Genomic DNA, 106,348 nt, shown 5'->3' with positions numbered 1-106,348 from the left:
TGTCAACGGCGGAGTAAAACCCGACCAAAGGGCGGCGCAAAAGTAGGCCACTTTGGGGTTGGGCGTGAAGGGTGCATAGAGTGCTGGCGGCCAGTCGACCGCGCTCCCCAAATAGCTGTCGGTTGACTAGCCGCCTTGGCCCGTGAGGGCCAAGGCATGGATTGTCGATCAGGAGGTTTTGGTGGCTTTTCGCGCTTGGCTTTGGGCCAAGCGATAGCTTTCGCCGTTCATCTCGAGGATGTTGACGTGGTGGGTCAGCCGGTCGAGGAGCGCCCCGGTCAGGCGCTCGGTTCCGAAGGTTTCCGTCCATTCATCGAAGGGCAAGTTGCTCGTGATCAGCGTAGCCCCGCGCTCGTAGCGCTGCGAGATCAATTCAAAGAGCAGCTCGGCCCCGGTTTTGGAGAGAGGGACGAAGCCCAATTCGTCGATGATCAGCAGCTTGGCGTTGGCCATCTGTTTTTGGACCCGCAGCAAGCGACGCTCGTCGCGCGCCTCCATCAGTTCGTTGACCAAGGCCGCGGCGGTGGTGAAGCTGACCATCATCCCTTTCTGGCAAGCAGCGAGCCCCAGGCCGAGTGCGACGTGGGTTTTGCCGGTGCCGCTTGGGCCGAGGGCAATCACGTTCTCGCGCCGTTCGATCCAGTCGCAGCGCGCCAGCTCAAGCACCTGCATTTTGTTGAGCTTGGGGATTGCCTTGAAGTCGAAGCTGTCGAGGCTTTTGGTGGCCGGGAACTTGGCCGCCTTGATGCGGCGCTCGACCATCCGTCGCTCGCGATCGATCAGCTCCAGTTCGACCAAGCGCGTCAGGAACTGGACATGGTCCAAGCCCTCGGCGGCGCATTGGCGCGCCACCTTCTGATACTCACGCAGGAATGTCGGAAGCTTCAGCCTCTTGAGGTGATGCTCCAGCAGGATTTCGGGGGCATGGGTCATTTCGCAGCCTCCGACATCAGGGACATGTAGCTGGCCGCTGAGGTCGTCTCGACCCGCGCCCGTGGCAGGTAGGGGTACACGTCGAGGTCGAGCCGTGGTGGCCGCTTCTCGACCTGACACAGCACCAGATGCTTCACAGCATCAAAGCCGACCGCGCCCATCTTCAGGGCCTGCTTTACGGCGGCGTGTAGCTCATCCATGCCGAAGGTCTCCAGGAGGCGCAGCACCTGAACATACTCGCGGCGCCCTATCTTCAGCATGCGCGCTTCCATCAGGCGGCGCAGCGTGTCGAACTCTTTTGGCAAGTCCCACCCCGCAAGGGGCGCGGCCTGATCCAAAGCATTGATCTTGCGTTCGATCAGCGGGAGGTAGTGGATCGGGTCGAACACCATGTCCTCGCGCGCGTAGCACCGCGGATGGCGTGCGATCACGTCCCCACGGCAGCCAATCACCACCTGATCAACATAGGCCCGCACCCAGACATCCTGATGGCCATAGGCCACGGGGACCGAGTAATCGTTGGTGCCGTAGCGGACCAACGATTGGGAGCTCACCCGGCCGCTGGCCTGTGCGCAGGCCTCAAAGGGAGCGGCTGGCAAGGGGCGCATCTCGGCCAGATCCCGCTGCACGCGCGCGCCGATCGTCTCCGTGTGCCCACGGAGTGTATCAGTCTGACGGGCGCGACACTGCTCTTCAAGATAGGTGTTGAAGCTCTCCCAATCCGGGAAGTGGGGGATCGGCACCATGTGGTTGCGGCGGACATAGCCCACCATCCCCTCGACATTGCCCTTGTCATTCCCTTTGCCCGGCCGTCCGTAGCGGTCTCGGAACAAGTAATGCGACAGCAGCCCGCTGAACAGCGTCGCGCGGACCCGTGTACCATCCGGCTGGATCTTCGAGACCAGACAACGGTCGTTGTCGTAGAGAACCGACAGAGGCACCCCGCCAAAGAAGGCAAAGGCATGCACATGCCCGTCCATCCAGGCCTCCGCCGTCGCCGCCGGGTAGGCTCGCACGAAGTAGGCATCGCTGTGGGGCAAATCCAGGACGAAGAAGTGGGCCTTTTGTTCGACACCCCCGATCACAACCAACGCTTCGCCAAAATCAGCTTGCGCATGGCCCGGCGGATGCGCCAGCGGCACGAACATCTCACGGGTGCGTCGTTCACGCTGCCGAACGTAGTCCTTAATGATCGTATAGCCGCCGGTGAACTCGTGTTCCGTCCTGAGCCGCTCGTGGATCCGCTTCGCCGTGTGGCGCTGCTTGCGAGGCAACTTCCTGTCCTCTTCAAGCCAGCCATCGATGATCTCGGTAAACCCATCAAGCTTGGGACGCTTGATCTCCTTCGTGCGCCGGTAGCCCGGCGGCGACGAGAACGCCAACATTTTGCGAACGCTGTCGCGCGATATGTTGAAATGGCGCGCCAGATCCCGCTGGCTCATCCCCTCGCTGCGCGCCAGCCTCACCTTCAGATAAAGTTCCACGGTGTAAATCTCCTCACCCTCCCTGCTGCCGCAAGAAGGGAAAAAGTGGACGAATTTTACGCCGCCCGCACCGCCAATACGACGGCGCTACCGTGGTCTAATTTTGCACCGCCGTTCTCACGCGCCTCACACCGTTGCAGCAAATTCTAGGCAACCTGCTTTCGAACGCGATAAAACATCACGACAAAGACCAGGGCATCATCCATGTGCAGGCCGATATTGTGGATGGGACACTGATACTGCGCGTTACAGATGATGGGCCTGGGATTGATCTGCGCTATCAGGCCCAAATATTTGAGCTGTTTCAGACCCTTCGGCCACGTGATGAAGTTGAAGGCAGCGGTCTTGGGTTGGCAATTGTCAACAAACTGGCGCTGCACCACAAAGGCAAAGTCACCTTAATCTCTGATCCCGACAAAGAACGCGGCGCGTCCTTTATCGTGGAACTGCCACTCCCCGCCGCTTCCCCCGTCCAATCACCGCCGCATATTGCCGAGGCCGCATAATGTTTACGCCAAAAGACGCCCGCATGAAGACAACTGCCGCGAAGTTCCTGATCGTGGATGATGATATGGTGAGCGTGATGGCCATGCAGCGAGCGATGCGAAAGCTCAAAATCGTGAATGAGACGGAAGTTCGCCACGATGGGCAGCAAGCTCTCGAATTTTTGAGGGAAGAGGTGGAGCGCCATGGCCGTTTGCCGCCCTACATCGTGACGCTCGACCTTAATATGCCGCGCATGGGCGGCTTGGAATTTCTGGAGGCCGTTCGAGGCGATCCAGCGCTAGAACGAGTGGTGGTCTTTGTCTTTACCACGTCGGACATGCCCACGGATGTGCAGTCAGCCTATAGCAAGAACGTGGCAGGCTATATCGTGAAAGAGAACCCTTCCGAGACCTTTGCAAATGCTCTCGACATGCTGAATGCCTATGCGCGGATTGTCGAATTGCCTTCCTAAGGCCGGTCTACGCCGCGTGGCCGCCATGATCACTGCACCGCTGCTTAGCGAACCCATTTCTACCTTGGCCCGGTTAGCTTGTAGAGTGATCAAATCTATCGAGCGAAGATGCTCCGCAGCTTCAGATGCAAAAAAGGCGCGCCATCTCTGGCGCGCCTTCTGTTTCTAGCCAATAGGGCTGGCTTACATCATGCCGCCCATGCCGCCCATGTCGGGCATGCCGCCGCCGGCAGGTGCGCCGTCTTTTTGCGGACGGTCAGCGACCATGGCTTCGGTGGTGATCAGCAGACCAGCGATCGAGGCCGCGTCCTGCAGAGCAGTACGGACAACTTTGGCCGGGTCGATGACGCCGAACTTGAACATGTCGCCATATTCTTCGGTCTGGGCGTTGAAGCCGAACTTCAGGTCGTCGCTTTCGCGGATCTTGCCCGCCACGACGGAACCGTCGACGCCAGCGTTCTCAGCGATCTGACGCAGCGGTGCTTCCAGTGCTTTGCGCACAATGGAGATACCAACGTTCTGGTCGTTGTTGTCGCCGGTCAGACCTTCGAGCTTTTTGCCCGCCTGAACCAGAGCCACACCACCGCCTACAACGATGCCTTCTTGAACAGCGGCACGTGTCGCGTTCAGGGCGTCGTCAACGCGGTCTTTGCGCTCTTTCACTTCGACTTCGGTCATGCCGCCGACGCGGATCACGGCAACACCGCCTGCCAGTTTGGCAACGCGCTCTTGCAGCTTCTCACGGTCGTAGTCGGAGGTGGTTTCTTCGATCTGGTTACGGATCTGAGCAACACGTGCTTCGATCTCGGCCTTTTCGCCCGCGCCGTCAACGACAGTGGTCTCGTCTTTGGTGATCGCGACTTTCTTGGCCGAACCCAGCATGTCCATGGTCACGGACTCAAGCTTCATGCCCAGATCTTCGGAGATCACCTGACCACCGGTCAGAACCGCGAGGTCCTGCAGCATGGCTTTGCGACGGTCACCGAAGCCCGGTGCCTTCACAGCAGCAATCTTCAGACCGCCACGCAGCTTGTTCACGACGAGGGTCGCCAGGGCTTCGCCCTCAACGTCTTCGGCAATGATCAGCAGGGGTTTCTGCGACTGGATCACCTGCTCGAGCAGCGGCACCATCGGCTGAAGGCTCGACAGTTTCTTCTCGTGCAGCAGGATGATCGCGTCTTCCAGCTCGACAGTCATCTTGTCGGAGTTGGTGACGAAGTAGGGGCTCAGGTAGCCACGGTCGAACTGCATGCCTTCGACGACATCGGTCTCGGTCTCGAGGCCTTTGTTCTCTTCGACGGTGATGACACCCTCGTTGCCGACTTTCTGCATCGCGTCTGCGATCTGACGGCCGATCTCTTTTTCGCCATTGGCGGAGATGGTGCCAACCTGTGCGACTTCGTCGCTGTCGGACACGTCACGGGCCGCGGCGCGGATCGCTTCGACGACTTTGGAGGTGGCCAAATCGATGCCGCGCTTGAGGTCCATCGGGTTCATGCCAGCGGCAACCGATTTCATGCCTTCTTTGACGATGGCCTGGGCCAGAACAGTCGCGGTGGTGGTGCCGTCGCCTGCTTCGTCATTGGTCCGGGAAGCAACTTCCTTGACCATCTGTGCGCCCATGTTCTCGAACTTGTCTTCCAGTTCGATTTCCTTCGCCACGGATACACCGTCTTTGGTGATGCGCGGTGCGCCGAAGGATTTGTCCAGAACCACGTTCCGGCCTTTGGGGCCGAGAGTGACTTTCACCGCGTCGGCAAGGATGTTCACACCCTTGAGCATCCGGTTGCGGGCATCGGTGTCAAATTTGACGTCCTTAGCAGCCATATTGTCTTCTCCTAAAATCTTGGATTGATGTGAGCGTCTTCAAAGGGTCGGCAAGCCGGGTGGCTTACGCGATGATCCCCATGATGTCGCTTTCTTTCATCATCAGCATTTCTTCGCCTTCGACGGTGACTTCTGTGCCGGACCATTTGCCGAACAGGATTTTGTCACCGGGGGCGACGGCCATTTCGATCAGCTCGCCGTTGTCCTTGCGGGCACCGGTGCCTACGGCAACGACTTCACCCTCAGAAGGCTTTTCCTTGGCGGAATCAGGAATGATCAACCCGCCGGCGGTTTTCTCTTCGCTTTCTGTACGCTTTACCAGCACACGGTCATGAAGCGGTTTCAATGCCATCTTTGCAGCTCCTTAAGGCTCAAAGTTACTCTTCCAAGCCACCCCCTCCGTCCGAGGGGTGCAGCCGTTAGCACTCAACCCTTGTGAGTGATAACGACGCATAGCTAAGGAGCGTTCTGAGTTCTGTCAACAACGGCGTTGAAAAATTTTGGGTCAATTGGAACCAATTAGCCGGCCCCAAGTATGCGCCCCGCGGTGGCGACAGCTTCGGCCCCCGTTGGGGTGAGGCCGTACACACCTTTATCGACCTTTTCAAACCAACCATAGTGATCGTCGCGCATCATGCGGGTTGCCGCTGAGACCCCGGTGGCGCGGGCCACGTCGGCGCCCTTGCTGGCCCCTGCCTCGAACAAAAACACCGCCAGTTTCAACGCGTCTTGACGGTAGGCGGTGACGAGGCCAGCACGTGTCTGCCCCCCATCATTCGGATCGCCCTGCCGACGCGCAAATTCCCGGAGCAGCATGGCCTGTCGCTTGGTGTTTTTGCGCGGCGCATAGGGGCCGGGATCGCAATGCACTTCAACCAACCCGTCTGACAGCCGCACGGTGATCAGCCCCAGCCCCAGCCGCCGCGCCAGCGTGACATTGTCCTTCACCGCCTTAGCAAACCGTTTGCCGGGCTGACGCGCGACGGCGAGGTACACGTCATCTGCCACCTTGAGCCGTGCAAGGCACTGGTGGAACAGCGCGAGCGAGAAGCCGAGCTTCAACTCCACCACCACCGGCGGCTCTGCCCCGCGAATGGCCACCACATCTGCCGCACCGACTTCGGCCTTTACCACATAGCCTTGATCCTCAAGGAAAGCCTTGATCGGTGGATAGAGATCGGTCTCGCGGGGATTGGTCATGGCGGCCAACCTGCCCCATGCGGTAGCGCTATGCAAAGGGGCAATAGGCCTTTAAACTTCCCCGATGACCCGCGATGAATTGAATGCCTTCTGTGCCGCCCTGCCCCAGACCACCCATGTCGTCCAATGGGGGAATGCCGACGTCTGGAAAGTCGGCGGCAAGGTCTTTGCCATCTGCGGCTGGGCCGAGGACGCGCCCGCCTTTACCTTCAAGGTCACCGAACTGGCGTTTGAAGTCCTCTCGGACAGCCCCGGCCTGCGCCCCGCACCCTATCTCGCCTCTCGCGGAATGAAGTGGATACAGCATTACGCCGAACCGGGCCTCAGCGACGACAGCTTGCGCGACCACATCCGCGTCTCGTATGACATGATCGTCGCCGCGCTGACCAAAAAGAAGCGCGCGGAACTGGGCCTCTAGGCGCTACACGCAATGCCGCAATGCGGCAGGCGCAGGTGACAAGCCTATTCAACCTGCTATAAGGCGCGCAAATCCACCCGAATAGACAGGACCGCCCCATGACAACGCTTGTTTTTGGCCACAAATCTCCCGACACCGACAGCACCGGCAGCCCGATCGTTTGGGCTTGGTACCTGAATGAAATCAAAGGTATCCCCGCCAAGCCCGTTCTGCTGGGCGAGCCGAACACCGAAGCGCTGTTCATGCTCGATAAATGGAACCTCGATAAGCCGGAAATCCTGACCGATCTGGAAGCCGACACGAAGGTTGTGATCGTCGACACCAACAACCCCGCCGAACTGCCCGCCAACATCAATGAGGCCGATATCACCGGCATCATCGACCACCACCGTCTGGTGGCCGGGCTGGAAACACGCGGGCCGATTGAGATCAACATCCAGCCGCTCGCCTGCACCGCGACAATTATGTACAAAATGATCGGCAAGGATTGGGCCCAAGCCCCACGTGGCGTGAAAGCGGCGGCTCTGTCCTGCATCCTGTCCGACACGCTGGAATTCCGCAGTCCGACCACCACGCAAGAAGACCGCGCCATCGCGCACGACATCGCGCAGGATCTGGGTGTCGACATCAGCGACTATGCGGCCGAAATGTTCGCCGCGAAATCCGATGTGTCGTCCTTTAGCGAAGCCGAACTGCTGCGCATGGACAGCAAGGCATTCGACCTCGACGGCACGAACCTGCGTGTGAGCGTCTTGGAAACGACCTCCCCCGCTCCGCTTCTGGAGCGCAAGGACGCGCTGATGGCTGAGATGCCCAAAGTGGCCGAAGCCGATGGTGCCGCACAGGTGCTTTTGTTCATCGTCGACATCCTGAAAGAAGAGGCAACGCTTCTGCTGCCCAACGACATGGTCAAGCACATCGCCGAGCAGAGCTTCGGCGCTGAAGTTACCGGCGACACGGTCGTGCTCCCCGGCGTGATGAGCCGCAAAAAGCAGATCATTCCCAACCTTAAGATGTAAGCCAAACGGGCGGGCCAAGTGTCCGCCCCTCGCTTTTTGAAAGGCCGCCCCATGACCCGCATTATCTCTGCCTTGCCGGACGTTTCCGACCAATACGACGCGCTCTTTGTCGATCTTTGGGGCTGTGTGCATGACGGACGCAAGGCGTTGCCCGATGCGGTCGCGGCGCTGCAAGCCTACCGCAAGACCGGCGGCAAGGTCGTGCTGGTCACCAACTCCCCCCGCCCCCGTTCTGGCGTGGAGAAGCAGTTGCAGCATTTCGGCGTTACAGAAGACGCATGGGACAGCATTGCCACCTCAGGCGATTCCGCGCGGTCGGCGATGTTCCGTGGCGCGGTGGGCGAAAAGGTCTGGTTCATCGGCCACCCCGGTGAGCGCAAATTCTTTGAGCCGCTAGCGATCCTCGACAACCCGGTGAACGTGACGACCGTGCCGCTTGAAGAAGCCGAAGGGATCGTTTGCACTGGCCCCGTCGACCCAATGGCTGACCCAGAGGTGATGAAACCCGAGTTCGAGAAAGCCATCGCCCGGGGCCTAAAACTGCTCTGCGCGAACCCCGATATCGTGGTGGACCGGGGCGAAGTGCGCGAATGGTGCGCCGGGGCGCTTGCGGCGCTCTATACCGAAATGGGCGGCGAAAGCCTCTATTTCGGCAAGCCCCATGGCCCGATCTACGACCTTGCCCGCCGCCGTCTTGCCGCGCTGGACGTCGATATCCCCGACAGCCGCATCCTCGCCATCGGTGACGGCATTATGACGGACATCAAAGGCGCGATAGACGAAGGCATCGATTCGCTATTCATCACGGGCGGGCTGGCCGCATCGGAAACCGCGACCACCCAGCAACCGGAAGAAGATAAGCTGCGCGCCTATCTTGACCGCGAAGCATCTGACCCAACCTATGCGATCGGATTCCTCCGCTAATCCAGAAATGACTTGACTTTCTGCAGTTGCGAAGCAATAAAGTTGCCGAGCGCCTGATGTTGGCGTCACTTTGTTATCATGGGGGCCGTCATGTTGGACAATATGCCGCGCGGGACGATCTGCATCGAAGACATCGAAATCGGCATGACTCGCCATCTGCGCAAGGTCGTGACCGATACGGATATCGAGATGTTCGCGCAGGTCTCAACCGACCACAACCCGGTGCATCTGGATGACGACTACGCCCGCGATACGATCTTTGAAGGTCGGATTGCCCACGGAATGCTGACAGCCGGTCTGATCTCGGCAGTAATCGGCGAGCAACTTCCGGGCCATGGCACCATCTACCTTGGCCAGTCGCTTAGATTCCTCGCCCCCGTCCGCCCCGGCGACATGGTGCTGGCCGAAGTGACTGTTACCGACATGGACATCCGAAAGCGCCGCGTGAAAATGGATTGTCGCTGCTCGGTCGACGGGAAGGCCGTTCTCGAAGGTGAGGCCACAGTGCTCGCGCCTTCCGCCAAGTTCGACTGACCGCGCAGTTTCGCCGCGCCTGCATCTTGCCCTTGCGCCGCCGCGCAGCTAGGCAAGGCGCATGCGGATCATCCGAGATTATCAATTTGTCGACCTGCCGGATCGCGGTGCTACTGCCGCGATCGGGAATTTCGATGGCGTTCACCTTGGCCACCGCTCGGTGATCGAACTGGCGCAAAGCGCCGCACCCGACGCCCCGCTCGGCGTGGTCACATTCGAGCCGCATCCGCGTGAATATTTCGCCCCTGACGCCCCGCCCTTTCGCCTGATGGGCCGCGAAGCACGCGCGCACCGGCTAGAGAAGATCGGCGTCGAGCGGCTCTATGAGCTGGCCTTCAACGGCACGCTGGCCGGGCTTACACCCGAAGCCTTTGCCCGCGACGTGCTGCACGAGGGGCTTGGGCTGGCGCATGTGGTGGTGGGCGCCGATTTCTGCTTTGGCAAAGGTCGCGCCGGCACGGCGGAGGATTTGGTGCGCTTTGGCAAAGAATACGGCTTTGGCGTTACCGTCGCCCCGCTGATGGAGCGTGAAGAGCTTACCGTTTCTTCCACCGCGATCCGCGAAGCGTTGAGCCGAGGTGCCCCCCGCGAAGCCGCTGCGATGCTGGGCCATTGGCACCGCATCGACGGCCCGGTGATCTCGGGCGAACAGCGCGGGCGGGAGCTGGGCTTTCCCACGGCCAATATGTCGATCGACGGGCTGCATCCGCCAGCTTTCGGCGTTTATGCCGTGCTGGTGGACGTTCTGGACGGACCGCACAAGGGCAGCTACCACGGGGCTGCCAGCATTGGCGTGCGGCCCATGTTTGGCGAGAACAAAGCCAACCTCGAAACCTATCTCTTTGACTTCAAGGGCGATCTCTATGGCGCCCCGCTATCGGTCGGTCTGGTCGAGCACCTACGCGGCGAAGAGAAGTTCGACAGCCTCGATGCGCTCATCACCCAGATGGACGCCGACTGCGCCCGCGCCCGCGCCATTCTGGCGGCGCTATGAGCGATCCGATCCCCCGCAAAGGTCTGGCCCCGAAATTCTGGGAGAAGAAGCCGCTCAAAGAGATGTCGCAGACCGAATGGGAAGCGCTCTGTGACGGCTGTGGGAAATGCTGCCTGAACAAGCTCGAAGACGAGGACAGCGGCGAAGTGGCCCTGACCCGCGTCGCCTGCCGCCTGTTGGACGACAGCACCTGCCGCTGCGTGCATTATGAGAACCGGCATGAGTTCGTGCCCGACTGCATCGTACTGCGCCCCGACAACCTTGATACCCACGCCTATTGGATGCCGCTGACCTGCGCCTATCGCCTGCTCTGGGAGGGCAAGCCGTTGCCCGAATGGCACCCCCTGCTGACCGGCACGCCTGACAGCGTGCATGATGCCGGGGTAAGCGTGCAATTTGATACCGTGTCCGAATTTGATACCCCATTCGAGGAATGGGAAGACCATATTATTGAGGAGCCCACCTGATGTTTTTCGCCTCTGACAATGCCGGCCCCGTCGCCCCGAAGGTGATGGAGCGCGTGATCGCGGCCAACACCGATTACGCCATGCCCTACGGCAAAGATCCGATCATGGACGAGGTGCGCAGCCAGATACGTGAACAATTTGAGGCGCCTGAGGCGGCGGTCTACCTTGTCGCCACCGGCACTGCGGCTAATGCGCTGGCGCTCGCCTGCTACTGTCAGCCGTGGCAGACGATTTTCTGCTCTAAGGTCGCGCATATCGAGGAGGACGAGTGCAACGCGCCTGAATTCTACGCCGGGGCTGCCAAGCTGACGCTGGTGGAGACGGACGACAAGATGACCCCAGACGCCCTGCGCCGCGCCATTGTCGCGCGTGCAGCGGGTGATGTGCACACGCCGCAGCGCGGGCCGGTGTCGATCACACAGGTGACCGAACGCGGCGGCGTGCACAGTCTTGACGAATTGCAGGCACTGACGGCGGTGGCCGAGGAATTCGACTGCCCTGTGCATATGGACGGCGCGCGTTTCGCCAATGCCTTGGTGGCCTTGGGCTGCACCCCGGCAGAGATGACGTGGAAGTCGGGCGTTGATGTGGTGAGCTTTGGCGGCACCAAGAACGGCTGCATGGGCGTTGAAGCGGTCGTGTTTTTCGACCCTAAGAAGGCGTGGGAGTTCGAACTGCGCCGCAAGCGCGGGGCGCATCTGTTCTCCAAACACCGGTTCTTGTCGGCGCAGATGGCGGGCTACCTCGCCGATGGCGCTTGGTTGGAGACGGCAAAACAAGCCAATGCCAACGCCGCTTATTTGGCTGAAGGGCTGCACAAAGCGGGGGCGGAATTTCTCTTTGAACCCGCCGCCAATATGCTCTTCCCCCGTTTCCCGCGGGCCATCCACCGCAAACTGCACGACGCAGGCGCGCGTTACTATCTCTGGGATGGAACGCTCGATGGGGATGACGGCGAATTGCTAGCGGCCCGCATGGTCTGCGATTGGTCAATCAGTCGCGCGCAGATCGACCTATTCCTAAGCCACTTCTGAGCCTTCAGGCGAGCGGCACTTCCGCAAGGAAATCACTTATCGCCCCGGCAACCTCGCCGGGGTGGGTGATCGGCACCATATGCCCTGCTCCCTCAACCACGACACGCCGCGCATTCGGCAGGCGTCGCATCAGCGAATCGTTGATCGCGTGCGCTGCCTTTGGCGAAGCACTGCCTTCGATCAGCAGAGCGGGCATTACCGCGCGGTCGAACATCCCCGGCGCCAGAAGCCCTGCGCTGTCTCCGCCCAGAAACGGCGATGAGGCAGGGATAAAGTCGATCCGGTCCACCATATAGGCGCGGGTAGGTGCGGGGATTTGGTCCCATTTCGTGCCGTCCCCCCAGACCCGGTTGAACAGCCGCGCAGCGGTTTCCCGATCCCCCTCAGCCAAGGCAGCCTCAAAGGCTTCGTTCTGCTCGTTGTACTCCGCCATGCCTTCCGGATCGTCCTGCGCCGCAGCGGCAAAATAAACTGGCTCAATCATCGTAAGGCTGCGCACAAGCTCGGGCCGTTCAATCGCGATCCGCATGGCGACCGTCGCCCCGAATGAATGGCCGATCAGGTCCATCGGCGCTTCAAGCAGGCTAAGCGCCATGTCAGTGGCAACATCATGGATGTTACGTTGCCCGTCCCAATCGCCGGACTTGCCATGCATGGGCAGGTCAAAGGCGCGTATGGTCAGATCGTCGGCCAACGCCTCTCCCACCCGCCGCCATGCGCCGGAATGGGCCAGAGAACAATGGATCGCCAAAGCCGGGCGCAGGCCATAGCCAAAGCGCCTTGCGTTGACCTCAGGAATCACAGTTTGCCCCCGAGGTGCAGGTCGAGATCCTCCAACCGGTCCTGACCCCAGAACTTCTGATCGCCAACGATGTAGAACGGCGCACCGAAAACGCCCTGTGTCACGGCCTCTTCAAGATTTGCGGCATAGGTCTCGGCCCCTTGCAGCAACCCGCTATTGGCCAGATCAGGGTCGAAGCCTGCCTCACTCAGGCAATCGCGCACAACATCATCGTGCCCGATGTCCTTTTCCTCAGCCCAGACCGCGCGGGTGATCGCATGCGTGAGCTTGCCAAGATTGCCCCCGCCCGCGTTCTGCGCCGCGATAACGGCGTAGGCCGCAGGCGCGCCGTTGGTCGGCCAATGGGCGGGCTTGAGGTTGAAGGGCATGCCGAGTTTGCGCGCTTGGCGGGGCAAATCTTGGGCGCGGTATTCATTCCGGCTGGGGTGTCGTTCTGCCGGAGACAGGCCACCCGTGCGGGGAAAGGCCGCCACGATGTCGAAAGGTTTATAAACCACCTCGGCCCCGTGCTTATCGGCAATCTCTTCAAGCCGGTTCCCGGCAAGGTAGCAATAGGGCGACAGGGTTGCGAAAAAATAATCGATACGGGCCATTTGGCTCTCCTTCCGGGGCGGTGCAGCTTTGCCCGACCGTAAGCCCATGCTAAGCGGTGTCAACGTCACGAATCTGCAATCAACCGCTGCTCCGGAGCCCCTATGCCACGCACTTCAGAACCCAAGCTGATCTCAGGCAATGCCAATATGCCGCTTGCCAAGGCCATCGCCCGGCGCATGTCGCTGCACCGCGGCGTTAACGTGGGGCTCGTCGATGCGCGGGTTGAGCGGTTTAACGACGGCGAAATCTTCGTCGAGGTCTATGAGAACGTGCGCGGTGAGGACATGTTCATCATCCAGCCCACGTCGAACCCCGCGAATGACAACCTGATGGAGCTGATGATCATGGCCGACGCATTGCGCCGCTCTTCGGCTGCGCGTGTCACCGCTGTGCTCCCCTATTTCGGCTATGCCCGTCAGGACCGCCGCACCAAGGCGCGGACACCGATCACCGCCAAGATGGTTGCCAATATGCTGACCGGCAGTGGCATCGAACGCATCCTGACGATGGACCTACACGCGGCCCAGATCCAGGGCTTCTTCGACATCCCGGTCGACAACCTCTATGCCTCGCCGATCTTCGCGCTGGACATTAAAGACGCCTTCAAAGACCAGATGGACGAGCTAATGATCGTCAGCCCCGACGTGGGTGGCGTGGCCCGGGCCCGTGAATTGGCCAAGCGGGTCAATGCGCCGCTGTCGATCGTGGACAAGCGCCGCGAAAAGGCTGGCGAAGTTGCCGAGATGACCGTGATCGGTGACGTGAAGGGCAAAACCTGCCTGATTGTGGACGACATCTGCGACACCGCCGGTACGCTCTGCAAAGCCGCCGAAGTGCTTCTCGAGAACGGTGCGAAGGAAGTCCATTCCTACATCACCCACGGCGTCATGTCCGGCCCAGCAGTAGAGCGCGTGACCAACTCGGTCATGAAATCCTTGGTGATTACCGACAGCATCGCGCCTACGGCGGCAGTCGAGAAAGCGGAAAACATTCGGATTGTGCCAACCGCACCGATGTTTGCCCAAGCGATCCTGAACATCTGGAACGGCACCTCGGTTTCCTCACTCTTTGAGGCGGAGACGCTGGGCCCGATCTACGACGGCATGTATAGCCACGACTAATTACACACGCAGGGTAGCCCTCCAGGGCTGCCCTCCCCCCCCGATCAGGGCGCTAGTCTACCGCCCAATCATCCTCTTCCCCCACTGCACCAATCGCCGTCCAAGCCATGCGCATCCGTGCGACACGGGTGTCCCCCCATGTGCGGAACACCATGTCAAAGCCGGCCTCTGTGACCGCTTCAGCGCTGACATCAGCGCGGATCACCGTGCTGCTGTCGATGTCCCAAAGCGAGGGGCTGAGGTGCACTGTCGGTGCTTCGCGAAACGGCTCGGAGAAGTTTATCCGGCGGCGGCGCTCACGCTGGCCCCTGCCCGTCCACATCGGCCCGCCGTCCTCATAATCCGAAAACAGCATCACATCGCCACTATCGACGCCGATTGTATGACTGCGGATTTTCTTCATAGGAAAGCTTGGCCTGTATTGGTCTCATTGCGCCCATGATGCCGCAGCGTGGCAGGGCGTAAAAGCACAAAAGCCCCGCCAAGGCGGGGCTTTCATAAAGCGATAGGAACGGATTACAGGTTGGGCTGCTTGCTTGACAGTCCGATATGATCGCCAACGGCAACCATGTCGGCCAAAAGCTTGGCCGCATCATCCACGGGACCGGGCTCGTTTTCCCAGTTGTCCTTGGCGCGGGCATAGACGGCATGCGCCTCTGCCACCATGCTGTCCATCTGCTCTTGGGTCATGTCGGCCCGTGCCACGGCACGTTCCGCCAGCACAGACACGCCACCGCCCTGACCGCCGATTTCGGCAAAGCCGCCGGTCACGACATATTCGGACGTGCCCTCCGGGCTTTCTACGCGCAGAAGGCCCGGACGCAGGGTGGTGATGGTGGGCGCATGATCGGCCATGGCCGTCATGTCGCCCTCAGTGCCCGGAATCTGCACGGCCGTCACCTGCATCGATGCCAGCCGCCGCTCCGGCGAAACGAGGTCGAATTGCATTGTGTCTGCCATTGTCAGCGCTCCTTAAGCGGCGTCTGCCGCCATTTTCTCGGCTTTCGCCTTCACGTCTTCGATGCCACCAACCATGTAGAAGGCACCTTCGGGCAGGTGATCGTATTCACCGGCAACCACGGCCTTGAAGGACGCGATGGTTTCTTCCAGCGGCACCTGAACACCGTCGGAGCCTGTGAAGACTTTCGCCACGTCGAAGGGCTGGCTGAGGAAACGCTCGATCTTACGCGCACGGGCCACGGTCAGTTTGTCTTCTTCGCTCAGCTCGTCCATGCCGAGAATGGCGATGATGTCCTGAAGCGATTTGTAGCGCTGAAGCACCTGCTGCACATCTGTCGCCACCTTGTAGTGCTCGTCGCCGATGATCAGCGGGTCAAGCAGACGCGAGGTGGAGCCAAGCGGGTCAACCGCCGGGTAGATGCCCTTTTCCGAGATCGAACGATCCAGAACCGTTGTCGCGTCGAGGTGGGCAAAGGAGGTCGCAGGCGCCGGATCGGTAAGGTCATCCGCAGGGACGTAAACGGCCTGAACGGAAGTAATCGAACCGGATTTGGTCGAGGCAATACGCTCCTGCATCACGCCCATGTCCGTCGCCAGTGTCGGCTGGTAGCCCACAGCGGAAGGAATACGGCCCAACAGAGCGGACACTTCGGAACCGGCTTGAGTGAAGCGGAAGATGTTGTCGACGAAGAACAGAACGTCGGAACCGGATTCGTCGCGGAACTGCTCGGCCAATGTCAGGCCGGTCAGGGCGATCCGCATCCGCGCACCGGGAGGTTCGTTCATCTGGCCATAGACCAGCGCAATTTTCGAATCGACCAGGTTGTCAGGGACGATAACGCCGGATTCGATCATCTCGTGGTAAAGGTCGTTGCCTTCACGCGTTCGCTCACCCACGCCCGCGAAAACGGACAGACCGGAGTGCACTTTGGCGATGTTGTTGATCAGTTCCATGATGAGAACCGTCTTGCCCACGCCGGCACCGCCGAAGAGACCAATTTTACCACCCTTGGTGTAAGGCGCCAGCAGGTCGATGACCTTGATGCCTGTCACGAGGATCTGGGTCTCGGTCGACTGCTCAGCGAACTCAGGCGCTTCGCCGTGAATGGCGCGTGTCGCGTCAGAGTTTACCGGACCCTGCTCGTCAACCGCGTCGCCGGTGACGTTCATGATGCGGCCCAGTGTGGCGTTGCCCACGGGCACGCGGATCTGGTCGCCTGTGTCTGTCACGGCCTGACCGCGAACGAGACCTTCGGTCGCGTCCATCGCAATGGCACGAACCGTGTTTTCGCCAAGGTGCTGCGCGACTTCGAGAACCAGCGTTTTGCCCTGGTTTTCGGTGTGCAGCGCGTTGAGGATCTCCGGCAGGTCGCCTTCGAATTGAACGTCAACGACAGCGCCGATGACCTGTGTGATTTTACCGACAGCATTTGCCATGTCGTTTCTCCGATTTGCTTACAGCGCTTCCGCGCCGGAAATGATTTCGATCAGCTCGTTGGTGATGACAGCCTGACGCGAGCGGTTGTACTGGATGGTCAGTTTGTCGATCATCTCACCCGCGTTGCGTGTGGCGTTGTCCATCGCCGACATCCGCGCACCCTGCTCGGACGCGCCATTCTCCAGCAGTGCCGAGAAGATCGCCGTGGCGACCCCGCGCGGCAGAAGATCGGCCAAGACCGCTTCTTCGCTGGGTTCATAGTCGAACAATGTGGACGCACTGCTGTCTTCGCCGTCTTCGGCGTCGAATTTGGCGGGGATGATCTGCTGCGCCGTGGGCGTCTGCATGACCACGTTAACGAACTTCGCATAGAAGATCGTCGCCACGTCAAATTCACCCGCGTCAAAGCGGTTCAGCACGTCCTGCGCGATCTTCTGCGCATCACCATAGCCGATCTTTTTGACTTCGCTGAGGTCCACGTGACCGACCAGATGGTCGCCCATGTCGCGACGCAGCGCATCACGGCCTTTTTTGCCAACGGTGAGGATTTTCACCTCTTTGCCCTGAGCCAGCAGTTCACGCGCATGGGCTTTCGCCTTCTTCGCGATGTTGCTGTTGAAGCCGCCGCACAGCCCGCGTTCGGCGGTCATGACCACCAGCAGATGCACTTTGTCTTCACCCGTGCCGCTGAGCAGCTTGGGCGCGCTGTCGGAACCGCCGACGCTACCCGCGAGCCCTGCCATCACGGCATTGAACCGCTCCGTATAGGGACGCGAAGCCTCGGCAGCCTCCTGCGCGCGGCGAAGTTTCGCCGCGGCAACCATTTGCATGGCCTTGGTGATCTTGCGGGTCGATTTGACCGACGCGATCCTGTTCTTCAGGTCCTTGAGATTTGGCATTGCCTTATCTCCCGTTTAAGCGAAGTCGGCGGCGAAACCGTCAATGGCGGCTTTGATCTTCTCTTCCAACTCGCCTTTGACCTTGCGGTCATTGTTGGTGATGTCCTTGAGAAGGTCGTCGTGCTTGCTGCGCAGATGCGCCAGCAGGCCTGCCTCGAAACGGCCAACCTCCGACACGTCCACCTTGTCGAGATAGCCGTGGGTACCGGCATAGATCACGCAGACGATTTCCGAGTTGGTAAGCGGTGCATACTGCGGCTGCTTCATCAGTTCGGTCAGACGCGCACCACGGTTCAGCAGCTGCTGGGTCGCGGCGTCCAGATCGGAGCCGAACTGAGCAAAGGCCGCCATTTCGCGGTACTGAGCCAGCGAGAGCTTCACCGGACCAGCGACCGAGGACATCGCCTTGGTTTGGGCCGAGGAGCCCACACGCGACACCGACAGACCGGTGTTCACAGCAGGACGGATGCCCTGATAGAACAATTCGGTCTCAAGGAAGATCTGACCGTCGGTGATCGAGATCACGTTGGTCGGAATAAACGCGGATACGTCGCCACCTTGGGTCTCAATGATCGGCAGAGCCGTCAGCGAGCCGTTGCCAGCCTCGTCACCCAGCTTCGCGGAACGCTCAAGCAGGCGGGAGTGGAGGTAGAAAACGTCGCCCGGATAAGCTTCACGGCCCGGTGGGCGGCGCAGCAGCAGGGACATCTGACGGTAGGACACGGCCTGTTTGGACAGGTCATCATAGATGATCAGCGCGTGGCGGCCATTGTCGCGGAAATGCTCGGCCATGGCGGTGGCGGCATAGGGCGCGAGGAACTGCATCGGTGCAGGCTCGGACGCGGTTGCGGCCACAACGATGGAATAGTCAATCGCGCCGGTCTCTTCGAGCTTTTTCACAAGCTGAGCAACGGTCGAACGCTTCTGGCCGATGGCGACATAGACGCAGTACATCTTCTTGCCTTCGTCGTCGCCAGCAGCGGCGTTAACCTGCGCTTGGTTCAGCATCGCGTCGAGGGCGACGGCGGTTTTACCGGTCTGACGGTCACCAATGATCAGCTCACGCTGGCCACGGCCGATTGGGATCATCGCGTCAACGGACTTGAGGCCAGTTGCCATCGGCTCATGCACCGATTTACGCGGGATGATGCCGGGCGCTTTGACGTCGGCGATGCCGCGCTTGGTGGCGCCGATCGGGCCTTTGCCGTCAATGGGGTTGCCCAGACCGTCAACAACGCGGCCCAGCAGTTCGTCACCGATTGGCACGTCCACGATGGAGTTGGTGCGCTTGACGGTGTCGCCTTCTTTGATGTCACGGTCGGAACCGAAAATAACAACACCCACGTTGTCGGCTTCGAGGTTCAGGGCCATGCCCTGAATGCCGCCGGGGAATTCGACCATCTCGCCGGCCTGAACATTGTCCAGACCGTAAACGCGGGCGATACCGTCACCGACGGAGAGAACGCGGCCCACTTCGGCGACTTCGGTTTCCTGACCGAAATCCTCGATCTGGTCCTTCAGGATCGCAGAAATCTCTGCTGCTTGGATACCCATTTATCCGACCTCTTTCATTACATTCTGGAGGGAATTGAGCTTGGAACGGATCGACGTATCGATCATTTTCGAGCCCACTTTGACAACAAGACCGCCGATGAGGCTTTCATCAACGGTCGCATGAAGTGATACTTTTTTGCCGGTGGAGGCATTGAGCGACTTGGTCAGCTTGTCCGACTGCGTCTTGGTCAGCGCCTTGGCCGAGGTGACGTCTGCGGTGATCTCACCCTTGGCGTCGGCAATCGTCTCGCGCAGCGCCTTGACCAGCGCGGGCAGCACAAACAGGCGACGCTTTTGCGCCATCAGCGCCAGCGTATTCGCCATGGTCTTGGTCAGGCCCATCTTGTCGGCCAGCACCTTGATCGCTTCGGCCTGCTGTTCGCGCGTATAGAGGGGCGAAGAGATCAGGCGTTGAAAGTCATCGCTGTCGGTCAAAGCCGCGTCAAGCGCGTCAAGATCGCCCTCGATGGCATCGACCTGATTGGCCTCGCGGGCCAGATCATACACGGCTGTCGCGTAGCGTTCCGCGATGCCGGTGGAAATGGAAGCAGGTTCGGACACGTCCATCCTCTCGTTCAATAAGCGCCGGATATGCGAAAATCTCGCGTCACCAGCAGTTGGCGCGGCTTGAAGTTACCCAAGACGTCTAAATCAGGGGCGATGTAGCAGACAGGTTCGCGCCCGGCAACACAGTATAGGCAGCTAATGTTCCCGCCCGCGGCAATATTGCAAGGCCTACACCAAAGAGCGACCCATTGCCGCATGAAAAATCGGCGGGCTGGGTCGGCTAGAATGCAGCACTTCTGGCGAATCCCGCTGCCGGCAATGCCGCTCGGCCCTTGTGTACTGGGCTCAGACGGGCTTGGCCTGCGGCTCCGCCATGCCCTCAAGCACCCCAATCGCCCGCCGTGCACGGGTGCGCTCAGGCCGCCCCCTCGGCGGATAGACCAGCTTGGTCGCCTCCACCATGATCGCCCCGCCGCCCATCATCGTAGGCATCTGGCGGCCAATTTTTTCGAACAGCGGCGCTGACTTCATCCAGATTCGCTGTTGCGAGGGGAATTGGTACAGTGCCCCAATATGCCGCTCCGGCAAGAACTGATGTTTGCGCAATTGCGTTTCCAGCTGCCCCGGCGTGTAGGGACGCCCATAGCCAAAGGGCGTACGATCCCGCCGCGCCCACATGCCCGCCCGGCTCGGCACGATAAACAGCGCCTTGCCCCCCGGCCCCAGCACACGCCAGCATTCATCGAGCAGATCACTGGGCCGTTCCGAAGTCTCCAGCCCATGCATCAGCACCAGCTTATCGACCGCACCCGTCTCGACCGGCCAAAGCGTTTCTTCGGTCAGCACCGAGGTGTTCGGCATCCCCGCAGGCCAAGGCATCACCCCCTGCGGGCCGGGCATTAGCACCATCACCCGCCGCGCGTCCGCCAGATAGGGCCGCAGCAGGGGTGCGGCAAAGCCAAAGCCGACGACGGTCTGCCCCTTCGCTTCAGGCCAAAGTTCCAGCAACCGCCCGCGCAGGGATTTCTGCGCCGCGCGGCCCAATGCGCTGCGATAATAGAAATTGCGCAGATCCTGTACATCAAGATGCATTGCAGCCCGCCTTGGTGAATGTCACTCTGATCTCAGCATAACAACACAGCGAGGTAAGACGCCATGGCCTTTGATCTGGTCACGATTCCCTGTCTGTCGGACAATTACGCCTTCCTGCTGCGCGACCATGACAGCGGCAAGGTGGCGCTGATCGACGTGCCCGAAGCGGCACCAATCATCGCAGAGCTGACAACGCGGGGGTGGGAGCTGAGCCAGATCTGGCTGACGCATCACCATCCGGACCACGTGCAAGGCCTCGCTGATGTGCTTGAGCGTTTCCCGGCCCGCGTGATCGGGGCTAAGGCCGACGTCCACCGCCTGCCTCCGCTCGACCGCAAGATCGACGAAGGCGACAGCATCGATCTTGGGGCGCTGGAGGCCGAGGTGCTCGACGTCTCGGGCCACACCGTCGGCCATATCGCTTTCTACGTGCCAAAGGCCAAAACCGCCTTCACCGCCGACAGCCTGATGGCCCTAGGCTGCGGCCGCCTGTTCGAAGGCACGCCCGCGCAGATGTGGGAGAGCCTGCAAAAGCTCGCTGCCCTGCCCTCAGACACTACGATCTGTTCAGGCCACGAATATACCGCCGCCAACGCAAAATTCGCCCTGACCGTTGATCCGGAAAATCCCGCGCTTATATCAAGGTCCAAGGACATCGAGACCGCCCGCGAAGCAGGCCGCCCCACCGTCCCCTCGCCGCTTTCACTGGAACTAGAAACCAATCCCTTCCTGCGCCCCGCCGACCCGGCCATTCGCGCGACCCTGAGGATGCCAGACGCCACCGACACGGAAGTGTTTACCGAAATTCGCAAGCGCAAAGACCAATTCTGAGTGCCTGCAATCATGGCCCAAAGTCCTCGCTCACGGCAAATGTGACCGATTCGGACCAGAATCTTCTTGAAGATGGGCCATGATCAACCAAACTCTAATACTATGAGGCCATGGTCGGACCGGGGCCTGAGACATCTCAGAACCTCACCGACCCCGATCGAAAAGGAGCACGCCCGTGCCTTCATTCTCGACTACACTTGAGCAGGCAATCCACGCAGCCCTCGCGTTGGCCAATGCCCGCCGCCATGAATTCGCTACGCTGGAACACCTGCTGTTGGCGCTGCTTGATGAGCCTGACGCGGTTCAGGTGATGAAAGCCTGTTCGGTCGACGTCTCTGATCTGCGCGACACGCTGGTCGAATTTGTCGACGATGACCTGAGCAATCTGGTCACCGATATCGACGGGTCCGAAGCCGTGCCGACCGCCGCCTTCCAGCGCGTCATCCAGCGCGCCGCGATCCACGTGCAATCCTCGGGCCGGACCGAAGTGACCGGGGCCAATGTGCTGGTCGCGATCTTTGCCGAGCGTGAAAGCAACGCCGCCTATTTCCTGCAAGAGCAGGACATGACGCGCTATGACGCGGTGAACTTCATCGCCCATGGCGTCGCCAAAGACCCCGCCTACGGCGAATCCCGCCCCGTGGCCGGTGCGCCGGAGCATGAAGAAGAAGCCCCCGGTGTCACCGAAGGCGAAAAGAAAGAATCCGCGCTGGCGAAATACTGCGTGGACCTCAATGCCAAGTCCCGCGAAGGCGATATTGACCCGCTGATCGGCCGCGAGAGTGAAGTCGAGCGCTGCATCCAGGTGCTCTGCCGCCGCCGCAAGAACAATCCGCTGTTGGTGGGTGATCCGGGCGTGGGCAAAACCGCCATCGCCGAAGGTCTGGCGCGCAAGATTGTTGCAGGTGAAACGCCCGAGGTTCTGGCCAATACCACGATCTACTCGCTCGACATGGGCGCGCTGCTTGCTGGCACCCGCTACCGTGGTGACTTCGAAGAGCGTCTGAAAGCCGTCGTGACCGAGCTTGAAGAGCACAAGGACGCCGTGCTGTTCATCGACGAAATCCACACCGTGATCGGTGCCGGTGCCACCTCGGGCGGCGCAATGGATGCCTCCAACCTGCTGAAGCCCGCGCTACAGGGCGGCAAACTGCGCACCATGGGCTCCACCACCTACAAGGAGTTCCGGCAGCACTTTGAGAAGGACCGCGCGCTGAGCCGCCGGTTCCAGAAGATCGACGTGAGCGAGCCTTCGGTCGAAGACGCCACCAAGATCCTCAAAGGTCTGAAGCCCTATTTCGAAGAGCACCACAGCGTTAAATACACCTCGGATGCGATCAAGACCTCCGTTGAGCTGGCACATCGCTATATCAACGACCGCAAGCTGCCGGACTCCGCCATCGACGTGATCGACGAAGCGGGTGCCGCCCAGCATCTCGTGGCCGCCTCCAAGCGCCGCAAGACCATCGGCACCAAGGAAGTTGAAGCCGTTGTGGCCAAGATCGCCCGCATCCCGCCGAAGAATGTCAGCAAAGATGACGTCATCGTGCTGAAAGACCTCGAAAGTTCTCTCAAGCGTGTGGTCTTTGGCCAAGACGATGCCATCGTGGCGCTGTCCTCGGCGATCAAACTGTCCCGCGCTGGCCTGCGCGAGCCGGACAAACCCATCGGCAACTACCTCTTTGCCGGGCCAACCGGTGTGGGTAAAACCGAGGTCGCCAAGCAACTCGCCGATACGCTGGGCGTGGAACTGCTGCGCTTCGACATGTCGGAATATATGGAGAAACACGCCGTCTCCCGCCTGATCGGCGCGCCTCCGGGCTATGTCGGTTTTGACCAGGGTGGCATGCTGACCGATGGCGTAGACCAGCATCCGCACTGCGTGCTGCTGCTCGACGAGATGGAGAAGGCGCATCCGGATGTCTACAACATCCTGTTGCAGGTGATGGACCACGGCAAGCTGACCGATCACAACGGCCGCACGGTGGATTTCCGCAATGTGGTGCTGATCATGACCTCCAACGCCGGGGCTTCCGAGCAGGCGAAAGAGGCCGTGGGCTTTGGCCGCGAGCGTCGTACCGGTGAAGACACCGCCGCGATCGAGCGGACCTTCACGCCGGAATTCCGCAACCGTCTCGACGCTGTCATTAGCTTCGCGCCGCTGCCGAAATCGGTGATCCTGCGGGTGGTCGAAAAGTTCGTGCTGCAACTCGAAGCACAACTGATGGACCGCAACGTGACCATTGAGCTTAGCAAGAAAGCCGCCGAATGGCTGGCCGACAAAGGCTATGACGACAAGATGGGGGCACGTCCCTTGGGCCGCGTGATCCAAGAGCACATCAAAAAGCCGCTGGCCGAGGAATTGCTGTTTGGCAAACTTGCCAAGGGCGGTGTGGTCAAGGTTGGCGTCAAGGACGATGCGCTGACGCTCAAGGTCTTGGGTGTCGAGAGCAAGCGTCTGTCTGGCGACCGTCCACCGCTGCTCACCGCAGAATGATCCGCAGGGCCCTGCTGGCCCTGCTCCTGTCCTCCGCCGGCCCTGCGCTGGCGGAGGATTTTCAATTGGGCTTCCCGCTTGATTGCACCCTTGGGCAAGACTGCTACATCCAACAATATATGGATCGAGATCCCGGCCCCGAGGCCAGCGATTACCGCTGTTTCGGGCTGACCTATGACAGCCATAAGGGTACCGATTTTGCCTTACCGAGCACAGCCGCGATGCGGGCTGGCGTCACAGTGCGGGCGGCGGCGGATGGGGTGGTTAAGGGCACGCGAGACGGCATGACCGATGGCGCGCCCTTGGCCGAGGTTAGCGGACGCGAATGCGGTAACGGTTTGGTACTGGATCACGGCGGGGGCTGGGAGAGCCAATACTGCCACATGAAGCTTGGCTCGGTTCAAGTCATCCAAGGGCAGCGCGTGGCCACGGGCGACGCTCTGGGGCAGGTCGGGCAATCCGGCCAGGCCGAATTTCCGCATCTCCATCTGTCTCTGCGGCACAACGGTGAGCCGATCGATCCTTTTGATCCTGCGGATACGGCCACCTGCGATGCAGCTCCTAAAACTTCGCTCTGGCAGGACACGCCGCCCTACCGCCCCGGTGGGTTGATCTCGGTTGGGTTCTCCGAGGGCATCCCGGCTTATTCTGACATCAAAGGGGGGACGGCCAATCGTCAGACCCTGCCTGCGACCGCCCCTGCCTTGGTGGTCTACGGCTACAGCTATGGCACCCGCAAAGGAGACATCCTCCGCCTGAGCCTGCAGGGGCCGCGCGGCGAAGTGATTGCGCAGGACGTGGTCATGGACAGGCCGCAGGCGCAGGCCTTTCGTGCGGTTGGTAAGAAACGCCGCGCTAGGCTTTGGCGGACGGGAGAGTACGAAGGCACGGTCACGCTGCTCCGAGACGGCGCCGTTATCGACACCCGCCGTGGCAGTCTCACGGTTCGCTAAGCCGCAGACTATTTTTCGGTAAACTTCAACTCGATCCGCCGGTTCTGTGCCCGCGCTTCTTCGCTGCTGCCGGTGGCGACGGGCTGGTACTGGCCAAAACCATTCGCGGCCAAACGGTCCGGCGCGATGCCGAGGAAGTTGATCATGTATTTGACCACCGACAGAGCTCGCGCTTGGCTTAATTCCCAGTTGTCGGCAAACTCGCCCCGGCCCGACAAGGGCACATTATCCGTGTGGCCGTCTACCCGGATCACCCAATCAATCTCTGCCGGGATGTCATCCACCACGCTGCGCAGTATGCCCGCGACCTTGGCAATTTCGCCTTTGCCGTCTTGGCTCAGCACCGCACTACCCGGCGCAAAAAGCACTTCGGAGGAGAAGACAAAGCGGTCACCTTCGATCCGTACCCCTTCCTGCGTGCCCAGCAAATCGCGCAGGCGGCCAAAGAACTCCGAGCGATATTGCGCGAGGTCTTTGGTCTCTTCTTCCAAGCGCTTGCGCTCTGCGGCCTCCAACTCGGCGCGCCGCCGTTCTTCTGCGGCGACCCGCGCCAGTGCGGTGTTCAATTCAGACCCTAGTGATTGTAATTCGACCGACTTCGCCGCATCCCGCGCCACTGCATCGTCCAGCAACGCCTGCAAATTGCCCAGTTGCGCGCGCAGTTCCGCGACCTGCTGGTTCAACAACTCTGTCTGCCGCTGCGCCTCGGCGCTCACGGCCTTCTCTTCGGCCAAGGTCTGCTCGGCTTGCGCCAGCAATGCAGCGCGGCGTTCGGCGGCTGTGGTCTTATCCTCGGCCAGCGTCTCGGCGGCCAGCTTTGCCGCGAGGGCCTGAGCCAACCTCTCACGCAAATCGGCCTGATCGCCACTGAGCGCCTCGCCCTGTTCCTCCAAAGCCTGAACCCGGCTCAAAGCCTCAGCCAACCGCCTGTTGAGTTCGTTCTTAGTGACCTCAGCTTCGGCCAAACGCGCGCGAAGCTCTCCCTCTGTCCCTTCAGCAGCCTCAAGCTGCGCGTTAAGCGCCTCCTGCTGGGCGCGAAGGGCCTCGCGCTCCGCATCAAGGCTTTCGCTGGTCTGCTCTAGGTTTTCCATGCGCAGCAGCGCTTCGGCCAGTTGCGTGTCGAGATCGCTCTCCGCCGCCCGCGCCGCGGCCAGGAGTGTCAGCGTATCTTCCGCCCTCTTGCGCTGTTCTTCGAGGGCGAGGGTCATGGCAGTGAGTTCCGCGTCGGCGTTTTCCAGCTTTTCGCGGAGAGCTTGAGCCGCAGCTGCCTCGGCCAAACGGGCGGCCTCCTCTTCGCTGAGAGCTTCTTGGGTCTCTGCCACTTCAGCGTTCAGCGCGGCCACCTCAGCCTCAGCATCGGCGTTCTGTGCTCGCAGATCAGCGACAAGGGCGTCGAGCGCCTCACGTTTTGCAGCGGCCAGACGGGCGGCCTCAGTCTGAGCGTCGATTTCGTCGCGGGCGGTGCTGAGGGCGACATTCAGGGCTTCCTGTTCGTCGAGCAATTCGGCTTCGCGGTCTTCCAAAGCGCCGATGCGGGTCCGGTCTTCAGCCTGCGAAGCCAAAAGCGCCGCGACCCGCGCTTCAAACCCTGTGATCTTGGCCTCAGCAGCCTGCAACGCGGCATCCTGTTCGTCCCGTTCTGCGGTCAGACCAGCGATCACCGCTTCCTGTCGCGATACCTCCTCGCGCGCGTCGTTCAGCGATGCATTGAGCGCACCGAGCCGGGCTTCCAGCCGCGCTGTGGTGCGTTCTTCAACCCCAAGCGCTTGGGCCAAGGCAGCGACCTCTCCGGCCAGCGCGTTCAGCTCACTTTCCTGCCCACTGATCCGTTCGGTAAGCACGAATTGCACCACCATAAAGATGGTCAGAACAAACATAAGCACGAGCAAAAGCCCGGTCATCGCATCCACGAAACCCGGCCAGATCGAGGCCTGAAACCTTGCGCCTGTCCGCCGGGAAAGCGCCATCTAGCGGTCCTCGCCACCTTGGGGGTCGCCCGCCCGGGGGCGGCGGGTTTCAGCTGCGCGCTGCCCTGATAGGGCTTTCGCAAGCAGCGAAATATCCTTGCGGAACTCGGCCATCGTCTCCTGACGGCCCGCAGAGATTTCTTCAAGAATGCGCAGCATCTGTACGTCGATCGACCGCAAGCGCATCCGGCTTTCAGCGTCGATCCCTTCTGAAGCGGTCTGACCTTCAAGCACAGAAATTAGGCGTTCTTGCCCATCGGCTACCCGATCCAACGCGCCGGCTGTCGGGTCATCCCGCTCCATCCGCGTGGTCATCCGATCCACGGCATCCGCAAGCTTGCCCAGCTTGTCGTCGACCGACGAGCGGCTGACGTCGGACTGGGTGAACATTTGCTGCAATTCGCCCATCTGCTCGACCATTTGGTCCATGACGCTGGCCATGACGTTTTGGTCGCTGGCGTCATCGCCTGTGGTCAGGCCCACGCGGGTGATCGAGCTGAGCCAGTCCTCTAGCTCTTGATAGAAACGGTTCTGCCCATGGCCCGCGAAAAGCTCTAACAGACCCACGACCAGCGATCCGGCGAGACCCAGAAGCGAGGACCCAAAGGCCACGCCCATGCCGCCCAGCTGTGCCTCTAGCCCGGTCATCAACCGGCCAAAGACATCCACACCCGCCTCACCCTCCCCCGGTGCGAGCGAACGGATCGTGTCGACCACCGCAGGCACCGTGGTGGCGAGCCCGTAGAAGGTGCCCAGAAGACCAAGGAAAATCAGCATATTGACGATGTAACGGGTGATTTCCCGCACCTCGTCGATGCGCGAGGCGACGGAATCCAAGATCGACCGTGTCGACGTCGGGCTCACTTGCATTTTCGCACCACGTTGCCGCAGCAGCGATGCCAGGGGCGCGAGCAGTTGCGGGGCAACCGTATCGGGCACCGGGTTGTCGGCAGCGAAGTTCTCGATCCAGCGCACCGAGCCAATCAGCTGCGTAACCTGATAGAAACAGGCCAGCACGCCGACGAAGAAGACAAAAATGATAACCCCGTTCAGCCAGGGGTTCGCGGCAAAGATCGGCAGCACTGAAGGCAGCGCGAGGAACGCCCCGACGCCGGTCAATGCCAGTACGATCAACATCAGAGAAATCTGACGCACCGGTTGTGAAAAATGCGGTTTTGCCTTGCGGTCTGGCTGCGCCATACGGCCTTTCCTGACCCTTTGTTCTGCTCTTACCGCAGCTTACACCGAAACCGCAGCGAGTTGCCAAGTTTTTATGAGGCTAACGCCTTCACGCGATCATGCAGCCATTCGAGCGCCGGATCATGTAGACCGACTTCGGAGAGGTGCACAGCGGTGTTGATGAGATACTCGGTATTCGGTCCCCGCCCGCCCACTGCGCGCGCGATGATCTGGGCCTGTTCTTCGAGGGGCAATCCACCGCAATACTGATCATGCTCGGCGTCGATCACATAGGTCACTGCCTCTACATCGCGCCCATCGGTCAGATGCACGGTCAGGTTCTTCTCGACATAGGCCGAAGAGATCAACTCGCGCTCCCGCAGGTAGTCCAGCGTCTGCGCCTCCTGCCCTTCGGCCACCCGCATTGCCATGCCCTCGCACGCCGAGCGCACGGAGGCGTCGAGCGCGAGTACCAGCCCCGGCTGCTCTACCGTGCCCCTATGATGGATCGAGCGCATGCAAAAGGACCGCGCATAGCCCGGCAGTGTGGCGATCACACTTTCCGCTACCTCGAAACCGGGATTCCACAACAGGCTGCCATAGCCAAATACCCACATTGCCATCTTGCTGGTCCTTTCTGCTGACCTTGGATAAACCGCATCTGGAGCACGATTTGAAGGGCTATCGCGATGCGCAAAATGATTTGGCTGCTGATTATTCTGGCAGCGCTCTGGGGCGCATGGTGGATGCTGGCCACGACGCAGATGCAAAACGTGCTAGCGCGGGCCTTTGATGACCGTCGGGAGGCAGGCTGGGAGGTGACCGTCAAGGACATCAGTAAGGCCGGATTTCCGCTGCTTTTGCAGAACCGGTTGAGCGGCCTGTCGCTGGCCGACCCTAAGCAGGATTTTGCAGTAGAGGCACCGCAACTCGACCTTTCTGCCCCCGTCTGGTGGCCGGGGGATTTGGCTGTTCAGGCACCCGTGGCACGGGTTGAACTGCGCGCGGGCGCCTTGCCGCTTGAGCTTAATCTCCGGGACATGCGCGCCGATCTGTCACTGCATCCAGGGCTGGCGCTGCAGCTGGAGGGGATGCAGATTCGCAGCGCGCAGATGCAGGTTGATGGGCCAGACGGCCTGCTGCTTGAGGCCGAAGAGCCGCGCGCAGTTGTTCAGCAGTCTTCGGATGCCGCGACCGACTACGGCATCGCGCTATTACCCGGGAGCATCACACCCGGACCGCTGTTGCGCAAGGTACTAGGCGACGCGGCTGGCCCGCCCATCCTCTCGGCCCGCATGGCCGTGTCACTTGCCAAGCCGTTGGACCGCCATACTGTGATGCAGAGAACGATCCCAGAGGTACGGGCTCTCTCTATCGAAAACATTGATGCGACATGGGGCGATGTGGCACTGGCCGCTGAAGGCGCGCTGTCTTTTGACGCCGAAGGGCGGCCCGATGGGACGCTTAGCCTAAGGATTACGAATTGGTCCCAACTGCTGGACGCTGTGGAACGCGCCGCGCTGTTGCCTTCGTCTATGCGCGCTCAGGTCGACACCGTTCTGCGTGTATTGGAAAACCGAAGTGGGACGGCAGGTGCACTCGATCTTGATCTGGTCATTACCCAAGGCGAGATGGCTTTGGCCGGCATTCCGCTCGGCCCTGCACCACGGTTGATACAGCCTTAAGTCACCCTTAGCGGCAGTAGCTGCCGCTGCGATAGCGGGCGGTGTCGAAGTGAAAGTGATCGCGGTGATAGCGATCTGCTTCGGGGCCGAGCACCGTGCCGAAGGGGCCGCAGGCCCCCCTGTGCATCCGGCGCATTGCCTTGCTGCTGGAGCGCGCCCCCCAGCCTTTGAGCACGGAGACCGTGCTGCCGTTTGCCAACTGAAACCCCGAAATGTCGATGGCGCGGCCTTTGCCGTGTTCTGAAATCTTCGCGCCCTTGCGGTTGTTTCGGGTTCGGCAGATGTAATGCGCGGCCACACGCAACCCTTTCAGCCCGCCCCCTTGGTTGGCCAAGGCCGGGACCGCCGATTGCCGCACCCATTTGTCGAGCGCCTTGGCTGTGGTGCAGTCCATCACCGCAGGCTGGCTAAGCCGAATGCCCGAGACGGAACGTACTTTGACCGCGTTTTCGATCCCGCAGCCGCTGATCCGCCCCCGCACCCGGCCCACCGCTTCGCCTTGTATTGCCAGATCACCGCAAACCGCACCCTTCGCCAGCAGCGCCCGCCGCGCGCGGGCGGCCTTCTCAACCTTGCGGCTGCGCAGGAAGGGACGGAGGGAGAAGCCCAAACCGCGCCCGCCATCGACGGCTTCGCGTGCTGCGGGGTCGCGGGCAGGTTTGGGCAAAGCTCCCGAGGGCGCAACGATGACGGGCACTGTGCCGGTGCCGCGTCGGAGTTCAGGCCGGATAGAGCTTTCCGGCCCGGCCGCGGCGGCCACCTGTCCGACCAAGATCAAACATGCGGCGGCCCAAGATTTCATGGCTTCGGCCCGCCCCGGCCGAAGTTTGGCGCATCGGTGTCCTGCCCGGCCTCGATAATGCCCCGCCGGATTGCGCGGGTGCGGGTGAAATAGGCATGCAAGTGGTCGCCGTCGCCGGTGCGGATCGCCCTTTGCAAAGCAAAAAGCTCCTCAGTGAAGCGGCCCAGAATCTCCAGCGTCGCGTCCTTGTTGGTGAGGAACACGTCGCGCCACATGGTTGGGTCGCTGGCAGCAATCCGGGTAAAGTCGCGGAAACCGGCGGCGGAATATTTGATCACCTCGCTATCGGTCACCCGCCGCAGATCATCGGCCACACCAACCATCGTGTAGGCGATGAGGTGCGGCGCATGGGAGGTGACAGCAAGGACCAGATCATGATGCTCAGCGTCCATTTCCTCGACATGGGCACCCGCCCCTTCCCAGAGCGCGCGCAGCCGTGCGATGGCCTCCACATCCGTGCCTTCAACCGGCACCAACAGGCACCAGCGGTTGTCGAAAAGCTCAGCGAAGCCACTGCGCGGGCCGGAATGCTCGGTTCCCGCAAGCGGGTGGCCGGGAATGAAATGTACGCCTTTGGGCAGATGCGGGCCGACCTGTGCGATGACATCGGCCTTGACCGAGCCCACATCTGTCACGGTCGCCCCGGGGGCCAAATGCGGCGCAATTTCAGCAGCGACCGCGCCCATGACGCCCACCGGTACGCAGAGCACCACCAGATCGGCGCCCGCTACGGCCTCGGCCGCCGTGTCGCAAACCCGGTCGCAAAGACCAATCTCGCGCGCAGTTGCGCGGGTCTCATCGCTGCGGGCATAGCCGGTCACTTCGCCCGCCAAACCGCCCCGTTTGATCGCCCAGAACAGCGAGGAGGCAATCAACCCCAGCCCGATCAGGGCGACCCTGCCATAGACCTGCGCCATCAACGCACCCCCTTAAACTGCCGCACTGCGTGAACCACGCGGCGGCAGGCGCTTTCATCGCCCACAGTGATACGCAGGCATTGCGGCAGGTTATAGCCAGCAACGCGGCGCACGATCAGCCCTTGAGTCTTCAGGTAGTCATCACAGGCCTCGGCCTCGGCCTGATTGGCGAAACGGGCCAACACGAAGTTGGCGCAGGAGACGTCCGACGGCACGCCGATCTCGGCCAAGGCATCCGCTAGCCAACCGCGCCAGCGGGCGTTCTCGGCCCGGCAATGGTCGGTGTAAACCCGGTCACGGATCGCAGCCTCAGCGGCGTTGAGCGCGGCTTGGGAGATATTGAAAGGCCCACGCACCCGGTTCAGCACATCGATCACATGGGCCGGTCCATAGCCCCAACCGATCCGCAGCCCGCCCAAACCGTAAAGTTTCGAGAAAGTCCGCGTCATCACAACGTTATCCCGGCGATCAACCAGTTCCGCGCCACCATCATAGCCTTCGACATATTCGGCATAGGCACCGTCGAGTACCAGCAGAGCTTGCGGCGGCAGCCCTTCGGCCAGACGTTCCAACTCAGCCAGTCCGATCATCGTGCCGGTGGGGTTGTTGGGGTTGGCGATGAACACCAGCCGCGTGGCATCGGTACAGGCGGCGAGGATCCCGTCGACATCGGTGACCCGCTCACGTTCGGGCACTTCAACAGGTGTCGCACCCGCGGCCAGAGCGGAGATGCGGTACATGGCAAAGCCGTGTTCGGTATGCACAACTTCAGTTCCCGGCCCAGCATAAGCCTGGCAGAGAAAGGCGATGATCTCATCCGACCCGGCACCGCAGATGATCCGCTCGGCGTCGAGCCCGAGCACCTCGGCAATGGCACCGCGCAGCGCACCATGGTCGGACGACGGGTAGCGGTGCAGATCATAGGCGGCGCGGCGATAGGCCTCTACCGCGGCGGGGCTCGGCCCAAGCGGGTTTTCGTTCGAGCTGAGTTTGACCACATTCTCAAGGCCCGCGACATGCGCCGCGCCCCCTTGGTAGAGGTCAATCTCCATAATACCCGGCTGCGGTGCGATCTGTGTCATCTCGCTCTTATCCTCACGCTACTGCTGACCTTCTAGCGGGGGCGCCGCAGTGATGCCACAGCAAGTTTGCGGGTGGCGGTTGTGATCTGGGCAGCACGGCAACCGCACAAAGAAAAGGGCCGCGCGGTGATATACCGCACGGCCCCAAAGCACTTGGATCGAAAGAACCCTTAGTTCTTCGCGTAGAATTCCACGACGAGATTCGGTTCCATGACGACCGGGTACGGCACGTCGGACAGGCCGGGCGTGCGTACGAAAGTTGCGGTCAGTTTGGAATGATCTGTCTCGAGGTAGTCCGGCACGTCACGCTCGGGCAGCTGAACGGCTTCCAGAACGGAGGCCAACTGCTTGGAACGGTCACGCACTTCGATCACGTCACCCTCTTTCACACGGTAGGAGGGGATGTTGACCTTGCGGCCGTTCACTTTGACGTGGCCGTGGTTCACGAACTGGCGTGCAGCGAAAACAGTCGGCACGAACTTGGCGCGGTAAACAACGGCGTCGAGACGACGCTCAAGCAGACCGATCAGGTTTTCACCGGTATCGCCCTTAACACGCTCGGCTTCGCCGTAGATGCGACGGAACTGCTTTTCGGTCAGGTCGCCATAGTAGCCCTTGAGCTTCTGCTTGGCGCGCAGCTGGATACCGAAATCGGAAATCTTGCCCTTACGACGCTGGCCGTGCTGGCCGGGGCCGTATTCGCGGCGGTTCACCGGGGACTTCGGACGGCCCCAGATGTTTTCGCCCATGCGGCGATCGAGTTTGTGCTTGGCAGCTGTGCGTTTGGTCACGGCTGATCTCCTTTATAAGGCCCCGAGGGGCGGTAAAGGGCGTTGTCCTTTGGCCGAAGCCCGACAGGGTTCCCCTTGCGGGGTCCACCAACACCAATGAAGGGGCGCTTATACGGTGCTGCGGCAGGGAGTCAACGGGCGATTTTCGCGCCAAGCGCCGCCCCGCCCTCGCCCGCCATTGCAGCACATGGTCCGTGGCGGTGACAGGTCAGGATATGGTCATTGACCAACCCGCAGGCCTCCATCCACGCATAGGTGATCGTCGGCCCGCAGAACTTGAATCCGGCTTTCTTTAGATCCTTGCTCACCTGTTCCGAAAGCGCTGTTTTGGGCGGCACATCGGCCTGTGTGGCAAAGGCGGGCTGTAACGGCACACCGTCGACATAGCGCCACATAAACTGGTCAAACCCCTCGCGCGTCTCAATCTCTTGCCACGCCCGGGCATTGGTGATGGCGGCTTCGATTTTGCCACGATGGCGGATGATTCCCGGGTCAGACAGCAGCCGCTGAATATCCGCCTCCCCCCATTCGGCGATCTGATGCGGATCGAACCCGGCGAAAGCACTACGGAAATTGTCGCGTTTTTTAAGGATCGTGATCCAACTTAACCCTGCCTGGAACCCGTCCAGAACGAGCTTCTCCCACAGCGCGCGGCTGTCATACTCCGGTACGCCCCATTCCGTGTCGTGGTAGGCCTGATAGATCGGATCATCCCCGGCCCAGTCGCAACGCTGCATCTCGCCCCCTCCCGGCTGGCCGGGCGTGAAATCGCCGCTGATTAAGGCCGTGTTATCATCTTCTCGCCCATACCTTTGGCGAAGTCAGCCAGAAAGTACCCATGTGACCCGTCGATTCCAACGCCGTATTGCCGACATGCCCCCCGGAGCACAAAGCCCGCTCGATCACGCGGTCACACAGCGCGACGGCGCGACGCTCGACATGGTGCGCGAGGCGATTGCACATAAACAAACTCTGTTGGCCTTTCAGCCGGTGATGCGGGCAAGCGATCCTACCCGCGTGGCATTTTACGAAGGGCTGATCCGTGTGCTCGACGCGACAGGTCGCATCATTCCCGCCAAGGATTTCATGTCCTCCATCGAAGACAACGAGACCGGGCGGCAGATCGACGTGCTGGCGCTGCGCATGGGGCTGAGCGCTTTGCACGACAATCCCGGGCTGCGCCTGTCGATCAACATGTCAGCGCGTTCTATCGGCTATCAGGCATGGAATCGCATGCTGCGCCGATGGCTCGACCGTGATGCGACAATTGGCGAGCGACTGATCCTCGAGATTACGGAAAGCTCGGCCATGCTGGTACCCGAACTGGTCGCCGACTTCATGGATCAGTTGCAGCCGCACGGTATCTGCTTTGCCATGGATGACTTTGGCGCGGGCCATACGGCGATCCGCTATTTCAAAGATTTCTACTTCGACATCCTCAAACTCGACGGGCAGTTCATCAAGGGTATCGCTCATGACCCCGACAACCGTGCCCTGACGGCGGCCCTTGTCTCTATTGCCACCCATTTCGACATGCTGACCGTCGCTGAATGTGTGGAGAACGCCGAAGATGCAGCAGTGCTCAGCCAGATGGGCATCGATTGTCTTCAGGGCTATTACTACGCTGCTCCGACAACCCGGCCTGACTGGCTGAAATCCGGCCAAAACCGCGCTGCAGGTTAACGTCATTTTGCGCCTACAGCGGCACGACTTGGCCTGCTCAGTTGCCGCGTTGCAGCACATCCGCTATCACTGACGTATAGGGGAGGAGAGCTTCGGGCTGACAGCAGCCCGTGCGGTGACCTCCTGCCCCAGTCAGATAGAGGAATTCAAACCATGACCAATGTCGTCATCGCATCCGCCGCCCGCACAGCCGTGGGCAGTTTCGGCGGGGCGTTTGCCAATACCCCTGCCCATGATCTGGGCGCGGCCGTGCTCAAAGAACTGGTCGCGCGCGCAGGTGTCGACCCGAGCGAAGTGTCGGAAACCATTCTCGGTCAGGTTCTGACCGCAGCGCAGGGCCAGAACCCGGCGCGGCAGGCGCATATCAACGCGGGCCTGCCGAAAGAAAGCGCTGCTTGGGGCATCAACCAAGTATGTGGCTCTGGCCTGCGTGCCGTTGCCTTGGCTGCCCAGCACATCCAACTGGGTGACGCGAGCATCGTTGCCGCTGGTGGGCAAGAAAACATGAGCATGAGCCCCCATGCGCAGAACCTGCGCTCGGGTCAGAAGATGGGTGATTTGCAGTTCATCGACACGATGATCCGCGACGGTCTCTGGGATGCATTCAACGGCTACCACATGGGTCAGACCGCCGAGAACGTTGCCGAAAAATGGCAGATCAGCCGCGACCAGCAGGACGAATTTGCCGTCGCCTCGCAGAACAAAGCCGAAGCCGCTCAGAAGGCTGGCAAGTTCCAGGATGAGATCGTCGGTTACACAATCAAGTCCCGCAAAGGTGAGACGGTTGTCGATCAGGATGAGTACATCCGCCACGGCGCCACCATCGAAGCAATGCAAAAGCTGCGCCCAGCCTTCACCAAAGAAGGGTCGGTCACAGCGGCCAATGCTTCCGGCCTGAACGATGGCGCCGCTGGTGCTTTGCTGATGAGCGCCGACGAGGCCGAGAAACGCGGCATCACGCCACTGGCACGAATCGCCTCTTATGCGACCGCCGGTCTTGACCCGTCGATCATGGGCGTCGGCCCGGTCTATGCTTCGCGCAAGGCGTTGGAAAAAGCCGGTTGGAAGCCCGAGGATCTTGACCTTGTGGAAGCCAACGAAGCCTTCGCCGCACAGGCCTGTGCAGTGAACAAAGAGATGGGCTGGGACCCCGAGATCGTCAATGTGAACGGCGGCGCTATCGCCATCGGCCACCCCATTGGCGCCTCCGGTGCACGCGTGCTCAACACCCTGCTTTTTGAAATGCAGCGTCGCGGCGCTAAAAAAGGTTTGGCGACCTTGTGCATTGGCGGCGGGATGGGTGTTGCCATGTGCCTTGAGCGCCCCTAAGACTATATTCGGCGCGCAACTTTCTTGCGCGCCGAAACATGCATTTGCAATAACGTTACCTTGAGGGAGGGAATTATGTCACGTATCGCATTGGTCACCGGGGGGAGCCGCGGCATTGGCGCGGCGATCTCGAAAACTCTGCAAGACAAGGGCTATACCGTCGCCGCGACTTACGCTGGCAATGACGACGCCGCGGTAAAGTTCACCGAAGAGACCGGCATCAAGACCTTCAAATGGAACGTGGCAGATTACGAGGCCTCGAAAGCGGGCATCGAGAAAGTCGAAGCCGAGTTGGGCCCGATTGAAGTGGTCGTCGCCAACGCGGGCATCACCCGCGACGCGCCCTTCCATAAGATGACACCGGATCAGTGGAACGAGGTCATCGCGACCAACCTCACCGGTGTTTTCAATACCATCCATCCCGTTTGGCCCGGCATGCGTGAGCGTAAGTTCGGACGGATCGTCGTGATCTCCTCTATCAACGGCCAGAAAGGGCAGTTCGCGCAGGTGAACTATGCAGCGACCAAGGCGGGCGATTTGGGCATTGTGAAGTCGCTGGCCCAAGAAGGCGCGCGCGCAGGCATCACTGCAAACGCGGTCTGCCCCGGCTATATCGCGACCGATATGGTCATGGCCGTGCCGGAAAAGGTCCGCGAGAGCATCATCGCGCAGATCCCCGCTGGCCGTCTGGGTGAGCCGGAGGAAATCGCCCGCGCGGTGGCCTTCCTCGTCTCCGACGACGCAGGCTTCATCAATGGCTCGACAATCTCGGCCAACGGCGCACAATTCGTCGTCTGAGATCTCCCGACAGGTAGCGTTCAAACTAGCGCCCTCGCGTACTTCCGCGGGGGCGTTTTCATTTTGCTAGCTTTCTATGGCTTGCCCCAACAGACCTCAGCGCGCATACCCGCGGGACGGAATGAAGGAGCAGACCATGAGCCGCCAAAAGGCCACCGCAATCGGGTTCATCGCCGTCCTGCTCTGGGCGCTTCTCGCGCTGTTCACAGTCGGCTCGGCCCCGACCCCGCCCCTGCTGCTCAATACGCTGTGTTTCGCCATCGGGGGCACGTTGGGGCTTATCTGGACCCTTGCCAGCGGCACCGCCGGGGAACTGCGAAAAGTACCGCTTAAGGTCTATGCCTTCGGCACGCTCGGCCTGTTTGGCTACCACGCGCTTTATTTCTCGGCGCTGCGGCTGGCCCCGGCGGCGGAGGCGGGGCTGATTGCCTATCTCTGGCCGCTGCTCATTGTGGTTTTTTCTGGCCTCCTGCCCGGCGAACAGCTTCGACGCGGCCATGTGATCGGGGCCGTCCTAGGCTTTGCCGGGGCGGCGTTGATTATTGCGGGCGGGGGCAAAGGATTCTCGGCCGCGCATCTTCCCGGATACGGTTTGGCATTGCTCTGCGCGCTGACGTGGTCAGGCTATTCTGTCCTGTCTCGCCGCGTTGGATCGGCCCCCACTGCCAGTGTAGCCGTCTTTTGCCTCGCAACCGCCGCCCTATCATTCCCGCTGCATTTGCTGTTCGAAGAGACCATCTTGCCCGATCATGCGCTCGGCTGGGCCGCCATCGCGGGACTGGGCCTTGGGCCGGTAGGACTGGCCTTTTACGTTTGGGATATCGGCGTAAAGCGGGGCGACATTCAACTTCTCGGCACAAGCTCCTATGCCGCGCCATTGTTGTCGACGATTGTTTTGGTGGTTGCTGGCGCCGCTGCGGCCAGTGCAACCCTTTTCTGGGCAGCGTTGCTCATCACGGGAGGCGCATTGATCGCCGCGCGCGCGAGCCTATCCAAACCCGCCTCACCTGCGCTCGCAGATGACCAGACGCCTCGCTAATCGCAGGGCAGTAGGCGATACTCAACACCAAGGTTGCCGGACCGCTTTAGCGATCCGGCAGGTGCAATTACTTTCTGCGTCTGTAATTAGGCAGACAGGCGATTGATCTCCTCTTTCAGACGCAGTTTTTCTTTCTTCATCGAAGCCACTTGTAGATCGTCCACGCCGGGGGCGCGTTGGGCATTTTCAACCGCCTCACTCATCGCCTGATGCTTCCGCTTCAAGGTGTCCAGATGTGCGTTCAAAGCCATACAATCCTCCATGGTGGGTGTTTAGAAATTCAGTGGACCACAGCGCGACCCACAAGTCACGCAGCACCGCAGCATAGGGGCGCAGTTGGTAAAAAATTGCTTAAGGCGCGGGAAAAATAAGCGGCGCGCCGCGGCGCAAGACGGCTTTGATCTCGGGAACATAGCTGTCGCCATCACCCTCGTGCCGCACACCCTCATGCATCACGTAACTGTTATAAAGCCGAAAGGCCCCGCGCCCGTTCTTGCGTGCCCGCAGGAGAATCAATTCGGGCAGCCTCCCCGGACGCGGCGCTAAAGGCAGCACCTCGATCGTTCCCATCTCGTGCGGCAACGCGCCGAGCAGTTCAGGCAGCCGTTCTGCTCGGTGGATGAAATGCAAATGTCCCTTGGGCTTCAGCCGTTTAGCAGCCACCCGCACCCATTGCCGCAACGGCGTCGCTTCTCCGAGCGCCGTCTCGCGCCCCGGGTCATGCGACTGGATTGAAGCAGCACGGTCGAAATAGGGCGGATTGGCCAAGACGTGATCGAATTGCCGATCGCGCAGGTGCAGGGGCATGTCTGTGATATCGGCCTCAACCACTTCCAGCACCCCTCCCCCGTTGCGGCGGGCCAGTTCCGCATAGGCCGGTTGCAACTCGCATCCCGTAAGGCTCAGCCCCGGCACCCGCGCCCCGAGACAAAGCGCCGCAGCTCCGGCACCACAGCCCAGCTCCAACACCGTTTGCCCTGCCAGGGCGGGCACGCTCGCAGCCAATAGAACCGGGTCTACCCCCGCGCGATAACCCCGGCCCCGGCGTGGCTGCCAGAGGTGCAATTTACCGCCCAGAAAGGCGTCGCAGGTCAAATCTTCGTCAGCGAAAAGGCTCACAGCCCGAGGGGAATTTCATTGTCCCGCATCACCTTTACGGCAGCGTCATGGTCATTGGGGTGCACCATCAGCCGGCGCGGGAAAATTCCGATGCCGCCTTCGAGCACGCTCATGTTTACGTCCATTTCAAAGCAGGCTATATCCTCCCCCCTGAGAAGGGCGGAGGCAAAGGCGATTATGGTCATGTCGGTGCTGCGCAAAAGTTCCTTCATATCAAAGATGTAGAGCCGGATCGGCGGCGTGTCGAGCCTGACGCGGAGAAGTATGATGAAAAGTGATGTGAAGGACAAACCGCACGACCGCATGGCGGCCTATCTGAGCGAGGATATGGAGGCTGTCAGCGCTCTGATCCGCGAGCGTATGGCGTCAAAACACGCGCCCCGCATCCCCGAAGTCACCGCACATCTGGTCGAAGCCGGTGGCAAACGTCTGCGCCCGATGCTCACCCTCGCTGCCGCGCGGATGTGTGGCTACACCGGCCCCTATCACGTGCATCTAGCCGCCACGGTGGAGTTTATCCATACCGCCACTCTGCTGCATGACGACGTAGTTGACGAAAGCGCTCAACGGCGGGGACGCCCTACGGCGAACCTGCTGTGGGACAACCAGTCTTCCGTGCTGGTGGGCGACTACCTCTTTGCCCGCAGCTTTCAGTTGATGACCGAGCCGGGCTCCATGCCTGTCATGCGCATCTTGTCCAACGCAGCCGCGACCATTGCGGAAGGCGAAGTGCTGCAACTGACTGCGGCCCAGAACCTAGCAACCGATGAAGCGGTCTACCTGCAAGTGGTGCGCGGCAAAACCGCGGCACTGTTCTCTGCTGCGACGGAAGTCGGTGGTGTCATCGCCGATGCGCCCGAAGATCAGGTGCGCGCCCTATTTGACTACGGCGACGCGCTTGGCGTCGCTTTTCAGATCGTCGACGATCTGCTCGACTATCAAGGCGATACCGGCGCGACGGGTAAAAACGTGGGCGACGATTTCCGAGAGCGCAAACTGACCCTGCCGGTGATCAAAGCCGTGGCCAAAGCCAACGCGGAAGAGCGTGCCTTTTGGACCCGGACCATTGAAAAGGGCCGTCAGGACGAGGGCGATCTCGACCACGCGCTGGCTCTTCTGCGCAAGCATGACACCCTCACCGCAACGCAACGCGATGCGCGGGAGTGGGCGGAGAAAGCCAAGAAAGCTCTCACCCCCCTGCCCGATCATGAGCTGAAAGATATGCTGAGTGATCTGGCCGACTACGTTGTGAGCCGGATCAGTTAAGCGCCTAAGACCGGGCCAGTAGCGACCCACCAATTTGGCTTGGCATCCGCGATGCGGGCCCGCGCTGCTTCAGCCTGCGCAGTCGTTTCGTAGATCCCAAAGCAGGTGGCACCGGAGCCTGACATTCGGGCCAGAAGTGCGTCATCCAACGCTTCGAGGCAAACCGCGATCACCGGTGCGCGCGCGATAGCTGGCGCGGCGAGATCATTGCGTTGGCCGCGAAGGAAATCGACAAACTCGGCCAGAGCGGAGAACTCAGGGAGGACCTCTGGCATCGCAGGCTGTGTTTTGTTGTCTAGAGCCGCAAAGACGCTTGGCGTGGGCACGTCGACGCGGGGGTTCACCAGCACGAGGTGACACGCGGGCAACGCCGGCAGCGGTGTCAGTAAATCGCCAACGCCGCGCATACGTTGCGGGCCGTCTGCTAGGCAGACCGGGACATCCGCGCCGAGTTGTGCAGAGTTCTCAGGCAAGACCAAATCCCAATGCGCAGCCAGTAGCTGCAATGCTGCTGCGGCATCGGCAGAACCTCCCCCAATGCCGGCGGCCGCAGGCAGGTTCTTAACCAGATGCAAAGCTGCGCCACGACCCTGATCTGCATCCAACAACGCAGCAGCCTTCAAAACCAAATTGCGTGCATCGGTCGGCACACCGGCTGCCCCCGGCCCGCTGATCGTCAGACTGAGACGGTCGCTCGGTGCAACCCGCAGCTCATCCCCGATCCCCGCGCGAACGACCAGCGAATCGAGCAGATGATAGCCGTCGGAGCGCTGGCCGGTGGCATGAAGGGTCAGATTGATTTTGGCCCAAGCCATCCGACTGCCAGCGGCGCCGGGACGCGATGGCAGGTCCGTCCTATCCGCGTGGCTCATTCGTCAGCGGCAACCTTCAGCGGCGCGGCGCCCTCTTCGGCCAGAACAGCATCAAGACCGACCTCCAGCTTGCGGCGCATACGCTCGGGATCGGCTTCAGAGTCGGCATCGCTCTTATCGACAAACGACAGCGCCCGACGCCATTGGAACTCGGCTTCGCGCTGGCGTCCGACCGCCCAATAGACATCGCCCAGATGGTCATTGACCACCGGGTCGACCGGCTCCAACTCCACTGCCCGCTCCATTTGCTCAACCGCCTCTTCATAGCGGCCCAACCGGTAAAACACCCAGCCCAGTGAATCGACGATGTAGCCGCTTTCGGGGCTGGCTGCGACGGCGCGTTCGATCATGTCGAGCGCTTCGTCGAGATTACGTTCTTGCTCAACCAGCGAATAGCCAAGGTAGTTCAGCACCTGAGGCTGTTCCGGATTGAGCTCAAGCGCGGCGCGGAAATCGGCCTCTGAACCGTCCCAGTCGCCGCTGCGTTCCTTGGCAATGGCCCGTGCGTAATAGAGCACCCAACGGGCGCGCGCTCCATCAGATGTCAGATCCAGCGCCTTGTCGTAAGAAGCAATCGCAGCGTCGTAGTCTTCCTCGGCCCGCAGAATGTCGCCCAGCGTTGAATGCACAACAGCCAGATCGCCATGGCTGCGTGCCAACTGCTCCAGCACTTCGATAGCCTGTTCAGTCTTGCCCGAGCGACGGAGTGCTTCAGCGCGGCCCAGTTCGGCAGCGTGATAGGCCGGACTGTCGGGGGGGAGCGCTTTGTATTCAGCGATGGCCAACTCATGTTCGCCAAGGTTTTCCAGCAGGCTCGCGGTCAACAGAAGCGCGTCGATATGGTCAGGACGCAGGTAACGCGCAATGCGGGAATAAAGCAGGACGTAGTAATCTCCGGCCGCCTCATTGCGCAACACGGCGGCGAAGGTAAAGAAGACTTCGGCCATGCCAGCCGTTGCGTCGGGCATATGCTCGAAAGGGGCCGCATCGTCCTGTTCGAGCCGCGCGATCAGCGCGTCGATCTCTGGATCCGTGTCGTCGCCAAACCCGTCTTTCAGCACTGCCAATGCTTCGTCATTCTTGCCCAACTGGCCGAGGATTTCCGCATAGGCCATGACCCCGCGCCGGGTCTGGGCCGCGGCGCCTGCATTGTCGCCAGCAAAGATGGCTTCTGCGCCTTCAAAGTCGCCCACGCTCGCAAGCGCCAAGGCTTTGTGATACATCACGAACCCCTGCATGCCGGCTTCTTCGCTTAGGCTGTCAAAGGCTTTCATGGCGGAGGTCACATCGCCCGCGCCCATATGCGCCCAAGCCTGCACCAGCCCGCCGACCCAAGGGCCAATGGCGTCGCTGTCACGCTCTAGCAGCGCCTCGTAGTCGCCTTCTTTCGCCAGATTGGCCACGAGGGTCATCTCGGCCACCTGACTCTTGGTGCCGATCGTCACCATATTGCGCGCTAAGGGCAACGCCTTGTCGACGCGGCCAAGCGAGAGATAGGACAGCACCGCGCTTTCCATCAACTCCACGTTCTTGGGGTCACGCGCCAGTGCTTCGGTGTAGTAGCGGGCGGCCTCGGGGTAGTCGCTGTTCACCGCCGCATGGCGCCCGGCCAGATAGGGCCCGGCGATCGACTGCGCCATGAGCGGCGCAGACAGGCCGATGCAAAGCGCCGCAACGCTGGTGAAACCTAGGACATTCCGAAACATGCAAACCGCCTCTTATCGCTTTGCGCTCAGGCTATCAGACTAGCGCCCGGGCGCAATGGCGCGCACTTGCTCAAGCGACCTGCGAACAGGTTTTCGCCGACCCGAACGCAAAAGGACCGGCACGCAGGTGCATGCCGGTCCTTTAAGTGAGCCGTAATTGGCGTCTTACATATTGGGGTAGTTCGGCCCGTCGCCGCCCTGCGGGGTGGTCCAGACGATGTTCTGCGCCGGGTCCTTGATGTCGCAGGTCTTGCAGTGCACGCAGTTCTGGAAGTTGATCTGGAAGCGCGTCTCGCCGGTCTTTTCGTCCTCGACGAATTCATAGACCCCCGCCGGACAATAGCGCGCCGAGGGGCCCGCGTATTTCGGCAGGTTGTGCTGCACCGGAATCGAAGGGTCCTTCAGCGTCAGATGCGCGGGCTGGCTTTCCTCATGGTTGGTGAAGGAGAAGGCGACGTTGGTCAGACGGTCGAAGCTCAGCTTGCCGTCGGGCTTGGGGTAATCGATCTTCTTGTGCTTGTCGGCAGGCTCGGTCGCCTCAGCGTCGGACTTCCCGTGTTTCAACGTGCCCAGCAGCGAGAAGCCCAGCGTGTTGGTCCACATGTCGAAGCCGCCCACGGTTAGGCCGCCCAGCAGGCCGAACCGTCCGTTCAGAGGCGCGACGTTGCGCACCCGCTTGAGATCATCGCCGACCGCGCCATTGCGCAGTTCCGCGTCGTAGTTATCAAGCACGTCACCGCCACGGTTCGCCGCGATCGCCTCATGCGCGGCTTCGGCCGCCGCGATGCCCGAAAGCATGGCGTTGTGATTGCCCTTGATCCGCGGCAGGTTCACTAACCCGACCGAGCAGCCGAGCAACATGCCGCCGGGGAAGGCCGCCTTGGGCATGGACTGATAACCGCCCTTGGTCACCGCGCGGGCGCCATAGGCCACGCGTTTGCCGCCCTTGAGCAGTTCGGCCACCATCGGGTGATGCTTGAACCGCTGGAACTCCATGTAGGGATAGAGATGTGGGTTCTTGTAATTCAGATCGACGATCATGCCCACGTAGACCTGATTGTTATCGAGGTGGTAGATGAACGTCCCGCCGGTGTTCTTCGTGCCCAGCGGCCAGCCCATCGTGTGGGTGACTTCGCCCTCATTATGCTTGGCGGGATCGATCTCCCAGATTTCCTTCATGCCGAGGCCGAATTTCTGCGGCTCGGAATCCGCGTCGAGACCGTATTTCGCGATCACCTGCTTCGACAGGCTGCCGCGCACGCCCTCGGAGAGGAAGACATACTTGCCGTGCAGTTCCATGCCGGGCTCGTAGCTCGGCCCCGGTGTGCCGTCGGCATTCTTGCCCATCTCGCCCGCGACGACACCTTTGACCTCGCCGTTCTCGCCGAAGACCAGTTCGGAGCACGCCATCCCGGGGAAAATCTCGACACCCAGTTCCTCGGCCTGTTCGGCCATCCAACGGCAGACGTTGCCCATGGAGACGATGTAATTGCCGTGGTTGCTCATCAGCGGGGGCATGACGAAGTTCGGCAGGCGCAGCTTGCCCGCCTCGCCCAGAACGTAGAAGTTGTCTTCCTTCACTGGCACGTTCAGCGGCGCGCCCTTTTCCTTCCAGTCGGGGATCAGCTTGTTAAGGCCGCAGGGGTCGAGCACCGCGCCCGAGAGGATATGCGCGCCCACTTCGGAGCCTTTTTCCAACACCACAACATTGCAATCGGCGTCCAATTGCTTGAGCCGGATCGCTGCCGACAGGCCAGCAGGCCCGGCGCCGACGATCACAACGTCATATTCCATCGCTTCGCGTTCAATCTCGGCCATTGTGGTGCTCCCTCACGGCAAATTCGGTTTGGATTTGGCTAAACCACCGCCGCACGCAATGCAATCGCGACCCTGCGTTTATTGCGCAAAACATCGGTCTGGCGACATAACATGACGCGCGACCCTTCAGGCCGCCGGTTCGTCCCCCATCAGATAGCGCGGTCCGGGGCCTTTTTCACCTGCGCGATCGACAGGATTATAAAGGGCGCAGGCTTCGAGGCTCAGACAGCCGCAGCCGATACAGCCATTAAGGTTGTCGCGCAGCTTGGTCAGCGTGGTGATGCGCGCGTCCAAGGCGGCGCGAAAGCTTTGGGAAATGCGGGTCCAATCGGCCTTGGTCGGCGTGCGCCCACCCGGCAGTTGGTCCAATTCGGCTTTAATCTGCGGCAGGGTGAAACCGAACTGCTGCGCGATCATGATGAAACTCAGCCGCCGCAGATCGGCCCGGTCAAAGCGCCGCTGGCCGCCCGCGTTGCGCCACGGCGCGATCAGCCCCTGCGCCTCGTAATAGCGGATGGCCGAGACCGCGAGCCCCGTGCGCTTGGCCAAAGCCCCAATCGACAGCCCTTCATTTACAGCCACTTTCCCCTCCGAAAATCCCTTGACCTAAAGTTAAGTTTAGCAATTAGCCTTAAGTGGCACAAGAAAACTGACAAAGGAAAAGTCATGCCAGCACAACTCGAACACGCGAATTTCACCGTCTCTGACCCCGCGGCGACTGCCGCCTGGATGCAGGACGTCTTTGGCTGGCATATCAGATGGGAGGGCGATGCGATGGCAGGCGGCCATACCAAACATGTCGGGACGGAAGACCGTTATGTCGCCCTATACAACCCAGGCCGCACAGCCGAGGCGAAAGCCAGCAGCTATCACACTCTTGGCGGGCTGAACCATGTCGCCGTTGTCGTAGAAGACATCGACGCCACCGAAAAGGCAGTGCAGGCGCAGGGATTCGTACCAGAAAACCACGCCGACTATGAGCCGGGCCAACGGTTCTACTTCCATGACGCCGATGGGATCGAATATGAGGTCGTCCAATACGACTGATGGCGCGCAACCGCCGATGCGCAAACCGCTTAGCCCTTGCAATCGGGGGGCAGTTTGGGTCAGGTATCTGGCAAGTTGACACTGCAATCGGCCGCCTCCCGGCTCACCCCGGGTGCGGCCCTCATTACGTAGGCACACCGCCATGGAAAAGATCCCGATGACCCGCGACGGGCACACCGCGCTCGAAGTCGAACTCAAGCATCTGAAGTCGGTGGAGCGGCCTGCCATCATCAAAGCCATCGCCGAAGCGCGTGAACATGGCGACCTGTCGGAGAATGCCGAGTATCATTCCGCTAAGGAAAAGCAGTCCTTCATCGAAGGGCGCATCAAAGAGTTGGAGGGCGTGATCTCGCTCGCCGATGTGATCGACCCCAAGAAACTGTCCGGCTCGATCAAGTTCGGCGCGACGGTAACGCTGGTTGACGAAGACACCGAAGAAGAAAAGACCTATCAGATCGTTGGCGAATACGAAGCCAATATCGAAAAGGGCCTTTTGAACATCAAATCGCCCATTGCGCGGGCTTTGATTGGTAAAGAAGAAGGTGATTCCGTCGAGGTCCGCACCCCCGGTGGTTTGAAATCCTACGAGGTCGTTAAAATCGTCTACGCCTGATTAGGAGCGAACAGATGACAGACCCGAACCAGACGCCGCCTGCCGACCATGGCGACGGCGGCGCCCCCGCCAATGCCCGCCCCCGGCCTGCGACGCTCGGCGTTTATGACCGGCCCAAGGGTGGCGCTATTACCGAGATCGAAGTGGTCGCCATCGTGCTTAGCGCGTTGTGGCTGCTCGGTGCTGGCGTGTTCTTTTTGTTCCTGATGCCTGAGGGTGCAGAAGAGACGGGCGACGGCGGGCTGCGCTTCCTGATGACCATGCTCGCCGTCTTCCTGCCGGTTGCGATGATCTGGGTTGCAGCCACGGCGGCCCGTGCGAGCAAGGTGATGCGCGAGGAAAGCCAGCGGTTGCAAACCGCGATTGACGCAATCCGTTATGCTTACATCGGCCAGCAACAGGGCAACAAAGGCGGCACTGAGAGCAATCTATCCCGCAAATTGGACGAACTGGTCGCCAGTGCTCGCAAAACTGAAATTGCCCTCGCCAATCTTCATGGCCCGCACGAAGACGCCCCCCGCCCTGCCCCAGCAGCAGCACCGGCGCCGCAGCCCCCTGCCCCCGAAGAACAGCCGACGCTGGCACTCGGTACGCAGGCCAGCGACATGTCCGCCCCGCTGTCGGCGGAGGATTTCACCCGTGCGCTGAACTTCCCCGAAACTGCGGAGGATCAGGCCGGCTTCAACGCCCTGCGCCGTGCGCTGAAAGACCGCTCAGCCGCGCAGCTTGTGCAGGCTGCCCAAGATGTGCTGACCCTGTTAAGCCAAGACGGCATCTATATGGACGACCTGCGCCCCGACCGCGCCCGCCCCGAGGTCTGGCGTCAGTTCGCAGGTGGTGCGCGGGGTCGGACGATTGCCCCTCTGGGTGGCATCCGCGATCGGTCCTCTCTGGCATTGGCGAATGCCCGCATGCGGCAAGATCCGATTTTCCGCGACGCAGCACATCACTTCCTGCGTCGCTTCGACCGGACCTTTGCCGAGTTCGAAAAACACGCGACGGATGAGGAAATCTCGGCCCTCGCAGACACCCGTACTGCCCGCGCGTTTATGCTGCTGGGCCGCTGTGCCGGGACGTTCGACTGAAGCAGGCTAGCCGGTGAAGCTTCCGTAGGGGATGAAGCGCACCATGGCGCCGGGCTTGATGTCCCGTGCGGCCTCGTCCAGTTCGACCAGCCCTTCGGCCCAGCTGAGCCCGCTGATCCGGCCCGAGCCCTCGGACGCAAAAACCTCTGCCCGACCACCACGCATCCGCGCGCGCAGATACTCGCGCCGTCCGGGCTTCTTGCGCTTTTCAAAAGCTGCGGGGACGTCGAACCCCTGAGGTTCCTCCCAGCCGGCCCCGGCGAGCAACGCCATCGCGGGCCGCGCAAAGATCAACGTACAGACCATCGCCGCCACCGGATTGCCCGGCAGACCAAAAACCGGCACGCCCTGCCACATCCCGAGAGCCAAAGGCCGCCCAGGCTTTACCGCGATCCGCCACAGTTGCATTGCCCCCGCTTCGGTAAGTAGCGCAGAGACATGGTCCTCGTCTCCCGCAGAAGCACCGCCACTGGTCAGGATCACATCGACCTCTGCCGCTCCGGCATCCAGCCGCGCCCGAAGCTCTTCGCGATTGTCGGCCACCCGACCCAGATCAACGGCCTCATGTCCGAAGTCTGTGGCCAGTTGCAGCAGCATCGGACGGTTGGCATCATAGATTTGCCCGTCTCGAGCCTCTGATCCCATTTCAACTAACTCATCGCCCGTGGAAATTACACCCACCTTTAACCGCTTGCGCAATCGGACCTCGGCTACTCCCGCCGCTGCCAAGAGCGCCAGCTCCGCCGGACCGACGCACGCGCCAGCGGAGAGGATCACGTCCCCCGCCTGCACGTCCTCCCCCGCTTTACGCGTGTTGGCACCTTGTTTCACCGGCCCATTGAATCGAAGGGTACCGCCATCGGCAGTCACGTCTTCTTGCAGGATCACCGTGTCGACCCCCTCCGGCAGCGCCGCGCCCGTCAGCACCCGGATCGCCTGCCCCGCAGGCACAGCCCCCGGCCGATCCCCCGCAGCAGCCCGTCCTGCGACCAAGGGCATTTCATGCAGTCCCTCACCGCGCCCGCCGGCAAAGCCATAGCCATCAACGGCGGTATTGGGCAGCGGTGGGTTGGCGCGCGAGGCGGTGACATCTTGCGCCAAAATGCGCCCGCCGGCATCAGCGGCGGGTCGGCTCTCCTCTTCCGTAACGGCATGGAGCCGGTCTTTTAGCAGAGCCAAGGCTTCGTTCACCGGGGTCCAATGCACGCCGGGCGGCAAGGCGAAACAGTCATTGCGCAAGGGCGGTGGGGCGGCTGTCGCGGGCTTCGCAGGCGCGGTGATCAAGCCAACCTCCCGCAAGATAAACTCCGCCACCGCTTTGGTGTCGTTGAGGTCGAACACCGGTCGATCCAACTCCAGCACCACATCGCTGGCAACAGCCCGCACCGTCGGATCATCCGGCGCAATCAGCGCGTTGCCCGTCTCGGCCCGATGGGCTTCCACTTTGGGGTGCGCGTCACGCTTGTAGCCTTCGACCAACACGAGATCGACCGGCGAGAGACGTGCAAGATGCGCTTCGAGCGGCGGCTCTTCTGCCCCGCGCAATTCATGCATCAAAGCAAAGCGCGCGCCCGAGGCCAGCAACACCTCGCGCGCGCCGGCAATGCGGTGGCGGTGGCTGTCTTTGCCGGGGTGGTCCACATCGAATGTGTGATGCGCGTGTTTGACGGTGGAGACGGTGAAGCCGCGCCCCGTGATCTCGGCCACCAAGCGTTCCATCAACCCGGTCTTGCCCGCGTTTTTCCAACCGACGACGCCATAAACCCTCATGCCATCGCCTCTGCTTTCGCCAAATCCTCGGGCGTGTTCACATTGAAAAACGCCGTCTCGTCTGGAAACATCGCCTCGCGTCCGTCGTGCTGTTCAGTCCAAAGCACCACCTTGCGCAACCCGCCCTGCAGCGCAGCGCGCAAATCGTCACGTAGGGCGACGGGCCAGAGGCCAAAGGTCGGATGCCGTGCACTGCCGCGTTTGGCGTCGGGCGTTGCCGCCAGCGCCAAGGGATGCGCCATGCTGTCGGCTGCCAACAACAGGCGTGGGACCAGATCGCAGGGAAAGAACGGCGTGTCCGCAGCGGCAGTGACAATCGTGTCGGCCCCCTGCTCGGCGGCCCAGTCCAACCCCGCGAGCACGCCGGCCAACGGCCCGGCAAAGCCTTCGATACTGTCGGGCAGCACAGGTAGGTTCAGGTCAGAAAAACGTGTGGGATCGCCGTTCGCGTTCAACGCCAACCAGGCCACTTGCGGCTCCAGTCGGTCGATCACCGAAGACAGCAATGTGCCCTGCCCCAGCGGCAGCAGCCCTTTGTCGCCGCCGCCCATACGTGTCGCCTGACCGCCCGCCAGAATGACGCCAAGTGGTTGTTTCATGCGTTAATCCTTTGCGCCCTTGCGCCCGCTTTTGCGCGGCTCTTCGGCGACTTGGGTCGGGTTCGCGTCGCGGATCAACCGCCCCTCGCCTGCCAGACAGGTAAAGCGCTGCCCGCGCATCCGACCGATTAGCGTGAGGTTCACCTGCTGCGCGATCTCCACCCCCCAAGCGGTAAAGCCAGAGCGCGAAGCCAGCACCGGGATGCCCATCATCGCAGTCTTGATCACCATTTCAGAGGTCAGCCGCCCCGTGGTATAAAGCACCTTGTCCTCGGCGCTCACCCCTTCGGAGAGCATCCATCCGGCGATCTTGTCCACCGCATTGTGACGGCCAACATCTTCCATATAGACCAATGGCCGGTCGCCTTGGCATAGTACCGTGCCGTGGATCGCCCCGGCTTCAAGATAAAGGCTCGGCGTGCGGTTAATCTTGGCCGCAAGCGCGTAGAGGTCCGAGGTGCGTACTGATGTGTCAGGCAAGCTCACATCCGCGAGTCCCTCCATCATATCGCCAAAGACGGTGCCCACAGCGCAGCCGCTGGTGCGGGTCTTGCGCTGCATCTTGTCTTCGTAGTCGGTGGCGCGTTTGGTGCGAACGACGACCGTTTCTAGCTCTTCGTCATAGTCGACGCCGGTGATCTCTTCATCGACCCGCAGCATGCCTTGGTTGCGCAGAAATCCGAGCGCGAGATAGGCTGGGTAGTCGCCAATGGTCATGGCAGTCACGATCTCTTGCCGGTTGAGGAAAATCGTCAAAGGACGCTCCTCAACCACATTGATCTCAGTCTCGGCCCCGGTGTGGTCCACACCACGCACAGCCCGGGTCAGGCGGGCCGCCGCAGGATCGGGGGCGATCAGATAATCAGAGAGATCGTTATCGCGGGCCAATTGTATCCCCTTCCGGTTAGGTCTAAGCCTTTGACATTCTATTTAAGAGTTAGTCATGGCCATCACCACCACCAAATCTGCCTACCGCAAGGGTATCGTCGACGCACTGCCCTTTATTCTGGTGATTATTCCCTTTGCGTTGCTCTTTGGCCTGCTGGCCACCGAAGCGGGCTTGAATGTGGTAGAGGCGCTGACCTTTTCGATCGTGGTAATCGCCGGGGCGGCGCAGTTTACCGCGCTGCAGTTGCTGCAAGAAGATGTGCCGACGGCAATCGTGCTGGCCTCTGCGCTGGCGGTGAACCTGCGTATGGCGATGTATTCGGCCTCTCTGACGCCGTGGATCGGGGGCGCGCCGCTGTGGCAAAGGGCGCTGGCGGCCTATCTGACCGTGGATCAATCCTACGTCGCGGCAATGACGCAATATGAGCGTGAACCGCAGATGACCGTGCCTCAGCGGATGGCCTATTTCTTTGGAACAGTGACCCCCGTCGTGCCGCTTTGGTATATCTTCACGCTGATCGGTGCGCTGGTGGGCTCAAGCGTGCCGGAAAGCTGGGCGCTGGACTTTGCCATTCCGATTACCTTCCTCGCCATGATCGCACCGATGTTTCGCACGCTGGCCCATGTGGCGGCGGCATTGGTGGCAGTGATAGTAAGCCTCATCGCGGTTAACGTCCCCTATGCGCTTGGACTGATCATTGCCGGCCTGGCAGGCATGATGACCGGCGCGCAGGTAGAGGCCTGGATGGAACGGACGAAGCCGGGGAGCGCGACATGATGATCGACAGAACGTCACTTTGGATCGTGATCATTGGGCTGGGAATTGGCAGCTTTTTCCTGCGGTTCGTCTTTACCGGGCTGGTGGGCAACCGACAGATGCCGGCGTGGCTCTTGCGGCACCTGCGCTATACCGCCGTGGCGATCCTGCCCGCGCTTGTGGCCCCGCAGGTGATCTGGCCGGCAGGCACCGATGGTCAGTTCGACCTGCCGCGCGTGAGCGCAGCGGTGGTCACACTGGGGGTCGGGCTGGCCACCAAGAACGTGCTCGCCGCGATCCTCTCTGGGGCCGCGACGCTCTATGGTATGTTGTTTCTGCTGGGATGAACCGGGGCGTTACTGCCGGGCCAGTTGTGTCGCGCGCAGGGCGTCGATCACATCGCCATCGTCATCTTCGTAGTACTTCGTCGTTGTGACGCCCGGCAGGGTCTCAAACTGGTCCTGCAACTTGACGGGATAGAAGGTGGACTTGATCCCCCCAAAGCCCGGCAACTGCTGCAAAATACCACTGGTGGCATTCGCACAGAAAGCGCCGGGTACAGCACCATTGCTTCTCACCAGTTGCAAGGCACGCTCCGCCACCGCGGCGCTCACCGGGATCTCTTGGCTCACAACGTGAAAGGTGCTGCGCGCGTGGGCCGATTTATAGGCCTGCAGCCAACCCGGTGTGACCCCGTAGAGGACATCGCCCCGCTCAGGCAGGCGCGCGTCGCGGAAGGAGCCTGCGGGATCAAAAATCACCCGCTGCGAACCATTGACCATCAACGCCGTGTGACCGCCGCTGCCCGTACGGTTGTTCACCATGGTCATCAAGGTCAGCGAAGGCGGTTCAGGCGCGCGATATGCAGCAGCCGCAACAACTTCGAGTGGGCTGTCGGGATTCTGGTCGACCGAACAGCCGGCCAGCAACCCGACCAGCGCAAGGGCGGTCAAGATAGACTTCAAAGGGCGGATCCTTCCGAACACGCGAATGGCGGCATCACCCGGCAAACAGCGCCAGCAGCACCAAGATTGCAAGGATGACAACGACGCTTCGCGTAACGAAGCTCATGAACCCGTCAAAGGTCTTTTCTTGAGCGTTGATATCCATGCTGCCATGTTCATGTTCAGCCATTTTCGTCTCCCTAAGACAGTGTTTCGCGCTGAGTATCCTATTCGTAACACGGTGTCACGTGGACAAAGCGTCACGTATTCCAGACTGGCACAAGTTAAGTGTACACGCTATAGGAGAGTCCCCCGCCGCGATACTACTCGTGCGAATCGCCTGTTTAAGTCTCATCCAAATTGGCCACCAGCCTAAAACCAATGCGTTTCGGCGGCGCATCCGGGGTCTTCTTGGGCAGCGCGCGCAGCATGACGTTCAGCTGCCCTACGTGCTGCACCAACTGTGCCTTCACCCCATTCGGGTCCGTGCCATAAAATGTAATGATATCAGGGTCGAAATAGCCCATGCCTTCGATTCGCAGCACCCCGGCGTCCCCACCGGCAAAGCCCATCGCTGCCTCTTGATCGTTGTCGAGTTGCTCTTCGAACTTCTGAAGGTAGAGCACCACCCGCTCATAGGCCCATTGTGCGGGAGACTTCTCTCGCAACGGCTTGTCTGTGACTTCCTTGGGTAAGGCACAATCGCCGGACCCCGCTTGGTCCGGATCGGTATGGACCTCATACATGCGTGGCAGGGCTGCGGCCTCATAGACCTCTGCCGCCGTTTTCACCTCATCGCCCATCGTTCACCCTTTGCGTTGATACACCCAAGCACCGTCTGAGGCGCGCAGGGTCCGTGTTGCCGCCCCTGTTTGGTAAAGGTGGCTCAGATGGGCAACCGCTTCAACCAGAGCAAGGCCGTATTCCGCCTCCCCGATGCTGCGTTTGAACAGCGAAGGGAAGCATTCCGCAGCCGTCTTGGGCGTCTCGATATCACTCAGCAAACGCCGCAACGCGCTGTGGTGATTTTCGATCAACTGCCTCAACCGCGTCGGCAGGCCGGAAAAGGGCAGCTTGTGCCCGCCCAGCACCAAATGGTCTTCCCGCGCCAGCAAAGAAAGCCGCTCGCAAGCCTCTAACCATTCGCCAATGGGGTCGGCCATAGGCTCGGTCGGATAGACACCGATGTTAGGACTGATGGAGGGCAGTATCTGGTCCCCTGCGATAACGAGGTTGTCGTCCCGGCTCCAAAAAGTCGCATGTTCGGGGGCGTGGCCATTGCCGATATGCACGTCCCAAACGCGCCCACCCATACGGATCACGCTGCCCTGTTGGATGCGGGTGAAGCCCAAGGGCAGCGGGGCCACCACATCAGCGAAGTTGAAGGGCCGCTCTGTCGCGCGTTTGTCGTAAATTTCTGCCGCCATGCCCGCTTTGCGATAGAACGCCAGCGCTTCTTGCACCGGCGCTTCTTGCAGGTCTAGCGTTAGCATCCGTGCGGTCAGCCAAGCGGTGCGGGTGGTAACCAACTCGGCCCCAAACTCGGTCTGGAGCCAACCGGCGAGACCGATGTGATCGGGGTGGTGATGGGTGACGACAACGCGCGAGATCGGTTTGCCGCCAAGCGGCCCGGCCAACAGTCCGCGCCAGATGTCTTTGCCACGGCGAGACGCGAAACCGGCGTCCACCACCGTCCAACTGTCACCTTCGTCCAGCGCATAGACGTTCACGTGGTCGAGCTTCATCGGCAGTGGCAGCCGGAACCAGAGCACCCCCGGCGCGACCTCGATCGCCTCCCCCTCAGAAGGCGGCACATCCCAAGGGTAGCGCAGCCCGGTGGCGGGTTTCGGGGCGGTGGCCTGATCCGACATCAGCGGCTCAGATCTTCGACATCCAGCGCATAGAGGTCCTCTGCGCCTGCCTGCGCATGGGCCAGCAGACCCTGATGCTCCGGCAAAAGCCGCTGGATATAGAACCGCGCCAGTTTCTCACGCGCGCCGCTTCCGCCTGCGGCTTTCTCGGCCATCGCGGCCTGAAGATGCAGGTGCCCCCCCAACACGCGGGCAAAGGCGCGCAGGTAGGGGACAGCCCCGGCGAAACGTTCGTTCATGTCGCTCTGGCCCGCGACCCATTCGGTCGCTTCGCGCAGCGTCTCACTCGCCTGCCAAACCGCGTCAGCCATACGCGGAAAGGCGTCGCGGGCGGTTTCGGCATCGGCTTCAATCTCGTCCAGCAACCGGTTCGCCGCCTCGCCGCCGTCCATCATTTTGCGGCCAACAAGGTCCATCGCCTGAATGCCGTTGGTGCCTTCATAGATCGCCGTGACCCGCACATCGCGGCTGAACTGCGCGGCTCCGGTTTCTTCGACAAAGCCCATACCGCCATGGACTTGCACGCCCGTCTCGGAGACGGCAATGCCTACATCGGTGCCAAAAGCCTTGGTAATTGGCGTCAAAAATGCCGCGCGGGCCGCCCATTCATCACCCTGCCCTGCACGGGCCATGTCGCTTGCATAGGCACAGCTCAGCGCAATCGCGCGGGAGGCAAAGATGTCGGCCTTCATACTCAGCAACATGCGGCGCACATCCGCGTGGTCGACGATGGTCCCGGCGCCCCCCTCAACGGGCGAGCGGCCCTGCTTGCGCTCCAATGCATAGTCCAGCGCCAGTTGGTAAGCGCCTTCCGCTGCACCGATGCCTTGTTCGCCAACCCCAAGCCGTGCGTTGTTCATCATGGTGAACATCGCCGCCATGCCACCGCCTTCGCGGCCAATCATCCAGCCCTTGGCATTGTCATATTGCATCACCGCGGTGGGCGAACCGTGTAGACCCATCTTGTGCTCAAGGCTCACAACGCTCACGCCGTTGCGCTCACCCGGCTCCCCATTCTCATCTGGAATGAACTTCGGCACGAGGAAAAGGCTGATCCCCTTGGTGCCCGCGGGGGCGCCCGGCAAACGCGCCAAGACGAGGTGGCACACATTGCCCGCGAAATCATTGTCGCCCCAAGAGATGTAGATTTTCTGGCCCGAGACCGCGTAGGTCCCGTCGCCATTGTCTTCGGCCCGGCTGCTCAGCGCGCCGACATCCGACCCGGCCTGCGGCTCGGTCAGGTTCATCGTCCCGGTCCATTCGCCCGAGATCAGCTTGGGCAGGTAGAGGGTCTTGATCGCGTCGCTCGCGTGATGCTCCAACGCTTCGATCTGGCCTTGGCTCATCAAAGGCGCAAGCTGAAGCGACAGGCAAGCGCCACTCATCATCTCGTTCACTGCACTGGTCAGGGTCATAGGCAGGCCCATGCCGCCGAACTCCGGGTCTGCCGACATGCCGATCCAGCCGCCTTCGGCAATCGCAGCGAAGCCTTCCGCGTAGCCCGGCGAAGTGCGCACCACGCCGTTTTCCAACTTAGCTGGATGCAGATCGCCACCGCGTTGCAAGGGCGCCAGCACGTCGTTGCAGAGCCGTCCGGCCTCCTCCAGAATCGCGCCGGTCACGTCTTCCGTGGCCTCAGCGAAACGGTCGGTGCTGCGGAGAGATGCGAAATCCAGCACGTCCTCGATCAGAAAACGGTAGTCATCCACGGCGGCGCGGTACGGCATATCATATCCTCCTGAAAGACCTGCTTGATCTGGCAAGCCTGACATGGCCCTGATAAAGGCAGGTTGGCGTTGCCGCCAGCATGAAACGCCCGGCCCCGCCCCGCAACCCAAACGCGGCGTCACGGATGCCGTGTGATCTGACAGGCTCGAAGACCCGGAACCCCACCATGACCGAGACGCTGACCTCTACTGCCGAAGGCATCGCCCGCGCCGCCGAACTGCTGCGCGACGGCGTGTTGGTCGCCTTGCCAACTGAGACGGTCTATGGCCTCGCCGCCGATGCCCGCAATGGTGTGGCGGTGGCAGGAATCTATGAGGCCAAAGGGCGGCCCAGCTTCAACCCGCTGATCGTGCATCTTCCTGATGTCGAGGCGGCCAAACGCTATGTCGAATGGAGCGATGAGGCAGATCGTCTGGCGCAGGCTTTCTGGCCCGGAGCGCTGACGCTGGTTTTGCCGTTGAAGGCGGGCAGCGGGTTGTCCTCGCTGGTCACTGCTGGCCTGCCCAGCCTTGCCGTCCGCGTGCCCGCCCATCCGGCGATGAAGCAGGTTTTGGAAGCACTCGAGGGCCCGGTCGCGGCGCCCTCCGCCAATCCCTCCGGCAAGATCAGCGCAACCACGGCTGCGCATGTGCTGGCGGGACTTCAGGGCCGCATTGCGGCTGTGCTGGACGATGGCCCCTGCTCGGTGGGCGTGGAGAGCACGATTATTGGCCTGACCGGCGAGCGCCCTGCTCTGCTGCGCGCGGGCGGATTGCCGGTGGAGGCGGTTGAAGCCGCACTTGGGGAAACGCTGGAAACGGTGGACGGGGCCGAGATAATCGCCCCCGGACAGCTGCAATCTCACTACGCGCCCGGTGCGGCAGTGCGTTTGGATGCGGTAACCGTAGAACCGGGCGAAGTGTTGCTCGGCTTCGGCCCCATGGACTGCGATCTGAACCTATCCCCCGCTGGCGATCTGACCGAAGCGGCAGCCAATCTTTTCGACCATCTTCACCAACTGGACGCCACCGGCAAACCCATCTCCGTCGCTCCGATCCCCGACCATGGCCTCGGGCGTGCCATCAACGACCGGCTCGCACGGGCAGCGGCGCCGCGCTAGGCCCGTCCGGCCGCGGCAGAGAGGCTCAGCGGATCAATCCCGAGCGATTGCAGGGCCGCCCCCCATTTCTCAGCATCTGGCAGGCCAAACACAAGGCCAGCCGTTGCATCACAGGTCAGCCAGCCGTTCTGCGCAATCTCGCCCTCCAACTGGCCCGGCCCCCAGCCTGCATAGCCCAACATGAGCTGCGCCTGCTCTGGCCCGTTACCTGCAGCGATGTCTTCGAGAATGTCCCGCGTGGCGGTCAGCGCAATGCCGCTTCCGACCACCAAGGTCTCGATTGCCGAGCGATATTCATCCGAATGCAGCACAAAGCCGCGCCCGGTCTCTACCGGCCCGCCGAAATGCACGACCAGCGATTTTGCCTTTGACGGTGGGTCATCGACCAATTGCTCCAAGACATCCGACAGGCGCAGTTCTGGCGCTGGCTTGTTGACCATCAGCCCCATCGCACCCTCTTCGGAATGCGCCGTCAGAAAAATCACAGAATGGGCGAAACGCGGATCCCCCATACCCGGCATTGCCACCAAAAGCTTGCCCGTCAGTTTCATGGTCTGACCCGTCAATGCCCGCCTCCTAAAGCCAATTCCCTCCGAGCATGACCCCTGCTGGACGACAAAACAAGAGAGGAGCAGCGCGCGGCCGCGCATCGGCGAAACATCGATGATGCAAATGTGACTTGGCAGGCGGAAGCACATGCCGCATCAAGGCGACATGAAAATAACACGCCTATTCACCGCTTTTTTGTCCTGCCTGACCCTCGCTCTGCCCGCCTCAGCTCAGCAAGGCGTTGGTACGCCGCTGCAAGGCGATCTGCTGACCGGATGGCAGCAAGCCAACGGGCAGCGGGTGGCGGCGATCCGGTTGCGGATGGCTCCGGGATGGAAGACCTATTGGCGCAGCCCCGGCGACGCGGGCATTCCGCCCGAGTTCGATTGGTCCGGCTCAAAAAATCTGCGCGATGTCGCGATCACATGGCCCGCGCCCAAGGTCTTTGACCAAGGCGGCGTCAATTCCATCGGCTATGCCCGCGAAGTGATCCTGCCGCTGACTCTCACCCCGCGCAGCCCCGGTCAGCCGGTGGCGCTGGATGTCAGCATAGATCTGGGCGTGTGCAGCGACATTTGCCTGCCCGAAACGGTGCATCTTAATGCGCTGCTCGACAGTACGAGCAACAAACCAGTGCCAGCGATTGCCGCCGCATTCGCTGCCCGGCCCTATTCCGGTGCCGAGGTTGGGTTAAAAAGCGCAACCTGCAGCCTGCGACCAACTGCCGATGGGCTTTCTATCGTGACCCGCCTGCGCTTGCCTTCGGCGGGCGGCGAGGAAACCGTTGTGATCGAGCCGGGTGCGCCGGGTCTTTGGATGAGTGCCACGGAAAGCAGCCGCCAAGGCGACACGTTGGTTTCGCACGGAGAACTGATTGCAGAAAACGGCGGCGCGGTGGCGCTCGACCGTTCGGCCATTCGCATCACGGTGATCGGCAAGAAACACAGCGTAGAAATCAAAGGCTGCACGCCAGCCTGACCGCCCGCTACTTGCGGCGCTGATGTTCTTCCAACCGCGGCATGATCTCAACGAAATTGCAGGGCATGTGGCGGTAGTCCAACTGCTTGAGCAAAATCCCGTCCCACGCATCCTTGCACGCGCCCGGGCTGCCCGGCAGGGCAAACAGATAGGTCCCCTGCGCCACCCCGCCCGTCGCCCGGCTTTGCACGGCGCTGGTGCCGATCTTTTCCATCGAAATGACGGTAAAGACCGTGCCGAAGGCATCGATCTCTTTCTCATAAACATCGCGGTGCGCCTCGACAGTCACGTCGCGCCCCGTGAGGCCCGTGCCGCCGGTGCTGATCACCACGTCAATCTCAGGGTCCGCACACCAGTCGCGCAACTGCGCTGCGATGGTGGGGCGGTCGTCGATGACGATCTCGCGCGCTGCCAGCACATGACCCGCCGCCTCAATCCGCCCGACCAGCAAATCGCCTGAGCGGTCTTCGGCCAGACTGCGGCTGTCCGATACGGTCAGCACGGCGATCCGCACCGGGATGAACTCGCGGCTTTCGTCGATTCTACTCATGTGCGCTCCATCATTGCCAGTCGTGCGGCCAAGGCTACGAAGATCCCGCTGCTGATCCAGCCCAGCACGCGCCCGCCTCCCGCCAGCCGCCGTCCGATCCCTGCGGCAAAAACACCAACCGCCCCGTTTATTACAAATCCGCCCAAAGCCAGCACGGCGCCAAAAGTTAGAAATTGCCCCAAAACCGGCCCGGCCTCAGGCACAACGAACTGAGGCAGAAAGGCCAGCACAAAGAGGATGACTTTGGGGTTGGTCAGATTAACCACAAACCCGGTGTTAAATGCGCGCCAGACGCCCATGCCCGGTGTTGCATCGCGCGGCTTGCCCGCCTGCCGAAGGGTCTGCACGGCGAGCCACAATAGATAGGCCACGCCGAGCCAGCGGATCACGTCCAGCGCCCAAGGCAATGCTGTCACCAGCGCGCCAAGCCCCAGCCCTGCCAGCGCCACATGGACCATCGCCCCTGCCGAAATTCCCGCACTCGCCGCCAGCGCGGCACGCGGGCCAGAGCGTAGCCCTTGGCCCAGACAGAACATCATATCCGCCCCCGGCGTCAGGTTCAGCGCCAAAGCGGCAGGCACGAAGGCCAGAAGCGTCAGCCCATCAACCATCGCGCAGCCGCGCCTGCAGGCTCAGCAAATCCGCCCAAGCCTCGCGTTTGAACGCAGGGTTGCGAAGCAGATAAGCCGGGTGGACCATCGGCAAACAAGGCAGGCCTGCGGCCTCGGTCCAAGTGCCGCGCAGACGGATAATGCCGCGTTTTTCGAGCAGGGTCTGACAGGACCAATTGCCGACCAAGACCAACAGCTTGGGTTTGGCCAATTCGATATGCCGCAGCACAAAGGGCCGCATCATCGCGATCTCATCGGGCTTCGGGTCGCGATTCTGCGGCGGTCGCCACGGCAGAACATTGGTAATATAGACGTTCCGGTCGCGCCCCATATCGATCGCGGCCAGCATCCGGTCTAACATCTGCCCCGCGCGCCCTACGAAAGGCTTTCCCGCGCGGTCTTCCTCGCGGCCCGGCGCTTCACCCACAAACATCACCGGCGCCCCCGGCACGCCGTCCGAGAACACCAGATTGCGCGCGCCCTTGCGTAGCTCGCAAGGCTCGAAGGCTTCAACTGCTGCGCGCAGCTCTTCCAGCGTCTGAGCAGCCCGCGCCGACTGACGCGCCAGCGCTACTGGATCGGGCTTAGCCTCGGGCCGCAGGGGCTGCGGGCCTTTCGCCGCTGCCTTCGCCTTGGGCTGGCTCGCGGGCACCTCATAGCGGTTGACCGGCGCATCACAAATCGCCTCGGTCGCGCCAAGCTCCACCTGCCACGCCAGCAGTTCTGCCGCCTGATGATAATCCATTGATTCCATGCCCGCAGCTTACGCTCTGCGCCGCCGGACCGAAATGCCCTATCGCGCGGCTTGCTGCCGCGCCGCCCGCGCGCCTATAAGGCGGGCAACAGCACGAAGGGATCGCCACCATGTCATTCGCCCATCGCCACCTGCTTGGCATCGAACAGCTGTCGCAGTCGGACATCACCACCCTGCTGGATCTGGCCGACACCTATGCCGAGCGCAATCGCCAGCCGAACAAACATTCGGACGCGCTGCGCGGGCTGACCCAGATCAACATGTTCTTTGAAAACTCGACCCGCACGCAGGCGAGTTTCGAGATCGCGGGCAAGCGTCTGGGTGCGGATGTGATGAATATGGCGATGCAGGCCAGTTCGATCAAAAAGGGCGAGACGCTGATCGACACAGCGATGACGCTGAACGCCATGCACCCCGATCTGCTGGTGGTCCGCCACCCGCAATCGGGCGCGGTGGACCTGCTGGCGCAAAAGGTGAACTGCGCCGTGCTGAACGCGGGCGACGGGCGGCATGAACACCCCACGCAGGCGCTCTTGGATGCACTGACGATCCGTCGCGCCAAGGGGCGGCTGCACCGTCTTAGCATCGCGATCTGTGGCGACATCGCGCACAGCCGGGTGGCGCGGTCGAATATTCTGCTGCTGGGCAAAATGGAAAACCGCATCCGCCTTGTCGGCCCGCCGACGCTGATGCCTTCGCAAATCGACCAGTTCGGCGTCGAGGTCTTTGACGACATGAAAAAGGGTCTCGAAGGCGTCGATGTGGTGATGATGCTGCGGCTTCAGAAAGAGCGCATGGACGGCGGCTTCATCCCGTCTGAGCGCGAATATTACCACCGCTACGGGCTGGACGCCGAGAAGCTCGCCCATGCCAGCCCCGACGCCATCGTCATGCACCCCGGCCCGATGAACCGCGGGGTCGAAATTGACGGCACCTTGGCCGATGACATCAACCGCTCGGTCATTCAGGATCAGGTCGAAATGGGCGTCGCAGTGCGCATGGCGGCGATGGACCTTTTGGCGCGCAACCACGTGGCCGCGCAGCCCAGCGTGGCCTAAGGGGGAACCCCGGCGGGGCTGCTGCGTTTTGCTGGTAACAGAACAAAGGAAACCGCCATGTCCTCCACAACAGTCGCCCCCCAAGAAGCCGGCAAAGTCCGGGTCTATGCCCTTTCGCTCTCTGACGCCGAAGCGCAGGCCATGCGCGACGATAGCGCGGCTCAGGCTGCGGCCCTTGGCGTCGATCAGCTTGACGGCACCTATACAGAGGTTTTTCGCGTCGCTGACCTCGATACCATGGGTCTGGCGGGTTATCTGCGCGACGGCAACGGTGTTTACCCCGAACAGATCGAAACCGATCGCAGCAAGCTTGGCGCGCTCGATGGGTGGGTCATGGTGGTCTATTCCCGCGCCTTTGCCGGTGAGTCCCGCCAACTCGCCCCGATCCCCGCCCTGACCCATATTGGCACCTACGACGAAGGCGGCCCCGATACGCCGGTGCAAGCTATGGAGGCCGAAGCCGCGCAGCCCTACACCGGCATTCCCCGTGTTGAACCCGCCACCCCGGCCAAAGGAAGTGGCAATAAAACAATGATGATCATCGCCGCGGTGGTCGCCCTCCTGCTGCTATGGTGGTTGCTCGCGTGATCATGGCTCGGTTCTGTCTGGCACCTGAGCCGTTCTGGCGGTAGGATACAGACATGCAAGAACCTGAACCTGATCCCAAGATGTCTGGCCGCGTGGCCATGGTTGCCCTGCTCGTCGCTTTTGGCGTGGCGGGGCTTATGGTATGGATTGGCGGCTGAGCGCGATAGCTGTCGCGAAAACCGCTTGGTTCGCGGTGGGATTTGGGGCATGACACCGGCGCAGTTGCTCCGAACCATAGGCCCTTCATGACCCAGCTTTTCACGAATTTGCGCTTGCTTGATCCTGAGGCTGGGACACTGGCGCCCGGTGCGATTTTGGTGCGTGATGGTGTGATCGCTGAGGTGTTTGACAGCGCCCCAGAAGGCCAAGCATCGGACTCGCAAGTGGTTGACTGCGGTGGCCATACCCTTGCCCCGGGTATCGTCGACATCGGCGTCAAGGTTTGCGAGCCGGGCGAGCGGCACAAGGAAAGCTACCGCTCTGCCGGGCTGGCGGCAGCAGCGGGCGGTGTCACCACCATGGTCACGCGCCCCGATACCGACCCGGCCATCGACAGCCCCGAAACGCTGGAATTCGTCACCCGCCGAGCCAATGAAGCCGCTCCGGTGAATGTCGTGCCCATGGCCGCGCTGACCAAGGGCCGCGCAGGCCGCGAGATGACCGAGATCGGCTTCCTGATGGACGCAGGCGCCGCCGCCTTCACCGATTGCGACCGCGTTGTCACCGACACCAAGGTCTTTTCCCGCGCGCTCACCTATGCCCGCAGCCTCGGCGCGCTGGTCATCGCGCATCCGCAGGACCCGGGCCTGAGCAAAGGCGCCGCCGTCACCAGCGGCAAATTCGCCTCGCTGCGCGGGTTGCCTGCCGTGTCCCCCATGGCCGAGCGCATGGGGTTGGACCGCGACATCGCCCTGATCGAGATGACCGGCGCGCGCTACCACGCCGACCAGATCACCACCGCCCGCGCCCTGCCCGCGCTGGAACGGGCCAAGCGCAATGGGCTCGACATCACCGCGGGAGTTGGCATCCACCATTTGACGCTGAACGCGCTGGATGTGGCCGACTACCGGACATTCTTTAAGGTGAAACCGCCCCTGCGCGACGAAGATGACCGTCTGGCCGTGGCCGAAGCCGTCGCCTCTGGCCTGATCGACATCATCTGCTCAATGCACACCCCGCAGGACGAAGAATCTAAACGCTTGCCCTTTGAGGAAGCCGCCAGCGGTGCCGTCGGTCTGGAAACCCTACTCCCCGCTGCAATGCGCTTGGTTCATGCCGAGGTGATGGACCTGCCGACGCTCTGGCGCGCTCTGTCTTTGAACCCGGCCAAACGCCTTGGCCTGTCCGGCGGGCGGATCGCCGTCGGTGCCCCCGCCGATTTGGTGCTCTTTAACCCCGACGCCCCTTTCGTGCTCGACCGCGCGACCCTGCGGTCCAAATCGCGCAACACCCCCTTTGACGGAATGCGGATGCAGGGTAAGGTCATGGCAACTTATGTAGCAGGCTCCTGCGTTTACGAGGCGAATTAATGCCCCCAATCGACACGTCTCCTGAAATCATCCTGTTGTGGGCCCTTCTGGGCTATATCATCGGCTCCATCGCCTTTGGCATGGTACTGGCCCGCGTAATGGGGCTGGGCAATCTGCGCAGCATCGGCTCGGGCAATATCGGGGCGACCAATGTCCTGCGCACCGGGAATAAAAAGGCCGCGGCGCTGACGCTGCTGCTCGATGGGGCCAAGGGCGCGGTGGCGGTGCTGCTGGCGCGGGCCTTTGCGGGCGAAGACGCAGCACAGGTGGCGGCTTTGGGCGCGATGATCGGCCATTGCTACCCGATCTGGCTGGGCTTTCGTGGTGGCAAAGGCGTGGCGACCTTCCTTGGCATCCTGCTCGCACTGGCGTGGCCAGTTGGGCTGGCCTGCTGCGCCGCTTGGGCCGTCGCGGCGGCGCTGTCGCGCATTTCCTCCATGGGCGCGCTGGCGGCGGCGGCGAGCTCGACCTTCTTCATGGTGCTCTTTGGCTATGGGGAAATGCTGCTGCTCGGCATCGCGCTGACGCTGCTGATCTTTTGGCGGCACCGTGACAACATCAGCCGCATCCGTGCGGGCACTGAGTCGCGCATCGGCCAGAAAGGCTGACACCGCCGCAAGGGCGGTGCCGCTCGTGTCTCAGTAAGAATACTCGGCGTAGATCCGGCTCAGATCGCCGTTCCAGTCGCCGTGATAATCCGCCAGCAGGTCATCCGCAGGCACCCGGCCCGTCTCGATGCTGTCGCGCAGGGCGTTGAGGAAATGGGTCTCATCCGGCACCAGCCCGCCTGCGCCACTGCGACCACGGGCCTTCAACCCGGCCTCAGAAAGCGCCACGGCCTCGCGCGCCAGATCATGCATCTTGAGCCCGCCGACCTCGGCCTGCAGACCATGGGTCGAAGCCGCGATCCGCAACTCTTCGCGGGTCTCGGCATCCCAGCCCTTGACCAAATCCCAAGCGCCATCCAGCGCGGATTGGTCGTACATCAGACCGACCCAAAACGCCGGCAGCGCGCAAAGACGCCGCCACGGGCCGCCGTCAGCACCGCGCATTTCGATGAACTTTTTCACCCGCGCTTCGGGGAAGAGCGTGGTCAGGTGATCGGCCCAATCGCTGAGCGTCGGCTTTTCGCCGGGCAGCGCGGGCAACTCGCCTTTCAGGAAATCGCGGAAAGACTGGCCAAGCGCGTCGATATATTTGCCGTCGCGGTAGACAAAATACATCGGCACATCGAGCGCATATTGCACCCAAGCCTCAAAGCCAAAGCTCTCGTCGAAGATGAAAGGGATCATGCCGGTGCGCGCGTCATCCAAGTGCCGCCAGACCAACCCGCGGGTCGACTTCACACCATTGGGCTTGCCGTCAAGAAAGGGCGAATTGGCAAAAAGCGCGTTGGCGATGGGCTGCATCGCCACGGCGACGCGCATTTTTTGCACCATGTCGGCCTCAGTCGCGAAATCGAGGTTCACCTGCACGGTGCAGGTCCGGCGCATCATGGTGGTGCCCATGGTGCCGACCTTTTGCATATAGCCGTCCATCAGCTTGTAGCGGCCCTTAGGCATCAGATCCATCTGCTCATGCGCCCATTCGGGCGCGGCACCCAGACCGATAAAGCCAACGCCGATCTCATCGGCCACGTCTTTGACTTCGCGCAGGTGAGTGTTCACCTCATCGCAGGTCTCGTGAATCGTCTCCACCGGTGCGCCCGAAAGCTCCAACTGGCCGCCGGGCTCAAGGCTGATGTTGGCCCCCGCCTTTTCCAACCCGATAAGCTTGCCGCCCTCTTCCACCGGCGCCCAGCCATGGCGGTCGCGCAGCCCTTCGAGCATCACCCGGATCGAGCGCTCGCCCTCATAGGGCAGCGGCTTGTGGGTATCGACGCAATATCCGAACTTCTCGTGCTCAGTGCCGATGCGCCAGTCTTCTTTCGGCTTGCAACCGTCGGCCAGATACTGCGCCATCTGGTCGTGATGTTCGATCGGGCCACCGCCGGATTGAGGAATGGACATATGCGTAGGCTCCGTCTTGAAATGTCGTCTTTGTTACCCAGCAGGGATGGGCGGAATTGCCGGGGCTGTCAATGCAACAGCACATGCGCCGGGCGCAGCGGGGGGCGCTCCCAGATCACAACCGCGTCACGGCGGGTCTTGCGCAGTTCAAAGAGCATCCGCTCGGTGCGTAGGCCCGGCAGGGCGGCGAAGGCGTCAAATAGCCCCTCCGATCCGGCGGCGTTTACGGGGATCAGCAGCGGCGCGCTGTCGTCACTCGGCTCCAGCCGCCAGTGGGCGGGAAACATCTGCCGGTCGAGGCTAAGCCGCTGCAACTCGCGCAGCGCAACTGTACCGCCGGTGAGCGGGCCGAAATAGGTGATCTGCCCTTCAACCACCTGCACCGCCCCCGCGCCGTCATCACTGTCGCGAAACCGCGCGCGCTGTGCGCCCAGCCAGATCAGCGCCGCGCCGCCCGCAAGCGCCGCATAGCCCGGCACCGCCAAAAGGTATCCCGGCCCGGCCACCAGCCAAAGCCCGAGCAGCAAAAGCCCCCCGCCGAGAAGCGCTTCGCGCCAGCGCCAAAGCTGCTCACGGGCCCCTGCGCGCAGGAAACTCATCGGGCTCTCTTTCGCATTACCAATCCCCTAAGGCTTGCTGCCACATCGTCATCGCCGCCACCGCCGCCGTATCGGCCCGCAGAATGCGCGGGCCCAAGGTCACTGCATGGGCATGGTCGAACCCGTGCAGCCGTTTGCGCTCGGCTTCCGAAAAGCCGCCTTCGGGACCAATCAGTATGGCCCAAGGCCCCTGTGCATCCGCAGGTAGCGCCCCGCTTTCGCCCGCCAAGGCTTCGTCACAGAACATGATCTGCCGCGATGTATCCCAACCGTCCAACAGCCGCCCCAGTTTCTCCGCCTCGGCCACCTCGGGCACATAGGTGCCGCCGCACTGCTCAGCGGCCTCGACCGCATGGGCCTGCAGGCGCGTCTGTTGCACGCGGCCTGCGTTGGTAAAGTCGGTCATCACCGGCACGATGCGCGAAGCCCCCATCTCGGCGGCTTTTTCGACGATGAAATCGGTGCGGGTCTTTTTAATGGGCGCAAAGAGCAGCCACAGATCGGGCGGCATTTGCAAGGGCTTGGTCTGTTCCAAACAGGTCAGCACCCCGCCGCGTTTGCCCGCCTCGGTGACCTCGGCCAGCCATTCCCCGTCGCGCCCGTTGAACAGCAGCACCATCGCCCCAAGCGCCTGCCGCATCACCCCAAAGAGGTAATGCGCCTGCTCGCGTGCCAAAGGAACCGTTTGCCCCTGCCCCAAGGGCTGATCTACATACAATCTGATTTTCGCATTCATGGGGCCAGATATATGCATAACCAGCCGCCTTCGCCAGATGCCCCGCAAGATGGGTCGGTCGCCGATGCCGTGGCCGACAATTGGGTCGACCGCCACGCCCCCGCCGCCCTGCGTCCCTACCTGCGGCTAAGTCGCGCGGATCGGCCCATCGGCACTTGGCTGTTGCTGCTGCCCTGCTGGTGGGGGCTGACACTGGCGATCTTGTTTGACCAGTCGCCGCGGTGGGAGGATTTGTGGATTTTTGTCGCCTGTGCATTGGGCGCTTTCCTCATGCGCGGCGCGGGCTGTACCTGGAACGACATCACCGACCGTGACATCGACGGCAAGGTCGCCCGCACCCGCTCCCGGCCGATCCCCTCGGGCGCGGTCTCGGTCAAGCAAGCGCTGGCGTGGATGGTGCTACAAATGCTGCTGGCGCTGATGATCCTGCTGACCTTCAACCAAGCGGCCATCGCGATGGGCGTGCTGGCGCTGCTGCCGGTGGCGGTCTACCCTTTTGCCAAGCGTTTTACATGGTGGCCGCAGGTGTTTCTGGGGCTGGCGTTCAACTGGGGCGCTTTGCTGGTCTGGACGGCCCATGCGGGGACGCTGCATGCGCCTGCCGTTGTGCTCTATCTTGCGGGGATCGCTTGGACACTGTTCTATGACACGATCTATGCCCATCAGGATGCCGAAGACGACGCGCTGATTGGCGTGAAATCTACGGCGCGGCTGTTTGGCGAAAACTCCGGCAAATGGCTGCGGCGGTTCCTGATGGCGACCGTGGGGCTGATGGGGATCGCGGTGATCTACGCGGGGCTGCCGCAGGCGTCGGTGCTGGCCTTGGCGATCGCACTTGGCGGACCTTGGGCGATGGGCTGGCATATGGCGTGGCAGTTGCGCGGGTTGGACACGAACGACAACGCCAAGCTTCTGCAACTCTTTCGCTCCAACCGCGACACCGGCATCATCCCGCTGTTGTTTTTCGCAGCAGCCCTCCTGGCCTGATTGCACCCCCGGCAGGACGCGCGTATCAAAGCACGAGCTTAACAAACAGAAGTCTGCATATGCGCCTGTCCGCTATTTTCATGATCGCCCTGACCTTTGCAGCCGCAGCGGTGGTCTCTTTGGTGGCGGCGAGCTTTTCCGTGCAAGTAATCGAAGACACCTCCGAGATCGGCGTGCGCGATGCCTTGGACGGCCAGGGCATGACTTGGGCTGAGGTGCAGGCCGATGGTTTGCAGGTGACTTTGGCGGGCATCGCCCCAACAGAAGCCGTGCGCTTCCGCGCGCTGTCGACTGCGGGCACCGTGGTGGATGCGGCACGGGTGATCGACGAGATGGAGGTCGAAGCGCAATCCGGCATCGCCCCGCCCCGCTTTTCCGCCGAAGTGCTGCGCAATGACGCGGGCATTTCCATCATCGGCCTCATTCCCACAAGCACCGACCGCGAAGCGGTGAACGAGGCGTTTGACGAGATGGCCGATGGCGCCTCAGTGACCGATCTCCTCGAATCCGCTGACTACCCTGCGCCCGAGGGCTGGGAAGACGCGCTGGCCTTTGCCGTTTCGGCCATGGCTGATCTCCCCCGCGCTAAGGCCTCGGTAGATGCGGGCCGGGTCACCATCACCGCCATTGCCGACAGCCCTGCGGCCAAGGCGCAGATGGAACGTCGCCTGCAACGCGCAGCGCCACCGAGCCTACGCCTCACGCTGAACATCGCGGCCCCGCGCCCGGTCATCACGCCCTTCACCCTGCGCTTTTCAAAGGACGAAGATGGCGCCCGTTTTGACGCCTGCTCAGCCGACACCGAAGCCGCACGCGACCGCATCCTGAAAGCCGGTATTGCCGCCGGAGCCGAAGAGAATGCCAATTGCACCATCGGCCTCGGCGTGCCCAGCCCGAACTGGTCCAAGGCCGTGACGCAGGCGATTGCGGCGCTTGACCAATTGGGCCAGGGCTCCATCGCATTTGCGGACGCGGACATCACCCTGATCGCCGCCCCGGGCACCGAGGGCGATACCTTTGACCGCGTGGTGGGCGAGTTGGAAAACGCCCTGCCGGACGTCTTTGCACTGACCGCGAAACTGCCCGAGGTCGAAGACCCAGATGCCGGTCCACCTGAGTTCACCGCCACCCTTTCGCCCGAAGGGCAAGTGCAACTGCGGGGCCGCCTCAGCAACGAAGGCCTACGCGCCCTTGCCGACAGCTATGCCAAGTCGCATTTCGGTTCTGACCGTGTCTATACCGCTGCGCGGATCGACGACAATCTGCCCGATGACTGGGCCACCCGCGTGCTGACCGCGTTGGAAGCACTGGCCACCCTCGCCAACGGCTCCGCCCGCGTCACGCCTGACCAGCTTAAGGTCGTGGGCAACACCGGCAACAAAGACGCGGATACCAAGGTCGCGTCGCTGCTGGCGGACAAACTGGGCGAAGGCGCGGACTACAGCATCGACATTACCTATCAGGAAAAGCTCGACCCGATTGCCGGGCTGCCGACACCGGAGGAATGCGAAGCTGAGATCGGCGAGATTCTGAAAATCGGAAAGATCACCTTCGAGCCCGGCAGCGCCACCATCGACGCGGCAGCCTTGGGCACGATGGATGACATCGCCGAAGTGCTGAAACGCTGCGGAGACCTACCGCTGGAGATCCAAGGCTATACCGATAGCCAAGGGCGCGAATCGATGAACCTTGCCCTGTCACAAAGCCGCGCAGAATCTGTTCTGAATGAACTGCGCGCCCGCCGCGTGCTGACGTCTTCCTTCTTGGCCAAGGGGTATGGCGAGGAAAACCCCATCGCCGACAACAAGACCGAAGAGGGCCGCGAAGCCAACCGCCGCATCGAATTCCGCCTGATCCAACCCGAAACTGCCGAGAGCGAAGACGAAACAGCGCTGGAATCCGCTGACGAAACAGGCGATACCACGACAGAAGAGATCGGGGAATCCGACGAAACCGAAGAAGGCAGCGGTGATGAGCAGAACTGAGTTTGTCCTGGCCACGGCCATCATTCTTTTCGTGGCCTTCTGCATGGGGTGGTTCGCCAATTGGCTGCTGAACCGCTTTACCCGCGTGGCTGCTGACGATGTGGCGCAACTGGACCGGATGAGCCAGGAACTGCACGAGGCCGAAGAGACTCGCGACCAGGCGATCACCTATCTCCAACAGCGTGAGGCCGAGCTGACCAACCAGCTTGCCCAGACCGAAGCCGAGTTGCGGGCTGCGATGGACGGGCTGCGCGATGCGCGGCACGAGGCCGAAGAGATGCGCGCCTATATCGAGCGGCAAAAAGCCTAAACCACCAGAAATCTGCGGAGGCCGACAATGGCAATACTCGCACACAGCATGATCCGCGTCCTAGACGAGGCGGCGTCGGTAAAATTCTATGAAGAGGTCTTTGGCCTCAAGGTTGCCGATCGGCTGGATTTCGATAGTTTCACCCTGATCTACCTGCGCGACGCCTCGGGCAATTTTGAGTTCGAGCTCACCGTCAACAAGGACCGCGAGACGCCTTATGATCTGGGCGACGGCTACGGCCATATCGCCTTTGTTGTAGACGACCTTGAAGCTGCGCGTGAAACCGCGCTTAAGGCTGGCGCTCACCCGCGCGAGATCGTTGATTTTCGCCCTGCAGGCGAGACTGTCGCAAAGTTCTTCTTTGTCGCGGACCCGGACGGCTATCAGATCGAAGTCATCGAAAAAGGTGGCCGCTTCGCCTGAGGCGCGACCTACCAGCGCTCTAGCGCGGCCTCATCTTCGTCCTTTGCCGCGACCCAGCTTTCGCCCTTGGCCGTGATCTCGCGCTTCCAGAATGGCGCGCGGGACTTGAGGTAATCCATCAGGAAATCCGCCGCATCAAAAGCGCTCCGACGGTGGCGCGCGGCAGTGGCGACCATCATAATCTGGGCGCCAGGGATCAGACGGCCATAGCGGTGGATCACCAGCACATCTTGCAAATCAAACCGCGCGACGGCTTGCACAGCGATCTCGCGCAATGCCTTCTCGGTCATGCCGGGGTAATGCTCGATCTCCATTGCCTCCAGCGGCGCATCGTCGAGATTACGCACCACGCCAGTAAAGGTCACAATCGCTCCGCTGCCGCCTTCACCTTCGGCGAAACGCGCGGTCTCAGCGGCCAGATCAAAGGGCTCTTCCTGCACCACAACGCGCACGGCTTAGCCCCCGGTCATCGGCGGGAAAAACGCCACTTCCCGCGCGCCTTGCAGCGATGCGTCGAAGTCGGTCAGCTCCTGATCAACGGCGACCCGCAGGGCGGAAAGGTCGGAGAAAGCGACCTCGTACCGCTCTTCACGCCCCCGCAATTCCGCGACCAGTTCCGCGACCGTGGATGCATCACTTTCGACCTTCTCACGCGGCAGGCCAATACGTTCACGCACCCATGCGAAATAAAGGACATCCATCAATGTTGCTCCTTCAGATGCGGCAGGGCCTTGAGTAAATAATCCGCCCCCGTAATCGCCGTCAGAATAGCGGCAATCCAGAGCAGGATTAGACCCAGCACCCCCGCCCATTCCATCCCGGCGAGCTTCCAGCCCAGCCCTAGGTGGTCTTCAACCTCACCATTCAGGATTGCTTCAACCATCTGCTGGTCCATGCCAAAGACGCTCATGCCGAGGTAATGTTCGAAAACCCCTTGCGAAAACAGCACGGCGATGGCGATCATCTGCAGGGTGGTCTTCCACTTCGCCAGCTGCGTCACTTTCAAAGTGCCGGAAACGTCGCCAAGATATTCCCGCAGCCCCGATACAAAGACCTCTCGGAACAGGATAAGCGTGGCCGGCAGTACCAGCCAAGGCGACCAGCTGGAGAAGGCAACGATCACCATCAGCGCGATCACGACCATCGCCTTATCGGCAATCGGATCAAGCATGGTGCCGATCTTTGTTTCCTGTCCCCAAGCGCGGGCGAGGTAGCCGTCAAACCAATCGGTGATCGCCGCCCCGACAAAGAGCACCAGCGCGAACCAATCCGCGTAAGGCCGCGTGAAATAGAGAAACATGACCGCCACACCGGGGGCCGCGACCAGCCGGAGCAAGGTCAGGATATTAGGCAAGTTCCACTTCATAGGCCCATCCTATCCCGCGTTGTCCGGGGCTGAAAGGACGAAACCACCCTGTTTATGACCCGCGGCATCAGGGCGGCGAAAAGCCCCACCTCAACCGCGTTCATGGAAGTAGCCGTAGATCGTTTCGGCCAGTGCGTCAGACACACCATCGACCGCTTTAAGATCGCTTAAGTTCGCACGGCCCACCGCCTTGGCCGAGCCGAAATGCGCCAAGAGCGCCCGTTTGCGCGCCGCCCCCACGCCAGGCACATCGTCCAGCGGCGTGGCGCTGACCCCTTTGGCGCGTTTGGCGCGGTGGGTGCCGATGGCGAAGCGGTGCGCCTCGTCGCGCAGGCGTTGCACGAAATAGAGCACCGGATCATTGTGCCGCAGCGCCATGACCCGTTTGCCGACCCGGTGGAACTCTTCCTTACCGGCATCCCGGTCGATCCCCTTGGCCACGCCGACCATCGGGATGTCCTCCACCCCATGCTGTGCCATGATTGAGGCCACGGCGCTCACCTGCCCTGCCCCGCCGTCGATCAACAGCAGATCGGGCCAGAGCCCCCGGCTGCGGTCCGGATCTTCCTTAATCAAACGCTTGAAGCGCCTGTGCAGCACTTCTTTCATCATGCCAAAGTCATCGCCGGGGGTCAGGTCATCGCCGCGGATGTTAAATTTGCGGTACTGGTTTTTCATCATCCCCTCGGGCCCCGCAACAATCATCGCGCCGACTGCATTGGTGCCTTGAATGTGCGAGTTGTCGTAGACCTCAATCCGCTCCGGCGGCTTCGGGAGGTCAAAGGCGTCCGCCAGCCCTTGCAAGAGTTTCGTCTGGGTTGCCGTCTCCGCCATCTTGCGCGCAAGGCTTTCGCGTGCGTTGCGCAGCGCGCCATCGACCAGCTCGGCTTTCTCACCGCGCTTCGGTACCAACAATTCCACCTTGCGGCCCAGCTTGCCACTAAGCGCCTCGGCCATCAGATCAGGGTTCTCGATCTCATTGCTCAGGATCAATTGCTTGGGCGGTTCACGGGTGTCGTAGAACTGGCCGATGAAGGCCTCCAGCACTTCCGCTTCATCCACATCCGCCCCGACACGCGGGTAGTAATCGCGGTTGCCCCAGTTCTGGTTGGCGCGGATGAAGAAGACCTGCACGCAGGCTTGCCCGCTGTCCATGTGAAGCGCGATAATATCGGCTTCCTTGACCCCCTGCGGGTTGATCCCCTGCGCCGTCTGCACCTGCGTTAGCGCTTTGATACGGTCTCTCAGAGCAGCGGCGCGCTCGAACTCCATCGCAGCACTTGCCTCCTCCATCTCACGCGCGAGACGGCCCTGAATTTCAGTCGACTTGCCACATAGGAACCGTTCTGCATCGCGCACGGTCTGCTGGTAATCCGCCGGAGAGATTTTGCCCACGCAGGGCGCCGAGCAGCGTTTGATCTGGTGCTGGAGACAAGGTCGCGTGCGGCTGTCGAACATAGCGTTTGAACAATCGCGCAACAGAAACACCCGCTGCAATTGGTTCAGCGTCCGGTTTACGGCCCCCGCACTGGCAAATGGGCCATAATAGCTGCCCTTCTCCTTTTTAGCGCCGCGGTGCTTCTTGATCTGCGGGTAGTCGCTGTCTGCCGTTACAAGGATGTTCGGAAAGCTCTTGTCGTCGCGCAGCAGCACGTTGAACTTGGGCTTAAGCTGCTTGATCAGGTTCTGCTCAAGCAGCAGCGCCTCCGTCTCCGTCTTGGTCGTCAGGAACATCATCGACGCAGTATTCGCGATCATCCGCGAGATGCGTGCGGAATGGCCCGTTGGCCGCGCATAGGACGACACACGTGCCCGCAGGTTCCGGGCCTTACCAACGTAGAGCACCCGGCTTTCGGCATCGAGCATCCGGTAGACGCCCGGCGACGAATCGAGCGACTTTAGATAGGCCTGAATCACCTTGCGACCCTGCGGGGGCGATGTGTCAGAAGGAGCGGTCATAAAAAGGCCCGATTCTTTGCTGGCGCTGCAATAGGACGTTCACAGGGGCAAGACTTAACATTTCCACGGAAGATGTGGATAACTCTGTCGGTAACTTCTGGGCATGTATGAATCTGCGTTGTTTTTAACATGGTTCGTTGATTTGCCTATTTTTTAGGCACAGCCATAAGCATCTGATTTTACATCGCTTTTTCTTTTTCGTGAAACAAGCCCCTGAAAACAAAGGGGTTTTGGTAACATTTCGTTCATACTCGCTAACGGGGTGCAAAACTTTCCGCATCACCCCATGATTCATTAACTCAGACCCGTGATTTACCATTGCAAATGCTCGCCGGAGTCAGTGCAGATCAGCTGCCCGGTGACCGCTGGCGAATCGATAAAATAGCCCAAAGCAGCGGTGATATCGGAGGGATTCGCGCCGCGTCTCAGCACTGTCTCGCGCCGCTGTGCTGCGAATGCCTCTTGCGTTTGATGCGCTCCTTGCAATGTCGGACCCGGACCAATGCCGTTCACCCGGATCGCGGGGGCCAGCGCCTGCGCCGTCGTGCGCGTCATGGCCCAGAGACCCATCTTGGCGAGCGTGTAGCTCATGAACTCCGGCGTCAGGTTGCGGACCCGTTGGTCGATCATGTTGACGATCAGCCCCGCCGCTCTCGGCTCGCCCTGCGCGTCCGGCTCCGTCACCAATCCCTGCCGCGCCATCGCCTGCGTCAGCACGAAGGGCGCGCGCAGGTTGCTGCCCATGTGGCGATCCCAGCTTTCACGGTCCGTGCTCAAGATGTCGTCCTGTTCGAAGATCGATGCATTGTTTACGAGGCAGGTGATCGGCCCGCCCAAAGCCTCAGCCGCCCGCGGCAGAAGGGCTTGGGCATCTTCCTCGGACAGCAGGTCAGCTTGCAAAGCAACGGCCCGCTGGCCCATGGCTTCGATCTCCGCCACTGTAGCCTCTGCGCCCACTTTTGAGGTCGCATAATGGACCGCCACGTCAAACCCGCGCCCGGCCAGATAGAGCGCCATGGCGCGGCCCAGACGTTGCCCGGCTCCGGTCACCAATGCCCGCCGCATGACGCCCCTCCTCAGATCAGGATCACAACCAGATAGAGCACATAGAGCGCGCTCAGCACGATGCCCCAGATCCGGGTGATGTCGCGCCCCAGATAGACGAAGGGGATAAGCAGCAGTGACGCCGCGAGCATGACCCAGAGGTCAAAGCGCAGGAATGATGGATCAACCGAAATCGGCCCCACAAGGCTGGCAACACCGATGATCGCCAAAAGGTTAAACATGTTCGAGCCGATGACGTTGCCAAGCGCGACATCCGCCTGACGCCGCAGCGCTGCCATGACGGTCGTGGCCAGTTCGGGCAATGATGTCCCAATCGCCACCAATGTCAGCCCGATCACCGTGTCGCTGACCCCATAGGTCTGTGCGATGATTGTGGCGTTGTCGACAAGCAGGCTCGCGCCCAATGGCAGGCCGATCAAACCGAGGACCAGGAACATCGCAATCTGCCACCCGGCCATATTGGGGTCGGCACCTTCGGGTTCTTCTTCATCCGCCTCTGCCTCGGCACGACAGGCGCGGCGGTGGTCTTTGGCGTCGTCAAAAGCGTCGTAGAGCATGTAAGCCAGCCCGCCGAGCAGCACGAGCCCTGCGATCCAGTCAAAGACACCGCGGAATGCCAACCCGATAAACAGGAGCGAAGCCACGATCATCTGGTTATAGGTCTTGCGGGTGCTGCATTCCGACGTGTGCATTACCGCCAGCAGCGCAGGAATACCCAAAACCATCAGGATGTTGGCCGTGTTCGACCCCACGACGTTGCCGAGCGCCAGTCCCGGCACACCATCGATTACGGCTTTGACGGAGATCAACAGTTCAGGCGCTGACGTGCCGAAGGCCACGATGGTCAGGCTGACGATCAACGCAGGCACACCAAGACGCAGCGACAGGTTCACTGCCCCTTTTACCAGCGCATCCCCCGCAAACAGCAGGATCACGAGGCCAAGCCCCGATAGAAGCCACGGCATCAGCATTAACGCCCTCCCTTACAGGCGCAGTCGCCCTTGCCTATGCGGTAGCGCCCGCAGTTGCGGCATTTGGTCCGGGACAGGCGCTTGCCTCCCAGCCAATGCATTTTTCCAAACCAAGCCAAAAGGCCCATGGCCACCAGAAAGAGCAGTACAATCTTGAAAACCATGGGCTAGAGACCAAACCGCGCGTAGGCTGCGCGTTCCTCTATGCCCTGCACCGCGTCCTGCATCATCTGCACACCAAAGCGCGACAGCAGCCCGCGCTTTACGCCGTAGCGACGGAATTTCACCTTGTCGCCAAAACGGTCTTTCAGCATCGGCTTCAAATGGCCGATACCGTCGATCAGGCCGAGCTCTGTGGCGCGTTTGGCGAGCCAGATTTCTCCGGTGAACAGGTCTTTGCCTTCTGGCAGTTTACCAGCGCGGCGGGTCTTTACATGATTGATGAAGTTGCCGTGGATGTCTTCTAACAGCGTCTTCAGACGGGCGACGTCCTCGGGGTTCTCCGGGCGGAAGGGGTCCAGCATCGATTTGCTCTGCCCTGCCGTATAGACGCGCCGCTCGATCCCATGCTCACGGATGAACTCATGCACACCGAAGGAGACAGAGATTACACCAATGGAGCCGACGATCGAGCTTGGGTCCGCGTAAATCTCATCCGCCGCAGCCGCCAGCCAATAGCCGCCCGACGCCGCGACATCTTCAACGAAGGCGATGACGGGGATGTTCTTTTCCTCCGCCAGCCGTCGAATACGCGCGCCGATTAGCGAAGACTGCACCGGACTGCCGCCGGGAGAGCTGATCTCCAGGGCGACAGCGTCAGGCTTACCTCTGCTAAAGGCCTTTTCGATGACAGGCCCCATGGTGGCATCATTCAACACCGCGCGTCCTTGCGCCCCGATAACACCGGAAAGCCGGATGACGGAAACGCTAGGCGAGGATTTTAGGAAGGGCAGCCGAATTCTCATTCACCTCATGTAGAACGCCACTGCGGTGCAAACAAGGAGCCCGCCCAAGTTTCCGACAGCTCAGGCCCGCAGACGCCAGCCGGTGCGGAAAATCCACCAGATCACGCCCAGGCAAAGGGCGGTAAACAGCGCGATGGCCAGAAGGCTCGTCAGGATCGGCACATCAGCAGAGCCGAAGAACGCCCAGCGAAAGCCCGAGATCAGATAGACCACCGGGTTGAAGTGCGAAATCACCTGCCAGACCGGCGGCAGCATCGAGATTGAATAGAACGAGCCGCCAAGGAAGACCAAAGGCGTGACGATCAGCAGCGGCACCAGCTGCAACTGCTCAAAGTTCCCGGCCCAGATGCCGATGATAAACCCCATGAGCGCGAAGCTGATACAGGTCAGGATCAGGAAAGCGACCATCGCGATGGGGTGCTGGATCGTAATGTCGACAAAGAAAAACGCCGTGATCAATATGATCGTGCCGATAAAGAGCGCCTTGGTCGCCGCCGCCCCGACATAGCCGATGACAATCTCGAAAAAGTTGATCGGGGCCGAGAGCAGTTCATAGACCGTGCCGATGAACTTGGGGAAATAGATGCCAAAGGACGCGTTGGAGATCGACTGGGTGATAACGCTGAGCATGATCAGCCCCGGCACGATGAAAGCGCCGTAGCTCACGCCCTCGACCTCATCAATGCGGCTGCCAATCGCCGCGCCGAAGACGACGAAATAGAGCGAGGTCGACAGGACGGGTGAGATGATGCTTTGCGTGATGGTGCGGAAAAACCGCGTCATCTCGAAGGTGTAGATCGCCTTGATTGCGGTCCAGTTCATGCCGCGTCCTCCTTGAGCATACCGACGAAGATATCTTCGAGGCTGCTTTGCCGTGTCGCCACATCGCGCAGCACCAGCCCGCTTTCGGCGACTTTGGCCAGCAGTTTGGTGATGCCGGTCCGCTCGGCGTTCGTGTCATAGGTATAGATCAGCGCCTGCCCGTCGGCGGAAAGTTCGACATCGGGCGATTGCAGGGCGAGCGGGATTTCGGTGATCGGCTCGGTCAATTGCACTTCGAGTTGCTTCTTACCCAAACGGGCCATCAGCTTGTCCTTTTCCTCAACCAGCAGCAGTTCACCTCGGGCGATCACGCCGATCCGGTCGGCGATGGCCTCGGCCTCTTCGATATAGTGGGTCGTCAGGATGATCGTCACGCCCGAGGCTTTCAGCCCGGCGACGATCTCCCACATGTCCTTGCGCAGTTCCACGTCGACGCCCGCTGTCGGCTCGTCCAGAAACAACACCTGCGGGTCATGCGACAGCGCCTTGGCGATCAGAACACGGCGCTTCATGCCGCCCGAAAGCTCCCGGATCTGGCTGTCTTTCTTGTCCCAGAGCGACAGTTGCCGCAGGATCTTTTCCAGCTTCGCCTCATCCGCCGGACGGCCAAACAGCCCCCGTGAAAAGCGCACGGTGTTGATGACTTTTTCAAAAGGCTCGAGGTTGATTTCCTGCGGGACCAGCCCGATCATCGAACGCGCGGCGCGGAAATCGTCATGAATGTCGTGGCCACCCACCGTGACCTTGCCGCTGGTGGCCGTGGTGATGCCGCAAACGGTAGAAATCAGCGTTGTCTTGCCCGCCCCATTAGGCCCAAGCAGGGCGAGGATTTCGCCCTTTTCAATTTGCAGATCGACCCCTTTAAGCGCCTCGAAACCGCCCGCGTAGGATTTGCGCAGGTCTTGAATGTCCAGAATTGTCGGCATGGTCGTCTCCGCTTTGGTCAGACGGGCAACCTAACGGGATTTATCACGACTGAACAGATGCCTTCAGGTCTTAGCGCGACCGAACCAGCCCTTTTTGGCGGGGGCATCCTCGCCAGCGGTTTCGGTTTCCGCGCCCTCCTCCGGCGCAGGTTCGAGCGAGGCTTGCAGGTTGTCAAAGAACTGATCGGCCATCTTCTTGGCAAAACCGTCGATGATGCGACTGCCAAGCTGCGCCAGTTTGCCGCCGACCTTGGCCTCCACGTCATAGCTCAACTCGGTGCCGCCGTCCTTTTCAGCCAAGCGCACCTCTGCCCCGCCTTTGGCAAAGCCAGCCGCGCCGCCCTTGCCCTCGCCCGTGATGGTCAACGCTTCGTTCGGGACGAGATCAGACAGTTTCACATGGCCCTTGAACGTCGCCTTCACCGGGCCGACCTTCTGCACCACCGTCGCGTCATAGCCGTCTTCGACCGAGCCGGTCACATCCTGCGCGCCGGGCACGCAGGTTTGCAGCATCTCGGGGTCCAAAAGCGCGGCATAGACCTCGGCTGGTGTGGCGGCGATCTGGCGGGTGTCGGACATCTTCATGGTGGCTCTCCCTCTGACGTATCCCACCAGCCTAGCGGGTAATTCTGCGCAAACCAACGTCAAAGCGCTGGACCTCTTCCGCTGGGCTGGTAGGTCTTTCGCATGACAACCACACCCCATAACCGCGCCGGTCTGGCGATCGGGCTGATCCTTCTTGGCGTCGCCGCGATTTCGATCAATGACATGCTGATCAAACGCCTCTCAGGCGGCTATCCGCTGCACCAGATCGTCTTCACCCGCTCGGCCATCGGGATCGTGCTGGGGCTTGCATTGGTCAAGCTCGAAGGCGGGTTTCACCTGCTTAAGACGCGGCAGCCGGGGCTCCATATGCTGCGCGGGCTGCTGATCGTTATCTCGAACATGTCGTTCTTTCTGGCGCTTTCGGTCCTGCCATTGGCCGAGGCCACCGCGCTGTTCTTCGCTGCGCCGCTGTTCATTACACTGCTGTCGATCCCCCTTCTGGGCGAAAAGGTCGGTCCGCTGCGTCTGGGGGCGGTGATCGTGGGTTTCATCGGCGTCGTGATTATGATGCGGCCTTGGGCCAGCACCGCGACGCTGGACGTCTCGCGGTGGGTTCTGCTGCTGCCAGTCTTGGCGGCGCTGACCTATGCACTAAACCAATTGATGACGCGCAAGCTCGGCGTGAACTCCAAAGCCTCCGCCTTGATGGTCTATATTCAGGCCGCTTTTGTCGCCGTTTCGCTGGGGTTTTTCCTGATCGCGGGCGACGGGCGGTTTGTGGATGAGGGCAGCAACGCCTCGCTGCAATTCCTACTGCGCGCATGGGTCTGGCCCGCGCGAGAGGACTACCTCACCTTCCTTGGCATCGGTCTGAACATCGCGCTGATCGGCTACTGCCTCAGCCAAGCCTACCGTCTGGGGGACGCGGCCACCGTGGCACCGTTTGAATATATCGGTCTGCCGCTGGCCGTGTTTTGGGGGTTCGTAATCTTTGGCGATTTGCCCGTTTGGGAAGTCTGGGTCGGGATCGCGCTGATCCTCGGCTCTGGCCTCTTTGTCTATCTGCGCGAGCGCCAAAAGGCGCTGCGCGTGACGCGTTTGCCGGGCGGGCGCCGAACTTAGCCTGCGACCTCAACCACCACTTTGCCGGTCGCCTTGCGGTCCCGCAGCAAGGCCAGCGCCTCATTCGCCTGTTCCAGTGGGAGGATGTTGCTGACATGGGGCTTTAGCTTGCCGTCCACATACCAGTCGATCAGCTTGGCGAAACTGTCGGTCAGCACCGAAGGTTTGATCTTGGCATAGCCACCCCAGTAGAAGCCCAGAACGCTGAGGTTCTTGACCAGCAGGATGTTCGCCGGGATCTGCGGCACCTCCCCGCTGGCAAAACCCAAGGGGATGAGCCGTGCCTCGGGGTTGCAGGCGCGCATGGCGGCTTTGAACTGGTCGCCGCCCACGGGGTCATAGACCACATCCGCGCCGCCCAACTCTTTGACCATGGCACGAATGTCGTCGGTCTCGGAGTTGATCAGATGATCCGCCCCGGCCTCTCTGCAGACCGCCAGCTTGTCGGCCCCACGCGCCACGGCGATCACTTCGGCCCCCATCAGCTTGCCCAGTTCCACCGCCGTCAGGCCAATGCCGCCCGAGGCGCCCAGCACCAACAGGCGCTCGCCCGGTTGCAGCCGCGCCTTGTAGTCCAGCGCCACATGGCTGGTGCCATAGGCAATCAAGAAGGCCGCCCCGTCGACCGAGTTCATCGCGTCCGGCAGCGGCACGCAGACCGAAGCAGGCACGGCAGCATATTCGGCCAGCCCGTCGAAGCCGGTAAAGGCCGCAACGCGCTGACCGACCTTGAGGTGGGTCACCCCGTCCCCAACCGCGCTGATCGTCCCCGCAAGCTCCATGCCAAGAGTGAAAGGCAGCGGCGGCTTTTCCTGATAGGTGCCTTTGATAATCAGCAGATCGCCAAAGTTCAGCCCGCAGGTGTCGACCTGAACCAAGACCTCACCCTGCTTCGGGATCGGCATTTCAAGCTCTTGCAGGGTGAGCGGTTCGTCATAGGCGGTGACTTGCATGGCGCGCATCGGGCTGTCCTTTCGTGCTGCTTTGTGCCCGAAAAGGCCAGAAGCACGCGGGCTTGGCAAGGCCCGGCGCTCAGGTCGCTACGTCACCCCGGCATGATGACCAGCCGGATCGCATAGGCCACCACCGTCAACAGGACCACGCTGGCCAGCCAGAGCGCCACGAACCAACCGCTACGCTTTAGCCATTTGCGCATCAGTGGTAGCCCTCTTCGGGGTCAATCTTGCCCCGGAAGACCCAATAGGCATAGGCCGTGTAGCTCAGGATCAAGGGCAGCAGCACCAGCGTGCCGACCAGCGCGAAGATCAGGCTTTCATCGGGGGCCGCGGCCTCGGCGATGGTCAGGCTGGGCGGGACGATATGGGGGTAAAAGCTGATCCCGATGCCGATGAACCCCAACACGAAAAGCGCTTGTGCGCAGAGGAAGGGTTGGATGTCCGCCTTGCGCTGCAAGCCCCGCAACATGCCGAATGCGGCCAAGGCGACCAACAGGGGGACAACGCCGCTGAACAATGCTGTCGGCCAAGCGAACCAGCGCTCGAAGTAGACGCCATCTTTGAAGGGTGTCCAGAGGCTGACCAGCGCCATGAACACCAGCGTCGCCAGCGCCAAGGGCCATGCCAGACTGCGCATGTGGCGCTGAATGCGGCCTTCCAGTTTCATGTTGAGCCATGTGGCCCCCAAGAGCGCATAGCCTGCCGTCACCGCCACCCCGGTCAGGATCGAGAAGGGCGTCAGCCAGTCCCACCAGCCGCCCGCATAGGCGCGGCCTTCGATCTCAATCCCCTGCACCAGCGCGCCGAGCGCGATGCCCTGACAAAAGGAAGCCACAAGCGAACCGCCGAAAAACGCCATGTCCCACAGCGGCTTCCAACGCTTCGTCCGCCAGCGGTATTCAAAGGCGACCCCGCGAAAGATTAGCCCCAGCAGCATTAAAATAATCGGCATGTAAAGCGCGGGCATGACGATGGCATAGGCCAGCGGGAAGACGGCAAACAGCCCGCCGCCGCCCAGCACCAGCCATGTCTCGTTGCCGTCCCAAATGGGCGCGACCGAGTTCATCATCACATTGCGCTCGCCCTCGTCTTTGGTCAGCGGAAACAAGAGCCCGACGCCCAAATCAAACCCGTCGAGGATGACATAGATAAGCACGGCACCTGCGATGATGCCCGCCCAGATGAATGACAGTTCAAACCCCAGCATCTTAGCCCTCCTCCGACTTGTCGCGCACAGCGGCCTCTTCGCCGACGGCCAGAACCGGGCCGTCGTCCTGTGCCGCGTCGCGCTCGTCTTCCAGCACATGATCGACGACCGGCTTGCGCATCATGGACACGATGTACCAAGTGCCCGCCCCAAAGACGAAGAAATAAACCACGATAAAGGCGATCAGCGAGGTTGCCACCGCAGGGGCCGCCACCGGGGCCAGACTGTCCGACGTGCGCAGCAATCCGTAGACGGTGAAAGGCTGGCGCCCCACCTCGGTTGTGATCCAGCCCGCGAGCACCGCGACAAACCCCGCAGGCCCCATCAAGATCGCCAAACGGTGCAGCATCGGCGCGCTATAGAGCCGTCCGCGCAGCCGCGCCAGTGCCGCCCAAGCACCCAGACCCAGCATCGCAAAGCCAAGCGCGATCATGATGCGGAAGGACCAAAAGACGATGGCCACCGGCGGCTCGTCTTCGTCCGGGATGGTGTCCAGCCCGTCCAGAGGCGCGTTCAGATCGTGTTTGAGGATCAGCGACGACAGTTTCGGAATCTCAATCGCATAGTCGATGCGTTTCTCATCCGGGTTGGGAATGCCAAAGAGGATCAGCGGCGCGCCATCGGGGTGGCTGTCGTAATGCCCCTCCATCGCCATGACCTTGGCGGGCTGATGCTCCAGCGTATTGAGGCCATGCAGGTCGCCTGCGTAGATTTGCAGCGGCGTCACCAGCACCAGCATCCACATCGCCATGGAGAACATCCGCCGCGCCGCCGCATTGGCTTGATCGCGCAACAGGTGAAGCCCGCCGACCGCCCCGACAACCAGCGCCGTGGTCAGATAGGCCGCCAGCACCATATGCACCAAACGGTAGGAGAAAGACGGGTTAAAGACGATCGCCCACCAATCCTCGGGCACGAACTGGCCCAACTCGTTCATGCCGAAACCCGCAGGGGTCTGCATCCAAGAGTTCACCGACAGAATCCAAGTCGCCGAGGCCAACGTACCAAGCGCCACCAACGCTGTCGCAAACATATGCAGCCCATCGCCAACCCGCTTGCGGCCAAAGAGCATGATGCCCAGAAACCCAGCTTCGAGGAAGAAGGCCGAGAGCACCTCATAGGCCATCAGCGGCCCAACCACCGGCCCGGCCTTGTCTGAGAAGACCGACCAGTTGGTGCCGATCTGGTAGGACATGACGATGCCCGACACCACGCCCATGCCAAAGGCGACGGCAAAGATCTTCTTCCAGTAGTTGAACAGATCGAGGTAAGTTTCCTCACGCTTCCACAGCCAGAGGGCGTTCAGAACGGCAAGAAAACTGGCCAGACCGATCGAAAACGCCGGGAAGATGATGTGAAATGAAATCGTGAATGCAAACTGCACCCGCGCCAGAATTTCGGCGGTAAATCCGTCGAGCATGAGAAGCTCCGCGTGTTGTGTTACGCCCTATATAGGGCCGCCCGACAGTGAGAGGACAGGATAAATTGCCGCAGCGGTTGTGGAGTGCGTCACGCGCTAAAGGCGACTTTCACCAGCAACCCGGGGGCGTTGTCCGCAAGTTCAAGCCGCGCACCATGCAGTTTCGCCACTCCGTCGACCAGCGCCAACCCCAAACCATGCCCCGGTGTGCCACGGCTGCGGTCGAGCCGGTAGAGCCGCTGCAACACTTTGCCGCGGTCCTCGGCGGGGATGCCGGGGCCGCGATCTGCAACGCTAAGGATCGTCTCGCCAGCAGTTTGTTGAAGGGTGATCTCCACCGCTTCCGCACTGCCCGAATGACGGAGCGCGTTCTCAATCAGATTGGCGAGCAGTTGCCCCAGCAGTGCCTCATCACCCTCAACCAGTACGGGCCCTTCTGGCAGGTCGCAGCGCAGTTCTTTGCCCTGATCGGCGGCGGCGGGTTCGTATAGCTCCGCCATTTTGCGGCAGAGGTCGGCGAGGTCAACGGGCGCGAAATGGGCCCGTGCATCCCCGCGTTCGACCTGGGCGAGTTGCAGCAAGGATTGGAAAATCTTGGCGATCCCGTCTAGTTCGGCCCGCGCGCGCGCCAAGGGCTCTTCGCGGTCGCCGCCGGTTTTTTCTGCGCGGGCGAGGTCGTCGAGATGGACAGAAACCCGCTGGATCGGCGTCTTGAGGTCATGCGCAATGTCGAGCGACACCTGTCGCAGCGCCGCCACCGAAGTCTCCTGCGCCCGCGCCATTTGGTTGATCCCTTCCCCAATGCGCAAGAGATCGTCGGACCAGCGCGGCCCCGGCGCCACCCGCGCCGCCAGATCACCGGTGGTCAGCCGGTCCAACGTGGCACGGATGACCTCAACATGACGCTTGGACCGCCGCGCAAGGATCAGGCCACCGGAGAGCGCAATTAATACTGTGGGCAGCAGGCTGACCAGCAGGATGTTCACGAAGACTTCGCGCAGCGCTGTGATCTCGGCCCGGCTGCGCGCGATGGTCAGTAGGCCGCCATAGAGCGTGTCGGTGAGGGTCAGATAAACCCCGGTGTACTCCGCCCGCGCGGCACCAAGAGAGACGATGTGATAGCCCTCGTTGTCCCGCGCAATCGCGCCGTTGCCGTAGATGCGCCCATCGGGGCCGATATAGCTGAGGATCAAGCGGTTTGGGTCCGTCTCACGCGATTCCGCCTCGACCAAACGCGCCACGGCACCAGCGCTCGGGGCGGCACGAAAGCCTGCCATATCTTGCGCCAAGTCAGCGCGAATGGCCTGCTCAAATGAGCGCTGTGTGACGGCATAGCTGGCGGCAAGGCTCAGCAGGCTGACGGTCGCAAACAACAGCACCAACAACAGCGCCAGCCGCAGGGGCATTGAACGCCACAGCCCTGCCAGCCGGGCCTTCACGCGTCGATCCTGTAGCCCGCGCCGCGTACGGTCTGGATCAACTCGGTATCGAATGGCCGGTCGACTTTGGCCCGCAAGCGGCTGATGTGGGTCTCGACCACATTGGTCATCGGATCGAAGGAGATATCCCAGACCGCTTCCAACAACATGGTCCGTGTCTGGACCCGCCCTTTCCGCCGCAGCAAGTGCTCTAGCAAAGCAAACTCGCGCGGCAGCAGGTCGATTTCTTGGCCGGCCCGCGTCACGCGGCGTGTGATCAGGTCCATCGTCAGATCGCCTGCACGCAGGGTGGTCTCCTGCTCCAACGCCTGCGGGCGGCGCGCCAGCGCATTGACCCGCGCCGACAACTCCCCAAAGGCAAAAGGCTTTACCAGATAGTCATCCGCTCCGGCGTTCAGCCCGTCGATCCGGTCGTCCACCGCCCCCATTGCCGTGAGCAGCAGCACCGGAGTCGCATTGCCCGCGCCGCGTAGCGTTTTAAGCAGCGTCAGCCCGTCCAACTCCGGCAGCATCCGGTCGAGGATTAGCACGTCATATTGCCCGGTGGTGGCCTGCACCAACCCGTCGCGGCCATCGGCCACTACGTCTACCGCATGCCCCTCTTCGCGCAGACCGCGCGCAATATAGGTGCTGGTGGTGGTATCGTCTTCGACAACAAGCAGTTTCATCGGGGTCTCATTTAGGTTCGACCAAGAGGTAGGGCAATTTCGCCTGCCGCGCATCCCGCTGCCCGCATTCTCACAGATTTGTATAGCTCCCGCGACGGCGCTGTAAAACGCATGCCCCAAATAGGGCCTCGGAAATACGAATGCACAGCAAGGAGCATCCCATGAACAAGACCCTTTCCAAGGCCCCTCGCGCTGCGGCCCTTGCGCTGAGCGCCGCCGTCGCCGCGACCCCGATGCTGGCGCTGGCCCCTTCGACCGCGCTGGCCGTCCCCGCAGGTGGCTATGCCGATCTGGTCGAGGCGGTCTCCCCCGCCGTGGTCTTCATCGAAGTCACCGCCAAGCAAGACAGCGCCCAAATCCAGCAGCAGCTTCCCCCCGGCATGCCCGAGGAACTGCGCCGCCGGTTCGAGCATATGCTCCCCGGTCAGGACGGCGCCGCCCCCGCCCCGCGCCAAGGGTTGGGCTCTGGTTTTATCATCTCTGAAGACGGCCGGATCGTGACCAACCACCATGTGGTCGCGGGCGCGGAGAAGGTGACCGTGAAGCTCGCCGATGGTCGCAGCTTTGACGCCGAAGTGGTCGGCAGCGACGCAATGACCGATATCGCGCTGCTCAAAGTGACTGCGGATGTGGATCTGCCGAAGGTAGACTTTGGCACCTCGAAAGACCTTCGCGTTGGCGACGAAGTCGTGGCTGTGGGCAACCCCTTTGGCCTTGGTGGCACCGTGACTTCGGGCATCGTCTCGGCCCTGTCGCGCGACATTCAGGCGGGGCCCTTTGACGACTTCATCCAGACCGATGCAGCGATCAACCGCGGCAACTCCGGCGGACCGCTGTTCAACAACGATGGCGAAGTTGTGGGCGTGAACACAGCGATCTTGTCGCCGGGCGGAGGTTCGGTCGGCATCGGCTTCTCCGTACCCTCCGATCTGGTGCAGACCATCGTGGCCGACCTTTCCGATGACGGGACAGTCGAGCGCGGCTGGCTGGGTGTTCAGATCCGACAGATGACACCGGAGGTCGCCAATGTGCTCGGCTATGACGAACCCCGCGGCGCGGTGGTCGAAGCTGTTAGCGAGGAAAGCCCCGCAGCCGAAGCCGGTCTGAAAAAGGGCGACATCATCCTGTCCTTTGGCGGCGAGGAGATCGTCGATCTGCGCGACCTGACCCGCGCTGTCGCCACCACCGCACCCGAGGCAACGACCGAGGTTGTGGTGCTGCGTAAGGGGGCGGAAAAGACCCTCGACGTAACCGTGGGAACGCTGGAGCCCAAGCCAGTCTGACCCGCAACTTTCCGGTGGACCCCATGCCACCGGAGACCCGCCCCCGGTGCCTGTTTGGGGGGCTCTCTCCTCGGCGGCTATGTGCCGCCGAGGATTTTTACATTTAGCCGCTGTTCTCTGGCTCCCCCGCCCCGGCTGCGAGATGAAAGCGTACCAGATCAGCGACGGACCCGGCTTCCAATTTGCGCATCACGCGCGCCCGGTGCACCTCGACGGTCTTAACGGAGATATCCATTTCTGCACCGATCTCCCGGTTGGACTTGCCCGCGACGACTCGCTTGTAAACGCGGTGCTCCTGCGGGGTGAGCCGCGCCAACATCTGCGCGTTTTCCTCGACCGCTGCATTTGACTGACGCCGCTCTGCGTCCGCTTGCAGGGCCGCGTTGATGAGGTCGAGCATGTCCTGATTGCTGAATGGTTTCTCAATGAAATCCACGGCGCCAGCCTTCATCGCTTTAACCGCGGTCGAGACATCACCAAAAGCCGTCATCAGGATCACCGGCATCTCCAGCCCGCGAGCGACCAGTGCCTTCTGCAGTTCCAGCCCGCTCATCCCCGGCATACGGACGTCGCTGACCAGACAGCAGACCCCTTTGTCGTCAAAGGCGTCTAGAAACTCCGCCGCCCCACCAAAGGCGACAGTGCGCAGCCCCACCGATCCTAGCAACCAGACCAAGGACTCCCGGACCGCCGCATCATCATCCACCACATATACGATCGCGTTTTCTATCGTCTTACTCCTGTACGACGAGCGGGAGGCGCACTGTGATACAGGCTCCCTGCGCATCTGATTTGGCAACTTGAATGGAACCGCCATGGGATTCCGCAATGGTTTCGCAGATGGCCAGCCCGACCCCCAAGCCTTTGGCTTTGGTCGATCTAAAGGCGGTAAAGGCTTTTTCAACGGGCATGTCCTTAGCAAAGCCCGTGCCGCCGTCGCAAACATCCACCACGATATCTTCGCCCTCACACCGCGCCGTCAGCTTTACCTCGGCCTCGGGACGTCCGGAGTCGCGACAGGCGTCGATGCCATTTTTGATGAGGTTGATCAGGAGCTGTTCAATTTCGATCCGGGCGCAATGCAACGGGGTGCCGTCACACAGGTCATGGATGACAACGTCCACGCCGGTGGCAGCGCTTTCGGGCTGGATCAGCAGCCGGACAGACCGCAAAAGCTCATCGAAGGGCACGGTCACATGATCGGCGTCATCGCTGTGTAGATAGTTGGACATCGAGCGAAGGATCGCACTGGCCCGCTCGGACTGGCTCTGCATACTGCTCAGGACCGCGATCATGTCATCACGCTCTAGCTGGTCGTTCTTGGCACGCAGCACGCAGCCTGCCGCGAAATTATGGATTGCAGCCAAAGGCTGGTTCAACTCATGGGCGATGGCCGCCGTCATCTGGCCCAACGTCTCGCGCCGGTTGAGCAATTGCAGCGCGGTTTCATGACGGTGCAGCCGCTCCTCGCGCACAACCTTTTCGGTGATGTCGGAGGCAATGGTCAGCAGCCCGCCCGCGGCCACAGGGTAGTCCGTTACCTCCAGCCAGCGCCCATCCTTGGCCTGCGCACGAAAGAACTTCGCTGGGTCGGCGCGTCGATTGCGGCGCAGTTCGGTCCAGCGCGTATGCCCTTCGGCGCTGCCCTTGAACCGTCCACTCTCGGTAAAATGATCCAGCAGCTCGTCAAAGTGACGGCCGAGAATATCGCCTTCCATATCCGCATAGCTCGCGCGGTATTCTTCGTTGCAATAGACCAGCCGGTCTTCGTCATCGAAAAGCGCCACCATCGTCGAGATGTTCTTAAAGGCGAGCGCGAGCGCTTCCAAAGCGCTACGCCGGTCAGCTTCTGCGGCAACGATTTCGGTCATGTCGAAGCAGGTACCCCGATACCCCGCCAGCGCGCCATTGCTGTCGCTAAACGGCTTACCGGACATATCGATCTGACGCTCCTTGCCATCAGTTTGCGGGACAATCAGTCGGAGGTCGCGGAAGGGAGCCTGTGTTGCCAGCCGCTGCTGCAGCAGATCATAGTCGCCGCGATCACGATCGATATTGGCCTCGGCAAAGGTGCTGCCCAATTCGAAGAAAGGCGTACTTTCCGCTGTCTGCCGGCCGCCGCCCGACAGGAAGGTGAAGCGCCGGTTCACGTCCATTTCCCAGACCCAATCCGTGGCACTGTCAGCAAAATCCCGAAAGCGCGTTTCGCTTTCGACCAATTCATCCATCACGCGCTGCTGATCCGTTACGTCTTGAATCGCCGCCAACAGTCGCACGTCATCGCCGTTTTCCAACCTACGCATGCTAGACCGCAGTTCGATCTGCCGACCGTTCGCGGCAACAAACCTCAGCGTTTCGATTACATCGCGCGGGTGGCGGCCTGCGGTGTTTAGGCTGTGGCGGATTGTGGCGCGACTGCGGGGATCAACAAAACGCTGCCCCTCTGCCCACATCTTGCGCAGGGTCTCTGCGCCACGACCGAGGAGCGCTTCGACCTCTGGCGAGACATCCACCAGGTTACCGTCCCCGTCCCATTCAAGATAGCCCACCCCCGCGACCTCTGCGGCAAGGGCGTGTTTTGTTTCGCTGATCTCGGCCTCATGTGTCGCATCCTGCTGCGCAGAACGGTCCATCACCATGACCAAGACGCCTAAGACCTGCCCTCGGTCTGACAAAGGCTGATAGACGGCTGATCCTTTGGTGCGCCGCAGGACGGGACGGGCTGTGTTGAACAACCAAGTGACCTGCTGCCCAGTGAAAGCCTTTTCAATGTTTGCGGTGATTTCGGGAAGCAAGTCAGCTCGAATGACATCAGCTAGGTGTCTCCCGAGAATTTCAGTTCGAGAAAGTCCTGAAGATCTGCAGTAAGCATCATTTACGAAACCATACCGCATGTCTGGCGTAATAAACGCCGCCTGCACAGGTAAGGTGTTGAGTAAGCTTTGAAATTGAGTGTCTTCATCGGAAAGCGGAGCAATGAACATCCCCAGATAGCGATAGCGGTACATCCGTAGGCCAAGAACTGTTAACGCGGCAATCAATCCGAGCGCTAAAACGATCTCCGTTGGATGACTGTATAGTCCGCTTCCCTCCGGAGAGTCAGTCATCACAACGACAGACGCTTGAAGAAGAAGGAGCCCACATCCGGCAAAGGCCATGTAGCGGCTCACAAAGTCGCCTGTCCGCCGTGCAACGAAGGCGGATAGAACAACAACACAACACAGCGCGATCAATGTGAACGCCGCGACCAAACTCATCGACCACCTCTACTTTCCTGATAGAACCTCAGCCTTTTGGACGAATTTGTCTATTGGGGGAAACCCTGACGTAAACACCTACAACAGCCATGGCTGCTGCGCTGAAAAGAACATGCTGCAAAAATCCCTACGAAATATTCCAGTCAGTTTCAGATTGTTGCGACCGACTGTAGGGGTATTCCCTGATTGGCTGAGGGCAAGGCCCAATGGAACCCTTGGCCTAGGGCGGTTAGGTTGGTCTCCGGTCGGTTAAACCCGGCATTCCTATCAGCAGAACGCGGAACCCGAACATTGGATAAGAAACCGGAATTCGGCGATAATACGACCGCCAAAGTATCATCGCGTGGGCCATCACAAGAAGAGCTTCAACAAATCCGCGCGCTCTACGCTCAGGCCGACGCATTGGCCGAGATGCTTGGGGATTCCGCTTCGCAAGACGTGTCAGAAGGGGGAAAAGAGAGCGCCGATAGTGAAGAGGAATCGCCAGTAGTTTCTGCGGTTCAATCCAGCAGCATGGACAGCGACCCCGAACAGGGCGACCCACGCTAAGCGTTCGCTCTACGGCTATCTCTGACTGTTCGACACCACGTGATCGCTGTCGATCCCGCCAAGCGAATGAAACAGCCCGCTTGTGTTATTGACCCCAAACTTCTTAAGCAGCTTGGCACGGTACACCTCAACCGTACGGTGCGAAATATCGAGCTTAATCGCGATTTCCTTGCTGGTCAGCCCATCAGCCAAGTGACTAAGAATCTCCCGCTCGCGCCGGGTGAGCGGGAGATAGGGGCGCTCCGTCGATAGATCGGCAAAGCTCCAGACAGCGCGGTCCAAGGGGCTTTCAGGGGTAAAGGAATGCCCCCTGACACGACACCAGAACAGGCTGCCATCCTTGCGCGCCATGATGCGCTCGTCCCAGTAAGTATTCGTCTCGCGCAATTGCGTAACCCCCCGGTCGCGGATGTTCACAAACTCTTCGTCGGTCGGGTAAAGCATGGAGAACAACTGATCGCGCAGATCGTCGCGGGCATAGCCGAACATTTGCGCAAACGCGTTGTTGCAGTCGCGGATCAGCCGGTTCTGAGTCACCACCAGCCCAATCGGCGCATGCACGAATGCCAGTTCGGCAAATCGCCCGTCGCGAAAGCAATCTTCGGTACGTATTTCCACCATCTTGCCCCGTTTGGTTTATTCTCGGATGCTGAAATTCTAAGCTAGACGACGGGTTTGTGCGGCGCAACAGCGGCCACCACCCGTTCAGGGAGGATACCATGAAGACACTCACGCGGATCGCCGCCGTGACGGCAAGTGTTGCGACATTTGCCAGCGCGGCTTGGGCCGAAGACCCGATTAAGATCGCTCTTGTGCACGGGCTCTCGGGCAGCAGTTTCGAAGCCTTCTCCAAACAGGCACAGACCGGTTTTGAGCTCGGCATCGAATATGCCACCGACGGGACAAACACCGTCAAGGGCCACAAAATCGAGCTCATCATCAAAGACACGCAGTTCAAACCCGACGTCGCCCGCGCCGTGCTGGCCGAAGCTTATGGCGACGACGAGGTGCTGATGGCCATCGGCTCGACCTCATCGGGCGTGGCCAAGGGCATGCTGCCCATCGCCGAGGAATACGAGAAAATCCTGATCGTGGAGCCTGCGGTGGCCGACAGCCTGACCGGGCCGGACAGCAACCGCTATGTCTTCAAGACCTCGCGGAATTCCTCGATGGACATGCAGGCACAGGCTTTGGCGTTGCAGCCCGATGAGAACCTCTTTGTCGCCACCATCGCCGAAGACTATGCTTTTGGTCATGACGGCATCAGCGCGTTTAAAGCGGCCTTGGAAGGCACCGGCGCCACGGTTGTCGCGGAAGAGTATGTTCCGCAAGGCACGGCTGACTTCACCGCCCCTGCCGAACGCCTATTCAACGCTTTGAAAGACAAGGAAGGCCGCAAAGTCATCCTCGCCTATATCGCCGGGGGCGGCGACGGGCCGGGCAAGATCAAGGCGATGAACCCCGAACGCTATGGCATCGAAATTTCGATGGGCGGTCATATCCTGCCGGTGCTGCCGACCTACAAGCGTTTCCCCGGCATGGAAGGCGCGGTCTATTACTACTACGAAGCCTACGACAACCCGGTGAACGACTGGTTGGTCAAGACGCACCAAGAGCGTTTCGACGGCCCGCCGGACTTCTTTACCGCGGGTGGCATGGCGGCTGCGCTGGCAGCGGTCAAAGCCATTGAGACAGCCGACAGCCTTGAGACCGAAGACCTGATCGCCGCGATGGAAGGCATGTCTTGGGAGACCCCCAAAGGCACCATGACCTTCCGCCCCGAAGACCATCAGGCGCTGCAATCCATGGTGCACTTCAAAATCCGCGTCGATGAGAACGTCGATTGGGCGATCCCCGATCTGGTGCGCATCATCGAAGCGGATGAGATGGACATTCCCATCGGTCGCACCAACGACTGACACCAGATAAGCTGGCCTGCCACACCCACCGCCTGCGGTGGGCCAGCCCTTCTGTGTCTTTCTCCGCGCCAAATTTAGCGCCAAAGGTTTCAAATCATGCCTACGCCATCGCTCATCACGCGCGATCTGACCATTCGTTTCGGCGGTCACGTCGCCGTCAATCAGGTCTCCTGCGCCTTCCACCCCGGTGAACTCACCGTGATCGTGGGGCCGAACGGGGCCGGTAAGACCACTTATTTCAACCTGATCTCCGGCCAGCTCACCGCGACCTCGGGACAGGTGCTCAAAGGCGAGGTCGACCTGACCCGCATGGCCCCCTCGGCGCGCGCGCGCCAAGGTGTGGGCCGCGCCTTTCAGCTGACCAACCTCTTTCCGCAACTCACCGTGTTGGAGAACATCCGTCTAGCCGTGCAGGCCCGCGAGGGCGACGGCTGGCGGCTGCTGCGCCCGGTGCGCCGCTTTACCAAACTCACCCAAGATGCCGAGCATTACCTTGAAGCCACCCGCCTTTCACGCGTCGCCCATCTGCCCGCCGCCGCCCTGCCCCATGGCGACCAGCGCAAACTGGAGGTGGCGCTGCTAATGGCGATGGAGCCGGATATCTACATGTTTGACGAGCCCACCGCCGGCATGTCGCTGGACCATGCGCCCGACGTGCTGGACCTGATCGCGCAGATCAAATCTGACCCGAGCAAAACCGTGCTGCTGGTCGAACACAAGATGGACGTGGTCCGCGCCCTCGCCGACCGGATCATCGTGCTGCACAACGGCGAACTGCTCGCCGATGGCGCGCCTGCCGAGGTCATGGACAGCCAGATCGTCCGCGACGTCTACCTCGGCACCGCGACGGAGGAGACCGCATGAGCCTGCTGACCCTCGACCATATGAAAACCGACATTGGCCAATATGCCGTGCTGCATGACGTGAGCCTTGAGGTGCCCGAAGGCGGCGTTTTTGTCCTGCTGGGCCGCAATGGCGCGGGCAAGACGACGACGCTGCGCTCGATCATGGGACTGTGGAAACCCAGCCCCGGCACGGTGCGCTTTGACGGTACTGATCTCACCGGCCTGCACACCGCCGACATCGCCCGGCGCGGGATTGCTTATGTGCCAGAAAATATGGGCATTTTCGGCAATCTGACGGTCGAAGAAAACCTGATCCTCGCCACGGATAAAGGGCGGTTCGACCAAACACGCCTCAAACGCATCACCACGCTCTTCCCGGCCTTGGAACGGTTCTGGACCAAACAGGCGTGGTCCCTTTCCGGCGGGCAGAAGCAGATGCTCTCCGTCGCCCGCGCCATTGTCGAGCCGCGCCGGTTGATCCTGATCGACGAGCCGACCAAGGGTCTCGCCCCCGCCATCGTCGCAGCCATGGCCGAGGCCTTTACCGAGATTTCACGTGAAGCAACGCTGCTGCTTGTTGAGCAAAACTTCCACTTCGCCCGCAGCATCGGGCGCGACATGGCGGTGATCGACGATGGCCGGGTCGTACACAGCAGCAGCATGGCGGATTTTGCCGCCGACAAACCATTGCAAGACCGGCTGTTGGGCCTGTCGTGATGAGGAAGAACATGGACCGCATTTCAGATATTATGGGACGCTTTGGCGGGGTCTACCTGCTGCCGCTGATCCTCGCAGCACTGGCCTTCGTGCTGATCGGCGCGCCCTCGTCTTGGGCGACGCTGACCGTCGCGGGCCTGGCGATGGGGATGATGGTGTTTCTCATGGCCTCGGGGCTCAGCCTGATCTTTGGGCTGATGGATGTGCTGAACTTTGGCCATTCGGCCTTTGTCAGCTTCGGCGCTTTTGTCGCCGCCTCGGTGCTCGCAGCCCTCAGCGGCTGGCTGGGGGCCGACAATGTGCTGCTCAACATCGCGGCCCTAAGCCTCGCGATCATCGCCGCCATGTCCTTTGGCCTCGCCGCCGGGTGGTTTTTCGAGACGGTCATCATCCGCCCGGTCTACCACGACCACCTGCGGCAAATCCTGATCACGATGGGCGCGCTCATTGTGTCCGAGCAGATCATCCTCGCGGTCTGGGGCGGCACGCCGATCACCGTGCTGCGGCCCCAGTTCCTCGAAGGCGCGTGGATCATCGGCGATGTGAGCATCGAGATTTACCGCATCTTCGCCTTCGGCCTCGGCCTTGCAGCCTTTGTTGGCCTTTACCTCGTGTTGAACCGCACCCGTATTGGCCTTTTGGTCCGTGCAGGAGTGGAAAACCGCGAGATGGTGGAGGCGCTCGGCTTTCGCATCGACCGGCTGTTCATCGGCGTCTTCATGGTCGGCTCGGCCCTCGCCGCTGTCGGCGGTGCAATGTGGGCGGGGTATGAGACACTGATTACCCCGGCGCTCGGCGGCGAGATGATGATCGTGGTTTTCATCGTCGTCATCATCGGCGGGCTTGGCTCTATCGAAGGCACGCTCTTGGGCGCACTGCTGGTCGGGCTGACGGCGAATTACGTGGGCTTTCTGGCGCCGAAACTGGCGCTGGCAAGCAATATGATCCTGATGACAGCGATCCTGCTGTGGCGGCCCAACGGCCTGCGCCCGGCGGTGAAGTGAGATGACCATGCAACACAAATCGACCTATGGCACCCTCGCCGTGAAAACCGCCGTGCTGGTGATCGCCGCCCTGCTGCTCTTCGCACCTTTCCTCTTTCAGGACGTCCGCGCATTGGAAGTGGCGGCGCGCATCTGCATCTTCATCGTGCTGGTCGCCAGCTACGACCTGCTGATCGGCTACACCGGCATCGTCAGCTTCGCCCATACAATGTTCTTTGGCTTCGGCGCTTACGGCGCGGCCATCGCGCTGCGCCAGATGGGGCCGGGCTGGGACGCTGTCCTGCTGGGCGGGCTGGCCGGGGTGCTGGTCTCGCTTGTTGTCGCCACGGCGGTGGGGCTGCTGAGCCTGCGCGTAAAAGCGATCTTCTTTGCCATGATCACGCTGGCGACGGCTTCGGTGGCGCTGGTGCTGGCCTCGCAACTGTCGCAGTTCACTGGCGGCGAAGACGGCATCACCTACCGTGCGCCAGACCTGTTCAAGACTGCCACAAAACTGATGGTGGACGAGGACGGCAAGGTGGTGCGCCTCTTCGGTGTGAAACTGAACGGCAAGCTTGCGGCCTACTACTTCGTTTTCTTCACGTCGCTTGCCCTGTTCCTGCTGATGTTGCGGGTTGTGGCGGCACCGCTTGGCTCTGTCCTCAAAGCAATCCGCGAAAACGAAGCCCGCGCCGAGGCAATCGGTTACCGCGTCGTGGCTTACCGCACCTTCGTCTTCTGCCTCTCGGCCGCTGTCGCCTCGCTGGCAGGGACGGTCTATGCGATCTGGCTGAAATACACCGGGCCGGACACCACGCTGAGCTTTGCGATCATGATCGACATCTTGCTGATGGTGGTGATCGGCGGCATGGGCACAATGTGGGGCGCGGTTGTGGGCGCGGTGCTGATGGTCATGGCGCAGTATTACCTGCGCGACCTCATGGGCGCTGCGGCAGAAGCAACTGCGAACATCCCCCTCCTCCCGGAACTGCTCAACCCTGACCGTTGGCTGTTCTGGCTCGGCATCATCTTTATCTTGCTGGTCTATTTTTTCCCCCGCGGGATCACCGGCACCGTCATGCAAAAGGGAGCGCGCTCATGACCTCTCCGCGTTTCCGCTTTGTCCCGGTCATGGACCACGAGGTGCATGTCACCGAATGGGGCGATCCGGCCAATCCCGCGCTAATTATGGCGCATGGGCTGGCCCGCACCGGACGCGACTTTGACGAGGTGGCAGCAGCACTGTCAGACAGCTACCACGTGCTTTGCCCCGACATGATCGGGCGCGGGCTGTCGTCATGGTCGCGCAACCCGCAGGCTGAGTATTCCGTCGAGTATTACGCAGGCATCGCGACCGATCTGATGGATCACTACCAGATTGAACGTGCGACCTGGCTCGGCACCTCTCTGGGGGGGATGATCGGGATGCGCATCGCCTCGGGCCATGACGCGGACCGGATCAACGCGCTGATCATCAATGACATCAGTCCAGAACTGCCCGAACCTGCCGTGGCGCGGATCTTGTCCTATGTCGGCCAATTGCCGGACTTTGCGACTTTCACCGAAGGTGAGGTTTGGCTGCGCGATACTTACGCGCCTTTCGGTCCGGCGGGGGATACCTTTTGGCAACGCATGGCGCGCTCTTCCCTGCGGCGTCGGGGCGATGGGCGGCTGACCCTGCATTACGATCCACGCATCACCGTCCAGTTCACCGCCTCACCGCATGAGCTGTCGACGTGGGACCGCTGGGCGCAGATAAATATCCCAACCCATGTGCTGCGCGGCGCGGATTCGGACTTGCTGCTCTCGGACGCTGCTGCCCGCATGACCGAAAGTGGCCCCCGCCCCGCGGTGACAGAGATCGCCGACTGCGGCCATGCGCCCAACCTCTCGAACCCAGATGACATCGACCTGCTGCGCGCAATTCTGGCCGATTTGCGACCATAGCCTCGGGAAACGGGCGATTTGCGGCCAAATTTGGTATATTTGACGCCCCCAGCAGGGCATTTTATGCGCGCCTTCTGATTCCGCTTGCGTCAACGCCGAGCAGATGCACTCTTTGCCGCAATAACGCCCTCGCGATTTGAGCAGAATTGGGCGCGGGCAACGAGGGCATCTGGTGACTGAGGCACGCAAAGCAGGGATGACAGGTTTACTGTCGCGGGGCATGACCCGTGTCATTGTGCTGCTCGTACTGGGCGGCGTAATCTTGGGTTTCGGCTACCGGATCGAAACCCTGTCGTATCAAGCCTATCGCCAAGACCTCAAACTAGAAGCCGCAGGCGAACTTATCGAAGTGCGCGAGCGCATTCGGGCGGATATCTTCGAGCAGATCCTGAAACTGCGCGAATTAACCACGATCATCAGCGAGAATCCGAATATCTCGCAAACGGAATTCTCCGCCCGCGCTGCCGAGTTCACAGCGCAAAATCCGGAAGTCATCAACCTCGCCGCCGCGCGTGACCTTGTGGTCAATATCGTTCACCCCTTTGAGGTCAACAAAAGCGTGCTGGGCCTCGACTACCGGAAAAATTCGGACCAACTCCCCAAGGTACAGCAGGCCATGGAAAGCGGCGCGGGCCTTATCACCGGGCCGGTCGATCTTGTGCAGGGTGGCAGGGGTCTGATCCTGCGCCAACCGGTGTTTTATGCGCAAAGCGACAGTACGGCAGCATCTCCCCGGCCCTGGGGGCTCCTGTCGATGGTGATCGACTATGAACGTTTCGTGGAAAGGCTGCGCATCCCCGAGGTCCAAGAAACATACGATTTGGTGATCCGCGAATTGAACCCTGACGGCACTGTCGAACAGGTGGTCTTTGGCGATCCAGACACTGTCTTGGTTGATCCGATCAAGCTCGACTTTGACTTTGCCTTTGGTCTTTGGGAGCTTGCCGCCACTACCAAGGGCGGCTGGCCGGGCCACCGGCCCGACTACTATTGGGACTGGCTGCTGCGCCTGATGGCTGCCGCTGCGGTGATGACCTTTGCCTCCTACGTCATGCGACTGAGCGAGACCCGACATCTGGCCGAACAGCGCCTCCGCACCGGAGTTGAAGCACTGGACCACGGTTTCGTCATGTTTGATCCCAGCGGAACGCTCGTGCTTTGCAACGAAAAGTACCGCGAGATCCACGGCTATAGCGACGTCGTCAAACCCGGCTCCTCCTATGAGCGCATCGCACGCGACAGCATCCGGGCGGGTCTGGTGCCGGACGCCGTGGGCAAGGAAGAAGAATGGATCCGCATTTGGCTGGAAAAGCGTGAGCACGGTGCCTTTGAAACCGAACAGCGCATGCCTGATGGGCGGATTATCAAGACGTCTGACCGGCGTATGGAAGACGGCAGCGTCGTGGGTCTGCGCATTGATGTGACCGATCTGAAAAAGGCGTTGATGGCAGCTGAGGATGCGAACAAGGCCAAGACCGACTTTATGGGCGTACTGAGCCACGAGTTGCGCACCCCGCTCACCGTCATCCTCGGCCATGTGCGCCTCGCCCGCCATTTCGACCGCGCCAAGGTGGCCCGCGATCTGAGCGAAGCGATTGACGCGGCCCCCGAGAGCCGCGAAACCCTCGCGCCCAAACTCGACGCGACATTCGCCAAACTTAGCGACACCATGAAAACCGTCGAACGCTCGGGCAACCACTTGCTGACCCTGATCAACGAAGTGCTGGACTATGCCAAAATCGACGCGGGCAGCCTTTCCATTGATATGGAGCCAGTCGCGATCGACGACATCGTTACCCCCACCGCAGAACAACTGCGCCCGATGATCGAGGACAAAGGGCTGGAACTGCGCGTAAAGTCTGCCGAAGGCACCATGCTGGCTGATGGCAAACGCATTCAGCAGGTGCTGATTAACTTGCTGAGCAATGCGGTAAAATTCTCGGACGAGGGACATATTTCGCTGGTCAGTCGAATACGTGGCGAGGTGGTCGAGTTCCGGGTCACGGACTCTGGCATTGGCATTCCGGAAAACGAACTTGAGCGCGTGTTTGAGCCCTTCCACCAAGTCGATTCCAGCGCCACCCGGCGCTTTGGCGGCACCGGTCTGGGCCTTGCCATCTCGCGCGATATCGCCACTTCGCACGGCGGCAATTTGATTGCCACCAGCATTGAGGGGAAAGGCAGCAGCTTCCTGCTGACTCTGCCGTTGCGTCCGGCGCAGGCGGAAACCGTCACTGACCCGTCAGAAGCCGCCGCCTAACACACTCCGAACCGCTGCTAGAGCGGTTCGACCGTCTGTTCTTGTATCCCCAACCCGGCAATCCCCATCCGCACCCGGTCTCCCGGCTTGAGATAACGCGGCGGCTTGAACCCCATACCAACGCCCGGCGGGGTTCCGGTGCAGATCAGGTCGCCAGCCTCCAGCCGCGTGAACTCGGACATATAAGAGATGATCGTCGCGACATCGAAAATCATCTTATTTGTCGAACCGTCCTGAACCTTTTCGCCATTTACTTCTGTCCAAAGGTCCAATTCCCCCGGATCACCAAGTTCATCTCCCGTCACCAAGACCGGCCCGGTAGGACAGAAGTTGGGAAAGCTCTTGCCCTTGGTCCACTGCCCGCCGCGCTCTGCCTGCCAAGCGCGTTCGGAGACGTCGTTGACTACACAGTAGCCGAGCACATGGTCCAGCGCCGCCTCCCTGCTCACATTCAGCGCTGCGCGGCCAATGACCACACCGAGTTCGACCTCCCAATCAAGTTTGCTCATCTTGTCGGAATAAAGCAGCGGATCGTTCGGGCCACAGTAGGTGCCGCTGGCCTTGTTAAACAAGATGGGCTCCTCAGGCACCGGCATGCCGGATTCGGCGGCGTGGTCGGAATAGTTCAGCCCTACGCACCAAATGTTGCGCGGCTGGCTAACCGGGGCAGCGACCCGTTGACCGGCTGTGTCGAACAGCGGCAAGTCTCGCGGGTCTATAGCGCTTAACCTGCTCTGCACCACCGAGATGGTTTCGGGCGTGAACTCCGAAATGATGCCCGACACATCCCGCGCCTGCCCTTCTCCGTCCAGCATCACCGGTGTTTTTGCACCCTCGCGTGTGCCGTAGCGCATAAGTTTCAAAGCCAGTCCCCCTCAATCAATCACTTGCCGCACCATACCTATTGCGCCAAGGCGTGCCAGTAGACTTTCGATCAACAGCATCCGCGCGCCGCCACTACTGGTCAGCCGCACTCGACACGTGGTAGCGCAATAACAAGCGCAAAGAAGGAGACCCCATGTCCAAGGCCCCATTGATTTTTGACGGTCACAACGACTTTCTTCTGCGCCTTCTGCGTGACCCCGAGAACCGCCAGGCCACATTCCTGAGCGACAGCGGCAAAGGCCACCTAGACCTGCCGCGCATGCGGCAAGGGGGCTTCGGCGGCGGGTTCTTTGCGATCTACATCCCCTCGCCCGATCCCGGTGCGGGTTTGATGGAGCAGATGGACAACCCGCCCTACAGGCTGCCTCTACCGCCGGAGATTCCCTTGAGAGATGCGCAGCCGGTGGCGCTTGCGATGGCTGGGCATTTGCAGTGGATGGAACGCGCCTCTGACGGGCAATTTAAGATCTGCCTCAATGTCGCCGAGCTGCGCCATTGTCTTGAGAATAATATCATCGCTGCGATCATGCATATGGAGGGAGCCGAGGCGATCGGGCCGGACCTTGATGCGCTCTATCTCTTCCACGACATGGGGCTGCGGTCGCTTGGCCCGGTCTGGAGCCGTCCAACGGCGTTCGGCCACGGCGTGCCCTTCGCCTTTCCCGCCTCGCCCGACACCGGGCTGGGGCTTACCGATGCAGGCAAAGACCTGCTGCGGCTGTGTAACGAGATGGGCATCCTGTTCGACCTGTCACATCTGAACGAAGCCGGGTTCAACGATGTGGCCGCACTCTCCAACGCGCCGCTGGTAGCGACCCATTCCAACGCCCATGCGATCACGCCCTCCTCGCGCAATCTTACCGACCGGCAATTGGCGATGATACGGGACAGCGACGGGATGGTCGGGGTGAACTTCGCAGTCGGGTTCCTGAATGCTGATGGGCGTAGAAGTGGCGGTGACGGCTTCGACGCGATGTTGCGCCATATCGATCACTTGATCACCCATTTAAGCGAAGACCGGGTGGGCTTTGGCTCGGACTTTGACGGCGCAGATGTTCCTGCCGAACTGAAAGATGCCGCGGGGCTGCCAAAACTGCGGCAGGCGCTGACCGATCATGGCTATGACGCCGCCCTCCTCGCCAAACTCTGCCACGAGAATTGGCTGGCCGTGCTGGAGCGCAGTTGGCACGGCTGATCTTGTCAGTTTTATTAACCCGTTAAAGAAGGCCGACCAGAATGCCATACAAACGGCTCTCTGTCGCCGATTGTGTCATTTTACATTGGCAGCCTTAGCTTGAACTCGTAATTTGTGATTAAAAACTACGCGTCCATAAGGGCGCGACCAGAAATCGAGCACGACAGAGGCACAGATGAACAATCACCATACCACTCTGGCGGGTTTCGATGATCCGTTGCGGCAGCTTTACCTTCTTGCTGTCGAACCGGACCTTTCCTTAGACGATAAAGTTGCCAAGCTGCTGGCCCTCGGCACCGAGACGTTGGAGCTCGACCTTGGCATCGTGAGCCGCGTTGAACGCCCGATCTATGAATGCCTCTATGTGCATGGGCCGGAGTGGGCGCCTGCCCCCGGCACTACTTTCGACGTCACCAATACCTACTGCCTGCATACCTTGGGCAATGGCGCCGTCACCGCCTTTTACCACGCGGGCCAAGAAGCGATTTCCGCGCATCCTTGCTATGAGAACTTCGGACTGGAGAGCTACATCGGCGCACCGCTGATGCGAGGGGATGCGCCCTTCGGAACGCTGAGTTTCTCCAGCACCACACCACGCGCCGCGCCTTTTTCCGAGGCACAGAGCGAGTTCGTCGAATTCCTCGCCCGCTGGCTGAGCAATGAGCTGAAGCTCCACGCCGAACGCCGCGAGCTGCGCGAGCAACGGGGGCTGTTGGCCGCCATGATCGACGCCGTGCCCGAGGCGATGATCATGACCAACAGCAACCGACAGCTTCAGATGGTCAACCCGGCGGCTGAGACACTTTTCGGCTATGACCAAGAGCAACTGCTAGGGCGACAAACGGCGGTGCTTTACGAAAGCCTCGACCGATACGAAAAGGCGGGAAAAGAACGCTACAACGCCGAACAAGCGCAAAAGCAGGAAGATGTTTCGACCTATTGCCGGCGCCATGATGGCTCCACCTTTGAGGGGCTGGTGTCTTCTGCGCCCATCAAAACCGACCGAGGCGAGCACCTTGGGTTTCTCGGCATTATTCGTGATGTGACCGAACAGCGCGCCTTTGAACGTGCCAAAGACCAGCTCATCGCGACCGTCAGCCATGAGATGAAGACGCCGCTCACCTCCTTGCAGGGCGCGCTCAAGCTGCTCGAAGCCGGGCAAGACGACCTTCCCGCCCCGAAGCGCAAACTGCTGCGCGTGGCGTTGCGCAATGCGCGCGCAATCGAACAGATGGTCGCGGATATCCTCGACGTGGAGCAACTGCGGACACAGGATCAGAGCGGCTTTGACGAACAGCCCCTCTCCCCTCTGCTCACGCAGGCCGCCGAAACCCTCGCCCCTTATGCCAAAGAACACAACGTCGAGCTTAGCGTGGAAGTGTCGCAGGCGCCCGGTCCTTTGCTGCACCTTCATGATGGTCGGGTGATGCGGCTGGTCTCCAACCTGCTGTCCAACGCGATTAAGGCTTCAACCGAAGGGGCCACCGTGCGCGTGGGCATGGCGCGATCCGGCATGGGGTTTTGGATCAAGGACGAAGGCGCGGGCCTGCCGCTCGACCTTCAGCCCGTCTTGTTCGAGCGTTTTTCGCGCGGGGCGAGCTATCAGGTTGAGGAGGGCCACGGGCTAGGCATGAGCATCGTGAAAGCCATCGTCGACCAGCATTTAGGCGACATCAGCTTTGACACCGCTGAAGGCGAAGGCACGACCTTTTACGTCGATTTCCCGCTGCCAGAGACGCAGGCGAAAGTGCGGGCTGCGTCCTAACCCTCTGATACGACAGACCTCGAAACCTCCGCCCCTGCCCTGACCGTGAACAATGCGGTCAAGGGCACGGGCCGCTGTTACCCTTCTTCGCGCGTCATGAACGCTTGCAAAACCGCGCGAGACCTGTAGACAAGCCTTGCTTCGGTTCAGGCGGTTCGCCGTCTGATGAAAAGGGAATGTGGTGCGGCCTTCAGGCCAACTCCACGACTGCCCCCGCAACTGTAAGCGGTGAGCGAAGCCGGTATGAACCACTGTTGCGCAACAGCGTGATGGGAAGGACCGGCCCAGCATCGACCCGCGAGTCAGGAGACCTGCCAAAGCATTCACCCTGTCCGGGCGCGAGGGGCGTCGGGGCTGCGGATCTTCCGCTCGTGGTGTTTTCACCGTCTGCGGGGGTATTGCCCCGAAATGACATGTCACAGTCTCCGGCCCCAGAATGGGCCGATCTCGAGGGTAAATCCATGCTCCGTTTCCACCTGCTGGCCACCGCCGCCGTGCTCCCCTTCCTCCCCACCGCTAGCCTTGCGCAAGAAGCGTTCGATCTGGGCGAAGTCGTCCTGTCGAGCAGCTTAACGCCTGTTGCCAAAGATCAGACAGGCGCCACCGTTGAAGTTCTCGAAGCCGAAGACCTTGCGGGCAGCGACACGTCCGTGATCCAGCGGCTCGACCGTTTGCCGGGCATCTCCTCCGTCGCCAATGGCGGACTGGGCGCGAACGCCACGCTGAAAATACGCGGCCTGCCGGGGCGCTATGTGGTCGTGCGGGTTAATGGGATCGACATGAACGACCCCTCCGGCACGCAGAACTCCTTTAACTTCGGCTCGCTGACGCCTGCGGGGATCGACCGGATCGAAGTCCTAAAAGGCTCGCAGTCGGCGCTCTATGGCTCTGAGGCAATCGGCGGCGTGATCGACATCACCACTTACCGCCCGACCGAACTGGGTTTTTCCGGTCAAGTCAGCAGTGAATACGGCAGTGACAACACGCGTTCCGGCACATTGAGCTTTGGCTACCTGACCGAGCGCGCCGAACTGGCCTATACCTATAGCCGGATCCTGACCGACGGGTTCTCTGCGCAGGCCAGCGACGACGAGGACGATGGCTTCCGCCAGACCACCCAAACCTTCTCCGGGCGCTATAACCTGACCGACAACCTGACGATCGGCGCCGCCGTGACTGACCGCAGCGGTGATCTGGAGATTGACCGTTCCTCCACCGACAGCAGCGGCGCAACCTCCTTTGAAGAGCGCGGCGCACGGGTCTTTGGCGAGTGGCAGACAGGCAATGTGCTGCATACTTTTGCCTATTCCTATTTCGACATCGACCGCCGCGACCCCACCGGCTTCACCACCCGTTTCCAGGGTGACCGCGAGCGTCTGTCCTACCTCGGCAGTGCCGAGCTTGCAGGCGATGTGACGCTGAACTTTGGTCTGGACCGAACCGAAGAGAGCTTTAACTCCGGCGGTTCAACAGGCGATGAGCGCACCCTTTCGGCGCAGGCAGAACTGCTGATGCGCCCTGCTGAGAACGTCGACCTCTCTGCCGCAATGCGCTATGATGACAACAGCGATTTCGGCGGCAAAGCGACGGGCCGTTTGGCCGCGGTCTGGCGTCCGCAGAACGATCTCGCCTTCCGCGCCGTTCTGGGCACCGGCTTCCGGGCCCCATCGCTCTATGAGCGGTTTAGCTTCTACGGTGACCCCACTCTACAGGCCGAAGAAAGCCGCAGCTTTGAACTTGGGGTTGAGAAGACCTATGGCGAGACCGCTTCGGTCAAAGCAACCGTCTTTTACACTGAGATCGACGACCTGATCCAATTCGACGGCGGCTCCACTGCCTGCGGCAGCGGCTTTGGTTGTTACAACCAAGTCCCCGGCACCACCAAATCGCGCGGCATTGAGCTTTCGGGCACTTACGCTCTCAGCAGCCGCACCGAGTTCTTCGGCAACTACACCTACACCCACGCCACAACCGACGGCGAGCGCTTGACCCGCACGCCCAAGCACGATCTCCTGCTGGGCGTGGAAACCGATGTGACCGACCGTCTGCAGGCTGCGCTGGATGTCCGCCATGTCGGCGATGTGGTGCCCAGCATCTACGCGCCTGCCGATCATAAGGTTGGCACCTATACGCTGGTCGGCGCTGGCGTGT

Annotated in this window: 111 protein-coding genes and 1 riboswitch (1 of these 112 cut by a window edge); of the genes, 47 read left to right on the top strand and 64 right to left on the bottom strand. The window is 61.3% G+C overall.

Going from position 1 to position 106,348, the window contains the following annotated elements; translation table 11 throughout:
- Positions 1 to 168: 168 nt before the first annotated feature.
- Both istB and istA read right to left on the bottom strand, forming a co-directional pair.
- Positions 169 to 933 carry an IS21-like element helper ATPase IstB gene (gene istB / locus BLS57_RS15160; RefSeq protein ID WP_093740268.1) on the bottom strand — a complete coding sequence of 255 codons (765 nt, stop codon included), beginning with the start codon at positions 931 to 933 and terminating at the stop codon, positions 169 to 171.
- A complete protein-coding gene (gene istA, locus BLS57_RS15155) occupies positions 930 to 2,417 on the bottom strand; it encodes an IS21 family transposase (RefSeq protein ID WP_093740271.1) in 1,488 nt (495 codons plus the stop codon). Before istA ends, istB begins: the two co-directional genes overlap by 4 nt.
- Positions 2,418 to 2,551: 134 nt before the next feature.
- Between istA and BLS57_RS15150 the strand changes: the two genes are divergently transcribed.
- Both BLS57_RS15150 and BLS57_RS15145 read left to right on the top strand, forming a co-directional pair.
- Positions 2,552 to 2,923 (top strand): sensor histidine kinase, encoded by a 372-nt coding sequence (locus BLS57_RS15150; RefSeq protein ID WP_093743549.1) that lies wholly within the window; start codon positions 2,552 to 2,554, stop codon positions 2,921 to 2,923.
- A gap of 23 nt (positions 2,924 to 2,946) precedes the next feature.
- Positions 2,947 to 3,375: a response regulator gene (locus BLS57_RS15145; protein WP_093743548.1), complete on the top strand. Its 429-nt coding sequence runs from the start codon at positions 2,947 to 2,949 to the stop codon at positions 3,373 to 3,375.
- Positions 3,376 to 3,558: 183 nt separating this feature from the next.
- Here BLS57_RS15145 and groL read toward each other — a convergent pair whose 3' ends face one another.
- From groL to BLS57_RS15130, 3 genes are all read right to left on the bottom strand, one after another.
- Complete coding sequence (gene groL / locus BLS57_RS15140; RefSeq protein ID WP_093743547.1) at positions 3,559 to 5,202, bottom strand: chaperonin GroEL; 1,644 nt, start codon at positions 5,200 to 5,202, stop codon at positions 3,559 to 3,561.
- A gap of 64 nt (positions 5,203 to 5,266) precedes the next feature.
- Positions 5,267 to 5,554, bottom strand: a complete 288-nt coding sequence (gene groES / locus BLS57_RS15135; RefSeq protein WP_007119008.1) for a co-chaperone GroES — start codon at positions 5,552 to 5,554, stop codon at positions 5,267 to 5,269.
- Positions 5,555 to 5,721: 167 nt separating this feature from the next.
- Positions 5,722 to 6,402: a DUF2161 domain-containing phosphodiesterase gene (locus BLS57_RS15130; RefSeq protein WP_093743546.1), complete on the bottom strand. Its 681-nt coding sequence runs from the start codon at positions 6,400 to 6,402 to the stop codon at positions 5,722 to 5,724.
- A gap of 64 nt (positions 6,403 to 6,466) precedes the next feature.
- On the opposite strand from BLS57_RS15130, the gene BLS57_RS15125 reads away from it, so the two are divergent.
- From BLS57_RS15125 to BLS57_RS15095, 7 genes are all read left to right on the top strand, one after another.
- Positions 6,467 to 6,820: an MmcQ/YjbR family DNA-binding protein gene (locus BLS57_RS15125; protein WP_093743545.1), complete on the top strand. Its 354-nt coding sequence runs from the start codon at positions 6,467 to 6,469 to the stop codon at positions 6,818 to 6,820.
- Between the two features lie 98 nt (positions 6,821 to 6,918).
- Entirely contained in the window at positions 6,919 to 7,839 is a 921-nt protein-coding gene (locus tag BLS57_RS15120) for a manganese-dependent inorganic pyrophosphatase (RefSeq protein WP_093743544.1), read from the top strand.
- A gap of 51 nt (positions 7,840 to 7,890) precedes the next feature.
- Positions 7,891 to 8,763, top strand: a complete 873-nt coding sequence (locus tag BLS57_RS15115; RefSeq protein WP_093743543.1) for a TIGR01459 family HAD-type hydrolase — start codon at positions 7,891 to 7,893, stop codon at positions 8,761 to 8,763.
- Positions 8,764 to 8,853: 90 nt separating this feature from the next.
- Positions 8,854 to 9,297, top strand: coding sequence for a MaoC family dehydratase (locus tag BLS57_RS15110; protein WP_093743542.1), 444 nt, complete (start codon positions 8,854 to 8,856; stop codon positions 9,295 to 9,297).
- A gap of 61 nt (positions 9,298 to 9,358) precedes the next feature.
- A complete protein-coding gene (locus BLS57_RS15105) occupies positions 9,359 to 10,291 on the top strand; it encodes a bifunctional riboflavin kinase/FAD synthetase (protein WP_093743541.1) in 933 nt (310 codons plus the stop codon).
- Positions 10,288 to 10,758: a YcgN family cysteine cluster protein gene (locus BLS57_RS15100; protein WP_093743540.1), complete on the top strand. Its 471-nt coding sequence runs from the start codon at positions 10,288 to 10,290 to the stop codon at positions 10,756 to 10,758. Before BLS57_RS15105 ends, BLS57_RS15100 begins: the two co-directional genes overlap by 4 nt.
- Entirely contained in the window at positions 10,758 to 11,792 is a 1,035-nt protein-coding gene (locus BLS57_RS15095; protein WP_093743539.1) for a threonine aldolase family protein, read from the top strand. Before BLS57_RS15100 ends, BLS57_RS15095 begins: the two co-directional genes overlap by 1 nt.
- 4 nt (positions 11,793 to 11,796) lie before the next feature.
- Here the strand turns inward: BLS57_RS15095 and BLS57_RS15090 are convergent, their stop codons facing one another.
- Together BLS57_RS15090 and BLS57_RS15085 are read right to left on the bottom strand one after the other, a co-directional pair.
- Positions 11,797 to 12,594: an alpha/beta fold hydrolase gene (locus tag BLS57_RS15090; protein ID WP_093743538.1), complete on the bottom strand. Its 798-nt coding sequence runs from the start codon at positions 12,592 to 12,594 to the stop codon at positions 11,797 to 11,799.
- Positions 12,591 to 13,187, bottom strand: coding sequence for a 2-hydroxychromene-2-carboxylate isomerase (locus BLS57_RS15085; protein WP_093743537.1), 597 nt, complete (start codon positions 13,185 to 13,187; stop codon positions 12,591 to 12,593). Before BLS57_RS15085 ends, BLS57_RS15090 begins: the two co-directional genes overlap by 4 nt.
- Positions 13,188 to 13,289: 102 nt before the next feature.
- Between BLS57_RS15085 and BLS57_RS15080 the strand changes: the two genes are divergently transcribed.
- The gene (locus BLS57_RS15080) at positions 13,290 to 14,309 is read left to right on the top strand and encodes a ribose-phosphate pyrophosphokinase (protein WP_093743536.1); all 1,020 of its coding nucleotides are present in this window, start codon (positions 13,290 to 13,292) and stop codon (positions 14,307 to 14,309) included.
- Positions 14,310 to 14,361: 52 nt separating this feature from the next.
- Here BLS57_RS15080 and BLS57_RS15075 read toward each other — a convergent pair whose 3' ends face one another.
- The 7 genes from BLS57_RS15075 to BLS57_RS15045 form a co-directional block, all read right to left on the bottom strand.
- The gene (locus tag BLS57_RS15075) at positions 14,362 to 14,712 is read right to left on the bottom strand and encodes an H-type lectin domain-containing protein (protein WP_208597582.1); all 351 of its coding nucleotides are present in this window, start codon (positions 14,710 to 14,712) and stop codon (positions 14,362 to 14,364) included.
- A gap of 113 nt (positions 14,713 to 14,825) precedes the next feature.
- Complete coding sequence (locus BLS57_RS15070) at positions 14,826 to 15,269, bottom strand: F0F1 ATP synthase subunit epsilon (RefSeq protein WP_093743535.1); 444 nt, start codon at positions 15,267 to 15,269, stop codon at positions 14,826 to 14,828.
- A 12-nt stretch (positions 15,270 to 15,281) separates the two neighbouring features.
- On the bottom strand, positions 15,282 to 16,706 hold the full coding sequence (atpD, locus tag BLS57_RS15065; RefSeq protein WP_067629563.1) for a F0F1 ATP synthase subunit beta: 1,425 nt from the start codon (positions 16,704 to 16,706) through the stop codon (positions 15,282 to 15,284).
- Positions 16,707 to 16,724: 18 nt separating this feature from the next.
- The gene (locus BLS57_RS15060) at positions 16,725 to 17,606 is read right to left on the bottom strand and encodes a F0F1 ATP synthase subunit gamma (RefSeq protein ID WP_093743534.1); all 882 of its coding nucleotides are present in this window, start codon (positions 17,604 to 17,606) and stop codon (positions 16,725 to 16,727) included.
- Positions 17,607 to 17,621: 15 nt separating this feature from the next.
- Entirely contained in the window at positions 17,622 to 19,160 is a 1,539-nt protein-coding gene (gene atpA / locus BLS57_RS15055; RefSeq protein WP_093743533.1) for a F0F1 ATP synthase subunit alpha, read from the bottom strand.
- Positions 19,161 to 19,721, bottom strand: coding sequence for a F0F1 ATP synthase subunit delta (locus tag BLS57_RS15050; RefSeq protein WP_208597581.1), 561 nt, complete (start codon positions 19,719 to 19,721; stop codon positions 19,161 to 19,163).
- Positions 19,722 to 20,012: 291 nt separating this feature from the next.
- Positions 20,013 to 20,759, bottom strand: a complete 747-nt coding sequence (locus tag BLS57_RS15045; protein ID WP_093743531.1) for a methyltransferase domain-containing protein — start codon at positions 20,757 to 20,759, stop codon at positions 20,013 to 20,015.
- 63 nt (positions 20,760 to 20,822) lie between these two features.
- Between BLS57_RS15045 and gloB the strand changes: the two genes are divergently transcribed.
- The 3 genes from gloB (at position 20,823) to BLS57_RS15030 (ending at position 25,040) form a co-directional block, all read left to right on the top strand.
- Positions 20,823 to 21,590 (top strand): hydroxyacylglutathione hydrolase, encoded by a 768-nt coding sequence (gene gloB / locus BLS57_RS15040; RefSeq protein ID WP_093743530.1) that lies wholly within the window; start codon positions 20,823 to 20,825, stop codon positions 21,588 to 21,590.
- A 175-nt stretch (positions 21,591 to 21,765) separates the two neighbouring features.
- The gene (gene clpA, locus BLS57_RS15035; protein WP_093743529.1) at positions 21,766 to 24,087 is read left to right on the top strand and encodes an ATP-dependent Clp protease ATP-binding subunit ClpA; all 2,322 of its coding nucleotides are present in this window, start codon (positions 21,766 to 21,768) and stop codon (positions 24,085 to 24,087) included.
- Positions 24,084 to 25,040: a M23 family metallopeptidase gene (locus BLS57_RS15030; protein WP_093743528.1), complete on the top strand. Its 957-nt coding sequence runs from the start codon at positions 24,084 to 24,086 to the stop codon at positions 25,038 to 25,040. Before clpA ends, BLS57_RS15030 begins: the two co-directional genes overlap by 4 nt.
- A gap of 8 nt (positions 25,041 to 25,048) precedes the next feature.
- On the opposite strand, the gene BLS57_RS15025 is transcribed toward BLS57_RS15030, so the two are convergent.
- The 3 genes from BLS57_RS15025 to BLS57_RS15015 form a co-directional block, all read right to left on the bottom strand.
- Positions 25,049 to 27,007 (bottom strand): peptidoglycan -binding protein, encoded by a 1,959-nt coding sequence (locus BLS57_RS15025; protein ID WP_093743527.1) that lies wholly within the window; start codon positions 27,005 to 27,007, stop codon positions 25,049 to 25,051.
- Entirely contained in the window at positions 27,008 to 28,207 is a 1,200-nt protein-coding gene (locus BLS57_RS15020; RefSeq protein WP_093743526.1) for a biopolymer transporter ExbB, read from the bottom strand.
- A gap of 71 nt (positions 28,208 to 28,278) precedes the next feature.
- Complete coding sequence (locus BLS57_RS15015; protein WP_093743525.1) at positions 28,279 to 28,809, bottom strand: gamma-glutamylcyclotransferase; 531 nt, start codon at positions 28,807 to 28,809, stop codon at positions 28,279 to 28,281.
- 66 nt (positions 28,810 to 28,875) lie between these two features.
- Between BLS57_RS15015 and BLS57_RS15010 the strand changes: the two genes are divergently transcribed.
- A complete protein-coding gene (locus BLS57_RS15010; RefSeq protein WP_093743524.1) occupies positions 28,876 to 29,871 on the top strand; it encodes a DUF2125 domain-containing protein in 996 nt (331 codons plus the stop codon).
- A 7-nt stretch (positions 29,872 to 29,878) separates the two neighbouring features.
- Here the strand turns inward: BLS57_RS15010 and BLS57_RS15005 are convergent, their stop codons facing one another.
- From BLS57_RS15005 to BLS57_RS14985, 5 genes are all read right to left on the bottom strand, one after another.
- Positions 29,879 to 30,673 (bottom strand): extensin-like domain-containing protein, encoded by a 795-nt coding sequence (locus BLS57_RS15005; protein ID WP_093743523.1) that lies wholly within the window; start codon positions 30,671 to 30,673, stop codon positions 29,879 to 29,881.
- Positions 30,670 to 31,590: a prephenate/arogenate dehydrogenase family protein gene (locus BLS57_RS15000; RefSeq protein WP_093743522.1), complete on the bottom strand. Its 921-nt coding sequence runs from the start codon at positions 31,588 to 31,590 to the stop codon at positions 30,670 to 30,672. The genes BLS57_RS15005 and BLS57_RS15000 overlap by 4 nt, the downstream gene beginning before the upstream one ends.
- Positions 31,590 to 32,672, bottom strand: coding sequence for a histidinol-phosphate transaminase (gene hisC, locus BLS57_RS14995; RefSeq protein WP_093743521.1), 1,083 nt, complete (start codon positions 32,670 to 32,672; stop codon positions 31,590 to 31,592). The genes BLS57_RS15000 and hisC overlap by 1 nt, the downstream gene beginning before the upstream one ends.
- Before the next feature lie 170 nt (positions 32,673 to 32,842).
- Positions 32,843 to 33,463 carry a 30S ribosomal protein S4 gene (gene rpsD, locus BLS57_RS14990; protein ID WP_093743520.1) on the bottom strand — a complete coding sequence of 207 codons (621 nt, stop codon included), beginning with the start codon at positions 33,461 to 33,463 and terminating at the stop codon, positions 32,843 to 32,845.
- 131 nt (positions 33,464 to 33,594) lie between these two features.
- Positions 33,595 to 34,200 (bottom strand): DNA-3-methyladenine glycosylase I, encoded by a 606-nt coding sequence (locus tag BLS57_RS14985; RefSeq protein ID WP_093743519.1) that lies wholly within the window; start codon positions 34,198 to 34,200, stop codon positions 33,595 to 33,597.
- A gap of 103 nt (positions 34,201 to 34,303) precedes the next feature.
- On the opposite strand from BLS57_RS14985, the gene BLS57_RS14980 reads away from it, so the two are divergent.
- The 4 genes from BLS57_RS14980 (at position 34,304) to yddG (ending at position 38,312) form a co-directional block, all read left to right on the top strand.
- A complete protein-coding gene (locus BLS57_RS14980; protein WP_244153700.1) occupies positions 34,304 to 35,146 on the top strand; it encodes an EAL domain-containing protein in 843 nt (280 codons plus the stop codon).
- A gap of 153 nt (positions 35,147 to 35,299) precedes the next feature.
- Complete coding sequence (locus BLS57_RS14975; RefSeq protein ID WP_093743518.1) at positions 35,300 to 36,475, top strand: acetyl-CoA C-acetyltransferase; 1,176 nt, start codon at positions 35,300 to 35,302, stop codon at positions 36,473 to 36,475.
- A 75-nt stretch (positions 36,476 to 36,550) separates the two neighbouring features.
- Positions 36,551 to 37,273 carry an acetoacetyl-CoA reductase gene (phbB, locus tag BLS57_RS14970; RefSeq protein ID WP_093743517.1) on the top strand — a complete coding sequence of 241 codons (723 nt, stop codon included), beginning with the start codon at positions 36,551 to 36,553 and terminating at the stop codon, positions 37,271 to 37,273.
- 136 nt (positions 37,274 to 37,409) lie between these two features.
- Entirely contained in the window at positions 37,410 to 38,312 is a 903-nt protein-coding gene (gene yddG, locus BLS57_RS14965; protein WP_093743516.1) for an aromatic amino acid exporter YddG, read from the top strand.
- Positions 38,313 to 38,398: 86 nt separating this feature from the next.
- Here yddG and BLS57_RS14960 read toward each other — a convergent pair whose 3' ends face one another.
- The 3 genes from BLS57_RS14960 to BLS57_RS14950 form a co-directional block, all read right to left on the bottom strand.
- On the bottom strand, positions 38,399 to 38,563 hold the full coding sequence (locus tag BLS57_RS14960; RefSeq protein ID WP_093743560.1) for a YdcH family protein: 165 nt from the start codon (positions 38,561 to 38,563) through the stop codon (positions 38,399 to 38,401).
- A 100-nt stretch (positions 38,564 to 38,663) separates the two neighbouring features.
- Positions 38,664 to 39,431: a tRNA1(Val) (adenine(37)-N6)-methyltransferase gene (locus BLS57_RS14955; RefSeq protein ID WP_093743515.1), complete on the bottom strand. Its 768-nt coding sequence runs from the start codon at positions 39,429 to 39,431 to the stop codon at positions 38,664 to 38,666.
- Complete coding sequence (locus tag BLS57_RS14950; RefSeq protein WP_093743559.1) at positions 39,428 to 39,643, bottom strand: putative signal transducing protein; 216 nt, start codon at positions 39,641 to 39,643, stop codon at positions 39,428 to 39,430. The genes BLS57_RS14955 and BLS57_RS14950 overlap by 4 nt, the downstream gene beginning before the upstream one ends.
- Positions 39,644 to 39,698: 55 nt before the next feature.
- Here BLS57_RS14950 and BLS57_RS14945 point away from each other — a divergent pair, with 55 nt between their 5' ends.
- Positions 39,699 to 40,697: a polyprenyl synthetase family protein gene (locus BLS57_RS14945; RefSeq protein WP_093743514.1), complete on the top strand. Its 999-nt coding sequence runs from the start codon at positions 39,699 to 39,701 to the stop codon at positions 40,695 to 40,697.
- Here BLS57_RS14945 and BLS57_RS14940 read toward each other — a convergent pair.
- From BLS57_RS14940 to soxR, 4 genes are all read right to left on the bottom strand, one after another.
- Entirely contained in the window at positions 40,694 to 41,569 is an 876-nt protein-coding gene (locus tag BLS57_RS14940; protein ID WP_244153699.1) for a 4-(cytidine 5'-diphospho)-2-C-methyl-D-erythritol kinase, read from the bottom strand. The genes BLS57_RS14945 and BLS57_RS14940 overlap by 4 nt on opposite strands.
- Positions 41,566 to 43,275, bottom strand: coding sequence for a tetratricopeptide repeat protein (locus tag BLS57_RS14935; protein ID WP_093743512.1), 1,710 nt, complete (start codon positions 43,273 to 43,275; stop codon positions 41,566 to 41,568). Before BLS57_RS14935 ends, BLS57_RS14940 begins: the two co-directional genes overlap by 4 nt.
- A 165-nt stretch (positions 43,276 to 43,440) precedes the next feature.
- Positions 43,441 to 45,093 (bottom strand): electron transfer flavoprotein-ubiquinone oxidoreductase, encoded by a 1,653-nt coding sequence (locus BLS57_RS14930; protein ID WP_093743511.1) that lies wholly within the window; start codon positions 45,091 to 45,093, stop codon positions 43,441 to 43,443.
- A gap of 126 nt (positions 45,094 to 45,219) precedes the next feature.
- On the bottom strand, positions 45,220 to 45,675 hold the full coding sequence (soxR, locus tag BLS57_RS14925; protein WP_093743510.1) for a redox-sensitive transcriptional activator SoxR: 456 nt from the start codon (positions 45,673 to 45,675) through the stop codon (positions 45,220 to 45,222).
- A gap of 84 nt (positions 45,676 to 45,759) precedes the next feature.
- On the opposite strand from soxR, the gene BLS57_RS14920 reads away from it, so the two are divergent.
- From BLS57_RS14920 to BLS57_RS14910, 3 genes are all read left to right on the top strand, one after another.
- The gene (locus tag BLS57_RS14920) at positions 45,760 to 46,140 is read left to right on the top strand and encodes a VOC family protein (protein ID WP_093743509.1); all 381 of its coding nucleotides are present in this window, start codon (positions 45,760 to 45,762) and stop codon (positions 46,138 to 46,140) included.
- 142 nt (positions 46,141 to 46,282) lie between these two features.
- Complete coding sequence (gene greA, locus BLS57_RS14915; RefSeq protein WP_093743508.1) at positions 46,283 to 46,753, top strand: transcription elongation factor GreA; 471 nt, start codon at positions 46,283 to 46,285, stop codon at positions 46,751 to 46,753.
- A gap of 14 nt (positions 46,754 to 46,767) precedes the next feature.
- The gene (locus BLS57_RS14910; RefSeq protein ID WP_093743507.1) at positions 46,768 to 47,838 is read left to right on the top strand and encodes a hypothetical protein; all 1,071 of its coding nucleotides are present in this window, start codon (positions 46,768 to 46,770) and stop codon (positions 47,836 to 47,838) included.
- A 6-nt stretch (positions 47,839 to 47,844) separates the two neighbouring features.
- On the opposite strand, the gene BLS57_RS14905 is transcribed toward BLS57_RS14910, so the two are convergent.
- From BLS57_RS14905 to fdhD, 3 genes are read right to left on the bottom strand one after another with little or no spacing between them, the layout of a single operon-like run.
- Positions 47,845 to 49,608, bottom strand: a complete 1,764-nt coding sequence (locus BLS57_RS14905) for a bifunctional molybdopterin-guanine dinucleotide biosynthesis adaptor protein MobB/molybdopterin molybdotransferase MoeA (RefSeq protein WP_093743506.1) — start codon at positions 49,606 to 49,608, stop codon at positions 47,845 to 47,847.
- Entirely contained in the window at positions 49,605 to 50,207 is a 603-nt protein-coding gene (gene mobA, locus BLS57_RS14900) for a molybdenum cofactor guanylyltransferase MobA (protein WP_093743505.1), read from the bottom strand. Before mobA ends, BLS57_RS14905 begins: the two co-directional genes overlap by 4 nt.
- 3 nt (positions 50,208 to 50,210) lie before the next feature.
- A complete protein-coding gene (gene fdhD / locus BLS57_RS14895; RefSeq protein ID WP_093743504.1) occupies positions 50,211 to 51,101 on the bottom strand; it encodes a formate dehydrogenase accessory sulfurtransferase FdhD in 891 nt (296 codons plus the stop codon).
- A 49-nt stretch (positions 51,102 to 51,150) separates the two neighbouring features.
- On the opposite strand from fdhD, the gene BLS57_RS14890 reads away from it, so the two are divergent.
- Entirely contained in the window at positions 51,151 to 51,873 is a 723-nt protein-coding gene (locus BLS57_RS14890; RefSeq protein ID WP_093743503.1) for an AzlC family ABC transporter permease, read from the top strand.
- Positions 51,873 to 52,199 (top strand): AzlD domain-containing protein, encoded by a 327-nt coding sequence (locus tag BLS57_RS14885; RefSeq protein ID WP_093743558.1) that lies wholly within the window; start codon positions 51,873 to 51,875, stop codon positions 52,197 to 52,199. The genes BLS57_RS14890 and BLS57_RS14885 overlap by 1 nt, the downstream gene beginning before the upstream one ends.
- A 9-nt stretch (positions 52,200 to 52,208) precedes the next feature.
- On the opposite strand, the gene BLS57_RS14880 is transcribed toward BLS57_RS14885, so the two are convergent.
- The 5 genes from BLS57_RS14880 to BLS57_RS14860 all read right to left on the bottom strand — a co-directional run bounded on the left by BLS57_RS14880 (position 52,209) and on the right by BLS57_RS14860 (position 56,394).
- Positions 52,209 to 52,817, bottom strand: coding sequence for a hypothetical protein (locus BLS57_RS14880; RefSeq protein WP_093743502.1), 609 nt, complete (start codon positions 52,815 to 52,817; stop codon positions 52,209 to 52,211).
- Positions 52,818 to 52,851: 34 nt separating this feature from the next.
- The gene (locus tag BLS57_RS14875) at positions 52,852 to 52,986 is read right to left on the bottom strand and encodes an aa3-type cytochrome c oxidase subunit IV (RefSeq protein WP_093743501.1); all 135 of its coding nucleotides are present in this window, start codon (positions 52,984 to 52,986) and stop codon (positions 52,852 to 52,854) included.
- A 154-nt stretch (positions 52,987 to 53,140) separates the two neighbouring features.
- A complete protein-coding gene (locus BLS57_RS14870) occupies positions 53,141 to 53,599 on the bottom strand; it encodes a DUF6173 family protein (protein WP_093743500.1) in 459 nt (152 codons plus the stop codon).
- A gap of 3 nt (positions 53,600 to 53,602) precedes the next feature.
- The gene (locus BLS57_RS14865) at positions 53,603 to 54,667 is read right to left on the bottom strand and encodes an MBL fold metallo-hydrolase (RefSeq protein ID WP_093743499.1); all 1,065 of its coding nucleotides are present in this window, start codon (positions 54,665 to 54,667) and stop codon (positions 53,603 to 53,605) included.
- A complete protein-coding gene (locus BLS57_RS14860; RefSeq protein ID WP_093743498.1) occupies positions 54,667 to 56,394 on the bottom strand; it encodes an acyl-CoA dehydrogenase in 1,728 nt (575 codons plus the stop codon). Before BLS57_RS14860 ends, BLS57_RS14865 begins: the two co-directional genes overlap by 1 nt.
- Before the next feature lie 167 nt (positions 56,395 to 56,561).
- Here BLS57_RS14860 and BLS57_RS14855 point away from each other — a divergent pair, with 167 nt between their 5' ends.
- Positions 56,562 to 57,494 (top strand): L-threonylcarbamoyladenylate synthase, encoded by a 933-nt coding sequence (locus BLS57_RS14855; RefSeq protein ID WP_093743557.1) that lies wholly within the window; start codon positions 56,562 to 56,564, stop codon positions 57,492 to 57,494.
- Here BLS57_RS14855 and BLS57_RS14850 read toward each other — a convergent pair.
- A complete protein-coding gene (locus BLS57_RS14850) occupies positions 57,491 to 58,045 on the bottom strand; it encodes a YqgE/AlgH family protein (protein WP_093743497.1) in 555 nt (184 codons plus the stop codon). The two genes, BLS57_RS14855 and BLS57_RS14850, sit on opposite strands and share 4 nt — an antisense overlap.
- Before the next feature lie 163 nt (positions 58,046 to 58,208).
- Here BLS57_RS14850 and BLS57_RS14845 point away from each other — a divergent pair, with 163 nt between their 5' ends.
- Positions 58,209 to 59,021 (top strand): protein-disulfide reductase DsbD domain-containing protein, encoded by an 813-nt coding sequence (locus tag BLS57_RS14845; RefSeq protein WP_093743556.1) that lies wholly within the window; start codon positions 58,209 to 58,211, stop codon positions 59,019 to 59,021.
- 7 nt (positions 59,022 to 59,028) lie between these two features.
- Here BLS57_RS14845 and moaB read toward each other — a convergent pair whose 3' ends face one another.
- The 3 genes from moaB to BLS57_RS14830 are packed head-to-tail and all read right to left on the bottom strand — an operon-like array spanning position 59,029 to position 60,936.
- On the bottom strand, positions 59,029 to 59,571 hold the full coding sequence (gene moaB, locus BLS57_RS14840; RefSeq protein WP_093743496.1) for a molybdenum cofactor biosynthesis protein B: 543 nt from the start codon (positions 59,569 to 59,571) through the stop codon (positions 59,029 to 59,031).
- Positions 59,568 to 60,182 (bottom strand): LysE family translocator, encoded by a 615-nt coding sequence (locus tag BLS57_RS14835; protein WP_093743495.1) that lies wholly within the window; start codon positions 60,180 to 60,182, stop codon positions 59,568 to 59,570. The genes moaB and BLS57_RS14835 overlap by 4 nt, the downstream gene beginning before the upstream one ends.
- Positions 60,175 to 60,936 carry a uracil-DNA glycosylase gene (locus tag BLS57_RS14830; RefSeq protein WP_093743494.1) on the bottom strand — a complete coding sequence of 254 codons (762 nt, stop codon included), beginning with the start codon at positions 60,934 to 60,936 and terminating at the stop codon, positions 60,175 to 60,177. Before BLS57_RS14830 ends, BLS57_RS14835 begins: the two co-directional genes overlap by 8 nt.
- Positions 60,937 to 61,046: 110 nt before the next feature.
- Between BLS57_RS14830 and BLS57_RS14825 the strand changes: the two genes are divergently transcribed.
- The 4 genes from BLS57_RS14825 to plsY all read left to right on the top strand — a co-directional run bounded on the left by BLS57_RS14825 (position 61,047) and on the right by plsY (position 64,719).
- On the top strand, positions 61,047 to 61,994 hold the full coding sequence (locus BLS57_RS14825; protein ID WP_093743493.1) for an aspartate carbamoyltransferase catalytic subunit: 948 nt from the start codon (positions 61,047 to 61,049) through the stop codon (positions 61,992 to 61,994).
- 57 nt (positions 61,995 to 62,051) lie between these two features.
- Positions 62,052 to 62,582 (top strand): hypothetical protein, encoded by a 531-nt coding sequence (locus BLS57_RS14820; RefSeq protein WP_093743492.1) that lies wholly within the window; start codon positions 62,052 to 62,054, stop codon positions 62,580 to 62,582.
- A 245-nt stretch (positions 62,583 to 62,827) separates the two neighbouring features.
- Positions 62,828 to 64,111 carry a dihydroorotase gene (gene pyrC / locus BLS57_RS14815; RefSeq protein WP_093743491.1) on the top strand — a complete coding sequence of 428 codons (1,284 nt, stop codon included), beginning with the start codon at positions 62,828 to 62,830 and terminating at the stop codon, positions 64,109 to 64,111.
- The gene (plsY, locus tag BLS57_RS14810) at positions 64,111 to 64,719 is read left to right on the top strand and encodes a glycerol-3-phosphate 1-O-acyltransferase PlsY (RefSeq protein WP_093743490.1); all 609 of its coding nucleotides are present in this window, start codon (positions 64,111 to 64,113) and stop codon (positions 64,717 to 64,719) included. The genes pyrC and plsY overlap by 1 nt, the downstream gene beginning before the upstream one ends.
- A 30-nt stretch (positions 64,720 to 64,749) precedes the next feature.
- Here the strand turns inward: plsY and BLS57_RS14805 are convergent, their stop codons facing one another.
- From BLS57_RS14805 to BLS57_RS14795, 3 genes are all read right to left on the bottom strand, one after another.
- Positions 64,750 to 66,120, bottom strand: a complete 1,371-nt coding sequence (locus BLS57_RS14805; protein ID WP_093743489.1) for a glutamate--cysteine ligase — start codon at positions 66,118 to 66,120, stop codon at positions 64,750 to 64,752.
- 68 nt (positions 66,121 to 66,188) lie between these two features.
- Positions 66,189 to 66,719 (bottom strand): hypothetical protein, encoded by a 531-nt coding sequence (locus BLS57_RS14800; RefSeq protein ID WP_093743488.1) that lies wholly within the window; start codon positions 66,717 to 66,719, stop codon positions 66,189 to 66,191.
- Between the two features lie 16 nt (positions 66,720 to 66,735).
- Positions 66,736 to 67,455: a 16S rRNA (uracil(1498)-N(3))-methyltransferase gene (locus BLS57_RS14795; RefSeq protein WP_093743487.1), complete on the bottom strand. Its 720-nt coding sequence runs from the start codon at positions 67,453 to 67,455 to the stop codon at positions 66,736 to 66,738.
- Positions 67,456 to 67,467: 12 nt separating this feature from the next.
- On the opposite strand from BLS57_RS14795, the gene ubiA reads away from it, so the two are divergent.
- From ubiA to BLS57_RS14775, 4 genes are read left to right on the top strand one after another with little or no spacing between them, the layout of a single operon-like run.
- On the top strand, positions 67,468 to 68,442 hold the full coding sequence (gene ubiA, locus BLS57_RS14790) for a 4-hydroxybenzoate octaprenyltransferase (RefSeq protein ID WP_093743486.1): 975 nt from the start codon (positions 67,468 to 67,470) through the stop codon (positions 68,440 to 68,442).
- Positions 68,443 to 68,501: 59 nt separating this feature from the next.
- Positions 68,502 to 70,427 (top strand): OmpA family protein, encoded by a 1,926-nt coding sequence (locus BLS57_RS14785; protein WP_093743485.1) that lies wholly within the window; start codon positions 68,502 to 68,504, stop codon positions 70,425 to 70,427.
- Entirely contained in the window at positions 70,414 to 70,737 is a 324-nt protein-coding gene (locus BLS57_RS14780) for a hypothetical protein (protein WP_007118939.1), read from the top strand. Before BLS57_RS14785 ends, BLS57_RS14780 begins: the two co-directional genes overlap by 14 nt.
- A gap of 27 nt (positions 70,738 to 70,764) precedes the next feature.
- Entirely contained in the window at positions 70,765 to 71,160 is a 396-nt protein-coding gene (locus BLS57_RS14775) for a VOC family protein (RefSeq protein ID WP_093743484.1), read from the top strand.
- 8 nt (positions 71,161 to 71,168) lie between these two features.
- Here BLS57_RS14775 and BLS57_RS14770 read toward each other — a convergent pair whose 3' ends face one another.
- The 10 genes from BLS57_RS14770 to BLS57_RS14725 all read right to left on the bottom strand — a co-directional run bounded on the left by BLS57_RS14770 (position 71,169) and on the right by BLS57_RS14725 (position 79,819).
- Positions 71,169 to 71,612 carry a molybdenum cofactor biosynthesis protein MoaE gene (locus BLS57_RS14770; protein ID WP_093743483.1) on the bottom strand — a complete coding sequence of 148 codons (444 nt, stop codon included), beginning with the start codon at positions 71,610 to 71,612 and terminating at the stop codon, positions 71,169 to 71,171.
- 3 nt (positions 71,613 to 71,615) lie between these two features.
- A complete protein-coding gene (gene moaD, locus BLS57_RS14765; protein ID WP_093743482.1) occupies positions 71,616 to 71,864 on the bottom strand; it encodes a molybdopterin converting factor subunit 1 in 249 nt (82 codons plus the stop codon).
- Positions 71,861 to 72,526, bottom strand: coding sequence for a CDP-diacylglycerol--glycerol-3-phosphate 3-phosphatidyltransferase (gene pgsA, locus BLS57_RS14760; RefSeq protein WP_093743481.1), 666 nt, complete (start codon positions 72,524 to 72,526; stop codon positions 71,861 to 71,863). Before pgsA ends, moaD begins: the two co-directional genes overlap by 4 nt.
- A gap of 90 nt (positions 72,527 to 72,616) precedes the next feature.
- Positions 72,617 to 74,485: an excinuclease ABC subunit UvrC gene (gene uvrC, locus BLS57_RS14755; RefSeq protein WP_093743480.1), complete on the bottom strand. Its 1,869-nt coding sequence runs from the start codon at positions 74,483 to 74,485 to the stop codon at positions 72,617 to 72,619.
- Between the two features lie 312 nt (positions 74,486 to 74,797).
- On the bottom strand, positions 74,798 to 75,550 hold the full coding sequence (locus tag BLS57_RS14750; protein WP_093743479.1) for an SDR family oxidoreductase: 753 nt from the start codon (positions 75,548 to 75,550) through the stop codon (positions 74,798 to 74,800).
- Positions 75,551 to 75,561: 11 nt separating this feature from the next.
- Positions 75,562 to 76,515 (bottom strand): calcium/sodium antiporter, encoded by a 954-nt coding sequence (locus BLS57_RS14745; protein WP_093743555.1) that lies wholly within the window; start codon positions 76,513 to 76,515, stop codon positions 75,562 to 75,564.
- A 173-nt stretch (positions 76,516 to 76,688) separates the two neighbouring features.
- Positions 76,689 to 77,486 carry a S49 family peptidase gene (locus BLS57_RS14740; RefSeq protein ID WP_093743478.1) on the bottom strand — a complete coding sequence of 266 codons (798 nt, stop codon included), beginning with the start codon at positions 77,484 to 77,486 and terminating at the stop codon, positions 76,689 to 76,691.
- Positions 77,487 to 77,546: 60 nt separating this feature from the next.
- Entirely contained in the window at positions 77,547 to 78,308 is a 762-nt protein-coding gene (locus BLS57_RS14735; protein WP_093743477.1) for an ABC transporter permease, read from the bottom strand.
- Positions 78,305 to 79,234 (bottom strand): ABC transporter ATP-binding protein, encoded by a 930-nt coding sequence (locus tag BLS57_RS14730; protein WP_093743476.1) that lies wholly within the window; start codon positions 79,232 to 79,234, stop codon positions 78,305 to 78,307. The genes BLS57_RS14735 and BLS57_RS14730 overlap by 4 nt, the downstream gene beginning before the upstream one ends.
- A 63-nt stretch (positions 79,235 to 79,297) precedes the next feature.
- On the bottom strand, positions 79,298 to 79,819 hold the full coding sequence (locus BLS57_RS14725) for an SRPBCC family protein (protein ID WP_093743475.1): 522 nt from the start codon (positions 79,817 to 79,819) through the stop codon (positions 79,298 to 79,300).
- A 102-nt stretch (positions 79,820 to 79,921) separates the two neighbouring features.
- Here BLS57_RS14725 and BLS57_RS14720 point away from each other — a divergent pair, with 102 nt between their 5' ends.
- Entirely contained in the window at positions 79,922 to 80,902 is a 981-nt protein-coding gene (locus BLS57_RS14720; protein WP_093743474.1) for a DMT family transporter, read from the top strand.
- Here the strand turns inward: BLS57_RS14720 and BLS57_RS14715 are convergent.
- The 6 genes from BLS57_RS14715 to BLS57_RS14690 all read right to left on the bottom strand — a co-directional run bounded on the left by BLS57_RS14715 (position 80,899) and on the right by BLS57_RS14690 (position 86,592).
- A complete protein-coding gene (locus tag BLS57_RS14715; RefSeq protein ID WP_093743473.1) occupies positions 80,899 to 81,864 on the bottom strand; it encodes an NADPH:quinone oxidoreductase family protein in 966 nt (321 codons plus the stop codon). The genes BLS57_RS14720 and BLS57_RS14715 overlap by 4 nt on opposite strands.
- Positions 81,865 to 81,947: 83 nt before the next feature.
- Positions 81,948 to 82,058 carry a DUF2474 family protein gene (locus tag BLS57_RS14710; RefSeq protein WP_093743472.1) on the bottom strand — a complete coding sequence of 37 codons (111 nt, stop codon included), beginning with the start codon at positions 82,056 to 82,058 and terminating at the stop codon, positions 81,948 to 81,950.
- Complete coding sequence (gene cydB / locus BLS57_RS14705; RefSeq protein ID WP_093743471.1) at positions 82,058 to 83,065, bottom strand: cytochrome d ubiquinol oxidase subunit II; 1,008 nt, start codon at positions 83,063 to 83,065, stop codon at positions 82,058 to 82,060. The genes BLS57_RS14710 and cydB overlap by 1 nt, the downstream gene beginning before the upstream one ends.
- Before the next feature lies 1 nt (position 83,066).
- On the bottom strand, positions 83,067 to 84,485 hold the full coding sequence (locus BLS57_RS14700) for a cytochrome ubiquinol oxidase subunit I (RefSeq protein ID WP_093743470.1): 1,419 nt from the start codon (positions 84,483 to 84,485) through the stop codon (positions 83,067 to 83,069).
- An 89-nt stretch (positions 84,486 to 84,574) separates the two neighbouring features.
- Complete coding sequence (locus BLS57_RS14695) at positions 84,575 to 85,924, bottom strand: HAMP domain-containing sensor histidine kinase (RefSeq protein WP_093743469.1); 1,350 nt, start codon at positions 85,922 to 85,924, stop codon at positions 84,575 to 84,577.
- Entirely contained in the window at positions 85,921 to 86,592 is a 672-nt protein-coding gene (locus tag BLS57_RS14690; protein ID WP_093743468.1) for a response regulator, read from the bottom strand. Before BLS57_RS14690 ends, BLS57_RS14695 begins: the two co-directional genes overlap by 4 nt.
- Before the next feature lie 161 nt (positions 86,593 to 86,753).
- Here BLS57_RS14690 and BLS57_RS14685 point away from each other — a divergent pair, with 161 nt between their 5' ends.
- Positions 86,754 to 87,875, top strand: coding sequence for a Do family serine endopeptidase (locus BLS57_RS14685; protein ID WP_093743467.1), 1,122 nt, complete (start codon positions 86,754 to 86,756; stop codon positions 87,873 to 87,875).
- Between the two features lie 103 nt (positions 87,876 to 87,978).
- Here BLS57_RS14685 and BLS57_RS14680 read toward each other — a convergent pair whose 3' ends face one another.
- Together BLS57_RS14680 and BLS57_RS14675 are read right to left on the bottom strand one after the other, a co-directional pair.
- Positions 87,979 to 88,662, bottom strand: coding sequence for a response regulator transcription factor (locus tag BLS57_RS14680; protein WP_093743466.1), 684 nt, complete (start codon positions 88,660 to 88,662; stop codon positions 87,979 to 87,981).
- Positions 88,610 to 90,859: a PAS domain S-box protein gene (locus BLS57_RS14675; RefSeq protein ID WP_244153701.1), complete on the bottom strand. Its 2,250-nt coding sequence runs from the start codon at positions 90,857 to 90,859 to the stop codon at positions 88,610 to 88,612. The genes BLS57_RS14680 and BLS57_RS14675 overlap by 53 nt, the downstream gene beginning before the upstream one ends.
- A 564-nt stretch (positions 90,860 to 91,423) precedes the next feature.
- On the opposite strand from BLS57_RS14675, the gene BLS57_RS14670 reads away from it, so the two are divergent.
- Complete coding sequence (locus tag BLS57_RS14670; protein ID WP_093743464.1) at positions 91,424 to 91,681, top strand: hypothetical protein; 258 nt, start codon at positions 91,424 to 91,426, stop codon at positions 91,679 to 91,681.
- Positions 91,682 to 91,696: 15 nt separating this feature from the next.
- On the opposite strand, the gene BLS57_RS14665 is transcribed toward BLS57_RS14670, so the two are convergent.
- Positions 91,697 to 92,302, bottom strand: a complete 606-nt coding sequence (locus tag BLS57_RS14665) for a LuxR C-terminal-related transcriptional regulator (RefSeq protein WP_093743463.1) — start codon at positions 92,300 to 92,302, stop codon at positions 91,697 to 91,699.
- 98 nt (positions 92,303 to 92,400) lie between these two features.
- On the opposite strand from BLS57_RS14665, the gene BLS57_RS14660 reads away from it, so the two are divergent.
- The 7 genes from BLS57_RS14660 to BLS57_RS14630 all read left to right on the top strand — a co-directional run bounded on the left by BLS57_RS14660 (position 92,401) and on the right by BLS57_RS14630 (position 100,352).
- Positions 92,401 to 93,600, top strand: a complete 1,200-nt coding sequence (locus BLS57_RS14660) for a substrate-binding domain-containing protein (RefSeq protein ID WP_093743462.1) — start codon at positions 92,401 to 92,403, stop codon at positions 93,598 to 93,600.
- Between the two features lie 96 nt (positions 93,601 to 93,696).
- A complete protein-coding gene (locus BLS57_RS14655; RefSeq protein ID WP_093743461.1) occupies positions 93,697 to 94,464 on the top strand; it encodes an ABC transporter ATP-binding protein in 768 nt (255 codons plus the stop codon).
- On the top strand, positions 94,461 to 95,162 hold the full coding sequence (locus BLS57_RS14650) for an ABC transporter ATP-binding protein (protein WP_093743460.1): 702 nt from the start codon (positions 94,461 to 94,463) through the stop codon (positions 95,160 to 95,162). The genes BLS57_RS14655 and BLS57_RS14650 overlap by 4 nt, the downstream gene beginning before the upstream one ends.
- An 11-nt stretch (positions 95,163 to 95,173) precedes the next feature.
- Positions 95,174 to 96,166 (top strand): branched-chain amino acid ABC transporter permease, encoded by a 993-nt coding sequence (locus tag BLS57_RS14645; protein WP_093743459.1) that lies wholly within the window; start codon positions 95,174 to 95,176, stop codon positions 96,164 to 96,166.
- Between the two features lie 7 nt (positions 96,167 to 96,173).
- A complete protein-coding gene (locus BLS57_RS14640; RefSeq protein WP_093743554.1) occupies positions 96,174 to 97,247 on the top strand; it encodes a branched-chain amino acid ABC transporter permease in 1,074 nt (357 codons plus the stop codon).
- Entirely contained in the window at positions 97,244 to 98,092 is an 849-nt protein-coding gene (locus BLS57_RS14635) for an alpha/beta fold hydrolase (protein WP_093743458.1), read from the top strand. The genes BLS57_RS14640 and BLS57_RS14635 overlap by 4 nt, the downstream gene beginning before the upstream one ends.
- A 220-nt stretch (positions 98,093 to 98,312) precedes the next feature.
- The gene (locus tag BLS57_RS14630) at positions 98,313 to 100,352 is read left to right on the top strand and encodes an ATP-binding protein (protein ID WP_167356440.1); all 2,040 of its coding nucleotides are present in this window, start codon (positions 98,313 to 98,315) and stop codon (positions 100,350 to 100,352) included.
- A 17-nt stretch (positions 100,353 to 100,369) separates the two neighbouring features.
- On the opposite strand, the gene BLS57_RS14625 is transcribed toward BLS57_RS14630, so the two are convergent.
- Positions 100,370 to 101,206 carry a fumarylacetoacetate hydrolase family protein gene (locus tag BLS57_RS14625; protein ID WP_341868843.1) on the bottom strand — a complete coding sequence of 279 codons (837 nt, stop codon included), beginning with the start codon at positions 101,204 to 101,206 and terminating at the stop codon, positions 100,370 to 100,372.
- Between the two features lie 164 nt (positions 101,207 to 101,370).
- On the opposite strand from BLS57_RS14625, the gene BLS57_RS14620 reads away from it, so the two are divergent.
- From BLS57_RS14620 to BLS57_RS14610, 3 genes are all read left to right on the top strand, one after another.
- Positions 101,371 to 102,432 carry a dipeptidase gene (locus BLS57_RS14620; RefSeq protein ID WP_093743455.1) on the top strand — a complete coding sequence of 354 codons (1,062 nt, stop codon included), beginning with the start codon at positions 101,371 to 101,373 and terminating at the stop codon, positions 102,430 to 102,432.
- A 175-nt stretch (positions 102,433 to 102,607) separates the two neighbouring features.
- Positions 102,608 to 104,197: an ATP-binding protein gene (locus tag BLS57_RS14615; RefSeq protein WP_093743454.1), complete on the top strand. Its 1,590-nt coding sequence runs from the start codon at positions 102,608 to 102,610 to the stop codon at positions 104,195 to 104,197.
- 125 nt (positions 104,198 to 104,322) lie between these two features.
- Positions 104,323 to 104,530: riboswitch (cobalamin riboswitch) on the top strand.
- Positions 104,531 to 104,658: 128 nt separating this feature from the next.
- Positions 104,659 to 106,348, top strand: partial view of a TonB-dependent receptor plug domain-containing protein gene (locus BLS57_RS14610; RefSeq protein ID WP_167356439.1) — the 5' portion only. 131 nt of this gene lie beyond the right edge of the window; only the first 1,690 of its 1,821 coding nucleotides appear in the window; the start codon lies at positions 104,659 to 104,661; its stop codon lies beyond the right edge, outside the window.

The sequence above is a fragment of the Sulfitobacter delicatus genome (assembly GCF_900102535.1).
Taxonomy (GTDB): Bacteria; Pseudomonadota; Alphaproteobacteria; order Rhodobacterales; family Rhodobacteraceae; genus Sulfitobacter; species Sulfitobacter delicatus.
This window is presented reverse-complemented; position numbering and strand designations above follow the sequence as displayed.

Coding starts and splice junctions, on each gene's coding strand:
- BLS57_RS14625 (WP_341868843.1), bottom strand. CDS start 101,206: ATGCGCTACGGCACACGCGAGGGTGCAAAAACACCGGTGATGCTGGAC.
- BLS57_RS14740 (WP_093743478.1), bottom strand. CDS start 77,486: ATGAGAATTCGGCTGCCCTTCCTAAAATCCTCGCCTAGCGTTTCCGTC.
- BLS57_RS14870 (WP_093743500.1), bottom strand. CDS start 53,599: ATGGGCGATGAGGTGAAAACGGCGGCAGAGGTCTATGAGGCCGCAGCC.
- BLS57_RS14640 (WP_093743554.1), top strand. CDS start 96,174: ATGCAACACAAATCGACCTATGGCACCCTCGCCGTGAAAACCGCCGTG.
- BLS57_RS14635 (WP_093743458.1), top strand. CDS start 97,244: ATGACCTCTCCGCGTTTCCGCTTTGTCCCGGTCATGGACCACGAGGTG.
- pgsA (WP_093743481.1), bottom strand. CDS start 72,526: ATGAAGTGGAACTTGCCTAATATCCTGACCTTGCTCCGGCTGGTCGCG.
- BLS57_RS14865 (WP_093743499.1), bottom strand. CDS start 54,667: ATGTCGGATCAGGCCACCGCCCCGAAACCCGCCACCGGGCTGCGCTAC.
- BLS57_RS15120 (WP_093743544.1), top strand. CDS start 6,919: ATGACAACGCTTGTTTTTGGCCACAAATCTCCCGACACCGACAGCACC.
- phbB (WP_093743517.1), top strand. CDS start 36,551: ATGTCACGTATCGCATTGGTCACCGGGGGGAGCCGCGGCATTGGCGCG.
- BLS57_RS14785 (WP_093743485.1), top strand. CDS start 68,502: ATGCGCCTGTCCGCTATTTTCATGATCGCCCTGACCTTTGCAGCCGCA.
- BLS57_RS14710 (WP_093743472.1), bottom strand. CDS start 82,058: ATGCGCAAATGGCTAAAGCGTAGCGGTTGGTTCGTGGCGCTCTGGCTG.
- BLS57_RS14745 (WP_093743555.1), bottom strand. CDS start 76,515: ATGCCGTGGCTTCTATCGGGGCTTGGCCTCGTGATCCTGCTGTTTGCG.
- BLS57_RS15070 (WP_093743535.1), bottom strand. CDS start 15,269: ATGGCAGACACAATGCAATTCGACCTCGTTTCGCCGGAGCGGCGGCTG.
- BLS57_RS14860 (WP_093743498.1), bottom strand. CDS start 56,394: ATGCCGTACCGCGCCGCCGTGGATGACTACCGTTTTCTGATCGAGGAC.
- BLS57_RS15095 (WP_093743539.1), top strand. CDS start 10,758: ATGTTTTTCGCCTCTGACAATGCCGGCCCCGTCGCCCCGAAGGTGATG.
- moaB (WP_093743496.1), bottom strand. CDS start 59,571: ATGAGTAGAATCGACGAAAGCCGCGAGTTCATCCCGGTGCGGATCGCC.
- BLS57_RS15110 (WP_093743542.1), top strand. CDS start 8,854: ATGTTGGACAATATGCCGCGCGGGACGATCTGCATCGAAGACATCGAA.
- BLS57_RS14950 (WP_093743559.1), bottom strand. CDS start 39,643: ATGAAGGAACTTTTGCGCAGCACCGACATGACCATAATCGCCTTTGCC.
- BLS57_RS15125 (WP_093743545.1), top strand. CDS start 6,467: ATGACCCGCGATGAATTGAATGCCTTCTGTGCCGCCCTGCCCCAGACC.
- BLS57_RS14910 (WP_093743507.1), top strand. CDS start 46,768: ATGACAGACCCGAACCAGACGCCGCCTGCCGACCATGGCGACGGCGGC.
- BLS57_RS15085 (WP_093743537.1), bottom strand. CDS start 13,187: ATGGCCCGTATCGATTATTTTTTCGCAACCCTGTCGCCCTATTGCTAC.
- BLS57_RS14940 (WP_244153699.1), bottom strand. CDS start 41,569: ATGAGCCACGCGGATAGGACGGACCTGCCATCGCGTCCCGGCGCCGCT.
- BLS57_RS14975 (WP_093743518.1), top strand. CDS start 35,300: ATGACCAATGTCGTCATCGCATCCGCCGCCCGCACAGCCGTGGGCAGT.
- pyrC (WP_093743491.1), top strand. CDS start 62,828: ATGACCCAGCTTTTCACGAATTTGCGCTTGCTTGATCCTGAGGCTGGG.
- BLS57_RS14660 (WP_093743462.1), top strand. CDS start 92,401: ATGAAGACACTCACGCGGATCGCCGCCGTGACGGCAAGTGTTGCGACA.
- BLS57_RS14630 (WP_167356440.1), top strand. CDS start 98,313: ATGACCCGTGTCATTGTGCTGCTCGTACTGGGCGGCGTAATCTTGGGT.
- BLS57_RS14735 (WP_093743477.1), bottom strand. CDS start 78,308: ATGAACTGGACCGCAATCAAGGCGATCTACACCTTCGAGATGACGCGG.
- BLS57_RS14665 (WP_093743463.1), bottom strand. CDS start 92,302: ATGGTGGAAATACGTACCGAAGATTGCTTTCGCGACGGGCGATTTGCC.
- gloB (WP_093743530.1), top strand. CDS start 20,823: ATGGCCTTTGATCTGGTCACGATTCCCTGTCTGTCGGACAATTACGCC.
- BLS57_RS15100 (WP_093743540.1), top strand. CDS start 10,288: ATGAGCGATCCGATCCCCCGCAAAGGTCTGGCCCCGAAATTCTGGGAG.
- BLS57_RS14620 (WP_093743455.1), top strand. CDS start 101,371: ATGTCCAAGGCCCCATTGATTTTTGACGGTCACAACGACTTTCTTCTG.
- BLS57_RS14700 (WP_093743470.1), bottom strand. CDS start 84,485: ATGCTCGACGGATTTACCGCCGAAATTCTGGCGCGGGTGCAGTTTGCA.
- BLS57_RS14680 (WP_093743466.1), bottom strand. CDS start 88,662: ATGCGCAGGGAGCCTGTATCACAGTGCGCCTCCCGCTCGTCGTACAGG.
- BLS57_RS14795 (WP_093743487.1), bottom strand. CDS start 67,455: ATGAATGCGAAAATCAGATTGTATGTAGATCAGCCCTTGGGGCAGGGG.
- uvrC (WP_093743480.1), bottom strand. CDS start 74,485: ATGACCGCTCCTTCTGACACATCGCCCCCGCAGGGTCGCAAGGTGATT.
- BLS57_RS14930 (WP_093743511.1), bottom strand. CDS start 45,093: ATGGCCGAGATTGAACGCGAAGCGATGGAATATGACGTTGTGATCGTC.
- BLS57_RS14725 (WP_093743475.1), bottom strand. CDS start 79,819: ATGAAGATGTCCGACACCCGCCAGATCGCCGCCACACCAGCCGAGGTC.
- groES (WP_007119008.1), bottom strand. CDS start 5,554: ATGGCATTGAAACCGCTTCATGACCGTGTGCTGGTAAAGCGTACAGAA.
- BLS57_RS14715 (WP_093743473.1), bottom strand. CDS start 81,864: ATGCGCGCCATGCAAGTCACCGCCTATGACGAACCGCTCACCCTGCAA.
- BLS57_RS14730 (WP_093743476.1), bottom strand. CDS start 79,234: ATGCCGACAATTCTGGACATTCAAGACCTGCGCAAATCCTACGCGGGC.
- istB (WP_093740268.1), bottom strand. CDS start 933: ATGACCCATGCCCCCGAAATCCTGCTGGAGCATCACCTCAAGAGGCTG.
- BLS57_RS15030 (WP_093743528.1), top strand. CDS start 24,084: ATGATCCGCAGGGCCCTGCTGGCCCTGCTCCTGTCCTCCGCCGGCCCT.
- BLS57_RS15045 (WP_093743531.1), bottom strand. CDS start 20,759: ATGCATCTTGATGTACAGGATCTGCGCAATTTCTATTATCGCAGCGCA.
- ubiA (WP_093743486.1), top strand. CDS start 67,468: ATGCATAACCAGCCGCCTTCGCCAGATGCCCCGCAAGATGGGTCGGTC.
- BLS57_RS15000 (WP_093743522.1), bottom strand. CDS start 31,590: ATGGCGCAGGTCTATGGCAGGGTCGCCCTGATCGGGCTGGGGTTGATT.
- greA (WP_093743508.1), top strand. CDS start 46,283: ATGGAAAAGATCCCGATGACCCGCGACGGGCACACCGCGCTCGAAGTC.
- BLS57_RS14775 (WP_093743484.1), top strand. CDS start 70,765: ATGGCAATACTCGCACACAGCATGATCCGCGTCCTAGACGAGGCGGCG.
- BLS57_RS14675 (WP_244153701.1), bottom strand. CDS start 90,859: ATGTTCATTGCTCCGCTTTCCGATGAAGACACTCAATTTCAAAGCTTA.
- groL (WP_093743547.1), bottom strand. CDS start 5,202: ATGGCTGCTAAGGACGTCAAATTTGACACCGATGCCCGCAACCGGATG.
- BLS57_RS15145 (WP_093743548.1), top strand. CDS start 2,947: ATGAAGACAACTGCCGCGAAGTTCCTGATCGTGGATGATGATATGGTG.
- BLS57_RS14800 (WP_093743488.1), bottom strand. CDS start 66,719: ATGAGTTTCCTGCGCGCAGGGGCCCGTGAGCAGCTTTGGCGCTGGCGC.
- BLS57_RS14935 (WP_093743512.1), bottom strand. CDS start 43,275: ATGTTTCGGAATGTCCTAGGTTTCACCAGCGTTGCGGCGCTTTGCATC.
- BLS57_RS14650 (WP_093743460.1), top strand. CDS start 94,461: ATGAGCCTGCTGACCCTCGACCATATGAAAACCGACATTGGCCAATAT.
- BLS57_RS15075 (WP_208597582.1), bottom strand. CDS start 14,712: ATGAAGAAAATCCGCAGTCATACAATCGGCGTCGATAGTGGCGATGTG.
- BLS57_RS15080 (WP_093743536.1), top strand. CDS start 13,290: ATGCCACGCACTTCAGAACCCAAGCTGATCTCAGGCAATGCCAATATG.
- BLS57_RS14885 (WP_093743558.1), top strand. CDS start 51,873: ATGATCGACAGAACGTCACTTTGGATCGTGATCATTGGGCTGGGAATT.
- BLS57_RS15115 (WP_093743543.1), top strand. CDS start 7,891: ATGACCCGCATTATCTCTGCCTTGCCGGACGTTTCCGACCAATACGAC.
- BLS57_RS14830 (WP_093743494.1), bottom strand. CDS start 60,936: ATGGAATCAATGGATTATCATCAGGCGGCAGAACTGCTGGCGTGGCAG.
- BLS57_RS15010 (WP_093743524.1), top strand. CDS start 28,876: ATGCGCAAAATGATTTGGCTGCTGATTATTCTGGCAGCGCTCTGGGGC.
- BLS57_RS14750 (WP_093743479.1), bottom strand. CDS start 75,550: ATGCGGCGGGCATTGGTGACCGGAGCCGGGCAACGTCTGGGCCGCGCC.
- BLS57_RS15105 (WP_093743541.1), top strand. CDS start 9,359: ATGCGGATCATCCGAGATTATCAATTTGTCGACCTGCCGGATCGCGGT.
- BLS57_RS14920 (WP_093743509.1), top strand. CDS start 45,760: ATGCCAGCACAACTCGAACACGCGAATTTCACCGTCTCTGACCCCGCG.
- BLS57_RS14820 (WP_093743492.1), top strand. CDS start 62,052: ATGTCCTCCACAACAGTCGCCCCCCAAGAAGCCGGCAAAGTCCGGGTC.
- BLS57_RS14875 (WP_093743501.1), bottom strand. CDS start 52,986: ATGGCTGAACATGAACATGGCAGCATGGATATCAACGCTCAAGAAAAG.
- mobA (WP_093743505.1), bottom strand. CDS start 50,207: ATGAAACAACCACTTGGCGTCATTCTGGCGGGCGGTCAGGCGACACGT.
- BLS57_RS14655 (WP_093743461.1), top strand. CDS start 93,697: ATGCCTACGCCATCGCTCATCACGCGCGATCTGACCATTCGTTTCGGC.
- BLS57_RS14720 (WP_093743474.1), top strand. CDS start 79,922: ATGACAACCACACCCCATAACCGCGCCGGTCTGGCGATCGGGCTGATC.
- BLS57_RS14835 (WP_093743495.1), bottom strand. CDS start 60,182: ATGGTTGATGGGCTGACGCTTCTGGCCTTCGTGCCTGCCGCTTTGGCG.
- BLS57_RS14645 (WP_093743459.1), top strand. CDS start 95,174: ATGGACCGCATTTCAGATATTATGGGACGCTTTGGCGGGGTCTACCTG.
- atpA (WP_093743533.1), bottom strand. CDS start 19,160: ATGGGTATCCAAGCAGCAGAGATTTCTGCGATCCTGAAGGACCAGATC.
- hisC (WP_093743521.1), bottom strand. CDS start 32,672: ATGACACAGATCGCACCGCAGCCGGGTATTATGGAGATTGACCTCTAC.
- BLS57_RS14825 (WP_093743493.1), top strand. CDS start 61,047: ATGTCATTCGCCCATCGCCACCTGCTTGGCATCGAACAGCTGTCGCAG.
- BLS57_RS14905 (WP_093743506.1), bottom strand. CDS start 49,608: ATGAGGGTTTATGGCGTCGTCGGTTGGAAAAACGCGGGCAAGACCGGG.
- yddG (WP_093743516.1), top strand. CDS start 37,410: ATGAGCCGCCAAAAGGCCACCGCAATCGGGTTCATCGCCGTCCTGCTC.
- atpD (WP_067629563.1), bottom strand. CDS start 16,706: ATGGCAAATGCTGTCGGTAAAATCACACAGGTCATCGGCGCTGTCGTT.
- BLS57_RS14960 (WP_093743560.1), bottom strand. CDS start 38,563: ATGGCTTTGAACGCACATCTGGACACCTTGAAGCGGAAGCATCAGGCG.
- BLS57_RS14890 (WP_093743503.1), top strand. CDS start 51,151: ATGGCCATCACCACCACCAAATCTGCCTACCGCAAGGGTATCGTCGAC.
- BLS57_RS15015 (WP_093743525.1), bottom strand. CDS start 28,809: ATGGCAATGTGGGTATTTGGCTATGGCAGCCTGTTGTGGAATCCCGGT.
- BLS57_RS14985 (WP_093743519.1), bottom strand. CDS start 34,200: ATGCAGCGTTGCGACTGGGCCGGGGATGATCCGATCTATCAGGCCTAC.
- BLS57_RS14685 (WP_093743467.1), top strand. CDS start 86,754: ATGAACAAGACCCTTTCCAAGGCCCCTCGCGCTGCGGCCCTTGCGCTG.
- BLS57_RS14690 (WP_093743468.1), bottom strand. CDS start 86,592: ATGAAACTGCTTGTTGTCGAAGACGATACCACCACCAGCACCTATATT.
- cydB (WP_093743471.1), bottom strand. CDS start 83,065: ATGCTGGGGTTTGAACTGTCATTCATCTGGGCGGGCATCATCGCAGGT.
- BLS57_RS15020 (WP_093743526.1), bottom strand. CDS start 28,207: ATGGCGCAGCCAGACCGCAAGGCAAAACCGCATTTTTCACAACCGGTG.
- BLS57_RS14850 (WP_093743497.1), bottom strand. CDS start 58,045: ATGAAACTGACGGGCAAGCTTTTGGTGGCAATGCCGGGTATGGGGGAT.
- BLS57_RS14855 (WP_093743557.1), top strand. CDS start 56,562: ATGACCGAGACGCTGACCTCTACTGCCGAAGGCATCGCCCGCGCCGCC.
- plsY (WP_093743490.1), top strand. CDS start 64,111: ATGCCCCCAATCGACACGTCTCCTGAAATCATCCTGTTGTGGGCCCTT.
- BLS57_RS14845 (WP_093743556.1), top strand. CDS start 58,209: ATGAAAATAACACGCCTATTCACCGCTTTTTTGTCCTGCCTGACCCTC.
- BLS57_RS15060 (WP_093743534.1), bottom strand. CDS start 17,606: ATGCCAAATCTCAAGGACCTGAAGAACAGGATCGCGTCGGTCAAATCG.
- BLS57_RS14780 (WP_007118939.1), top strand. CDS start 70,414: ATGAGCAGAACTGAGTTTGTCCTGGCCACGGCCATCATTCTTTTCGTG.
- BLS57_RS15005 (WP_093743523.1), bottom strand. CDS start 30,673: ATGAAATCTTGGGCCGCCGCATGTTTGATCTTGGTCGGACAGGTGGCC.
- BLS57_RS15025 (WP_093743527.1), bottom strand. CDS start 27,007: ATGGCGCTTTCCCGGCGGACAGGCGCAAGGTTTCAGGCCTCGATCTGG.
- BLS57_RS14615 (WP_093743454.1), top strand. CDS start 102,608: ATGAACAATCACCATACCACTCTGGCGGGTTTCGATGATCCGTTGCGG.
- BLS57_RS14945 (WP_093743514.1), top strand. CDS start 39,699: ATGAAAAGTGATGTGAAGGACAAACCGCACGACCGCATGGCGGCCTAT.
- BLS57_RS15130 (WP_093743546.1), bottom strand. CDS start 6,402: ATGACCAATCCCCGCGAGACCGATCTCTATCCACCGATCAAGGCTTTC.
- BLS57_RS14805 (WP_093743489.1), bottom strand. CDS start 66,120: ATGTCCATTCCTCAATCCGGCGGTGGCCCGATCGAACATCACGACCAG.